We start from the raw sequence: 113,736 nt of genomic DNA, 5'->3' as shown, positions 1-113,736 counted from the left end.
ATGAGCGAACTGGCGATCGTCTCCGCTCGTCGCGCCCGGCTGGAGGGGATGGCTCGGGGCGGGAGCAAGGGCGCGCAGGCCGCGCTGACGTTGGCCGCCGATCCGGGCAAGTTCCTGTCGACGGTCCAGATCGGCATCACCCTGACCGGCATCATCGCCGGCGCCTATTCGGGCGCGAGTCTCGGCACGCCGACGGCGGCGCGGTTGCAGGCGCTGGGCATCGCGCCCGCGACCGCCGCGACCTTGGGCTTCGCGCTGGTGATCGGCCTGACCACCTATGCCTCGCTGATCCTGGGCGAATTGGTCCCGAAGCAGTTCGCGCTGCGCAAGCCCGAGCCGATCGCCGCCTTCGTCGCGCTGCCCATGCGCTGGCTGGCGGTGGGGACCGCGCCGATCGTCTGGGTGCTCGATTCGACCAGCGGCATCATCTTCAAGCTGCTGGGCCTGAACCGCGACAATGAGGATCAGGTGACTGCCGAGGAGCTGCACCTGATCGTCGCCGAGGCGTCCAAGTCCGGCGTGATCGAGGAGCATGAGCGCTCGATCATCTCGGGCGTGGTGCGCCTCGCCGACCGGCCGGTGCGCGAGGTGATGACGCCGCGCACCGAGATCGACTGGCTCGACTGCACGCTGGACGACGAGGCGATTCGCGCCAAGCTGCTCGAAAGCCCGCGCACCCGCCTGCCGGTGGGCGAAGGGTCGATCGACGCGGTGGTCGGCGTGGTCCAGGCACGCGACATCGCCATGGCGCTGTTCCGGGGCGATCCGCTCGACCTCAAGACGCTGATGCGCAAGGCGCCGGTGGTGATCGACCGGATCGACGCGATGGACGTGCTGCTGGCGCTGCGTCAGGCCGAGGTGCCGATGGCGCTGATCCATGACGAGTACGGCCATTTCGAAGGAATCGTGACCCCGTCCGATCTGCTCGCGGCGATCGCGGGCGAGTTCGCCTCAGACGCCGATCCGGGCGACGCGCCCTCGGTGGTGGAGCGCGACGACGGCTCTCTGCTGGTCGCCGGCACCATGGCGGCGGACGCGCTGGCCGACCGGCTGGGCATCGACCTGCCCGATGACCGCGATTACGCGACCGTCGCCGGCCTGGCGCTGGCGGTGTTCCGCCACCTGCCGGCCGAGGGCGAGAGCTTCGTCGAACAGGGCTGGCGCTTCGAGGTGGTCGATCTGGACGGCCGGCGGATCGACAAGCTGCTGGTCAGCGAGGTTTAGGGGCTTTCGGCTTCGGCAGTGGCGGCAGCGCCACGAAGTCGATCCGCTGAAAATCCGCCTGGTTGACGACGAAGATCACCGCAGCGGTACAGCGATAAGGGATGTCGGCCTCGCTGCCGATCGCAGCCGATACCCAGCTTCGACGGGCTTCCCGTAACGTCGCCACCGCAGCGACATCGTCTTTGGGCAAAGTGAAGAGCTGACCCGCAACCGTCATCATACAGATGTCGGGCGGCGTGTGCGCCATCGTGATCGGCAGGGATGCTTCGACGTTTTTGCTGGATGGTGGCGCAGGCAAAGCCATACCGGCCATCGCCAAGATCGAAGGCACGGTGTCGGTCGACCAGAGCATCATGACGGAAAGCTATCAGTGAGTCGAACCATCGGCAATGCGGATCGAAGCAGGGCGCTATATTGACCATTGTTGGTGCATGGAAATGCTGACAGGATGTGACCATGTCGATGATCCTGCCATTTCTGGTTGCCGCCCTATCTGTTTCTGCCGTGCCCTGTGCGGATGGTGACTGGATATTCAAGGCGGGTGATACATCTCTCTTCCGGTTCGGTGTCCACGCTTCACCCCAAGGGTTGAAGGCGACATGGGATCGGCCGCAAGATTTTGACTTTGATAAGGAAAACTTCACGAACGTCACGGGGCCGGTCATCCGCCGCACCGCGATCAAGGTACAGCCGGTGGGTGACGATCTGGAACTGACGTTCGATGATCCCCGGCCGGGCGCGACCCCGGATATCTTTCGTCTACACTGTCTGGCCGATGGGCAGGTCTCGGCCATGTATCAGGGGGTTGCGTTCGAACCCTTTCTTCTCGGCCGCGCCGTGCCCGGGAAGGATGCGCTGGGTCCCTGGACGGCGGGGGGCATCTATCGGCAGAAAATGGACTATCCCACCAACGCCGAGATGTCGGCCATCTTCAAGGCGGATCAGGACGATCGGCGACGACCGAACATCGACTGGTCGGTGGTCGGCCCGGCCGATGCAAAGCGTAAGGCGCGGACGCAGGAACTGCTCGATGCCGGCGCTCTGCACAGCGGCGATGACTTTTACCACGCCGCCTTTCTGTTCCAGCATGGCGATGGGCCGGGCGACTATCTGAAGGCGCATCTGCTGGCGATGATCGCGGCGGCGCGGGGCAAGCCGAAAGCGGTGTGGATCGCCTCGGCGACGCTCGACCGCTATCTTCAGTCGATCGGCAAGCCGCAGGTGCTGGGCACGCAATATAGCATCCCGCGCGGTGGCGCGGTGACGCAGGAGCCCTATGACAAGGCGCTGGTGTCCGACGCGCTGCGTCAGGCATTGCGCGTGCCCTCGCTGGCGGAGCAGGACAAACGCCGGCAGGCGCTGGCCGACGAGGTGGCGGCGGAGGCAAAGACACAGACCGCCGTCTCGCCCAAGCCATGACGCGGGTGGTAAAAATGGTCGAGTGGTGAAACGGGCTTGCCATCATGATGGCATAAGCCCGATCGGTTCGATTCAGGGGGAGGCGCACGATGTTCGATCTGCTTGCACTGGCCGCCGCAGCGCTGACGTCCTGTCCGGTCGAGCGCGCGCATTATATCCTGCGCGATCATCCTGATGTGACCGCCGATTTCCGATCGGTCGCCAGGGACCCGGACTGGCCGAGCGGTCTGGCGCTGGGGGTGCATCACACGGCGTCGGGCAGGACCTTCTGGTGGCTCCCCTGGAATGGCGGCAGCGATGGCCTGCAAAATGTCGCGTCGACCGGGGATGTGACCGCCAAGGGATGGCATCCGCCCGACCCGGACGGCGGCCCCCGGCCCTTTGGCGACCGGCACTATATCGGGACGGATGCCGCCTATCACATTCTGAACGGCGTACCGAACCGGGGCGAGCCGGCACCGGCGCACATGCTGTTTCCCGATTCGGCAGGGTCGCAGGATCACGTCTTCGTCGCCCGACAGTTCTTCGATTTGGCAGGCTGCCGCCCGAAAGGCGGTTAGGCCTCCAGCTGAATATCCCCCGATGCCACGACGCGCGCGATGTGCGGGAGGATGTTCTGAACCGCAAAAGCATGGAGTTCGCTCGACCGCGATGAGCACGCATCCTCGGCGATGACCACGTCATAGGACAGCTCCCACGCCGAACGCGCGGTCGATTCGACGCCCATATTGGTCGAGATGCCCGCGATCACCACGGTGCGCACGCCACGCCGCCGCAGTTGCAGGTCGAGATCGGTGCCGGTGAAGGCGCCCCAGTGATGCTTGCGCACCACGATGTCGCCGGGCTGGCGCAGGTCGGGGACGAACTCGCTGAATTCGGGCGGGGTGCCGCCCGCCGGCAGGCTGGGCCGGTCGACATTCTGACTGGGCATCGTCTCGGGCGTGAAGCCGACATGGACGAGGATGACGGGCGCATCGGCGTCGCGGAAACGCTGCGCCAGCACCTTGGCCGTCTTCACCACCATGTCGCCGGAGCGCGGGCCGCCGGCATGCGGGACGATGCCCTGTTGCAGGTCGATGAGGATCAGGGCAGTGGTGCGGGGATCGAGCATGGTCATGCCCGCTCAACGGCGTCCCCGCCGCGCCGTTCCGTGATCAGAGGCGTCCGAACACCGCCTCGAAGCCCTTGCGATCGCCGGCCGCCAGCAGCCTTGCCTGCTCCAGCCAGCGGTCGCGCGCCATGCGGCCCGAAAACGGGCCGAGCTGCGCGTCGAGCGCCTGCGCCTGCGCCTCGCTCAGTCCCGCCATGTCGCCGACCGTGGTGATGCCGTGTTCGGCCAGCTTCTGGGTCAGCTTGGGACCGAGACCCTTTAGCAGGGTGATGGGCTGATCCTGGGGCCGCACATCCTCGGCGGCGGGCTGCGGTGCGGCCTCGGCGGCGGGGCTGGCGTCCATCGGCGCGGCGGCGGCGACGGGTTCGTCGTGCAGCGGATCGCTGGTGACCGCCGGTTCTTCGGGGACGGCGGGGGCCGGCATGACCGGCGGCGCGGCCGGCACCGGTGCGGGTGTCGGCGCGACGGTCGGTTCGGGGGCGGGAGCGGGGGCAGGGGCAGGGGCCGGCGCAGGCGTCGGGCTCGGCTGGGCAGCCTTAGGCTGCGTCAGTTCGGCCTCGTCCAGCGGCGCGCGGTCGGGCTGGCGCAGGTTCACGCCCGCTTCCTTCGCATTCCGGTCGACCTGGCGCGCGGCATGGGTCCGGCGGCGCTTCAGGCGCATACCGATCAGGATGACCGCGATCGCCGCGATCGCGACCAGCCCGATGAAAACGAAATGGATGGTCGTGATGGCGGCCACGCCATCGGGGATCAGGCTTTCAGCCGGTGCTGCTGTCGTATCGTTCATCGCTTTACCCTATTGTGCCATCGCCCCGATCGCGAGCCCGATCGACGGGCCCAATCGACAGGCCTAGTGCGCGGTTCCCGTAGCGTCCGCTTCGCGCGCGGCCTCGCGCCAGCCGATGTCGCGGCGGCAGAAGCCATCGGGGAAGCGGATCGCATCGACCGCGCGGTACGCGGCGGCCTGCGCCTCGCCCACGGTGGCGGCGCTGGCGGTGACGGCCAGCACGCGGCCGCCGCTGGCGACCAGCTGTTCGCCCTGCATCTTGGTGCCCGCCTGGAACACCACCGCACCGGTCGCCTCGGCGGCGTCGATCGCGTCGATGGACCCACCCGCCTTGGGCGTGCCGGGATAGCCCGCCGCCGCCATCACGACGGTCAGCGCGGGATCGTCCGAGAAAGCCGGTGCGGGTAGCTCGGCCAGCCGCCCTTCGGCCACCGCCAGCATCACCGCCAGCAGATCGCCCTGGAAACGCAGCATCAGCACCTGGCATTCGGGATCGCCGAAGCGGGCATTGTATTCGATCAGCTTCGGCCCCTGCTCGGTCAGCATCAGCCCGGCATAGAGCACGCCCGAGAACGGCGTCCCCTCGGCGCGCAAGCGTTCGACGGTCGGCCGCACGATCCGCTCGATCGCCTGGGCTTCCAGCTCGGGCGTCAGGACACGCGCGGGGCTATAGGCGCCCATGCCGCCGGTATTGGGGCCGGTATCGCCGTCGCCGACGCGCTTGTGGTCCTGCGCCGAGCCGAAGGGCAGGAGCGCCTCGCCATCGGTCAGGACGAAGAGGCTCGCTTCCTCGCCCTCCAGGAATTCCTCGATCACGACTTCGGCGCCGGGGACCGAGAATAGGTCGGTGATCGCGGCTTCGGCCTCGGCCTTGGTGAAGGCGACGGTCACGCCCTTGCCCGCCGCCAGGCCATCGGCCTTGATGACGACCGGCAGGCCGAAGGTGCTGGCGAGCGCTCCTCGCGCCTCCGCCAGCGTGTTCACCCTGACATAACCGGCGGTCGGGATGTCGGCGCGGCGGCACAGGTCCTTGGTGAAGCCCTTCGATCCCTCCAGCTGCGCTGCGGCCTTGCTCGGCCCGAACACCGGTACGCCCTCGGCACGCAGCGAATCGGCCAGGCCATCGACCAGCGGTGCCTCGGGGCCGACCACGACCAGGCCGATGGCGTGGTCCTTCACGAACGCCACCACGGCGGCGTGATCGGTCGCGTTCAGCGCAACACAGGTCGCATGGGCGGCGATACCGGGGTTGCCGGGCGCGGCGTAGAGCGTATCTAACCCGTTCGACTGTGCCAGCTTCCACGCCAATGCGTGTTCGCGGCCGCCCGATCCCAGCAGCAGGACGTTCATGCCCGATCCTTATCCCTATGACGAAAGTGCAAGGCTGGTAGCCGAGGAGATCGCCGGCGACAACGCGCTCGCGCTATCGGTCGGCGAACTCAGCCTGAAGCTGAAGCGGATGGTCGAGGGCGAATTCGGCCATGTCCGCCTGCGCGGCGAGATTTCCGGGTATAAGCGCGCCACCTCGGGCCATGTCTATATGAGCCTGAAGGACGAGAATGCCGTCATCGACGCGGTGATGTGGAAGGGGGCGGCGAACACGTTGCCCTTCCAGCCGCAGGACGGGGTGGAGGTGATCGCCACCGGCCGCCTGACCACCTTCCCCGGCCGCTCCAAATACCAGATCGTCGTCGAGCGGATGGAGCTGGCGGGTGCGGGCGCGCTGATGGCGCTGTTCGAGAAGCTGAAGGCGAAACTGGCGGACGAGGGACTGTTCGCCCGTGAGCGCAAGAAGCTGCTGCCCTTCATGCCGCCGGTGATTGGCGTCGTCACCTCGCCCACGGGCGCGGTGATCCGCGACATCCTCCACCGGCTGGAGGATCGCTGCCCGACCCATGTCATCGTCTGGCCGGTCAAGGTGCAGGGCGCCGGCTCGGCGGACGAGGTCGCCGCGGCGATCCGGGGTTTCGACGCGATTGCGCCCGGCGGCCCGGTGCCGCGCCCCGACCTGGTCATCGTCGCACGCGGTGGCGGTTCGATCGAGGATCTCTGGTCGTTCAATGAAGAGGTGGTGGTGCGCGCGGTGGCGGACTGCGCGATCCCGATCATCTCGGCGGTCGGGCATGAGACCGACACTACGCTGTGCGACTATGCCGCCGATCTGCGTGCACCGACCCCCACGGCGGCGGCGGAGATCGCGGTGCCGGTGCTCGCCGACCTGCGCCTGACCGTCGCCAGCCATCGCCAGCGCACTGAACGCTGCGCGCGCCGCTATGTAGAGCGGGGACGCGAACGACTCGATGCGATGGCGCGGCTCCTCCCCAAGCGCGACCAACTGCTCGGGCCCCAGCGCCAGCGTGCCGACGAAGCGGGTGCGCGGCTTGATCGCGGTCTGGAGCGGCGGGTGACGCTGGCGCGCGGTGGCCTCGACCGGGCGGGCGCGGCGCTGCGGCCCGCCATCCTGGAGCGGCAGGTCGAGCGCGGCCGCGACCGGCTCGCCGCGACCTGGCGGCTGGTCCAGTCGCTCAACCCCGACCGCATCCTGGAGCGCGGCTATGCCCGGATCACCGCGCGACCGGGCGGCGAGACCTTGTCCTCGGCTGAGGCGGCGCGGGCGGCCGACACGCTCACCTTGCGGTTCCGCGACGGCACGGTCGATGTCGCGGTAGATCAGGCCGGACTTGAGCGCCCCGCACCCAAAACCTATGACAAGCCCAAGCGGGAGCCGAAGGCCGATCCGTCCCAGCCCAGCCAGCCCACGCTCCTCTGATCCAAGGCAGACCCATGTTGATGTCGAACACCGATCGCCCCGCGCGGCTCCACTATCTGGCCAATGGCTTTCGCGTCCTGTCGCCGGGCGATCATGTCGTCTGCGCGGTGACCGGGCGGCGCATCGCGCTCGAGGACCTGAAATATTGGAGCGCCGAGCGGCAGGAAGCCTATGCTGACGCGCACGCCACCGCGCAGGTGCTCGGCCCCCGATGAAGATCGGGCGCGGGTTCGCGCTGGCGCTGCTGGCGGCGGGGCTGGCTCCGGCATCGGTACTGGTCGCGCAGAGCGCTGCTCCCCAGTCCGCGTTCCGCTGGACCGGAGAGCTTAGCCAGGGCGGGTTGATCCGCGGGCAGGCGTCGGCCGGTACCGTCTCGCTGACCCTCGACGGACAGGATGTGCCGCTGACGCCGGAGGCCGCGTTCCTGATCGGCTTCGATCGGGATGCCGGCCCCCAGGCTGAGCTGGTCGCAACGCTCTCGGATGGCCGCCAGATGCGTCAGAGCCTGAGCGTCGCCCCGCGCGCCTGGCGGATCGAGCGGCTCGACCGCCTGCCCAAATATCCCGTCCCCGATCCCGAATTCCAGCGGCTGCGCCCGCCCGAGCTCGAGCAGATCCGCGCCGCCCGCGCCGAGACGACCGATGCGCAAGGCTGGCGCCAGCCGCTGCAATGGCCGGTCAGGGGCCGCATTTCGGGCCTGTTCGGCGCGCAACGCATCTATCGCGGCGAGCCGGGCAGCTATCATTCGGGCACCGACATCGCCGCCGCCACCGGCACCATCGTCCGCGCGCCGGCCGATGGCGTGGTGATCCTGGCCGCCGACCAGCCCTTCACGCTGGAGGGGCATCTGCTGATGCTCGACCATGGCCAGGGCCTCAACAGCGCCTTTCTGCACCTGTCGCGCATCGATGTCCGCCCCGGCGAGCATGTCCGCCAGGGCCAGCCGATCGGCGCCGTCGGCGCCACCGGCCGCGCCACCGGTCCCCACCTCCACTGGAGCCTGCAATGGCGCGGCCGCAAGCTCGACCCGCTGCTGGTGACGGGGCCGATGGGGTGAGGATACGCCGTTAGCGAATGCGTTTGGCGCCGACCGAGCGGCCACCTTCGACGGACAGGCGATAGCTGCCGAACGCCCCTTCCTTGATCGTGACGGCAGCGCCGGCCTTGGGCGGAAAATTCAACGCCTCTATCGTCTGCCAGACCGATCCATTGGCCAGCTGTATGTCGAACCGGCCATAGGCCTTAGCGGGCATGGCGGTGATGACCTTGCTGTCCAGTTGGCGGACTTCGGTCGATGCATCAGCGTCGCCGCCGCCGAACATCTCGCTGGTCGGCGTGATCAGGCCAAAACGCTGCTGTTTGCGCGCGACCACGGTCTTTCGGTCGAGGATCATCAGATCGCCCGATGCCCGTGCGTTTGAGGCGCTTTCCGCCGCGCGATCAAAACAGGCCAGCCGCGTCGCCGCTTCGCGGATCGTGCGGCAGCCGATCAGGTCGTCGATCGCCCCGGAGCGATCCTTCCCGTTTTGCGCGCAAACGGCCGCGGGTATCAGTAGCGCGGCCAAGGGTAACGATTTTAATGGGTTCGGCATATTTCGATCCTTTCCTTCTGCCGTAGCGCAACATTGCCGACCTTTATGTGACCCTTTTGTCACATCATGCATAAAGATGATCATGTCGGTCAAAGGGGGCTCGCTTTACGTTTGCGCCCGGAGCGGCCCCGTTTGTAATGAAATGGCAACGCTCGGATATTTTCGAGTGGCAAACGTCAGGTCACAAGGCCGGCTAAAAGGGGTTAACTCTATGAAAACAAACGCTCGCGTGCGTCTGCTCGCCTCGACGCTGCTGATGGGGGCAGGTTTCGTCGCCACGTCCGCCCAGGCTCAGGTCATCGCGCAGGATCAGGCCGTCGAACAGACCAATGCCGATGGCTCGCCCGTCACCACCGAAACCAGCCAGGGTGATATCGTCGTCACCGGCACGCTGATCCGCAATCCGAACCTCGTTTCGTCGAGCCCGGTCGCGGTCGTGGGTCGCGAGGAACTGACGCTGCGTCAGACCAACACCGCTGAAGAAGTGCTGCGTCAGCTGCCCGGCGCGGTGCCCAGCATCGGTACCGCCGTCAACAACGGCAATGGCGGCGCGTCGTTCGTCAACCTGCGCAACCTGGGTTCGAACCGCAACCTCGTCCTGCTTGATGGCAAGCGCATCGCGACTGCCGGCCTCGCTGGCCAGACCGACCTCAACAACATTCCGCTCGCGCTTCTCGAGCGCATGGACGTCCTGACAGGTGGTGCGTCGACCACGTACGGCGCGGACGCGGTGTCGGGCGTCGTCAACTTCGTCACCCGTTCCGACTTTGCGGGCGTCGACGCGTCGGCCAGCCAGCAGATTTCGCAGCGTGGTGACGGCAACTATTTCCGTGCGGACCTGACCATCGGTGCGAACTTCGACGATGGCCGTGGGAATGCGGTGTTCAGCGTCGGCTATCAGGAAGCCGATCCGATCTATCAGGGCGATCGCCCCTATGCGTCGAGCACGATCAGCTCGACCACCGGTCGCGCCGCTGGCGGTTCGCCGACCTCGGTCCCGGCGTCGTTCGGCTTGGCGGGCCAGTCGGCCCTGCTCCAGATCGATCCGAACAATACCAGCCTGGTCCCGGCGTATCAGGACTTCAACTTCAGCCCGTACAACATCTTCTTCACGCCGTTTAAGCGTTACAACATGTATGGTGCGGGCCATTACGACGTGTCGGATACTGTCACGCTCTATACCCGTGGCCTGTTTTCGAAGAACCGCGTGTCGACGATCATCGCGCCGTCGGGCATCTTCGCCGAATCGCTGACTGTCCCGGGCAATAATCCATATCTGCCCGCCGGTATTCGTGATCAGTTCTGCAGCGCCGCCGGTATTGCCCTCGGTACGGCCTGTAACACCAATGCCGCCATCCCGATGCCGGAAGTCTATCGTCGCACGGTCGAAGTCGGCCCGCGTATCAGCGAGTATCAGACGACCCTGTTCGACTACACCGCCGGTATCCGTCTGAACATGACCAAGTCGCTGGTCCTCGACGTCTATGGTTCGTATGGCGAGAGCGAGAACGTTCAGACCCAGTCGGGTTATGTGCTGAAGTCGCGCGTGCAGCAGGCGCTGAACGCCACCAACACCACGAGCTGCCTCAACACGGCCAATGGCTGCGTCCCGCTCAACCTGTTCGGTCAGGCTGGTAGCATCAGTGCCGCACAGGCCGGGTTCCTGAACGGCCAGAGCACCGTCACCAACAAGACTCAGCTGTCCCAGGCGCATGCGTTGCTGAGCGGTGACTTCGGTTTCACGTCGCCTGCAGCGTCAACCCCGATCAGCTTTGCGGCGGGTGCGGAGTATCGTGACTATCGTGCACAGCGTATCCCTGACGCCTATGCACTGGTTCCCGGTGAGCTGGGCGGCGCGGGCGGTGCGGTCCTGCCGGTCAATGGCGGCTTCAACGTAACCGAATTTTTCGGCGAAATAATCGCGCCGCTGGTCGAGGACAAGCCGTTCTTCCAAAGCTTGACCGTCGAAGGCGGTATCCGCCAGTCGCGATACAAGATCGACGCGGCGGGTAACCCTAGCTTCAACGCTACGACTTGGAAGGCGGGCGGCAGCTGGGAGCCGATCACGGACCTGAAGCTGCGTGGCAACTACCAACGCGCGGTGCGCGCGCCCAACGTCAGCGAACTGTTCGATCCGGTGTCGACCTATCTGGTCAACCTCACTGTCGACCCATGTGCGGGTGCGGGACCGACCACCAATGCCAATCTGCGCGCCATCTGTGTGGCACAGGGAGCTCCGGCGGCGGTGATCGGCTCGATCCTGAGCCCGGCTTCGGGGCAGCCGAACGCCACCGGTGGCGGCAACCCGAACATCCGTCCGGAAGTCGCCGACACCTTCACTGTCGGTGCGATCCTGACTCCGCGTACGCTGGTCGAAGGGCTGACCATCAGCGTCGACTATTTTAATATCAAGGTGAATCAGGCGATCACCGCTGCCACCCCGGCAGACATTCTGGCCGCTTGCTTCGGTAACATCACTGCGGCTTCGGCGACGTCGACGGCCTGCACCAGCATCCGCCGCTCGACCGCCACTGGTCGTTTGAGCGGTTCGACGGCAACGGTGGCGGGTCTGCCGCAGCCGCTGACCAACCTCGGCCGGATTGCAACCGACGGTATCGATCTTGGTGTCGACTATCGCCGCGATCTGGGCTTTGCGAAGCTGAACCTGAACTTCCAGGGCACTTGGACGAACAGCAACACCTTCCAGGCCTCGCCGAGCTCGGTCGTTCGCGAATGCGTCGGCTATTATAGCGCCAACTGCCTGACCATCCAGCCGAAGTTCGCCTGGAACCAGCGCACCACGCTGACCTTCGGTGATGTCGACCTGTCGCTGCTGTGGCGCCATATCGACACCGTCCGCTATGAGCCGGGCCTGACCCCGCTCTTCTCAGGTGCGATCACGGGCAACACCCCGATCGCGGGCCAGAACTGGAACTTCAACCGGATCAAGGCCTATAACTACCTCGACCTGGGCACGCGCATCCGCGCTGCCGAGAATTTCGAGTTCACGATCCTGGTCACCAACCTGCTCGACAAGCAGCCGCCGATTGTCGGCTCGAACGCCGGTTCGACCTCGTACAACAGCGGCAACACCTATCCGTCGACCTATGACGCGGTGGGCCGTGGCTTCCGCGTGGGTGCGCGCGTCCACTTCTGATCGGACGTTCGCGACTGACGTCGCTAAGGGAAAGGGCGGTCCGGCTTGGACCGCCCTTTTTCATGGGAGGAGGATCATGGCGCATTTCGTGCACGCCGGGGGAGCCATGGCCATCCATGATGGGGCGACAGATGGGCGCCGCATGCCGGCGTTCCTGCTTTTGATCATGCTGACCATCCCGGCGCTCGGGGTCTGGTTCTTTTTGGCTCGGGGTTTCCGGTCCGACTTGCGGCGAACGGCCTTATTCTATGCCTTGGCAATCCACGGCGTCGGCCTGCTCGGTGCGATCGCCACCTGACGACCTGCCTCATCGGCTTGGGGTGTCGCGGCGGAACGAGAGGCCGATCGGTGGTGGAGCGTGCGACACCCTTGAAACCATCCCATTTCACCACGCATAACCAGTGTCATGACCCAGTCGCTTTCCGCGCCCGCCATGTCGTTGCTTCAACAGGCCCAGGCTGCGGGCAATGGGCCTGCGTCACGGCGTTTGCTCGAACAGGCCCTGGGGTACGATCCGGATCATCCGATCCTGTGCAACGCCATGGGAATGAACCTGCTCGCGAATGATCCGGCAGAGGCCGCGATCTGGTTCGCACGCGCCATTCGCGGCGATGCCGACGCCCCCCCGCTATGGATGAACCTAGCGACCGCACACCGCGACGCGGGCGATACGGCCGGAGAGCAGGAAGCATTGCGGCAGGTGCTCCACCGGGATCAGCGGCACGTCATGGCGAATGTCCGTATGGCGGAATGGCATGAGCGGGCGGGGGAGGACTCGCAGGCTCAGTTCCGCTGGCACGGCGTGGCGACGGTTTTGCAATCGCTACCGGAACGCTCGGCGGGGCTGGACCAGTTGCTCACCCATGCTCAGGCGCGCGTGGCCGCGCGCGCGCAGGTGGTGAGCGACCGACTAGACGCTGCACTGATGCCACAATGGGGCGATGTGCCACCCAACCGACGTCGTCGCTTCGATCGCTGCGTCGATGCACTGCTTGGGCGGCGCAGCATCTATCACAACATCTGTCACGGCGTTCATTTTCCCTTCCTGCCCGCCGACGAGTTTTTCGACCGGGCGCTCTTTCCCTGGTTTGCCGAATTGGAGGCCGCCACGCCTCTCATTCGTGCAGAGTTGGAAGCGCTGCTCGCGCGGCCCGACAGCGGCTTTGCGCCTTATGTTGCGATGGAGGCCGGGACCCCTGAAAATAAATGGACCGCGCTCGATCATTCCGAGGCATGGAGCGCTCGTTATCTGTGGCGCTACGGCGTGCGCGACGAGGAGATGGCAGCGGCTTGTCCCGGGACGATGGCGGTGCTGGGTCAGATGCCACTTGCTGAGATACCCGGTAAGGGGCCGACGGCCTTCTTCTCCGTTCTGAAGCCGGGCACGCGACTGCCTGCACATACCGGGGTCAGCAACATCCGGGCGATCGTCCATTTGCCGTTGATCGTCCCGCAGGGATGCGGCTTCCGGGTCGGTGGCGAAACTCGCGTCTGGACCGAAGGCGAAGCCTTCGCGTTCGACGACACGATCGAACATGAAGCCTGGAATGACAGCGCGCAGCTACGGGCCGTGCTGATACTGGACGTCTGGAACCCCCATTTGACGCAGGAGGAACAGGCGATGTTACGCGATCTGTTCGTCGCTCTTGGTCGGATCGAAGGCGGTGGCGCACTGGCGGCCATCGCCGAATAGCGCCGTCCGCTCAACGGCATGACGTAAGGTCCATATTGCTCGCCACGGGCCGGCCTCGTGGGCGTGTCATCTGATCGACATTGCGAGCGAAGCTTTTCGAGCGCGCCCCTCCGCGTGATCAACAGTCACGCGCCTTTACCGTGATTCCATCCCATTGGTTCGGCGCTAGATGTGCGCCTCCTGCGCGCTGCCATAAGGCATAAATATTGTCGCAATTTGTATCAGCTGTTACCTGACAGCAATGTTTTGCAATCGATGGCAAAGGAGTGAGAAAGGGAAGGTGCCCCATCATGTACGACGCAACAGGTCGCCCCTCCGAGACATTTTCCCATCTTTACAACGCGTCGACATCCCCGCAAGCAAGCAACATTCGGTTACCGAACGGAAAAGTCGTTCGATGGGGCCGAGATGTCGGCGCACCGAAAACGGGCGTCGAGTGACGAAAAGGGGTAATGATGATGACCAATTTGTGGATCGGTCAGCGCAAGCGGGGCTTGCTGGCGACCGTCGCGCCATTGTCGGTGCTGCTGGCGGTGCCCGCCGTCGCGCAGAGCGTGCCGGCGGCGAACCAGAATGCCGAGGACAATGCCCAGGTCGCGCAGGGCGCCGAGCAGGCGGACGCTGGCACCGGCGGCGATATCGTCGTCACCGGCTCGATCATTCGCGGCGCGGATGCCGGCGTGTCGCCGGTCTCGACGATCACCGCCGAAAATCTCGACGCGCGCGGCATCAACACGGTGCAGGCGGGTATCCAGGCGCTGGCGTCGAACAACGGCCCGGCGCTGACCAACTCGTTCACCGCCAATGGCGCGTTCGCGTCGGGTGCGTCGTCGGTGTCGCTGCGCGGCCTGTCGACCAACTCGACGCTGGTGCTGTTCGACGGTCTGCGCGCCGCCTACTATCCGCTGTCGGATGACGGCACGCGCAACTTCGTCGACCTGAACACCATCCCCGACGACATCGTCGACCGTGTCGAAGTGCTGCGCGACGGCGCCTCGTCGAGCTATGGCGCGGACGCGATCGCGGGCGTGGTCAACATCATCACCAAGCGCTCGGTGAAGGGCGTCATGGGCCGCGCCGAGGCCGGCATTTCCGAGCGCGGCTACAACGCCAACCAGCGCCTGTCGCTGACCGCCGGTACCGGCGATCTCGATGAGCAGGGCTATAACGCCTATATCAGCGGCTTCTATTATCGCTCGGAGGGCGTGCGGGCGCGCCAGCTGCCCGGGCCGTTCAACTCGAGCGATGAGCGCGGCATCTGCTCCAACCGCACCGGCGACACGATCTGCGGACCCAACAACATCGCCAACGGCCTGGACCTGAACGGCCAGTATACCAATGGCTTCGCGATCAATACGCCGAACTTCTATGTCCGCCCGGCCGATGCGACCAACACGACCGCGCTGGGTCGCTATCAGCTGCTGAACCCGGCGGCGGGCTGCCTTACCGGCAATCCGTACAACCCGACCGCGGCCGAGCTGGCGCTGCCCGCCAACGCGACCGCCCCCGGCACCGTCTGCCAGGTCGACGCCCAGCGTCTGTACGGCAACATCACGCCCGACATCGAGCGCGTCGGCGGTTCGGCGCGCTTTACCGCCAAGATCGGTGACACGTCGGAAGCCTATCTGCAGGTCAATTTCCAGCAGGCGACGACCAGCTATACCGGCTCGCCGACGACGATCCGCGCCAATGCGCCCGCCGGTATCCTGTTCCCGCAATATTCGACGTCGCAGAACCCGACCTCGGCGATCGATCCCAATTCGGCGATCCTGGCGCTGCCGGTCTATATCTGCCCGCGCACGACCGTCGGCGCGTGCAATGAGACCAACGGCACGCTGAACCCGAACAATCCGTTCGCCGCCGCCGGTCAGGTCGCGCGTCTGGTCGGCCAGCTGCCGGGCAGCTTCGAATCGACCAAGACCCGCAGCCGCGTCTATCGCGCCGCCTTCGGGATCAACGGCACGATCTTCGACGATGTCGACTACCGCTTCGACGCGACCGCGATGCACACCGACCTGCGTCTGCAGCAGGACGGCTATGTCTACATCCAGCACCTGCTCGACGTCATTAAGGACGGCAGCTACAACTTCCTCAATCCGGGCCTCAACAGCCAGGCGACGCTCAACTATCTGACGCCGACCAACATCACCAACGACAGCTCGGACCTGCTCCAGGCGCAGTTCACGCTGGGCAAGGCGATCATGGCGCTGCCGGGTGGCGATCTGCGCGTCGCGGTCGGCGGATCGATCTTCTACGAGGCGATCGACGCTCCCAGCGCCAACTCGGACGAAAATGGCCCGACCCAGCGCTATTTCCGCCTGAACGCGTTCGGCACCCAGGGCAACCGCACCGTCTCGTCGGGCTTTTACGAGGTCAACGCGCCGGTCCTCGACCAGCTGACGCTGAACGCCTCGGGTCGCTATGACCATTATTCGAGCGGCCAGAGCGCCTTCTCGCCCAAGTTCGGCGCGATCTTCAAGCCAATCCGCCAGCTGACGCTGCGCGGCACCTACTCACGGGGCTTCCGCATCCCGTCGTTCGGCGAGGCCAACGCCCTGCCGACCACGGGGTATGTGACCCAGTCGCTGAGCAGCATTCCGGACTCGTTCCTGCGCCAGTACAGCATCAACCCGGGCGCCGGGCAGATCTGTACGCAGAAGACGCCAACCAACTGCGCGGGCTATATCGCCAATTATTCGATCGGTCAGACGACGCTGGCGTCGCAGAATCTGGACCCCGAAAAGTCGCGCAGCTTCACCGCCGGCATCAAGGTCGATCCGGTGCGCGGCCTGTCGTTTACGGTCGACTATTACAACATCCGCAAGACCGGAGCGATCACCACGCCCGACCTGTCGCCCGCGATCGCCGCTTATTATGCCGGCACCGCGATCCCCGACGGCTTCACGGTCATCCCGGATGCGGTCGACGTCAACAACCCGACCGCCACGCCGAAAATTGCCTTCGTTCGTTCGCAGCTGATCAATGCCCAGACGATCAAGTCCGAGGGTATCGATTTCGGCATCAACGGCTTTTACGACTTCGGCACGTTCCGCTGGACCACCAATCTGAACGCCAGCCTGATCCTGGAGCTGAGCACCACGGTCGACGGCGTGCGCCAGACCTATGTCGACACGCTGGGCAACTTCAACCTGACCGCCGGTTCGGGCACGTTCGAGTGGAAGGGTAACTGGGTCAACACCTTCGACTTCGGCGACTTCGCGCTGACGGGGACGGTCAACTACACCTCGGGCTATGACCTGTCGGCCATGGACCAGGGCGATGCGTACAAGGATTGCGGCCAGGCCCCGGCCTATTTCGGGTGCCGCGTGAAGAGCTACATCACCGCCGATGCGAACGCGTCGTTCAAGGTCAACGACAAGTTCACCTTCTATGTGAACGTGCTCAACGTCTTCAACCGCCTGCCTCCGATCGACCCGGTCACCTACGGCGCGTATCTCTACAACGCGGTGCAGGGCGGCGACGGCATCTTCGGCCGCCAGGTCCGCGCGGGCGCCAAGTTCAACTTCTAACCCCGGTTCGCCTCGGCGAACCCCACTGGGGGCGGTTCCTGCGGGAGCCGCCCTTTTTGTTGATTCGCTCGAGCGGTGCACCTCCCCATCAGAGCACATGCACCACCGTGTGTTATTGATGTATATTACTATTGCGCCAGTGGCTAAAATTGCGGCAATTTTGCAATTATCATGCTCGCTTGTGCGACATGATCAATCAAGATTGACTATTTATGTTGCAGCAATGCATCAAGCCTTTTGAAAATTGGATACTATATCGTTTTTTGCTTGGCGGAGTGTCGTCACCTCTCTGACATAGATTTGTCATCGACCGACGCGGTGGTGAACGGACTGTGAACAACGGTCGTTAGAGGGGGATTATTGACGTGGTGAATCGCGGATTTTTCATGCGGGCCGTATTGCGTGCAGGCACGGCCCTGCCGGCATTGGCGGCTTTGGGCGTAGGCGGTGGCGCGATCATGCTGGGCGCTCCGGCAGCGGCGCAGGACTTTACCCAGGTCAACGCGACAGGCAAAGTCCAGGGTACCGACGGCAAGGCGATCGTCGGAGCATCGGTCACGGTAACGTCGAACGCGCAGGGCTTTTCACGTACGGTCACAACCGATGGCGACGGCAGCTACCGTGTCTCGGCGCTGCCGCAGGGCAGCTATACCTTCACGATCAGCGCTGACGGCTATGAAAGTTTCACGGACAAGGCCGTCGTTCTGAGACAGGGCAATGCCGCGAACGAGTTCGCACTTTCGCCTGCTGGCGAGGCGACGGGCGACGTCGTCGTGACGGCTGGACGTATCCGCGTGTCCGACTTCGACCGCAATACGGTCGGCGCCGTGATTCCGATCGGCGAGCTGGCGACCCGCGTTCCGGTTCAGCGGGATCTCACGTCCGTCGTCCTGCTCGCCCCCGGTACGGCTGCCGGTGACACGGCGTTCGGTAATCTGCCGGCGGTTGCAGGGTCCTCGGTTTCGGAGAATGTCTTCTTCATTAACGGGCTGAACATCACCGAACTCCGCAAGGGGCTGGGATCGGTCACCGTTCCATTCGAATTCTACGACACCATCGAAACCAAGGTCGGCGCGATCTCGGCGGAATTCGGTCGCTTTTCGGGTGCGTTCGTGAACGCTACGACCAAGTCGGGCGGCAATGATTTCCATGGCGGATTACTGTTCAACTACGAGCCGAATGCCCTGCGTGAAACCCGTCCGAACACCCTCTACGATTTTAACCGTACGGATTATCGCGACTCCAAGCAGACCAATATCTATCTGTCGGGACCGATCATCAAGGATCACCTGTTCTTCTACGGCCTCTATCAGTCTAATGATACGCGGACCGGGGATACCTATCTCAATAGCAACCCCAACACCGTCATTCCGGTCTTCAACCAGAGCGGCGTCCAGACCGGCACCCAGACGATCGTGCCGTTCAGCACGGGCAACGTCCGGACGACGACGCGGACGAGTTCGCCATTCTTTGGCGGCAAGATCGATGCAGTGATCGTTGATGGTCAGCGTCTGGAATTCACCTACTTCAACACCAAGCAGACGCGCTACGACGACAATTTCGCGGTCGTCGATGCCAATGGTGGCACTTATGACAGCCGTACCGATCCGGCCGGTGCCTTTACGGGGCCGTATCGCGCGACATCGGTCATTCTGTCCGGCGGGGAGAATTATGTCGCTCGGTACACCGGGCAGTTCACCAAGTGGTTCACCCTCTCGGCCGCCTATGGCCGCAACAAGAATCGCGACATCGTGACGCCGTCCAACACCGTTCTGCCTTCGGTATCGGACTCGAGCGGCCAGTTCACCCCGGCGCTGATCGGCAATCCCGCGAATGTCATCAACGAAAACTCGGATACCCGCACCTTCTATCGCGCGGATGGCGACATTTTCGTCAATGTCTTGGGCAGCCATCATTTCCGTGGCGGCTATGACCGTGAGGAACTGACCAGCGTCGCTGTCACGCGTTACACCGGGAATGTGGCCTGGAATTATCAGTTTTCCGGTGCCAGCGGTACGGATTACGCCCCGCCCAATACCTTATACGTGTCGGGTCGGACCTTCGTGAACGGTGGTACGTTCAACACGCTGAACGAAGCCTTTTATCTTCAGGACAGCTGGAGCCTCTTCCAGGATCGGCTGAACTTCAATCTGGGCGTCCGCAACGACCGTTTCAGCAACAAGAATGTCGCCAACGAGACCTATTACAAGTCCGGCAATCAATGGGCTCCGCGCCTGAACTTCTCCTTCGATCCGGTCGGTGATCGCCGTACGAAGATATTCGGCTTCTATGGTCGTTATTATCTTCCGGTACCGACCAATACGAACATCCGCCTGGCCGGTGCGGAACTCGACTATACGCGGTATTTCCGTGTGGCGGGCGTTGGCGCTAACAACGTGCCGGTGCTTGGCGCTCCGCTCAACTTCGCCACGGCGCAGCCTTGTCCCGACACGCAAGTCCGCAATTGCGAGTTGATCTCGGACGGCAATCCCACGCCGACGGCGGCGACGGTCTCGCAGAATTTGAAGCCCCAATCGCGTGACGAATTCATCCTGGGATATGAGCAACGCCTTGGTGATCGGTGGAAGGTCAGCGCGTTCGGCACGTATCGCAAGCTGAACGAGTCGCTCGAGGACGTAGCGATCGATGCCGCCGTCCTGAATTATTGCCAGCAGCAGAATATCGCGGGATGCGGATCGATCTGGACTGGCTTCCATCAATATGTGCTGGTCAATCCCGGCTCGGCGGGACGGATCACGCTGTCCGATCCGGTCAACGGCGAAACCAGCTTGCGCACCGTCGACTTCACGGCAGCACAGCTGGGGTATCCGAAGGCCCGGAGCGAATATAAGGCGGTAACACTGGCGGTTGAGCGCGAGTTCGACGGGGTGTGGAGCCTCAACGCCAACTATACCTATGCCAAGAACATCGGTAATATCGAAGGCGGCATTCGTTCGGATAACGGCCAGAGCGACTCCGGCCTGACGACCGCCTTCGACCAGCCTGGTTTGACTCTGGGGACCTATGGCTATCTGCCGACGGATATTCGCCACAATCTGAAGGTCTTTGGCTCCTACAAGATCGCCGACTGGTTCACGCTGGGCGCCAATGTCATTGCCCAGTCGCCCCGCCATTATGGTTGTATCGGTCGCGTGCCGAGCCGTATCGATCGGTTCGCCGGCGCTTATGGTGCGGCGGGCTTCTTCTGCAACGTGGTGAACGGCCAGATCGTGACCGATCCGGCGGCTGGTTCGGGGACGCCGTCGCAGAGCAATCTGCGGCTGACCCCGCGCGGTTCGGTGTTTGCTGGCGATTGGCTGACCCAGACCAACCTGACCATGGCGTTCACCCTGCCTGCGGAGCTGTACAAAGCGACGGTCCGCGTCGACGTCTTCAACCTCTTTGCAGAAAAGTCACGTATCCGTTTTCAGGAAAGCGGCACGCAGGGCAATGGCAATCCGCGCGGCGATTACCGTTATCCTTCCAACTATCAAGCACCACGCTCGATCCGGTTGCAGCTGGGCTTCGACTTCTAACCCCAGGGGTCCTCACGGACTCCAACTTCGGGGGCGGTCCTTTCGGGCCGCCCCCTTTTTGGTCGGGTTTACGCCACCGACAGCGCCAGCTTGCCGTCGCCCTCATCAACGGTGACGGTCGACCCGTCCTTGACGTGACCGCGCAGAATTTCCTCGGCCAGCGGGTCCTGGAGGTGTCGCTGGACCGCGCGGCGCAGGGGCCTTGCGCCGTAGACCGGGTCATAGCCCACCCGGCCCAGCCATTCGCGCGCGGCGTCGGTCAGGTGCAGGCTGATCTTGCGATCGCTGAGCAGCTTGGCGACGCGGCCTACCTGGATGTCGACGATCGGGCCCATATGGCTCTGGCCCAGTCGGTGGAACAGGATGATCTCGTCCAGCCGGTTGAGGAATTCGGGGCGGAAATGGCCGCGCACGATTTCCATCACCTGCGGCTCGACGCTCTCGACGCTCTGCCCGTCCTCGACCGCCGCCAGATATTGGCTGCCGAGATTCGAGGTCAGGATGATCAGCGTGTTCGAGAAGTCGACCGTCCGGCCCTGGCCATCGGTCAGGCGGCCATCGTCCAGCACCTGGAGCAGCACGTTGAACACGTCGCCATGCGCCTTCTCCACCTCGTCGAACAGCACGACCTGATAGGGCCTGCGCCGCACCGCCTCGGTCAGGACGCCGCCTTCCTCATAGCCGACATAGCCCGGAGGGGCGCCGATCAGCCGGGCGACGCTGTGCTTCTCCATGAACTCGCTCATGTCGATGCGCACCATGGCGGAAGGGTCGTCGAACAGGAATTCGGCGAGTGCCTTGGTCAGCTCGGTCTTGCCCACACCCGTCGGCCCCAGGAACAGGAACGAGCCCAGCGGCCGGTTCGGGTCCTGTAGCCCGGCCCGCGCGCGGCGCACGGCGGTGGAGACGGCGCGGACCGCATCCTCCTGCCCGATCACGCGCTTGCCGATCACCTCTTCCATCCGCAGCAGCTTTTCGCGCTCGCCTTGCAGCATCCGGTCGACCGGCACGCCGGTCCAGCGGCTGACCACGCCCGCGATATCGTCGGCGGTCACTTCCTCGCGCAGCATCGCGCCCTCGGTCGCGGACTGCGCCTCGGCCAACTGCTTCTCCAGCTGCGGGATGCGGCCATAGGACAGCTCACCTGCCCGCGCGAGATCACCCGCACGCTGCGCCTGGTCGAGTTCGATGCGCGCCTGGTCGAGCTGTTCCTTTAAGCGGGCCTCACCCGCGATCTTGTCCTTCTCGGCCTGCCAGCGCTGGGTCAGCGCGTGCGACTGCTCCTCGAGGTTGGCGAGTTCCTCCTCGAGATGGCCGAGCCGGTCGATGCTGGCGGCGTCGCTCTCGCGGCGCAGCCCCTCGCGCTCGATCTTCAGGCGCAGGATGCGGCGGTCGAGCGTCTCGATCTCCTCGGGCTTGGACTCCACCTCCATGCGGATGCGGCTGGCGGCTTCGTCCATCAGGTCGATCGCCTTGTCGGGCAGGAAGCGGTCGGTGATGTAGCGGTTGGACAGGGTCGCCGCCGCCACCAGCGCGCCGTCGGTGATGCGCACGCCGTGATGGAGTTCGTACTTTTCCTTCAGTCCGCGCAGGATCGAGATGGTGTCCTCGACCGTAGGCTCGCCGACGAAGACCGGCTGGAACCGCCGCTGGAGCGCGGGGTCCTTCTCGACATATTTGCGATACTCGTCGAGCGTGGTCGCGCCTACGCAGTGGAGTTCACCGCGTGCGAGAGCGGGCTTCAAGAGGTTGGAGGCGTCCATCGCCCCGTCGCCCTTGCCCGCCCCGATCAGCGTGTGCATCTCATCGATGAACAGGATGATGTCGCCCTCGGCGGCCTTCACCTCGTCGAGCACGCCCTTCAATCGCTCCTCGAACTCGCCGCGATATTTGGCACCGGCGATGAGGGCACCCATGTCGAGCGCCATCAGCTTGCGGTCCTTCAGCGTATCCGGCACGTCGCCATTGGCGATGCGCAGCGCGAGCCCTTCCGCGATCGCGGTCTTGCCGACGCCGGGTTCGCCGATCAGCGCAGGGTTGTTCTTGGTGCGGCGGGCGAGGATCTGGATGGTTCGGCGAATTTCCTCGTCGCGGCCGATGACGGGATCGAGCTTGCCGTCGCGCGCCACCTGGGTGAGGTCGCGGGCGAATTTCTTGAGCGCGTCGTAGCGGTCCTCGGCGCCCGCCGTGTCGGCGGTGCGGCCTTGGCGCAGCTGTTCGATCGCGCCGTTCAGTCCTTGCGGATTGACCCCACCCGCCGCCAGCGCCTTGCCCGCTGCCGTGGTGGACGACAGTGCGAGCGCCAGTAGCAGCCGCTCGACGGTGACGAAGCTGTCGCCAGCCTTTTGCGCGACCTGTTCGGCCTGGTCGAGCACGCGGACCAGATCATTGTCGAGGCCCGGCGAGCTCTGCGCGCCCGAGCCGGAGACGGCTGGAATACGGCTGAGCGCCGCATCCGTCTCGCGCTCGACCCGCTTGGCGTCGCCGCCCGCCGCCTGGATCAGGCCGGACGCCATGCCCTGATCATCCTCGATCAGCGCCTTGAGGAGATGTTCGGGGGCGATGCGCTGATGGCTGTTGCGGATCGCCACAGTCTGCGCGGCCTGTAGAAAGCCTTTCGCGCGGTCGGTAAATTTTTCGAGGTTCATCTGGTCTTCCTGTCGCTTTCCAGGTCAGATGGTGTTGTATTTTGGCAACACAAGGGGTGGGCGGAATTTCCTGTCCGAGAACATGGGAAGGCCGTTTCGATTGCGAAAGGGTAACCGCAAAAGACGATGACATTCGCGCTTCTTAACCGGGATTGCGGTCCGCCGCCCGCCCGCTATGCTCGACCCATACACCGAGTGGGGAGACTCAAGGAAATGCGTATCAAGTCCGTGGCGCTGGCCGGCGTCGCCGCGCTGGCGTTCGCCATGCCCGGTCAGGCCGTCCTGGCCCAATCCGCGCCCGCCACCCAGGCCGCGCCCGTCGCCACGCTGGTGAAGGCGGTCGACATCCCCTATCAGCAATTCACCCTGAAGAACGGTCTGCGCGTCGTCGTCCATACCGATCGCAAGGCCCCCGTCGTCGCGGTGAGCGTATGGTATGACGTCGGATCGAAGCATGAGCCCAAGGGCAAGACGGGCTTCGCGCACCTCTTCGAACATCTGATGTTCAACGGATCGGAAAACGCGCCGGGCGACTTCTTCGCGCCGCTCAAGTCGGTGGGCGCCACGGACTATAACGGCACCACCTATTTCGACCGGACCAATTATTTCGAGACGGTGCCGACCGCCGCGCTCGACCGTGCGCTGTTCCTGGAATCGGATCGCATGGGGCACCTGCTCGGCGCGGTGACGCAGGGCGTGCTCGACGAGCAGCGCGGCGTCGTCCAGAACGAGAAGCGCCAGGGCGACAACCAGCCTTACGGCCTGACCCAGTACAAGGTCCTGAGCGGCCTGTTCCCCGAGGGTCATCCTTACGCCCACTCCACCATCGGTTCGATGGCCGATCTGGACGCCGCCTCGCTCGACACGGTGAAGGACTGGTTCCGTAGCCATTACGGCCCGAACAATGCCGTGCTGGTGCTGGCGGGTGATGTCGATGTCGCGACCGCCAAGCCTTTGGTCGAGAAATATTTCGGCGACATCCGCAGCGGCCCCGAAAGCGTCCTGCCGACGGTGACGATCCCGACGCTGCCCGCGGCCGTCAACGAGACGATGACCGACCGGGTCGCCGCCGTGATGATCAGCCGCAACTGGGCGGTGCCCGGCCTCAACGATCCCGAAAGCGCGCCGCTGGTCGTCGCCGGGTCGGTCTTGGGCGGCCTCGCCTCGTCGCGGCTCGACAATATCCTGGTCAAGCAGGAGAAGCTGGCGGTGCAGGTTTCGGCCGGCGACCGGGTGTTCTCGCAGGTCGGCATGTTCAACATGACCGCGATCGTCCGCCCCGGCGTCGACCCGGCGCTGGTCAGCAAGCGGATGGACGAGATCCTCGCCGATTTCCTGAAGAACGGCCCCACCGCCGACGAGGTGAAGCGCGTCGCCACCTCCATGGTGTCGGGCCGCGTGCGCGGGCTGGAATCGGTCGGCGGCTTCGGCGGCAAGGCGGTCGCGCTGGCCGAGGGCGCGCTCTATTCGAACGATCCGGGCTTCTACAAGAAGCAGCTGCAGGCGATCGCCGCGCAGACGCCCGCGACCGTGAAGGCGGCGGCCGACAAATGGCTGTCGCGCCCGGCCTATACGCTGACCGTCGTCCCCGGAAAGCGCGACGCCTATGAAGAGGCCAAGGTGCCGCCGCGCGCCGATGTGCCGCCCGCGCCGGAACAGCCGGTCAAGGGCACGCGCGGGCCGCTGCCCGAGGTGGGCGAGGTCAAGCCGCTGAGCTTCCCGGCCATCCAGCGCACCCGCCTGTCGAACGGCGTCGAGCTGGTCTATGCCCAGCGGACCGCCGTGCCGGTGACGCAGATCGCCACCTCGTTCGATGCGGGCCTGGCCGCCGACGTGCCCGGCAAGCTGGGCACCGAGCGGATGATGCTTGGCCTGCTGGAGGAGGGGACGACCCGCCGCAACTCGATCGCCATCGCCGAGGAGCAGGAGCGGCTGGGCGCCTCGATCGGCACCGGCGCATCGAACGACCGCACCACCGTCGATATGAGCGTGCCGAGCGCCAATCTGGTCCCGGCGCTCGACCTTTATGCCGACGTCATCCGCAATCCCGCCTTTGCCGAGGCCGAACTGGCGCGCGTGAAGGCGCAGGCGCTGGCGGGGATCAAGCAGGAGCTGACCAGCCCGCAGGGGCTGGCCGGCCGCGTGCTGCCGCCGCTGCTCTATGGGCCGACCAGCCCCTATGCCAAGGCGCAGGGGCTGGGTGATCCGCGCGCGGTCGCGGCGCTGACCCGCGCCGATCTGGTCGCCTTCCATCAGGCGTGGCTGCGCCCCGACAAGGCGAAGATCTTCGTCACCTCGGATCGTCCGCTGGCCGAGGTGAAGGCGGCGCTCGACCGGGCGTTCGGCGACTGGCGCGGTGCCGGTGCGGCGGGGACCAAGAGCTTCGCTGCCGGCACGCCTTCGGCTCCGCGGATCGTCCTGGTCAACCGGCCGGACAGCCCGCAGTCGATGATCATGGCCGGTGCACCGACCCCGTTGAAGGGCACCGACGACCTGCTGCTGGTCAACACCGCCAATGACGCGCTGGGCGGCAGCTTCCTCAGCCGGATCAACACCGACATCCGCGAGACCAAGCACTGGTCCTACGGCGTGCGCGGGGGCTTCCAGACCTCCGAATATGCCGCGCCCTATGTGATGTCGGCGCCGGTCCAGGCGGACAAGACCGGCCCGTCGATCGACGCGCTGCGGGCGGACGTCGCCGAGTTCCTGACGACCAAGCCGATGGACGCGGTTGAGTTCGACCGGGCCATCACCGGTGCGATCCGCTCGCTGTCGGGCAATTTCGAAACCTCGGGCGCGGTCCTGTCGGCGATGCAGACCAACGACCTGCTGCGCCGGCCCGACAATTACTATGCGACGATCACCCCGCGCTACCGCGCGATGAATGTGGGTGAACTGAACAAGTCGATCCAGGCGGCGTTGGACCCCAAGGATTTCGTCTGGGTCGTCGTCGGCGACGCCAAGTCGGTCAAGCCGCAGCTTGACGGGCTGGGCCTGCCGGTCGAAGTCATCGAGGCCGCCGACGTGGCGGGGGCGGCACCCGCCGCACCGGCCGGTGCCAGCCGGTAACGCCGGGTCACCCCGTCACGCCGGATTATAAGGAGAGCGAACATGGCCGATATCGACGGCACCTGGAACTGCACCGTGAAGTCGCCGCTGGGCGATCAGGACATGACGCTGACGGTCACGACCGAGGGTGATCGCTTCACCGGATCGGGCGGTGGCCAGATGGGAGCGATGGACATTGAGGGCGATGTGTCGGGCAACACTATCACCTGGAAGATGTCGATCACCACGCCGATGCCGATGACGCTGGACTGCGAAGCGACCGCCGATGGCGACACGCTGACCGGTTCGGTGGGCGCGGGCGCGTTCGGCAGCTTCCCGCTGTCGGGGACCCGCGCGGGGTGATCATCGCGCCGTGATGTGGGGAAGGGCGGTGCGTCGGAGGACGGGCCGCCCTTTTTCGTTGGGGGTGGGGCGTGGGCTTCGACTTCGCTCAGCCTGAACGGCTGTAAGGGGGAAGCCCCACACCCCAGCCTCCGTTCAGGCTGAGCGAAGTCGAAGCCCAAGGGATGAACCCCACCACATAACCGGTTCAATTCCCGCCAAATCCCGTTACGCTGCCGCCCGAAAACCAGAACAGGGGGACAAGCATGATCGACCGGCGGCATTTCCTGGGCAGTACGGCGGCCCTCGCCATGGCGGCCGGCAGCGACGGGGTGATCGCGCAGACCACCCCAGCCACCCGGCTGACCGCGCTGTTCGATACGCTCGTTCAGGAGCAGCTCCGCCGCAGCCCCGAGAGTGCGACCAGCCTCGGCCTCGACACCGGTGCCAATGCCGATCTGCGCAGCAAGCTCTCTGACCAGTCCCCGGCGGGACTCGCGGCGGCGAAGGCGGCGACCAAGGCCGACCTGACCCTCCTCCAGGCGATCGACCCCGCCACGCTGTCGCCCGAGGAGCGGATCGATCTGGAGTCGATCCTCTACACCCGCCGCTCGGCTGAAGCCGTGCAGGCGTTCGATTTCGGCGGCTATTCCTACGGTCCCAGCCCCTATGTCGTGTCGCAATTGTCGGGCGCGTACCAGTCGGTCCCCGACTTCCTCGACACCAAGCACAAAATCGCCAGCGCGGGCGACGCCGATGCCTATCTGATGCGACTGCGCGCCTTTGCACGACAGCTGGACGCGCAGACTGAGCGAATGCGGCATGACGCCGGGCAGGGCGTGGTGCCGCCCGACTTCATCCTCGACCTGACCATCGAACAGATGGGCAAGACCCGCCAGCCCGCCGCCGAAGCGCTCGTCGTCCAGTCGCTCGCCCGTCGCGCCGCTGAAAAGGGGCTGGGCGATCGCTATACCCGGCAGGCGGCGACCATTTATGAGGCGGAGGTCCTGCCCGCGCTCGACCGGCAGCTGGCCTATGCGAAGCAACTGCGAAACAAGGCGACGCATGACGCCGGCGTCTGGAAGCTGCGCGAGGGCGCGGCTTATTATCCGGTCGCGCTCAAGGCCAATACGACGACCAGCTTCTCGCCCGACGAGGTGCATCGTTTCGGCCGCGATCAGGCGGCGATGCTGTCCGCGCGGCTCGACGCGCTGCTGAAGAAACAGGGCTATACCAAGGGCACGGTGGGTCAGCGCATGGCCGCGCTCTACAAGAATCCCGACCAGCTCTACCCCAATACCGACGAGGGCAAGCGCGCCGCCATTGCCTATTGCAACGCCCGGCTCGACGCGATCCGCACCCGCCTGCCGCAGGTGTTCGAGCGTATCCCGCCTTACGGCTTCGAAGTGCGCCGCGTGCCGCCGCAGACCGAGGCGGGCGCGGCGGCCGCCTTTGCGCAGGCTCCTGCGATCGACGGCTCGCGCCCCGGCCTGGTCTATTTCAACCTGAAGGACAGCGCCGACTGGCCCAAATTCTGCTTGGCGACGACCGTCTATCACGAGGGACTGCCGGGGCATCAGATGGAGAGCGGCCTCGCCTTGTCGAACACGCGCCTGCCGCTGATCCGGAAGATCAACGGCTTTTCCGGCTATGGCGAGGGCTGGGCGCTCTATGCCGAGCAGCTGGCGGACGAGATCGGCATGTATGACGACGATCCGCTGGGGCAGTTGGGCTATCTGAAGTTCCTGCTGTTCCGCGCCAATCGCTGCGTCGTGGATACCGGGCTGCACCATCTGCGCTGGACCCGCGAACAGGCGATCCGCCACTTCATCGAGGCCGAGGGCGAGGCGGAGGGCTTCGCCACCCGCGAGGTCGAGCGCTACTGCGTCAATCCGGGCCAGGCGGCGAGCTACAAGCTGGGCCACTCGGTGTTCGTCGACATTCGCGACCTGGCGAAAAAGCAGAAGGGCGACCGGTTCGACCTGAAGGCGTTCCACACCGCCGTCCTGCGCCACGGCCGCGTGCCGCTCGACGTGTTGCGCCGGATCGGCGAGGAATGGGCGCGGGCTTGACCTGAATCAGCATTGCGGTGATCTTCGGATCGGGAGAATATCGCGATGCAGGACAGGCTTTGGGTCCGGCGGGATCGGGGGCGGCGACGCATGGCCGTTACGGCCACGGCGGCGGTGCATGTCGCGATCCTGGCGCTGCTGCTCTGGGGGGCGCCGCATGTCCCGATCGAGGCGCCGGAGCGATCCGCGCTGGCGCTATTCGACGTGCCCCGCCCGCCCGATCCGCCGCCCGTTCCCGTGCCGCCGCCGCGGATCACCCCACAACCGGTGACGCGCGAGGGCACCGTCATCCGCCCGACCGCCGGGGGCGGATCGCCCCGCCCGATGCGCGCGCCGACCGCCGCGCAGGCGGCTCCGTCGGCCGCCAGTCCGGCGCGGTTCGATCGCGTCGACCTGCCCGCGCCCGCCGCCGACATCAGCGCCGACCTGCCCTTGCGGGTCGGCACCGCGATGTCCGACGGGCGCGGCGCCGGTATCGCCAGCGGGCAGGGGACCGGCGGCGAAGGACGCGGCACCGGCAATGGACGCGGCGATGGCGATGGGCCGGGTGAGGGGCGGCTACGCTTTGCATTGGCCGAATGGATCGAAAAGCCGTCCCAGTCCCTGATCGACGAGGCCTTTCCGAAGATGGCGCGGTTTGGCGGGGTAAGCGGGGTGGCGGTGCTGCTATGCGTCGTGCCCAAACCGGGCCGCCCGAAAAGCTGTTCGATCGCGGCGGAGCGGCCCAAGGGGCGGGGCTTCGGGCCGGCGGCATTGGGGCTGTACCCCAATTTCCGCATTCGCCCGGTGATGAAGGGGGATCAGGTGATCCAGGCCGAGGTGTTCGTGCCCGTGACCTTCACCGTGCACAAATAGCTTATCGCGCCACCCGCGTGATATGCCCCATCTTGCGACCGGGCCGCGCCTCGCCCTTGCCATAGAGGTGCAGGTGCGTGCCCTTTTCGGTCAGCGCACTCTCCCAGGCATCGTCGCCGATCAGGTTCTCCATCTCCACCCGCACGCCGGTCAGTGCCGTATCGCCCAGCGGCAGGCCACAGATCGCACGAATATGGTTCTCGAACTGCGAGGTTTCGGCGCCCTCGATCGTCCAGTGGCCCGAATTATGGACGCGCGGCGCCATCTCGTTGAAGACGGGGCCGTTCTCGGTGGCGAAAAACTCGCAGGCCAGCACGCCGACATAGCCCAGCTCTTCGGCGATGCGGATGGCGAGCGCGGTCGCCTCTTCGGCCTGGGCGGCGATCTCGGGCGGCGCGGGCAGCGTCGAGGTGCGCAGGATCGCGTCGCGGTGGACATTGTGCGGCGGGTCGTACCGCACCGTCTTGCCATCTTCCCCACGCGCGATCAGGATCGAGAATTCGTGGCTGAAGTGAATGAACCCCTCCAGCACGGCCGGGCACCCGATCGCCTCGAAGGCGGCGGGCGCGTCGGCGATGTCACGGATCAGCGCCTGGCCCTTGCCGTCATAGCCGAAGCGCGTGGTCTTCAAGATGGCGGGGCAGCCGATCCGCTCCAGCGCGGACGTGAGGTCGGCGGCGCAGTTCACCTCGGCCCAGGGGGCGGGGCGACCGCCGACCTTCTCGACGAAGCTCTTCTCGGCGATCCGGTCCTGCGCGACGCGCAGCGCGGCCGGCGCGGGGTGGACCGGCAGCCGCTCGGCCAGCCACTCGACTGGCGTGACGTCGACATTCTCGAACTCATAGGTCACGACGTCGCAGGCGGCGACGAAATCGGCGAGCACGACCGTGTTGTGATAATCGGCACGGGTCAGCGAGGACGCGGTCTGCGCCGCGACGCTCTCTTCATCGGGGGCCAGCACATGGGTGCGATAGCCGAGCTGTGCGGCGGCGACCGCCAGCATCCGGCCCAGCTGGCCGCCCCCCAGGATTCCGATCGTCGAACCCGGCTTCAACATGTGGCTTACCCTTGCGGATCGTTGGCGACGCTGTCGGTCTGGCGCTGACGCCAGTCCTTCAGTCGTTCGGCGAGCGCTTCGTCGGACAGCGACAGGATCGAGGCGGCGAGCAGGCCCGCATTGATAGCCCCCGCCTTGCCGATGGCCAGCGTACCGACCGGGATGCCGCCGGGCATCTGGACGATCGAGAGCAGGCTATCCATGCCCTTGAGCGCCTTGGATTCGACCGGCACGCCCAGCACCGGCAGATGCGTCATCGACGCGGCCATGCCCGGCAGATGCGCCGCACCGCCCGCGCCCGCGATGATGACCTTGATCCCGCGATCGGCGGCTTGCGTCGCGTAATCATACAGCCGCTGCGGCGTGCGATGCGCGGAGACGACGCGGGTTTCGTGCGCCACGCCCAGCGCCTCGAGCGTCTCGGCGGCGTGCCGCATCGTGTCCCAGTCCGAGGTGGACCCCATGATGATCCCGACCGACATCATATCCGCTGTTCCGCCTTAGCCCCTATGGCCCCGGTGCCGGGGGAAGCGCGCTGACTAGCGGGGTGTGTCGAGGGGAGCAACCTCCTCTATACGTCAACCACCGCCCGATCGCAGCGCGCGACGCAGTGCGGGGATGGACCGCCCCGCGGGTATACTGTCGAACTTCCCCGAATAGGTCGGATCGACCGCCCAGCCTTTGCCCTCCTGGCGCAGCACCACGGCGGTCCGAAAATGAGCGTTGGGGGAGGATACGTCGTAGATCAGGCCGATCCGCTGCTGACGGCCGTCGGGCGGTATGACACCGGCGGCGACCAGCGCGTCACAGCTATAGACCTCCGTATCATCGACCCCCATCGTCATCAGCCGCTGACGGTCGATGATCACGCCGCACTGGCCGGCAGACAGGCCGTGATTTTCCGCGATCCTGAACCCCGAGAGCGTCACCCGGCGCTTGTCGGTCAGCGTGATCGTCACAGGCTTGCCGTCGGGCGTGCCCGGCGGTGCCGTGGCAGGAGAAGGCGGGGGCACCGCCGGAACCGAGGCGCCAGGGGCCGCCCCATTGTCGGGCTCAGCCGGAACCGACCGTGCGGGCGCTCCGCAGGCGAGGAGCAGCAAGGCGGCTGGCAAGCCGATGGTCGGGTGGGGGCGCATCGTCGTCATGGCACGCTGCCTGTCGTAATAACGGGAACAGACGTGGAGACTGCACGATCCGTGGCGTGGATCAAACCTCGTGCGACGGACACGACCGACCCATCGGCCAGGCGATGGGTCGGTCTTGTGTCGGAATCGATCAGCGCTCCGACAGATAATAACGGTCGGTCGGCGTCAGGTCGTCGGCCAGTTCATAGACGATCGGCTGGCCGGTCGGGATTTCCAGGCCCGTGATCTCGTCGTCCGGAATGTTCGACAGATGCTTGACCAGCGCGCGCAACGAGTTGCCATGCGCCGAGATCAGCACGCGGTTGCCGTCGCGCAGGGCGGGGGCGATACGCTCGTCCCAATAGGGCAGGACGCGCTCGATCGTGTCCTTCAGGCTTTCGGTGGCGGGCACCGGAATGCCGGCATAACGACGGTCGTTCGACAGGTCGAACTCGCCACCCGCCTCGGCCGGGGGTGGGGGCACGTCGAAGCTGCGACGCCAGATCTTGACCTGCTCGTCGCCATGCTTGGCCGCCGTTTCCGCCTTGTCGAGGCCGGTCAGCCCGCCATAATGGCGCTCGTTCAGTCGCCAATGCTTCTCGGTCGGCAGCCACAGGCGACCCATCACCTCGAGCGCGAGATTCAGCGTCTTGATCGCGCGGGTCTGAAGGCTGGTGAAGGTCAGGTCGAAGTCGAGGCCCTTCTCGGCCATCAGCGCACCCGCCGCCCGCGCCTCGGCCGCGCCTTGCGCGGTGACGTCGACATCCCACCAGCCGGTGAAGCGGTTCTCCAGATTCCAGGCGGACTGGCCGTGGCGGATCAGGACGAGCTGGGGCATGGAAACTCCTTCAATGTGATGACGGCCGCATAGAGAAGCGGGCCGGCGGGGTCGAGGTCAGCCGCGAAAGCGGGTCTGGGTGGATGCGGGATTGGCCTTCAGCACACGGCCCATGCGCGTCGGCCGGTCGAGCAGCTCGCCGCCGCAATCGGGGCAGGTCTCGTCCAGGTCATCGGCGCATTCGGCGCAGAAGGTGGTCTCCAGCGAACAGATGAACGCGCCGCCCTGCGACGGGGGCAGGTCCGCGCCGCAGCGCTCGCAATCGGGGCGCATCTCCAGCATCAGGCGGCCACCTCGCGCACCACGTCGCAGATGCGGTCGACCAATGTCTCGACCTGACGCTGGTCCTCGCCCTCGGCCATTACGCGGATGACGGGTTCGGTGCCCGATGGGCGGATGACCAGGCGGCCGCGCCCGGCCAGCTCGGCCTCGGCGGCGGCGATGACGCCCTGTACCTTCTCATGTTCCAGCGGCTTGCCGCCGGCGAAGCGGACATTCTTGAGCAGCTGGGGCAGCGGATCGAAACGGTGCAGCACCTCGCTGGCGGGCGCGCCGGCGCGCTTGAGTTCGGCCAGCACCTGGAGGGCGGCGACCAAGCCGTCGCCGGTGCGGGCATAGTCGGACAGGATGATATGCCCCGACTGCTCGCCGCCGACATTATAGCCGCGGGTGCGCATCGCCTCCAGCACATGGCGGTCGCCGACCTTGGTGCGGACGAGGCCCAACCCTTGCGCGGCCAGATGCCGCTCCAGTCCCAGATTGGACATGACGGTGGCGACCAGGCCACCGCCGGCCAGCCGGCCCTCGCGGGCATAGCTGGTGGCGATCGTCGCCATCAACTGGTCGCCATCGACGACCATGCCCTTTTCGTCGACGATGATCAGCCGGTCGGCGTCACCGTCCAGCGCGATGCCGATGTCAGCACCACTCGCCACGACGGTCTCGGCCAGCGTCTGCGGCGCGGTCGAGCCGACGCCGTCATTGATGTTGGTGCCATTGGGGGTCACGCCGATCGCGACCACGTCGGCGCCCAGTTCCCAGAGCGCGGCGGGGGCGACCTTGTAGGCGGCGCCGTTCGCGCAGTCGATCACGACCCGCAGGCCGTCGAGGCGCAGCGACTGCGGAAAGGTCGACTTGGCGAAGTGGATATAGCGGCCGGCGGCGTCCTCGACCCGGCGCGCACGGCCGATCTTGCCCGAGGGGACCAGCGGCACCTTTTCCTCGATCAGCGTCTCGATCGATTCCTCGGCCTCGTCGGACAGCTTGTAGCCATCGGGACCGAACAGCTTGATGCCGTTATCGGCGAAGGGATTGTGGCTGGCCGAGATCATCACGCCGATATCGGCGCGCATCGAATGGGTCAGCATCGCGACCGCCGGCGTGGGCAGCGGACCGACCATCACCACGTCCATGCCGACGCTGGTGAAGCCCGCGACCAGCGCGGATTCGAGCATATAGCCCGACAGGCGCGTGTCCTTGCCGATCACCACGCGGTGGCGGTGCTCGCCGCGCTGAAAGTAAGCCCCGGCGGCCATGCCGACTTTCATCGCCATCTCGGCGGTCATCACCGCGCCGTTGGTCGCACCGCGAATGCCATCGGTGCCGAAATATTTTCTTGCCATACAGCCGGGTCCCTGCCGGATTAGGAGCGGGGCGCCATACACGCCCCTGGATGGTTACGTCCTTAGCGCGGGGTGGCGCAAAGCTCAAAGAACCGAACCGTCCCAAAACAATATGCCCGAACCCAAGGTTGAATTGTCATGTCGCGTGCCACGCTGATCCTCCTGAGCCTTGCCGCAGGGCTGATCGCCGGGGTTGCGGTCGCGAGTTTTGCGCCCGGCGGGGCCGAGACCGTCGTCGCGGTGGCGCGGCCGATCGGTACGTTGTGGCTCAACGGGTTGCAGATGACGGTCATCCCGCTGGTCGTCACGCTGCTGATCACCGGGGTCGCGGCGACCGCGCAGGCGGCGCAGGCCGGGCGGATAGCGGGGCGGGCGATCATGACCTTCCTGTCGCTCGACGCGCTGACCGCCAGCATGGCCGCGCTCGTCACGCCGATCCTGCTGAGCCTCGCCCCCATGCCGCGCGCGGCGGGCCAGGCGCTGCGCGCCGCGCTGGGCCATGCCGAGCCCGTCGCGCCGTCGCCGCCGATCGCCGAGTTCGTCACCAATATCGTGCCGACCAACATCTTCGCGGCGGCGACCAACAATGCGCTGTTGTCGCTGATCCTGTTCACCCTGGCCTTCGCCTTCGCCATCACCCGGATCGAGGGAGAGGCGCGCGACCTGCTGCTGCGTGTGTTCACCGCGATCCGCGACGCGATGCTGGTCCTGATCGGCTGGGTCTTGTGGCTGGCGCCGCTGGGGGTGTTCGCGCTGGCGCTGGTCGTGGGGGCGAGTGCCGGCGGCGCGGCGTTCGGGGCGCTGGCGCATTATATCGCGATCATCGCCAGCGTCGGCGTCGTCGTGATGCTGATGGCGTACGGCGTCGCGGCGATGCTGGGGCGGACCTCACCCGCCCGCTTCGCCCGTGCGCTGGCCCCGGCCCAGGCGGTCGCCGTCTCGACGCAAAGCTCGCTCGCCAGCCTGCCGGCGATGATCGAGGGGACCCGGGCCTTGCGCATCGCGCCGGAGACCGCCGGGCTGGTCCTGCCCATGGCGGTCGCGATGTTCCGCGCGACCCAGCCGGCGATGAACGTCGCGGTCTCGCTCTACATCGCACACTGGTTCGGGATCGCGCCCGACCTGACTTCGGTCGCGGCCGCCGTGGTGGTGGCGATCCTGGTATCGCTGGGCTCGGCGAGCCTGCCGTCGCAGATCACCTTCTTCGCCTCGATCACGCCGGTCTGCGTCGCGCTGGGGGTGCCCGCCGCGCCTTTGGGGCTGCTGATCGCGGTGGAGACGATTCCGGACATTTTCCGGACCCTGGGCAATGTCAGCATGGACCTTGCCGCCACCGCGACCGTTTCGCGGTGGAGCGGCACAACCGGCAAGGACGTTCCATGAAATATCGCACGCTAGGCCCCGAGTTCGAGGTTTCCGCATTGGGCCTCGGCTGCATGCCGATGGCCGGTATCGGCCGGAACATGTATGGCGAGGCGAGCGAGGCGGAGAGCATCGCGACCATCCACCGCGCGATCGAGCTGGGCGTGACCCTGTTCGACACCGCCGAAATCTATGGTCCGCTGGTCAATGAGAAACTGGTCGGGCGCGCCATTCGCGGCAAGCGCGATGCGGTCGTCATCGCGACCAAATTCGGCTTTCGCTATGACGAGAACGGGATGACGGGTGTCGACTCCACCCCCGCCAATGTCCAGCGTTCGTGTGAAGGCTCGCTCAAGCGGCTGGGCGTCGAGACGATCGACCTGTTCTACCAGCACCGCGTCGACCCTAATGTCCCCATCGAGGACACGGTCGGCGCGATGGGGCGGCTGGTCGAGCAGGGGAAGGTCCGCCGGCTCGGCCTGTCCGAAGCGAGCGCCGAGACGATCCGCCGCGCCGCCGCCGTCCATCCGATCGCGGCGGTCCAGTCCGAATATTCGCTGTGGGAACGCGATGTCGAAGCCGACATCCTGCCGGTGGTGCGCGAACTGGGCATCGGCTTCGTGCCGTACAGCCCGCTGGGACGCGGGTTCCTCACGGGGCAGATCACGAAGCGCGAGGATTTGCCCGAGGGCGATTACCGCCGGAACGACCCGCGCTACTCGGAAGAGAATTTCGACCGCAACATGAAGGTGGTCGAGGTGGTGAGGCAGATCGCCGCCGCGCATGACGCGAGTGCCGCGCAGGTGGCGCTGGCATGGCTGTTGGCGCAAGGCGACGACATCGTGCCGATCCCGGGCTCCAAGCGGCGCGTGACGCTGGAGGATTCGGTGAAGGCGGCGGATCTGACGCTGTCGGCGGAGGAACTGACCTGGCTCGACGAAGCATCGCCGCGTGGCGGTACGGCGGGGCCGCGTTATGGCGAGCGGGCGATGGCGATGACGCGGCTCTGAGCCAGGCGTCCCCAACTCCGTTCAGGCTGAGCGAGGTCGAAGCCCACGCACCGGACTTTCCGCGAGTGGCATCTCATGCACTTCGACTTCGCTCAGTGCGAACGGAGGTAGGGTGTTTCGCGCGGAGACGCGGAGACGCGGAGGGGGGCGTATCCAGCCGCCAGGCTGGCTTAACATAACAGCGGTGCGGCAAAGCGGAACGCTGAATTGCGCGAGTGCGCCGAAGCGCCTCCGAACCTCTCTGCGCCTCCGCGCCTCCGCGCGAACAAAAATCTTCGCGTCTTCGCGAGATCGAATCCAATCCGCGCAAAGTCAGGCGGATAAGCTTCGACTTCGCTCAGCCTGAACGGTGGTCGGGGTAGGAGAAAGGGGTGGTCGGGCACGCGCCCCGACCGCCCGGACCCCATCAATGCGGCTTCTGCTCCAGCCGCGTATCGACCCCGGCCGCCGCCGGCTCGGCCAGTTCCTTGTCGCCCGCCAACGCGGCTTCGGCCTTCAGCAGGTCGAGGTGCATCAGCTTGGCGATCAGCGGCGAGACGACCAGCACCACCGCGCCGATGCCGATCGAGTACCAGCCGATCCGGCTATAAACAGCCAGCACCGTGTCCGGCCCCGCGCCCTCGCCACCGGTCGCCTGCGCGATCAGGCCGGCGATGAAGTTGCCGCCCGCCGTCGCCAGGAACCAGGTGCCCATCATCAGCCCGGTCATGCTGGGCAGCGACAGCCGCGTCATGGCCGCCAGCCCCACGGGCGAGAAGCACAGTTCGGCCATGGTGTGGATCAGATAGACCAGGATCACGAAGATCACCGGCGTCGGTGCGCCGGCATAGGCCGCCGCACCCGCCACCAGCACCAGAAAGCCCGCGCCCACGCCGACCAGGCCGATGCCGAACTTGAACGGTGCGCTCGGCTCCAGCCCGCGCTTGCCCAGGATCGTCCACAGCGCGGCGAAGGCGGGCGCCAGCAGGATGATGAAGATCGAATTGACCGACTGGAAGGCCGAGGCCGGGATGGTCCAGCCCATCAGCGTCCGGTCGACCGAGCGATCGGTATAGACGTTGAGCGAGGAACCCGCCTGTTCGAACAGCGCCCAAAAAAGCGGGCACAGCGCGATCAGGAACAGCGCGGCGAAGATGCGGTCGCGGTCGACCTTGGGCAGGGTGAACACCGCGCGCCACAGGATGAAGGCGACGGTCGCGGCGGCAAAGACGACCAGCAGCGTGCCGACCGCATCCTGATGCTGGATCAGCTGCCAGGTGATCAGGGTGGCGACGATCGCACCCAGATAGATCAGCCATTCGCGCGACAGGCCGGCGACGACCGGCGCGCGCAGCACGGGCAGCGACGGCGCCTCGCCCGCGCCGTGCAGCTCCCGCTTCAACGCGATGAAGGCGGCCAAGCCCAGCAGCATGCCGACGCCCGCCGCGCCGAAGCCGTAAGCCCAGCCTACCGTCTCGCCCAGCACGCCGCACACGATCGGCCCCAGCGCGCCGCCCGCATTGATGCCCATATAGAAGATCGAAAAGGCAGGATCGCGGCGCATGTCGTCGCGGGCGTAGAGCTGTCCCACCAGCACCGAGATATTGGCCTTCAGGAAGCCGGTGCCGATCACGATCGAGGCGAGCGCGAGGTAGAAGCCCTCCAGATAGGCCCCCGTCGCGCCCTGCGGCCCCTCCATCACCGCGATCAGGATATGGCCGAAGGCGATGAACAATCCGCCCGCCAGCACCGCGCGTCTGGCCCCCAGATAGCGGTCGGCCAGATAGCCGCCAATGACGGGCGTGACGTACACCAGCGAGGTATAGGCGGCATAGATGCCGAAGGCCGGTTCGTCGGAGAACAGGAAATGCTTGGTCAGGTAGAAGACCAGGATGGCGCGCATTCCGTAATAGGAAAAACGCTCCCACATCTCGGTGAAGAACAACAGGAACAGGCCCCGGGGATGCCCCAAAACCGTCTTGCCGCGCGCGGCGGCCTCATACGCAGTCGCCATGCCGGCGTTCACTCCATCGGGATCGCCCCCGGCGCGCCGGGGGCACGCGGAAGGGGCGTAATGGTTCGGTAACCTAACGCCAAAGCCGCGACTGTAAATATCATGCGCGAAGACGTAAGGATCGATCGCATGAGTGACATGGCCTTCAACGACCGTTCGACCCCGCTGACGCTGCTGGAAACCCGCCGCTCGGGCAAGCCGCGCGACCTGATCGCACCCGGCCCCGATGCCGATCAGCTGGACCATATCCTGCGCATCGCGGCGCGTACCCCCGATCATGGCAAGCTGGCGCCCTGGCGCTTCGTGATCGTGGCGGATGACGCCCGCGCCAAGCTGGCCGAGGTGATCACCACCGCCTACCGGGCCGAACGGCCGCAGGCGAGCGCGACCGAGATCGCCGCGCTGGAACAGTTCGCGCATCAGGCACCCAGCCTGGTCGTCGTCCTGTCCTCCCCGCGCACCGGCAGCCATATTCCGTTGTGGGAACAGGAATTGTCGGCCGGCGCGGCCTGCATGAACCTGCTCCACGCCGCGCATGCCATGGGGTTCGCCGGCGGCTGGCTGACCGGCTGGCCCAGCTTTTCCGATGCGGTGCGCGATGCCTTCGGCCAGGCGCCCGAGCGGATCGCGGGCTTCCTGTTCCTCGGGACGCCCGGCCGGCCGCTCGACGAACGCCCGCGTCCCGATATGGACCGGATCGTCTCGCACTGGACCGGCCCCGTCGCGTGACCGCATCGGGCCGTCTGCAAACGTTATCGGTTTGCCCCTCGACTTTGCCGGTCCGCTGCTGTATTAACTTGGCATGACAGCTCTTAGCGGTGACGACAGCCCGGTTTACATCCGCCTGCGCGGAACGATCGCGGCGGGTATCCTCAACGGCACCTACCGGGCGGGCGACCAGCTTCCCTCGGTCCGTGCGCTGGCGGCGGAGCAGGGGGCCAACCCGCTGACGGTCGCCAAGGCGTATCAGAGCTTTCAGGACGATGGCTATGTCGAGGTGCGGCGCGGGGTCGGCATGTTCGTGATGCCGGGCGCGGCCGACCGGCTGCGCTCCGCCGAGCGTGAGACCTTCCTGCGCGTGCAATGGCCGCGCATCCGCGATCACATCACGCTGCTGGACCTCGACGTCGCCGATCTGCTGAACGCCGAGCGGGTCTGACCGCCGGGCGGCGGGCTCGGCCGATCAGGCCGGTCGTCGCGACCCAGATCGCCAGCACCCCGGTCAGTGCGGCGAGCGGAATCCAGATCCAGGGCATGGATTGCCCTTCGTGCAGCCGCCTGATCCAGGACAGCGCGACCGGCACGGCCAGCGCCGGGGCGGAGACCGCGCCGGCGGTATCGTCGGCGACCTTGACCGTTTCATAGACCGAATCGTCGAAATGCAGCGTCCAGTCGGGTGAGCGTTCGGTCGGCCACTCGACCGCGATCAGCCGCCCCCGCGACCAGTGACGCGCGCTGGCGACGACATGCCGGACCGACAGGGCGGGGCGGGGGACAGGCGGCGTCGACAGGGCGACGGCGTGTCCCGGCGACACGGCGAGCACGATACCGGACGCCGTCATGGCCAGCACCGGGATCGCCGACCAAAGCCCGATGCGGGCGTGCCACGAGGCTTTGAGCGTCTCTTTTCGCGGCGGACCTTTGGCGGCGGGCTTCGCACGCTGGCGGAATAGAGACGCCCATAGTCCGGTCAGGCTGGCGAGCAGCGCCCCCAAGCCCCCGATCGCGACGATCCAGCGACCGGTGCCCGACAGGAACACCCCGCCATGCAGCCAGCGCACCATACCCGTCACCCCGTCATCGGCCCAGCCGCTGGCCAGCACCTGCGCGGTCGGGGGATCGAGGAACAGCTGACGCCGCGCGCGGTCGCTCACCCGGTCCAGCGTGACGATGACCGGCGACGACCCCCCTTCCATCGACAGCGCCGCGATCCGTTCGCCGGGGCGCAGGCGGCGATACGCCGTATCGGCATAGGCACCGGCGTCGCGCCGCGTCTCGCCGCTGATCCGATAGCGGGCGGGGGCGGCGATCCGCTCGATCAGCGGCGCGCAGGCCAGCAGCGTTCCCGACAGCGCCAGCGCGATGGCGAGCAGCCCGATCGCCAGCCCCAGCCAGCGATGGACCCGCACTCCCGAGTCGCGAAGCGAAATTCCGGCCACATGACCCCCGAAACAGACGGCGCGCCCTGCCGGACCCGACGGGCGGCGTCAATCGCGGGTGGGCCTGTCCGTACTCATTCTCAACCATCGTTTGGATTGAGCGGGGGCGAAGCCGGCGTGGGTCGTTTGCCCCGATGGGGAAGGGGGGCTGTGTGGTTGAGGGCGTCCCGTGGCCTTCGACTATGCTCAGGCGGAACGGGGGATTGGATTGTGCGGAGACGTGGAGAGGGCCGGTGACCGGTGGTTTATTGGAGAAGGCGCATCTTAATTCACCAATCCCTCTCCTCCGTTCAGGCTGAGCGAAGTCGAAGCCCACGCCGATCGCTTGCCGCAGGGAAGCAAGAGGTCCTGCGTGATAAGGGCTGTCCCGTGGCCTTCGACTACGCTCAGGTGGAACGGAGGATTGGTTCGCGCGGAGACGCGGAGGCGCGGAGAGGGCTTATGATCGGTGGCGCCATCCGAGAAGGTGCCCCCTGATCCGCCCCCTCCGTTCAGGCTGAGCGAAGTCGAAGCCCAAGTCGATCGCTTGCCCCAAGGACAAGGTTCACCCCTTTGCCTTCGACTGCGCTCAGGCTGAACGGAGGGGGGTGATTTGGTTCGCGAAGAGGCGCAGAGACGGGCATGGCGGCGAGGCCAGTGAGACCCCTCTCGGCGCCCTCCGCGCCCCATCACCGCCGCAGGAACAGCCACGACCGGATCGCGCTCGCCAGGTTCGGCGGGTCGTCCGCGACGATCCGCAGCGCGTCGATCTCCGCCACCAGCGCCGACAGCGGCAGGCCATGCGCCACGGCGGCCTCCTCCAACGCGGTCCAGAAGACCGGCTCCAGGCTGATCGAGGTCTGGTGCCCGGCGATGGTGATCGAGCGCTTGACCGGGCCGACGAACCCTTCCGCCGGGGCCGCGATCCGGCTCATTCGGTGTCGAACAGGGCGGCCAGCTGCTCGATGATCGTGCCGCCCAGCTGTTCGGCGTCCATGATCGTCACCGCGCGCGCATAGTAACGCGTCACGTCATGGCCGATGCCGATCGCGATCAGCTCGACCGGGCTCTTGCTCTCGATCCAGCCGATCACCTGGCGCAGATGCCGCTCCAGATAGCTGCCCGAATTGACCGACAGGGTGGAGTCGTCGACCGGCGCGCCATCGGAGATAACCATCAGGATGCGCCGCTCCTCGGGCCGCGCGATCAACCGGCTGTGCGCCCACATCAGCGCCTCGCCGTCGATATTCTCCTTAAGCAGTCCTTCGCGCATCATCAGGCCCAGATTGTTGCGCGCGCGCCGCCACGGCTCGTCGGCCTGTTTGTAGACGATGTGGCGGATGTCGTTCAGCCGCCCCGGCTGCGGCGGGCGTCCGGCGGCGAGCCATGTCTCGCGGCTCTGTCCGCCCTTCCAGGCGCGGGTGGTGAAGCCGAGGATTTCGGTCTTCACCCCGCACCGCTCCAGCGTGCGCGCGAGGATGTCGGCGGAGATCGCAGCGATGCCGATCGGCCGCCCGCGCATCGACCCCGAATTGTCGATCAGGAGCGTGACGACCGTATCGCGGAAATCGGTATCGCGCTCGATCTTGTAGGACAGCGACTGGCCGGGATTGACCACCACCCGCGCTAGCCGCGCGGCGTCGAGAATGCCCTCTTCCTGGTCGAAATCCCAGGAGCGCGACTGCTGCGCCATCAACCGGCGTTGCAACCGGTTGGCGAGCTTGGACACCGCCGATTGCAGATGCGCCAGCTGCTGGTCGAGATAACCGCGAAGCCGTGCCAGTTCGTCGGCGTCGCACAGCTCTCCGGCGGCGATCACCTCGTCATATTGGGTGGTCCAGGGTTTATAGTCGAACTGCGACGCCAGATCGGTCAGCGGGCGGTTGGGCCGCGTCGGCTGGCTGCCTTCGTCGCCATCCTCGCCGGGTTCGCCGTCGAGATCGTCGAGCGAATCCTGGCTCTGTTCCTGCGACTCGCCGTCCTCGCTGTCGGCGTCACGCTTCTCGGCGCGCGCCTCGACCTCGCCGTCGCCTTGGCCCTTGTCGTCGTTATCCTCTTCGCTCTCGTCCTGCTGCTGCTCGTCCTCGCCCTCTTCGTCGTTACCGCCTTCATCGGCCTGATCGGGTTCGGCGGGCGGCTCGGCGAGTTCGAGGTCGGCGAGCATCTTGGCGGCGAGCATCTGGAACGCCTTCTGGTCGTCCATCGCGCCCGCCAGCGCGTCGAGATCGGTCGCCCCCTCCAGCCAGTCGCGGACCAGCGCCAGCGCGGGCGCGGTCTCGGCCGGAGAAGGCCGCCCCGTCATCCGCTCGCGCAGGAGTAGACCAAGCGCGGTCGACAGCGGCACCTCGTCCCGGTTGCGCGCCCGCGTCATCGGGTCGGAGCGGAGCCGCACATCGAGCGCATGGGCGAGATTGTCGCCGATCCCGGCATAGCCGCGCGCGCCCAGCGCCTCGATCCGCGCCGTCTCGACCGCGTCATAGACCGCACGCGCCACCGCCTCGACCGGCGCGGCCTTGGCATGCAGCGTGGTGTCGTGCAGCTTCAGCCGCAGCGCAAAGGCGTCGGCGAACCCGCGCGCTTCCGCCACCTGCTCGGGCGGCAGCGCGCGACCCGGCATCGGCACACGGATATGCTTGCCCGATGCCGTCGGCGCATCGGCGGTATAGGCGAGCTCGACCTCCGGCTCCTGCGCGAGTGCGCGCGCCGTGCCGCCGAGCACCGCCTTGAACCGGTCGAGTGGGGTTTCGTTCGCCATTACTTCGCCATTCCACGACGGCGCCGGACACGCTCGGCACCGACCACGATCAGGATCGCGACGATAAGACAGAGCGTCAGCGACGCGATCATATAAAAATTCTCGACGCTCTCGATTCCATAGATGCCCAGTCGCGCCGTGACATCGACCAACAGGTCGGTCGCCCATGGCGCAAAGGGAATCCGCCCGCACATCAGCGCCAGCACCAGCCATACCAGCAGGATGGCGAGCACGCGCAGGGTCAGACGATGCTTGCGCTCAGGCGACATCGACGGTTCCATACGCCTTGCCGCCGCCGGCTACCGCGATCATCGGGCCGGCGCGCAGCTTGCGGCTCAGGGCGAGGAAGTCGCTCGGGCTGTTGAGCGTGATGCAGCCTTCGCTCAGCCCGCGCGGCCCGACCGGATGCAATCGAAAGGCGCCGCGTCGGACACCGTTGACCATGGTGACATCGTCGATCCGACCATCGTCCCGGTACAGGGCGAACCAGCTGCCGCGATCGGTGCCATAGACATTCTCGAGCACCATATCCCGCAGCCAGCCGAGCCGTCCCCCGGATTCGCGGTCGACGATGAAATACCGGCCGGTGGGCAAGGGGCCGATGTCGGGCTTGCCCATGGCGGCCGGATTGTTCCGCCCGTCCTTCTGCCCGGAAAAAGCCGGGTACATGCCGAGGCCGGGTGCGACCAGGGTCGACATCGGCCGTCGGTTGAGCGTGAAGGAGCAGGCGATCGCCACCGTGTCAGGCTCGGCCGACGACGCTTTCGGGCAGGTCCTTGCCGAAGACGCGCTGATAATATTCCGCGACCAGCGCGCGCTCGTTCTCGTCGCACTTGTTGAGGAACGACAGGCGGAAGGCAAAGCCCGGATCGCCGAAGATCAGCGTGTTCTGCGCCCAGGTGATGACGGTGCGCGGACTCATCACGGTCGAGATGTCGCCGTTGACGAAGCCCTTGCGGGTCATGTCGGCGACGCGGACCATGTTCTCGACCAGCTGCTTGCCGTCGGGCTTGTCATATTCGCCCGACTTGGCGAGCACGATCTGCGCCTCGGTGGCGGCGGGCAGATAGTTGAGCGTGACCACGATGTTCCAGCGGTCCATCTGGCCCTGGTTGATCTGCTGCGTGCCATGATAGAGCCCGCTGGTGTCGCCCAGACCCACCGTGTTGGCGGTCGCGAACAGGCGGAACCACTTGTTCGGGCGGATCACCCGGTTCTGGTCGAGGAGCGTCAGCTTGCCCTCGGTCTCCAACACGCGCTGGATCACGAACATCACGTCGGGGCGGCCGGCGTCATATTCGTCGAAGACGAGCGCGGTCGGCGTCTGGAGCGCCCAGGGGAGCAGGCCCTCGCGGAACTCCGTCACCTGCTGCCCGTCCTTCAGGACGATGGCGTCACGGCCGATCAGGTCGATGCGGCTGATATGCGCGTCCAGGTTGATGCGGATGCATGGCCAGTTCAGCCGTGCGGCGACCTGCTCGATATGGCTCGACTTGCCGGTGCCGTGATAGCCCTGCACCATCACGCGGCGATTGTGCGCGAAACCGGCCAGGATCGCGAGCGTCGTGTCGGGATCGAACACATAGGCGGGATCGAGATCGGGGACGCGCTCATCGGCCTCGGAGAAGGCAGGCACCTCCATGTCGGTGTCGATGCCGAACAGGTCGCGCACCGACACCATCTTGTCGGGTGCGTCGAGAATCGTCGTATCGCGGCTGTCGGGAAGCGTATTCGGGATGTTGGTCATCAGGCCCTCGTCTCGTCGCTCAACGCCTTAAGCCAAGCGCGGCTCCCTACTCAATGCCGGTGATCGCACGAAGATGGCGGGTGGACGCCCCGGCGGAGCGATTGCGCGCGCGGCGCATCGCCGTCATTCTGCCCTCCGCGAGTCGACAGGCAGAGGCGACAACACCGCCCGCTGTCGAGGAAAGCATGAAGAGGGGTGGGGATATGGCGAATTTCATCTGGTACGAATTGCTGACCGACGATGCGGGCGCCGCGCAGGCCTTTTACGCCGCCGTGATCGGGTGGCAGGTGGGCGACAGCGGCATGACCGGCATCGACTATCGCATCTTCGCCACGCCCGAGGGCGAGGCGATCGGCGGCCTGATGCAGCGCCCCGAGGGCGCACCGGGCAAGCCGGTCTGGCTCGGCTATCTTCCGGTCGTCGATGTCGACGAATCGCTGGCGACCATCGTCGAGGATGGCGGACAGGTGCTGATGCCCGCCTGGACGATGGAAGGGGTGGGGCGGATGGCCCTGGTCACCGATCCGCTGGGTGCGCCCTTCTACATCATGGCGCCGCAGGACCCGCAGCCGTCGCGCGCCTTTATCGAGCATGGCACCGGCCCGGCCGCCGGCCATGTCGTCTGGAACGAACGGATCGCCAGCGATCCCGACCGCGCGCTGGCCTTTTTCGGGCGGCATTTCGGCTGGAGCCATCAGGGGGGCATGCCAATGGGCGAGCTGGGCGAATATCGCTTCCTGGCGGACGGGCCGGTGATGCTCGGCGCGCTGATGGGCGTGCCGCCGGGGGGTGAGCCGGGCTGGCATTTCTATTTCGCGGTGGACGACATCGACGCGGCGGCGGCGCGGGTGGCCGATGCGGGTGGTACGGTCGAATTCGGGCCGATGGAGATCCCCGGCGGGGAGTATTCCCTGTCCGCGCGCGATCCGCAGGGGGCGCGATTCGGACTGGTCGGGCCGAGGACGTAAAATTCCTCCCCGGCACGGGGAGGGGGACCATGCGAAGCATGGTGGAGGGGGCTGGCCGCAAGGGATGCCCTTTGTGGAAACCCCCCTCCGTCAGCGCTTCGCGCTGCCACCTCCCCGTGCCGGGGAGGATGAATCATGCAAACGCCGGCGCCTGGCGCAGCTGCTGGTACGCCGCGATGACCTTTTGCAACCGCCCTTCATCGCTCCGGTCGCCGCCATTGCGGTCGGGGTGATAGCGCCGCACCAGTTCGCTATACCGCCGGCGCAGTGCCCCGCGATCGGCGTCCGCCTCCAGCCCCAGCACTTTCAGGCTTTCGCGATCCTGCCCCGACAGCGGCTTGCCATCCTTGCGCTCGGGCGCGGCCTCGCGGCGATAGCGTGCCGCGATGGCGTCAAGCGGATCGGAGAAATCGGCCCAGCGCGGCCCTGGATCGGTGCCGTTCTGCGCAAAGGCGCGCGTCTCGCGCTCCCAGCCCGCATAGGGGCGTTGTGCGCGGTGGATCTCGTCCGCGCTCATCCCGTCGAAGAAATTATAGCGGCTGTTGAACGCGCGGACATGCTCCAGGCAGAACCAGCGGAACTGGCCCGGCCCGTCGCCGCTGCGCGTGCCCTCGGCCGGAGGCGCACGGAACTCGCCCGCGTCCTCGCAACCGGGATGATCGCAGGCGCGACCGGTATTTTCGACCCGGCCGTGAAACCGTGCGCCGGGTTTATCCTTGGGGGTATCGCTGCTCGACCGACGCGCCACTGCTATCCGCTTGTCCCGAAAAACCGTCTATATAGGGGCCATGACCGATATCACCACCGCCCCAATCGCCGACCAGATCACCGCCCGCCTGACCGAGGCGCTGTCGCCCACGCACCTCGACGTCATCAACGAAAGCGCGATGCATCGCGGCCATCTGGGCGATGACGGCACAGGCGAAAGCCATTTCCGCGTCATCGTCGAATCGCCCCTGTTCGCCGGGGAATCGCGCGTCGCCCGCCAGCGCAGGGTGAACCACGCGCTCGCCGATCTGTTGTCGGAGCGCATCCACGCGCTGGCGATCAGCGCGAAAGCACCCGGAGAATAAGCCCATGCCCTATGACCTGTGGTACTGGCCCGGCCTGCCGGGACGCGGCGAGTTCGTCCGGCTGACGCTGGAGGCCGCAGGTCTGGCTTACCGCGACCGGGGCGTCGAGGAGGGGGCCGAGGCGCTGCTCGCCGATATGCGCAAAGGTAGCCGCCTGCCCTTCGCACCGCCTTATTTGCGCGCCGAGGGACAGGCGATCGCGCAGATCGCCAACATCCTCCACTGGCTGACCGAGCGGCACGACTTGGCGCCGGTGGGCGAGCGTGTCTGGCTGAACCAGTTGCAACTGACGATCAGCGACATGGTGGCCGAGGTGCACAATGTGCATCACCCGGTCGCGACCGGCGCCTATTATCACGAACAGAAGTCCGAGGCCGCGCGCGCCGCCGCGCAGTTTCGCGAGGAACGCATCCCCAAATTCCTCGGCTATTTCGAGGATGCGCTGGAGGACCGCGACTGGATGGCGGGCGGGCGCTGGTCCCCAGTCGACACCTCGTTGTTCCAACTGATCGCTGGCTTGCGCTACATGTTCCCCAAGCGGATGGCGGCGGTCGAGGGCGATTATCCCGCGCTGATCGCGCTGCACGACCGGGTGACGACGCTGCCCGGTATCGCCGCCTATCTGGACAGCGACCGGCGACAGGCGTTCAATGAGGACGGAATCTTCCGCCATTATCCGGAGCTTGACGCCGAATGACCCGCTTGCCCCGTCCCGCCGCGCGCATCCTGTTGGTGGATGGGACGGGCCGGACCCTGATGTTCCGCTTCACCCCCGATGATCGCCCGCCCTTCTGGTGCACGCCCGGCGGCGCGGTCGATCCGGGCGAAAGCTATGAGGACGCCGCGCGCCGCGAGTTGCTGGAGGAAGCCGGGTTGGACCGCGATTGCGGGCCGCAGGTCGCGCGGCGGCAGGTCGAGTTCCGCACCATCGAGGGCGTCGAGGTCGAGGCCGACGAACGCTATTTCCGCGTCGACATCGACACGCATGAGGTGACGGGCGCGGGGCATACCGTCCTCGAACAACGCGTCATGCAAAGCTGGCGCTGGTTCACCCGGCAGGAGCTGGCGGCGCACGACGAACCCTATTTCCCGACCGATCTGGTCGCATTGCTCGACGCCACGGAGCCGACTCATGTTTGACGATTTCCTGCTGCGCACCCTGCAACCCTCCAGCCACGATCTGGGCGGGTTCAAGGTGCACCGGACGCTGCCCAACAAGGAGCGGACGATGGTCGGCCCCTTCATCTTCTTCGACCAGATGGGCCCGGCGCAGCTGCTGCCCGGTGCGGGGATCGACGTGCGGCCGCATCCGCATATCAACCTGTCGACCGTCACCTATCTGTTCGACGGCGCGATCGGCCACCGCGATTCACTGGGCAGCGATCTGGTGATCGAGCCGGGCGCGGTGAACCTGATGACGGCGGGCAGCGGTATCGTCCATTCCGAACGCTCGCCCAGCGACGTGCGGCCGCAGGGGCCGACGCTGTCGGGTATCCAGACCTGGCTGGCGATGCCCGAGGCGCTGGAAGAGATCGACCCGGCGTTCGAGCATGTTCCCGCCGAAGCGCTGCCGGTGATCGAGGGGCAGGGGGCGACTGCGCGGGTCATCATGGGCGACCTCTGGGGGCAAAGCGCGCCGACGACGACCTATGCCGGCACCATCTATGCCGACATCGCGCTGGAGCCGGGTGGGAGTATTCCCATCGATTCCTCGGCCGAGGAGCGCGCGGTCTGCTGCGCGCTGGGCGAAGCGAGTCTGGAGGGGATGCCGCTCGAGCCGCAGCGGCTCTACATCCTGAAGCCGGGGATCGCGGCGACCTTGCGGTCGACAAACGGCGGGCGGGTGATGCTGTGCGGCGGGGACGCGTTCGCGACGCCGCGGCATGTGTGGTGGAATTTCGTCTCGTCCCGCCGCGAGCGGATCGAGGAGGCCAAGCGGGCCTGGAAGGCGCGGGAGTTTCCGGCGGTGCCGGGGGACGATCTGGAGCGGATCGAAATTCCGGAGATTCCGAAGACGGTGAGTTATCCGTGATTGAAGCCCCTCTCCCGGCAGGGAGTTTCAGGTCGGTCATGCTCCCAGCATGACCTAAACGATGCGGGGCATCGTTTACCGGAAACTGGGTTGGGGAGGGGCAAGAGCCACAAGCCAGGCTCTCTGCGAGACACCTTGCCCTCCCCCGCCCCTCCCGCCTGCGGGAGGGGAGTTGGTTTGAGGTGAGGTTTGGGCGTGGCCTTCGACTGCGCTCAGGCTGAACGGGGTTTGGTATCCCGGGCCTGATCCGACATCCGTTCAGCCTGAGCGCAGTCGAAGGCCACGGACCAACACCAGCCACGCGAAAACAGTCCACCAAATAGCGAACCGCTAAAACACCATCGATGTCAGAAATGATCGCGCACATCAACGATAGCGCAATTTCTGCTCGTGTTGACCCGCCGACACGATAATGAACGCTGACAAATACACATCAACGAACGCCAGTGTAGGTGTGAAACACAGCAAGGGCCGCGCATCCGTTTCGGATCGAAAGCCGCCCGAGATATGTGCGGCCCGCGGGTTCGGGCTTCCAAGACTTTCGTACGCCTGCCGGCGCCCGAAACCCTTCAGGAAAGCGGCCCGTCCGCTTACAGGCAGCGTTCGCCGTAAGCAGCCGTTCGTTCAGTTCGCGGGGCAGGGTGCCTAATCGGCTGAATGGGTCGAGAGTGGCCTGTCTGCTTTCAGGCTGTGCCGCCGGTAAGCGGCCGCCTGTTCGGGCGGTGGGGCAGGGGGGCTAAACGCCCCCCTTTGGCAGAGAACGGCCTGTCTGCTTTCGGGCAGCAAATGAACGCACCAAACCTTCGTTTATGTGGCGCCCAAGAAAGGTGAGAAGCAAACCGCTAAGAACCTCTCGGTATGTACAGGCCTCCGACAGTCCATTCAATCTTACCAAAGAAATCACTAGGCGGTCTCCGATCGCATCCTGCGCTTCGAGGGTGCCAAGGCACCATCCCGGTCTATAACGATCCCCACGAGGAGTGTCGCGGCATCTGTGCCAGCTTCTGAGGCGATGCGCATTAGCATCACTACCGTCGGGTTCTGTTTGCCGAGTTCTATGCGCCCTAGGTAGAGACGGTCTATTCCGCACTTCTCGGCAAAAGCCGCCTGCGAAAGACCAGCCTTCTTACGCGCAGCTCGCACACGGCTTCCCAACTGCTGCATCGCGGACTGAGCCATCCTAGACATGTGCCCAAACGACAGTCGCAACGCTACCTTCAATTGTCTTCTGACATCGAGTTGAACAGGCCTCGGATTGCGGGCTGACGATCAGACCTGTGATTTCGATTCAAGGTCGGCCGTCCGTCCTTGTCGCTAGAGCAGCGAAGGTTGCATTCTGGCCTGGTGTCTATATACACCATATCGATGGTGTTAGGAGATAACCCGTTAGAGCCTAGCAACATGACTCGGGGTGGGGCTGCATGAGGAACGGTTCCGGTGAGGCGTTGAACGCTCAGCGACGATTTAGCCGTGCGTCGAAGCTAGATGCTGATCCGGGTCTGGTCGCCCCGGAGGCGTTCGTGCGCGGCATCAGGCACATAGGCTACAGGAGCAACGTCGAGGCCATCGCCGAGCTCGTGGACAACTCAATCCAGGCTTACGCTCAGCGGGTGGACCTGGTGTCCGGCTTCGCCGAAGCGGGGCAACCCACCCGTCCGGTTCAATTGGCAATCATCGACGATGGCCACGGCATGAAACCTAAGATGCTGCGCTTCGCGATGATGTGGGGCGGCACCCACCGCGAGAACGACCGAAGCGGGCTCGGTAGGTTCGGCTACGGCCTGCCCTGCGCGACGGTCAGCATGGGGCGCCGCTTCACTATCTATTCGAAGGTCAAAGGCGGCAAGGTTCACGCGGTATGCCTGGACTTGGACCTGCTCGACGCTGGCACATACACCGACGAGGAGGCCGGGCTGACCATCCCGTCGGCGCAACCCGCTACGCTCCCGGTGTTCGTCAGCGAGGCGATCGCGCGCCTGCATCCCGATGGATGGCGCTCGGGGACCGTCGTCGTGATCGACAAGCTAGACAGGCTGCACTGGGCGACTGCCGGCGGATTGCGGCGCAACCTCATCCGCCAGTTCGGAGTCGCCTACCACAAGCTGCTCGGCGCGACCGCCATCCACATCGACGGTGAGCCGGTCCGACCGATCGATCCATTGTTCCTGTCGCCGGGATGCGCGCTGAACTCGCTGGACGAAGATCGCGCCAATCCATTGGAGCCTATTACGCTAAGGATCGGGCTGGAGGACGGCGCCGCCGGCGAGATCGTCCTGCGCTACGCCTGGCTCCCGCCGACGTTCGGCGCGGCTGACAAATCCCGGGACGCCATCGGCCTCAACGCAAACGCCCGCTTTCCCATCCTGAAGAAGTACCACGGCATCGTATTCAGCCGGAACGGCCGGGTGGTCGACGTCCAGTCGCGGACGCCCTGGACGACCTTCATCAACAACGACCGGTACATACGTGTCGAGGTGGAGTTCTCCGCCTCGCTGGACGAGGCCTTCGGCGTGACGACCTCGAAGCAGCAGGTGTCCGTCTCGCAGGAGGTGTGGGAACAACTCCAGGCGGCCGGACTCCCCAAGGCGATTGAGCATCTAAGGGCGAAGGTCCGTGCCGCGAAGGCAGAGCGGCAGAGGTCGATGGTTACCGGCGCGGCGGCAACCACGGCCGGAGCCGATCGCGGCGGTGACCAACTGGACCGACCTGCGTCGCCGCAACCGACTGCGGGTGGCGCCAGCGAGGGTCAGCCATCGACCGCGGATGGCCGGCTTGGTGGCGTCGATCCCCGCACCGCGCTGGACGTCCTGCTTTCGCGTATCGAGCGGAGAAGGTCGTCGGGCAACGTGGCCATCGCGAACGAATACGACCGGCTGATGAGGGGCTGGGCGAAGGAATTGTCGCGCATCTCGGGACCGAAGCGCGGGAGTAGCCGAAAGTAGTCGCTATGGTCGCTGGCGCGATCGAAGTGAAATTGGCATTGCTGCATCCGGGAGCGACAAATGAAGGGAGGAATGATGGCGAAAAATGACAGCGATCCTTCCGACCTCCGGAAGTTCGCCCCCTTCCTAGCGCCCGAAGAGCGAGACCAACTCCACGGGTTGCTGAACTTCGCCGGGCCGACGCCCGCGGGGTTCGCGGAAAGCCTGCGACGGCTGGCGCGCAGCTACATCGACGACGGCGACAGCGCGAAACTGCGCGCCATATGCCTCCTCGTCGCAGACCTGCTCGAGCAGGGCTGGCGTGTGTCATTCGAGTCCGAGGGCCTGCACTTCAAGCCGCCTGGCATCGCGACCGGCAGCGGGCAGTCGGTCGAGGACGTGAAGGGCCGCATCCGAACTGCACTTCAGGCCGCGCGGCGCCGGCAACTTGCAGAACCCTCGGTAAGGGCCTTCATCGCCCGGATGGAGCGCCGGACCCTGCGCGCCCCCGGCGTCCGGAGCTCGATCCTTGACCTCATCGACGATGGCGCCGCCCTGGCCGATGACCTTGCGGCGATCGCCGCGCTGCCCGAAGCGGATCGCGACATGGCACTGGCGGGGCTTGTCGACCCCGTCGTCGAGATTTGCCATTCGGGCACGCGCTGCCCGGACACAGGCCTACCGCTGAACGACATCTGGCGCTACTTCCGCCACACTTGGGCCCATGAGTACCGCCCCATCCCGGGCCGCCAGCTTCTCGTGCTTGTGAGGAATGCGGCCCGGCCGAACCGTCCCGTCATGGGCATCGCGATGCTCGCCAGCCCCGTGATGAGGGTGTCCGTCCGGGACAACTGGATCGGCTGGCTCCGGGAGGCCGCCGAGGCGAACCTCCGCGAAGGGCGCTGGCGGCCCGATCGCCTCGCCCGCGCCATGACCGACAGGATAGAGAGCTCGATCGGCGCCGTGCGCTGGGACGACCTAGCGCGGCCGGATGAGATCGAGGCGCCCGTCGACAGCACCGTGCTGAGGCTCGAGCAAAAGGCGGCGGGCGCCGCGTTCGCTCGCGACCTCGAACTCCGCGCCCACTACCAGGCAAACGTGGAGGCCGGCGGCCGCGTGAAGCCCATGCGCGGAGCGGTCAAGGTGGCGGGAGCCGGCACGGACTGGCGGACGGCTTCCGAGGACCTGCTGTTCGTCCGCAAGCGAGCCGAACTGCTGGCGCAGTTGCTGTTCGCCAAGCAGGTGTTCCGGGCCGCTGACCTCGAGGGCGACCCAGCCGCCGCGCTCGATCAACTGCTGTCCGCGAAGACGGGTCAGCGCGCCATCGACATCGTCCTGACAGAGTTCCGCAAGGCCGGACTTTCCAGCCGCGTCGCCGACGTCAGCATCTGCGGCGCGGTCGCACCTTACAACGAACTGCTCGGCGGAAAGCTGGTCGCCCTGCTGCTGGCCTCCAGTGAGGTCCACGAGCATTACGCGCGGCGCTACGGAGGACAGGTGAGCGTCATCGCGTCGCAGATGGCGGGGCGCGCCATCTCGAAGCCGGCGGACCTGCGGGTGCTGACCACGACGAGCCTCTACGGCGTCGGCTCGAGCCAGTACAACCGGCTGACCCTGCGCGCTTCCGAGCACAAGGGACTCGAAGTGGACATCCGCTGGGACTCCATCGGGCAAAGCAAGACGGGCGGGTTCGGGACGCTGCACCTTGGGGCGGACACCGCCCACGCCCTCAGGCAGATGGCGCAGAACCTGCACACCTCCCGGCGGGTGAACAATCGGTTCGGCGAGGGGACGAGCCCCCGGCTCCGACAGATCCGCGAGGGCCTAGACGCCCTGGGCATCGCGAGCGACAGCGTCCTGCACCACGCCACGCCGCGTCTGTTCTACGCGTGCGAACTCGGGGGGGACGCTAGGGCCTCGCTCCTAGGCATGGCGGGAGAGGAGGCGCGGCCCTCGCCGGCGGCCGCCATCGCCCAGGCATGGCGGCGACGGTGGCTAGACGGCCGGAGCCAACGGCTGGAGACCTTGGACGCGATGAGGGCGCAGGGTCCCGAGAGCGTCAGCCGATCCCTGCTAGACCAGCCCAGGGGGGACCTCCTGGCCAACCTGGAGGGCTAGGTTCCCAAGCGGTCCAGATCGATCCACTCGACGCAATCAGGCCGACGTCCAGCCACATCCAGCAGGACATCCCGTAGCGGCCCGGGCGCCTTCCCCACGCTGATCACCAGCGTGTCTATCGCACGCGTCAGCGGTATCATGATCCAACGCGCCGCGTGGCGCTCGGCCGCCTCCTCCCTGCTCTCCATCAGGGGGTCATGTGCGTGGTCCTCGGACAGCCACTGGCGCGCCTTGTAGTCCCACAGCTGATCGAGATCGTAGTTGATGGTCGTCCAGCCCTCCAGGCCGCGACAGGAATCATACTGGACGAACCGCAGTTCCTCCCGATCCGTCGGGTAGTGCTCGCGCACGTCCCGAGCGGTTCCGTCCCAGACCTTCCCTCCAGCGAGGACGATGGCCTCGGAGGCGGCACTTGCCATGCCGCTCGAGGTGCGGATCACCGATTGAGGTGGCATGCAGGCGAGTAGGTCAACCGGGAAATTGCCCAGTTCGCGCGCCTCCGCTACGAGGGCCGCCACCCGTGCCGGCTCGGCCGCCAGGTCGCCCTCGAAGATGATCACGCGTCCGCCGACGGCATCCGCGTTCGGAACAAGATCCCAGTCGTCCAGCCCAAGGCGCGCCGCAACGTCCGCCACGAACGACGCGACGTTCGCCTTCATCCTGAGGCATTTTTTAAGCCTGCGCATCGTCGACTGGCCCTTCGCCAGATCGAACGTCCAGTCGGCGACCGACTCCCGCACATACTGGTCAACCCCATCGGAGACGACGAGCCGCCGGAGGCCATAGACCGCGTTGAGGATCGCGATCTCGTCACCGGGCCAATCCTGCCCCTCGTCGACGAACACCAGATCCCAGTCGAAATCGGTCGCGTCGGCCCGCATGATCGACGCGAGGTCCTCCGGCGTGACCGCGCCACTGCGCAGATAGTCCAGCAGAGAGGCCTTATGCCGGTCGTAGTCCTCGAGGAATCCTGAATAGTCGGCGATGATGCCGAGTTTCAGCATGAGCCGGCCGATGAACCCGTGCACGGTCTCGACCGCGACGCCGCCGCCCTCGACGCCGCGCGGGACGCCCAGCAGCGACATCGTGCGCCGCATGTCGGCGACCAATGCCTTGTTGAACGTCAGGACGAGCGAGCGCTGGCCGGACTGGTCGAACGCGCGAAACGCCATCTGCAGAAGTATCACCGTCTTCCCGACACCGCCCCGGCCCTTGAGCAGGATTTGGCGCTCGCCGAGGTCGTCGAGCCACGCGTCCGGCAGGGCGGTCTTCGCGATCAGGTCCATACGGCGCCTGTCCAACGGGGTCGGCTGCAGGGTCATGAATAGGGGCGAATTCGGTGCGAGCAATCGGTCGAAGGCCTCCTCGCTGCCGTAGGAGAGGGTGACGCGTCGACCTTGCTCCCTCGGGCTTGTCACCTGTCCAAGCACGTTCAGGATGCGCTCGAAGCTGGTGTCGCTCGCGATGCAGACATGGGGACGTGGCGGAAGGTCACGCTCCTTCAGGCCGGTGAACAGGACGAGGTTCTGCACGTGGACGTGGTCCAGCCCGAAGCGGTCGAGCCACTTCTTGAACTCGAACATCTGCGCCCGGTTCTTCTCGGTCACGCACTCCCAGGACGACTGGCCATTGCGGACGTAGCGGACCGACGCGACGGAGTTCTCGAAACGGACGCCGGTGGCAGTGTGCGACTTCACCTCGATCACGAGAGCGAAGTTGCGGACCTTCGCCGACTTGGGCGTGAACGGCTCCCCGTCACGGGGGTAGAACTTCCACTCCACGTCAAACTGGCGCGCCTCCGCGAACGTGCCGACGACGACGAGATCGAGGTCCTCGATCTTCTGCCCGTGCATCTTAAGCCCGACGAAGATCCGCACGATGTCCGTCTTGCTGCGCGCGAGGTCCGGCCACAGGTCAAGCAACCGCCGCTCGAGACGCTTGGCCGCCGCGTATTCGTCGCCCTCGGTCACACCGGAGATGATGATCATCGGAGCAGCCCATAGATTGCCGCGGTCAGCACATCGCTCAACGCAGCACCTCTTCCTCGACCATCCGCGTCGCGGCGGGGAGGTTGCCCCTGACCAGGAGTTCATTGACGGGGATGACTTCGCCATCGTCCCACTTCTCCCGCAGTTCCGCGATGACCGGATCCGCCGGGTGGTCTGCAGTGAGCGGGCCGGCGATCGCGATCACGCTCTTTGCGCCATCGCCTCGGGTCGCCAGGATCGGCACAACCACGTCGCCCATGCCGGGCACAGCCACCGTCGCGTCGCTCTCGTATGTCATGCCGTTTCCCGTGTTCCGTTCAAGGTCGAGCAGCAGGACGCGCGTCGACGCCGCCACGCGTTGCGGGCTGAACGGCTGCATGTTGTCGGTGAGCAGGAACTCGACGAGTTCCGCACCGACGTGCCGGTCGAGTTGCCCGTGCTCGAACTTGTTCTTGAAGCTGCGAAGGCAGCGGTAGCAGGAGGAGTCGCAGTCCTCCTCGCAGGTCTTCATGACCTTGAGCGCGCGCTGAAACAGTTCGAGCCCACGACCGGCAAGTTGCCGTGCGAAGCCAGCGCCGCCGGGCAGCGTGTCGTAGAGGAAGATCTCGGCCTCGAGACCCGCCTTGCCTGCCGGCGTTAGCGCCGGTCGATACTCGGCCATCATCTCGCCCGGCTCCACCTCCAGGATGCCGCAGGCGGCCTTCGCCATCGCCTCGCTCACCGTCCGCAATGCGACGTCCGTCGGGTAGTATCCCGGCTTCAGCTTCAGGGGCGCCTCGACGCGTAGCGAGAAGAGCGCAATGTCCGTGATGAAGTCCGTGCCGAGGACGATGTGCCTGGACGTGCGCGTCCCGGGACAGGTCGGCTCCTTGTCCGGATAGGGCTTGGGATGCGGCGCGAACATCGAGGCCGTGCCCTCCGCCGAGGATTCGATGCGACCGCACATCGTGCAGTAGTTGTATCCCTCGTGCTTGGGTCCCGTATTCGACACCAGGAGATGCTCGCGGTTCGGCATCACGCGGATGCGGTCGTTTGCGAACGTCCATTTTTCATCGTCGGCGGGCGTCGGCATCACGAGCTTTGCCCGGGTCGCGTAGCTGGTTTCCGGCATGTCGTCCGGCGAGGTCACCTCCTCCTGGTCCACGCGGTGCGCGAAGCCCGGCGGCCTCAGCCAATACCGCGTCGGCCCGAACGTCTCCTTCGAACCGCAGGCGCGGCAATCCGTGACTGAGTCACGCTCCAAGCCCTCGTCTATCTTCACCGTCTCGGCGAATCCGCACTCGCTGCACTCCCGGTAGAGCCGGCGGTTCTGCCAGGCATCGAACCGGTCCTCCGACATCGGCGAGTAGATGGCGCCCGACGTGTAGCACTTGCCTGATATCCATACCTGCTTGCCGGGGGCGTATTGCGACAGCGCAACCGGAAGCCCCTGCGACGGCGCGAAGCGCATGACCGGCTTATACTGGGTAGAGCGCTCCAGATCGAAGACGCTGAAGGTCGCGACATCCGTTGGGAAGGCGTAGCGTGGCAGGACGCCCTTGTAGAGCAGGCGGTCGAGCAGTGTGCCGGTCACCGCCTTCTGGGGCGGCGCCTCCTCTCCAACCTCCTCCTGGACCTCGTCCCCACCTTCATTGGCGCCGTCTTCCTCCTCCTTCTCAACCTTCGCGCCGCCAACGGAGTCGCTGGCGATCGCGGCCTCCACCGCGGTGATGCAGTCCTCGACCATCCCGTCGAGCAGCGCCTGCCGGACATCACCCAACACCTCGTCGGGAATCCAGCCGGACACCCGCGACTTGAGGTCGGCCTCGTTGTCGAGGAGCCATTGCTTGAAGTCGCCCGCGTTAAGCGGCTCCTCGGCCGTCTTGAAGCCCTCCACAGATCCGAGGACCGAGAACAGGTCCGGGTTAGCCGTGGGGTCGAACACCGGTAGGCGGATCTGGTGATACGACTGTAGCAGGTATGCGCGGATGTGCCGCTTCACGATGTCGGGGTTGTCGAGCGTCAGCCTCGGGTCGATGACCTTCCCCGAGATCATCTCCTTCGGCTCGCTGAAGTAATGCTCGTCGTGGCTGTCCGCACTGCCGAACGCTACCACCGTCGCGACCGCGTTGCCGCGGCGCCCGGCGCGACCCGCACGCTGTTGATAGTTCGCCCGACCAGGCGGCATGTTGCGGAGGGCGACGCCGGACAGCGCGCCAATGTCGATCCCCACCTCCATCGTCGTGGTGCTCGACAGCACGTCGATGGCCGTCGACTGCCCAGCCGTGGCCCCCCAGTCGAGGTCCACGTCCTGGAACAGCAGTTCGTTCACCTCTGCCATCGAGAACACGTCGTCGCTCTGAGGCGCGTTCAACTGGGCGGTGTGCTCGGCCGCGATCAGCGCCATCGGGATTTCGGGCGGATCTGCCATCGCACCTAGAACGGGCGAGCGGTAGTAGCCCTTGCGCGCGGAGAAGACGCTGTCCTCGACAGGGTCGAGGGCAGCGACCTGGTCGCTGCCGCAGTCTAGGCAGTGCGGGATGGTCCGCACGGGACGGTGGACCGACTTGCAATCTGTGCAACGCCTCCACTCGCCATCAAGTTCGAGGGAGAGGTTCTGGCCGGCGAGACGACGGAAGCCCCCATCCATGTCGGTCGTGAATATGTTGAGCAAAATCGGCGTCCAGGCCTTGAACGCCTTTCGGGCCCCATGGTCCTTCAGGACCGTGTCCATCGCCTTGAACGTGCCCTTGCGGGAGTTCACGGTCGTCCCCTTGCCCGCGGGGCGCTTATACCACGCCGTCGGCATCGTGTTCAGCCAGAAGCCGGCCGAGCGCCAGCAGCGGAGCCACGCCCTCGCCAGCGCGACCTTGTCCTCGTCGGTCTCCGCGATCCCCGGGATCGGCGGGAGGGCGTGCAGGTCCTTGGTCTTGTTGGCACGCTCACGGATCGATGCGAGCGCGAGGGCCTCTAGGCCCAAATACTTATCCTGGACGGTCTTCACGATGTCGTCGAGCAGCGCCGCCGGCGGCGTCTCTCCGCGCACCTCCATCCAAAGCATCGTCAGCCGCGTCTCATCGGTCCTCGCGTTCTCCGCGATGCCCTTCGCGACCATCTCCTCCGCGGCGGAGAAGTTCTCGCCGGACTTCCGCTCGGGCCGTAGGCGAACGCCGAGCGCTTGCGAGGCCAGCATCACCGCGAGGTAGAGTTCCTCGAGGCTGAGCATCTGCTGGACCATCGTCGGCTTCCCCAGCAGGTCGTATCCCCAGATGATCAGCGAGCGCAGCGCGTCGCGGACGGAATACATCTGCAGGTTTGGCGCGAGCCGCGCCGCAACCTGCCGCGAGTCGGAGAAGACGAGAACCTTGCGTCCGCGTAGCGGCGCGAACCGGCTCGCGGCCTGCTTTCCTGGTGGCTGCACGGCCAACTGGCGGGAGACGATCGCCTGGAAGGGCTGATCGCCCTTGGTCTGGTGGTTCTGGACCGTCGTGCGGCCCCGCGCGGTCTGCCCGCACACGCCGCAAGGTACGAACTGACCGCGCCGCTCCGAATTCGTGTCGACCTCGCCGTCGTCTCCGACCGCTGGCGTCTGACGATCCTTCCTGATGTAAACGGTGCGCGTCCGCTGACCGGCCGAAAGACGGCCCGTGTCGAGATCGTATTCGGCGATCTCAGCGACATCGGATCGCCTCGGCCTCTCAAGCAGCAGATCGAGGTCGAGGAGCGGGGCCGTCTCGCCGCCAGTCATGCGCAGCCTGCGCCCGGGCTCGGACCAGAGGGCGTCCGGCGAGTCGACGTCGTCGGAATACGCCCTCGCGTATCCCGAACCACAACTCCGGCAGGTGAAGAACTCCAATACGCGCGAGCCGCATCCGCAGACGTCGTGGGGCTGGCTGTACATCTTGCCGCTGATGCCGGTGCGCTCGTCCTCGCCGAGTTCCGTGCAGTCGGGGTCCATGCACACCCACAGACCTGGAAGCCCGCGGTAGAAGTTGTGGACGCGGCATGGCAGCGGTCCCGACGCATCGGGCTGCTCGCGCGCCACGCTGCCGATCGCGAGTAGGGCGGTTACGGCCGCGTCAGCGATCTCTGGTGAATCGGAGAAAAGCTCCGCGCCGAGTTCGGCGACCGGCTGGGCGGCCCCCATGGTGGTGTTGACCAGCCGACCGAGCGGCGCGAATTCCTTCAACGCCTCGAACAGGTCGCGCTCGATTCCTGCAGAAGGCGTCACGCCACGATGGCCGAGGAACGGGGCGATCGCGGCCGCGCGGTCCGCCTCATCCGGCGAATAGAACAGGGCGAGGTCGAGAGCCGCGAGGATCTCAGCGTCGGCCTTGCTGCCGACCGCCGCATTCGGTCGGAAGTCCAAGTCGCCCGTGACGGCCACGAACGTCTCAGGCGGCACGCCGGACAATTGGGCACCGAACTCGGTGGCGTATTCCTTGCTGTCGAAGCTTGCGGTCGCGCAGATAACCTGGAAGCGCTCGGCAGGAATGTCGAGGCGATCACGGAGTCGTCGGAGAAGGAGCCCGACCTCGGCGCCCGCAGCTCCGCGGTAAAGGTGGGCCTCGTCGAGGACGACCGTGAACTTCTCGACGGGGTTGGCTGCCAGCCATGTCCGCGTGCTGTCGAAGATCGTCCGCTCGATCGGCCGCATCATCATGTATTCGAGCATCGAATAGTTGGTCACCATCAGGTCCGGGCACGACGCCTGGACCTCGTGGCGGGTGATGAGTTCGGAGTCCTCCGGGAGCGTCGTCGCGCGAAGGAATTCAGTCTGCTTCGGGTCGTACCAGCGCGAGCCCTTCGCCCCGAACCACTTGTGGAGATCGGGCTTGGCAGGCCACTTCCCGCGCTCCTGCAATTGCGAGCGAAGCCGCGCCGCGCGTTCCTGATCCTCGGAAACGGGGCCGGCGGCCTGCCGTTCGATCTCGACGTAGAACTCCTCGAAGGATGCGAGCTTGCGGCCATCCTTCTTCCCCGAGCGGACACCCGCATACGGCGTTCGGCTGGTGTAGCGTGCGAACCGAGGTGGGCGCCCCGCCCAAGTGGTGAAGTGATCGACGAGGTCAGCATCGCCGAAGATGGCGCGCAGCCGGCCCAACTGGTCGTTCACGAGGGCGTTCATGGGATAGAGGAGCAGCGCGCGCATCGCCGGCTGCGCGAAGGACTTAGGCCGCTCCGCCGCCTCGCGGGCGAACTTCCCCAGGATGGGGAGCAGGAAGGATTCGGTCTTACCCGAACCCGTGCCGGTCATGATGACGAGGTTGCGTCCGTCGATCAGCGCGTGCCGGACCGCATCGCCCTGATGCCGGTAGGGAGGGTCGAACAGCAGGCGCGGCCGATCCTCGCGGACACTCGACAGCTTCTCGAAGATCGTGCGGGCGGCGTGCGGCAAACCCTCGACCTCGCTGAACCTCGCGCCGACCTGGTAGCGCGGCGTGGTCTCGAGGAACGGCTCCTGGTGGGTGACGCCCGTCCGGTCCAACAGCGTCCTACGCTGGTTGATCAGCGAGGACGCACCGATGTGGTATGTCGCCTCGATATATTCCTTCAGGGAGGAATGGAGACGGTCGATCGTCTCCTGGATCGTGGTCGACATCCTCAGGCACCCCTCATCCGGCCGTCCTAGCAAGGAACAGCATATCACTTAGAAACTTCTTTTCGGTCGCGACCTCCGCCTCTGGCACGAGGAACGAGAGGAGGCATCCTGATGGATCGATCTCGCTCCCGATCACCGCCAGCCGCTTTCTGGCCCACATCGGAATCGGGGAGAAGAAGTCCAGGATCGCGTCCCCTCCGGATTCGCGCAACCGGTATTCCTGCGGACGGCCCGCAACCGCATCGATCGCCATCTGAATCCGCCACGCGGCGTCGCAACCGCGCCACCTGTCACCATGCAACGGCAGGTCCAGTAGCTTGCGCGGCTGACCATCGACGAGTTGGGCGTAGCCCCATAGGTCGGATCCGAACGTCTGCGGCCTGCGGACGACGTAGTTGCCCGTCAACGACCCCGACGATGTCCATCGTCCCTTATAGCTGCGGGTCTTCCGCGATCCGTCGAGCACTACGATGTCCGGTATGTCGCCCGATGGCTGCAGCCCGGCCAGCTTGGCATCGTGAAGCGCGATGAGGTCGTGGGCTCCAACAACCTTCGGGCATTTCAGCCAAGCCCTCTCCGACAGGCTCCGCAGCCCCAGGTCGTGCAGCACCGTCGCCAGGTCCTCGCCCGGCAGAGAAGCTATGGACCGGATGCCGCGCCGATTCTCGACACGCAACCGCATCTCCGTCGGCAGCGGCGTCTGCTCGTCGGCGGAGAGTCCCAGTATGAAGGCTGTCCCGCTCGGTCGGACGACGTAGGCGGGCGGCGCCGCGACCAGCCAAGTGCCGCGCACCTGATCTCCCTCGAGCGCTACGTCGACCAGTTCGAGGAGGTCGCCGATAGCCACTAGTGTCTCGATTGACGCCTCGAGGAGTTCGATGAAGGCCGGGACATCCTCGACCAGTCCGTGGTGGCTCTCGACCATCCGGCGCACGAGTGTCCGTGGTGAGCACGGGCATAGGAATCCGGCGAGCCTGCGGATGGCGGCATGCAGGTAGGAGGCAGCGAGCACGCCATCGTCAGCAACCTCGACGCCCAGCGATGCGTAGGCCGTGCCGGCCACGGCACCCTGATCAACGACCTCGATCACGCCGCAACCCCGGCGTCGGATGTAGGCGCGGCGTAAGTCCGGCCAAGCAACTGCACGATGCGGGCACCGGCCGTGAAAGCAGGGTGGTCCCAGAGGTGGTCAATCATGGTCCGCAGCCCGGCGTCGTCGGGGCGCAGCCCGCGGTCGAGCACATCGGACAGGTCCAGTGCGGGTTGCGCAGCGACGCCGCGCGCGATCGAATAACGTTGCGCGAGCGATGTGAACTCCCGCTGTCTGACGTGATCAGGCAACCGAGCGAACTTCACCGCGTCGCGGACGAGGACGATCGCAAACGGCCGCTTCTGATCAAAGCAATCGATCATTGCGGCTTCTGCCTTGTCACGCGAACGACCTTCGCGTAGCGCCCGCTCCGCGTGTGCCCAATCCGCGCCGCACATTATGAAGTAAAGGCACTCCTTAAGGCGCTCGAGTACGCGCGCGCGACGCTCACTCGCGAACGCCCCGGCGACGCGGGCATCGGACCAATCGACGATCGTCTTGACGATCGTGAACGCATCCTCGCGCGTCCGCCGCGCGGTGCTCAGGTCCGGCTCGACGAGGAGCCCACCGAAGCCGCCGTCCACTTTCCTCACGCCGACGACGAGCGGCACCAACTGATCGCCATAGCGCGCAACGAAGAGGCCGCCCGGCGTCTCCAACTCGATACCCGCCTCTGCGTCGGCTGGCGTGAGACTCCGCTCCTCCAACGGCTTCGAGAACGAGCGGAACGAGGCGAGAAGTGGTGCCTCGCCGTCATGATCGTCCACCAGCCTGAGTTTCGTGGACTTGTTCGTCACGCGCCACACCCAGCGAACGGGCGAAGCGTCCCGTCGAAGGGGGATCCGGATGGTCCCAAGCTCGTCACCATCGACTAGGATCCGGCCGGACCTCGCCGCAAGGTAGCCCCACGGGTCCTTCTCCCGCCGCTCGAAGGCCGCGAAAGCAGAGCGCCAAGTGTCCAGACCCAACGGCAGCGTCAGGACTCCGATCTGCTCGAGGACAATCCGCGCTCCGGTGCCATCGAGAAGCTCGACGCAGACGGTTACCTGCCGCCCCGCCGGACCGAAGATGTCCAACTGGGTGAGCCCCTCCCAGAACTCATCGAGCGTCGGCTCGGGCGGTTCCGAACTCGCGATGAGACCTGAATGTCCGATAGTCCCGCTGACCCAGGGATTGGGCGGCCTGACCGAGAGCGAGATCCAGCCCTCGACAGGCTGCGAGGACGTGTCCGGCGCCGCGTGCCCGATCACGCGCACGGAAAGCACATGGTTCCCAGCCGGCAGGGGCTGAAGCCGGACAAACGTCGGGACGCCGGCCGCCTTCGCGGCGATCGTTACCGCCTGTCCAGCGCCAAGCCTGACCTGATACTCCGCGATGGGGTGGTCGTGCTCGATCCCGAAGCACGGGCTCTCGCCCTCGAGCCACTCCGTCGCTCCTTCGCCGTCCCAGCCGCGAGCTGCCAGCCCAACCGGCCAGATGCGAATCGTCTGCGCGACGGAAAGGCCGGCCGCCTTGAGTTCGCCAACCTGCTCCGCCGACAGTGTCTTCGGAACCTCGAAGCGGATCGCCTGGGCACCACGGCATCTCAGCGAGATCGGAGCCGCGAAAGAGAGGTGAAGGAGATCCGACTGGGAGACGAGCACGTAGCTCATGCGGGGCCGGACCATCCGACTGATTACCTCAGTGGCCTCGCCGTCGGAGCCCACCCGGAAAAGCCAGTGCGGACCCTGCGAGATGTGCCCCTCGCTGGCTAGAAGATGATCCATCCTCGGATTCGGGTCCTGGAACCGCAGCACGGGCTCGTCAGTCGGCGGCCAGGCGTCCAAAGCCCTCCTCTGGGTACCTTCGAGCAGCCAGCCGGGGGGACGGAGGCCGCTCGCTCCCGCGACCGAACATCGGGTCCGGCTCAGGAAGTCGCCGAGTTCGGGGGACAGGTCGGCGACCTGTTGGAGGCCGGGCAACTCGACGATCAGGGCCCATTCCTCGACGCCGGTTCGGCGTAGGGAAAGGGACGGGCGGATCGACGGGCGATGCCCCGCCTGCCCGCCGCCCGCGGTCAGGACGCTCGTTATGTGCCCCGGGGCGTTCCGAACGACGCCGCGAATACGCGCGCTTTCCACGGCCTTCCTGGTATCATGCAGCCATTGCCGCGCGTTCCGCGCCTTCTCGAGGTCGCTAACGATTCGCGCGAGGGCCTGAGGGAGTATCGCGCCGTCCCCGTTGGCGGTCCGGTGATCGAGCAGCCCGAGCACGATCCGGCCGACTAGTTCCTCCTGCTCCAAAAAGTTATCGAAACGCGAACTCCCGCCGCGCGCCATCCTCGCCAGATAGCGACCTACTTCGGCTGGCGACTGATCGAGCCTAGATACGATTTGGTACCGTAGGCCATACAGCGCCCGGGCAAGTTGTCCCTGGAGATCCTTCGGCAGCAGCGCGTGCGTGATCGGCCACGCGATGATCGAGAAGAAGTTGGCCCAGCGTCCGACCGGGACCAGGCCGCCATACGTCCTGTGGAACTTGCCGAACCAACGGCGCAGCGCAGGACGCGAGCCGCGGTCCCATAAAGGCATCCGGCGCTCGAAGGTATGCCAATACTCGTCGCCGTCGTAATCGTAGCCCTGCTCGGTGGCGTAGACCACCCAGACGAGCCAGTGCTTTGCCAGGTCGTAGTTCGTCCTCAGCGCTGCCTTAAGCGAGGAGGACATCTCGGATATTTCGTCGGCACCGAGACCGTGCTCGAAGGCGAATACCGGTAGCTCACGCTCAGTACGCTCCGCGGCCAGCGCAGCGAAGTGACCTTCCAGCCTTTTCTGAGTCAAGGTGAGGTCGGCGCTCATCGTTACAAGCATCCAGCCTCGGATTGGGATCGTCGTCCCCTCACTTGCGCGTCAAGCCCCACTCTCCCCCCGTGCTTGAGGAGGCTATGCTTTCAAGCGTTTACGAGCAAGCCTGAAGGTTCGGCTTGTGCCCCGCGTTCTAAAGTCACGCTGCCGGTTCGAGAATGTTGATTAGGCTCCAGACTCCGTTGCTTTGAAAGCACTATGGCAGCTAGTTGACGATGTCGCTCGCATTGGGTCGGCGTACCGCTCGCCCTTTGGGCCGGTGCAGGCAGAGCGCGGCGCTTCCTAGTCGGGCTAGACCCTCCGCGTTGGCGACAACTCACCGCTTTGAAATTTTGCATGAAGAGATTTGTTCAGCCTGGCGAGGTCCTCCCGGGTCATTCCGATCGATTCATGAATGCTGTTGTTTACCTCGAGAGAGCGCATCGCCACTATGAAGTGGCAGTCTGTCCTCCCCCGCATCCAGCACTTTTTAAGGGCGTAGTCCGACACACCGGGCTGGTTGAGCTTCACGTAGATGATGAAGCCGCCCACGCTGAACCACGCGAGGTCGTGGCTAGTCTTGTAGCCCCGTCGCCCGAGCGATGGGCTGCAATAGTAGTAGACCTGTTGCGGGTCGGGGAATGCCGCAAACGCAAACAGATCGCGCTCGATGAACACGTCCACCCATCTGCGAATGGGGGCGCCGCGCCAGCAGATATCCTCGAATATTGCGCGGCACTCGCCAATGTCGATGTGGTCGGCCGCCTTGGATGGCGTGGACGAGTACTTCCACAGAATGCCGCACGCAAAGCGGATGAACTCATCGACGACGTCAACGCGGAATCGATAGGTGCCGACGGAAACGTCGGTCCGGGTTCCTACCTTCTTACCTACCTCGACCGTCCGCAAGCGCTTGAGGAGCCTGAACGCGAAATCCTCATAAGTTCCGAGGACGTTGTCACAGTCGGCGCACAGGATGTCCTTCTCGAACCGACCCGTATTTGACGAGAATTTTAGCCCCGTGTCCGGGTGGACGATCATGTGCTTCTCGTCGTTCTTTGGACCGTGGAAAACCTCACGCACGAAGGATTCGGGAAGTAGGTGGGCCCGGATCGTTGGTTTCTCGCGGCAGACCCTGCAGAGCGGGAGGGAGGAGTCTTTGTTCGGGTTCGCCATGCATAAGAGGAGGTAGGCGTTAAATGGACGAGTGCATAGCCGATGGACTGCCTTGCCTCGCAGCCTCCCATTGCCAACGCCCTGAAGCTCGAGGAAATGAAGGCCGTTGCGCCGCCATTCATCATGTATGATGTGGCTTACGTTCTTCTGGAAAGTGAGACGCTCTGCGCGGCGAAGCCGTCGGATGACGCAGTAGCCACTTCTAGCCGCCTTGCAGCACCTGAATGAACGGCCGGTTTCGGGGCGCAGAAAAGGCAGCTCGAACGGCCGGTATTGGATCCTCAGGAAGCGCGGCTGTATTGCTTGTCACGCACGGTTGCAGCCGACAAGGCTGGCAACCCTCGTTGGGACCGAGGCAAGATCTTCCGTTTGCCCATCGATGAGTTCGGACGTGACCACCGGCGCGCCGCAGAAGTCAAAGATGCCATGATCGATTTGGGCGCGCATGGCATTGCGATAGCCGTGCTTGGCATAGGTCGCGACGCTGGCGCCTGCTAGCGCGACGAGATGGACGTTCAACCGTCCAAGTTCCTTGACGATGCCTCGATCGGTATCTTCCTCGAACGCCCACCCGGATATGAACACGCGGTCGATCCAGCCCTTGAGGACCGCTGGCATTGACCACCAGTAGACCGGGTGCACGAGAATGAGATGATCCGCTCGATCGATCCGCTGCTGTTCCCGGCGTACATCTGGCGGCGTCGGGCCAGCTGCGGTGAACGCTGCATGGTCAGCAGGTCCGAAGACCGGATCGAACTCTTCCGCCACCAGATCGGCAAGCTCGACGGTGTGCCCGAGCGCTGCTCCTGCATCGAGAATTGAAGACGCAACGGAGCGGGTCAGCGACGGGCCGGCAGGATGCGCCATGACGACGAGGATGTGCACTGCTACTACTCCCGTTTATCGGATTGTGCGGCAGGTTGAACGGATATGCTCGACCAGCATCTGCGGGTTCTCCATCGCTGCGAAGTGTCCACCACTGTCCGCCTCGGCAAAGAAGCGCAGGTTCGCGAAGCGCGCTTCAGCCCAGCGCCGCGAGAGCCGAACCTGCTCGCCGGGAAACATGCTGACCCCGGCCGGTAACGGGATCGGACGGTGTGGCATTCGCTGCGCCATCTCCTGCGCGGCCTCCCAGTAGAAGCGCGCCGAACTCGGCCCGGAGTTTGGTAGCCAGTAGAGCATCACGTCGTCGATGAGATGGTCGAGCGAGATCACGCGCTCGGGCTCACCATCGCTGTCGGATACGTCCTGAAACAGCGCGTAGATCCAGCTCGCCAGACCTACAGGGGAGTCGGCCAGCGCGAATGCGACCGATTGCGGACGGGTGCATTGCAGCTTCATATAGCCCGAGTATTCCCGGTCATAGCGCCGGGCGTCGTCAAGCATCCGCTGTTCGTCGGGCGTTGCGTCGGCGATTTCTGCGTGCGTTGGCTGAAACATCACCATGTTGAGGTGGATGCCAACCAGACCGGGCGCGCGCATATGGGCGAGCGCTGTCGTCACCGCAGCCCCCCAGTCGCCGCCCTGCGCCATCCAGCGGTCGCCGTAGCCCAGCCGTTGCATCAGCTGCCCCCATGCCGCGGCGGTGCGGCCCACGCCCCAGCCGGGCCCGGTGGGCTTGTCCGAGAAGCCGAAGCCCGGCAGCGCCGGGATCACGAGATGGAAGGCGTCCGCGGCATCGCCGCCATGCGATTGCGGATCGGTGAGCGGCCCGATCAGGTCGCGGAACTCGAGGATCGAGCCGGGCCAGCCGTGGGTCAGCAGCAATGGAGTGGCATTCGCGTGTGGCGACCGGATGTGTAGGAAGTGGATGCCCAGTCCGTCGATAACGGTCCTGCTGCTGCCCCATCCGTTGAGCATGGCCTCCGTAGACCGCCAATCGTAGCCGTCCCGCCAGTGCTCGACCAATCGCCGGATCGTCGGCAAAGCAGGCCCCTGACGCCCATCCGTGGTCGTGCCGGGGTCGGGCCAGCGCACACGATCGAGCCGGTCGGCGAGGTCGCTGAGGTCGGCTTCGGGTATGTGGATCGGGAACGCCGTCACCGCATCGGGTTGGGCCTGATTGATCGTGGGGCTCATGGTGCATCCTTTCGTGTCGGGAAAGGATAGTCGTTGCATAGCGACCCGATTAGATGGCCTATGCGCGACAGGTGTTGCATACAATGCAACAATGATGGACCTAGCTGATCTTCGTGCCTTCGTGCGCATCACCGACCTGATGAGCGTTTCGGCCGCGGCGAGGGCGCTTGGGTTGCCGAAATCAGGGGTCAGTCGCGCGTTGGCCAGGCTTGAGCAGCAGGTCGGCGCCGTCCTCCTCGATCGCTCAACCCGGCACATGCGCCTGACCGACGCTGGCACCCTGTTCCGGCCGCACGCCCTTCGCATCCTCGCCGATGTCGACGAGGCGGGGGCGGCGCTCGAAGGTCTTGCCGCCGTGCCAAGCGGCACGTTGCGGATCAGTCTGCCGTTCACGATCGCAAGCGCACTGGTCGCGCCGATGCTGCCCCGCTTCATGGCGGCTTATCCACAAGTGCGCGTCGACCTGAAGATCGAGGACCGCATCATCGACATGCCGGCCGAACTCGTGGATATGGTTGTCCGGGTCGGACCGTTGGCCGATAGCGATCTGATCGCAAAGCGCCTACTGACATCGCAGACATGGCTGTGTGCCAGTCCTGACTATCTCGCGGTGCGCGGCACGCCGCTTCGCGCCACCGATCTACATGCCCATACGCTGCTCGACTATGCGGATCGGCCAGTGGCCTATCACGACGGCGCAGCTGGACCAGCGGGCATTGCCGAATTCCACCCGCATGCCGTCATTTCCGACGCCGCAGCGATCCTGCCCGCCGTCCTTGGCGGCTGCGGCATCGCACGGCTTCCGGACTTCCTCGTCAAAGCTCCTGTCGAGGAGGGCCGACTGGTCAGGTTGTGGCCTGCCGGACGTACCCACGAGGTTGCGATCCACGCGCTTTATCCAAGCCACCGGGCCTTGTCGGCGAAGGTTCGGGTCTTCATCGACGCCTTGGCTGAAGCTGCGAAGAATCACGCAGATGGATGAGGATCTCGGTTGGCTGCAGTGCCGTGAGGGATACTCGCGGCATTGGCTACCTCCGACCTGAACGAATGTCGGATTCTGGTAAGCAGACGGGAAGCTGCGAGTGTCCGCATCTGGGTCGCCGCTGACAAAGGCTCAGCGAAAGGGCTCTGCTAGTCTACAAATCCACCAAGCGTCTGGGGTTGACGTGACCCCAGTCTTTCACCCAGCTGCGACCAGAGACCGACCGGTGTTGTTGCGCATGAGCGCAGTTGAAGCAACGGGCGGGGTTAACCCCGCCCGTTGCTGTTCGAGCTCGGCAGCGAACGCAGCCGGGGTAGCGTAGCCCAGCGACGAGTGCGGCCGCTCGGTGTTGTAGTCGTCGACCCAGCGCGCCAGGATCGAGCGGGCTTGGCCGATGGTGAAGAACAGCGTCTCGTTGAGCAACTCGTCGCGCATGCGACCATTGAAGCTCTCGGCAAACCCGTTCTGGGTCGGCTTGCCCGGCGCAATGTAATGCCACTCGATGCCCATGTTGCCGGACCAGGCAAGCACCGCGTTCGAGGTGAGTTCGGTCCCGTTGTCGCTGACGATCATCGTCGGTTTGCCGCGTTCGGCGACCAGATCGGTCAACTCGCGCACGACCCGCCGGCCCGAAATCGACGTGTCCACCACCGCCCGGAGGCACTCGCGTGTGACGTCGTCGACGATGTTGAGCACGCGGAACCGTCGGCCAGTGACGAGCTGGTCGTGCACGAAGTCCAGGCTCCAGCGCTGGTTGGGAAGCGCCAGCACCGGCGCGGGCGCCCGTGTGCCAACCGCGCGTCTTCGTCCCTTCCGGCGCCTGACCGTCAGCCCTTCCTCGCGGTAGAGTCGCTGGGTCTTCTTGCGGTTGATCGTGATGCCGTCCCGGCGCAGCAGGATGTGCAGCCGTCGATAGCCGAACCGCCGACGCTGCTGCGCCAGCTCACGCAAACGCGACCGCAGGTCGCCATCATCTGCCCGGCACGAGCGATACCGCATGCTCGTGCGATCCGCTCCGACAACTGCGCATGCCCGCCGCTCGCTCATCCCCAACGTCGCCTGGAGATGGGCGACCGCTTGTCGCTTCGCGGCGGGCGTCACCACTTTTTTGACAGCAGGTCTTTCAACCCCGCGTTGTCCAGCATCGTGTCCGCAAGAAGCCGTTTGAGCCGGGCATTCTCCTCTTCCAGCGACCGCAGGCGCTTTGCGTCGGACACCTCCAGGCCGCCGAACTTCGCCTTCCACGCATAGTACGTCGCGCTCGACATCCCGTGCTTGCGGCACAGCTCCGTCACCACCGCACCCGCCTCGGCCTCCTTCAGGATGCCGATGATCTGCTCTTCCGAAAACTGCTTCCGCTTCATTCCGTCCGTCCCTTCAAGGGCCGGTCTCTACTTCCAGATGGATGAAGAAACGGGGGTCACGTCAAGCCTCTGCTGCTTGTGGGGGGAGATGTCGGGACTGCGTTGAAGAACGCTCATCGGTAGGTTTACGGCGGCCGACGCCTCCCGAAGCGCGTGCTCAAGCGTGCTGATGGCCGAGTCCGTGAGGTTCTGGGAAGCCTTCGCGCGCGTCAGTGTTTCCGTCAGCGTGCCGTCCCTGAGGTCCCCGAGAAGTCGGACGAACACCGCCTCCGGGTCCGGGCGGTCCGCACCGGGCCTTCTGGGGCGTTCAATCACGCTGAGAAGATCCGAGGGTCGGCAGATGCCGTTCTCGACCGCTGGGATGATCTCCGCTTCGTCGGGTTGTTGGAGCGGTTTGGCCTTCCACCGCTCGTAGTCGATGAGGAAGATGTTGCCCTGAAACTCACGCATCATCCGGCCTGCACGGCCCGCGAGGTTCCAGAAGTCGACGCCGTGCATCGGCCTTGTCGAACCCTTCTCCGGCCTGAACAGGAAGATGTTCTTCGCTGGCAGGTTGACGCCCTGCAGCAGCGTGCTTGTGCACACGAGTTCCTCCACCTCCCCGCGCGAAACCGCGCCTTCCACGGCGAGCCTCAGTTGCGTCGGCATGTGCGAGTAGTGGAAGGCCACGCCCCGCCGGACGCAGGCGATGAGCGCGTAGTCCGGGTGAACGGCTTCAGCGGCCAGGCGCGCAAGCTCCTCCCTTGCATGGTCCGTAGGTTCATCGTTGCGAAGAGCTGCGAGGGCGAGTGCGACGTCCTCCGCCTCGGCCGCTCCGTTCGCATATATGATGTTAGCGGCGCCCCGTCCGAGTGCGAACGTAGCGTTGGTCAAGCGCTCTACACGCGTCACTGTGCGGCGCTCCACCGTGACGCGCGCCACCGGAGGGTCCTCGGGCGACGCATCCGCCAGTCTCACCAGCAGCTTGCCACGTTCGACATCGACCACGTCGACCATTACGAAATTCTGGGTGACGGTCGGTTCTCGGGAACGAAGCGCATCGACGTCGTCCAGATCAAGCATGCGTCCGAACACGTCCAGGTTCCTTACGGCCGGACTTGCGAACAGCGTCTGCGCGTCTGGTCTGCGCTTCAGCAGGTCCGTCATGGCTGCCTGAAGGCGGACACCCCTTGCGCCGTCCGCGACGCCGTGGGCCTCGTCGACGACGATGACCTCGGGAGCGAAGTCGGCGTGGGCGGCAAGCATGATCTGCCCCCGCTCTTGCGTCATCACGTAGACGGCACGGGGAGGCAGGCGAAGCGCCTTCTCGATCGGCACGGTGGCGACGATCGGGGATTTTGCGCCGAGTGCGGCCGCATCGACCTCCGCCCGGATCGATCTGGCGACCTGCGTTATAAGTGCCCTGGTCGGGACGAGGTAGAGGACCGAGCGTGGGCCGTCCGGGACGAAGAGCGAGGCGAGGAAGTTCTGAAGCACGAACGACTTGCCTGCCGATGTCGGGGCGGCGACCGCGACGCGCCGGCGACCGTTCAGTCGCGTCCATAGTTCATGCTGGAAGTCGGTGAGCACGACCTTGCGATCGCCCAGCGCGACCGTGCGTCGGTCGGCGGCCGCGATCTCCTCCGCCAGCATGCCGAACGGCAGCAGCGGTTGCGCATCCCGAACCGAGGCGCGCGTCGCGAACGCGGGGAAGTTGCCGAGCCGCGCCAGTACGACCCTGACGGCTTGGTCCAGTGGCAGCGACGTGGTGCCGTGCAGTTCGAGGGCCGACGTGGCGACGCGGTGCGCCATTCGTCGATGAGGGGTTCGTTCCGAGCATGCGAGGATCGCGGCGGCCTCAACGAGCCTGACCACGTCGTCTGGCGCGGGCGCGTCGGTCTGCGGGGCTCCGATCTCGAAGGCGATCCATGCGCGTTGAAGCCGTCTGGCAAGGGGATGAAGCAAAGGGTTGCTCCAGACCTTGTCTGCCAGATCCTGGATCATCAGGCGGCGTTGCCGATCCGCGATTGGAAGCTTGCCCTCAGCTGCTCCACGGAGGGGAGCGGCATCAGGAAGAGTTCGACCGTCCGATGTTCCAGGCCTGCAGTACGCATCGCCTTCGCGAACGCTGAAGCGGAGCGGTCCAACTGTTCGCGCGCCCGGGACTCGAAGACGGACTCGGCATCATCCGGGCTGAGTCCGACGTAGCCGCCGAAATCGAAGCCGATGAGACACGTGACGGCGTCTATGCGCTTCGAAGAACTGGGTTCCAGAGGATCCAGGAAGCACAGCATCTCGGCACGGGCACGCTCGCCAAGTCCGGAAAGGCTCAGATCGCGACGCACCAGGTTCAGTTCGTGCTCCAGTTTGTCAGGTTGAAGTGCTGAGGAGATCGAGGAGATCGCCGACCTTATAGCGTCGCCCAGGTCGGTGTGGAGCTTGGCCTCACCGGAATAGACGAGGAGGTGACCATTTTCGGGATCGTATCTTGCGTGGATGCCGTCGGAACCGTGCACCGGCATTGCGACGCTTGTCTTCAGGCTCATCTTCGCGACGATCTGAGGTGCTTGAAGAACCCATTCCGTAAGCAGGTATAGCAGCAGTTCTCCCGCCTCGCCGCTGCGGCCAGTCGCCGCTCCCGCGCGGATGAACAGGTCTCGCGCTCGCCGGTCCAGATCGGTGAGCGCCTCATGCAGGTCTTCAGCCGAAAGCTGGTCCTTCCGGGCGTATAGGCTCTGCAATTCGGAATGTGGCAGGCAGAACCGGGCGAGGTATCGAGTGGCGACGGCGACAAGCTCATGCACTGTAGCGGTGGCGTCCCGCAGCGTCGGGTAGTGCAGGCGGACGGACAGGCGTGGGCAGGAAGTGTCTACGGCATGGTCAAGCAGCTTCAGACGCGCCCCCAGCCTGCTCCAATCGCGACCGATCGCGCGAAGCGCCGCTTCGAGTTCATCGTCCTGTTGTGCCGTCTTCTTCAAGATGTCGTTAAGACTATCAGCGGATGGGGCGCTCTGGAAGCTACTAGCTGGCCTGCGCCGACCATCCGACATGGGTGCCGGAAGGCCTTTCGGAATGTGGCTGAGGATTTCTCATGGTGTCAGCGTCAGCGACTGCCTGTCGAGAAAACCGCGAGTGGTACGGGCTGCTGTCGTAGGCAACCTCGGATAACGGAGCTACGCTCACCCGGGAAATATAATCGGGCGAAGGCGTGAAACGGCGCGAAAACCGCTGTGTCTTTCGCTGCGACGCTTCTTGTTGTGCCTGAGACGTCTCTTAACCGAGAGATTTGCGGCTCTTGCTGTGCGCGATCAAGAAAAATGGTGCCCAAGGGCGGGATCGAACCACCGACACTGCGATTTTCAGTCGCATGCTCTACCAACTGAGCTACTTGGGCCCACACCGCGATTGCGATTGGAGGCGTGCCTTTACGGGTGGCGTTCGCCGCTGTCCAGCCCCTCTTCGTCATTTTCTTTGACCGGAATGCGATAACCCTCGCCCAGCCATTGCAGCAGGTCGCGGTCCTTGCATCCGCGCGAGCAGAAGGGCGCGTGCTCGGCGGCGGTGGGTTTGTCGCAGATGGGGCAGGTGGTCATGCGCGTTCCAGTTGCAGCGGGCGGCCCGTGCGGCGGGCGAGTTCGTCGCGCCAGTCGGGGTTGGCCATCAATCGATCATAGAGGGTGCCGGAGAGCCGGTGTACGGGCGCGGGGCCGGGCGGCTCGCGCTCCCATTGGCGCAGCAGCGCGCGGGCGCGGGCGCCGATCGGGTCTATGCCCAGTCGCTCGGGGATCGACGCACGCGGGCGCGGGCGGACGATCTGGAGGAAGCCGAAGCCGTTGACCGCCGTCCGCTCGAAGGGGAGGGGGAGCGCGGCGTCCAGCGCCTCCGCCACCGCCTGGCGCGGGCCTTTGCCCTCCAGCGTGGGGAAGTCGATGCCGATCGACCCGCCGATGCCGTGGCGCAGGATCGCCTCCGCCACCGCGCGGGCAGCGGCGATCGACAGCGGCTCGTGCGGGGGCGATCCGTCGACGTCGAACAAGGTCATTGCCGGGGTCGGCGTCATGCGCAGCACGCCCGCGCCAAAGCCGATCTCGCCCGTCACCGCCTCGTCGAGCAGTTCCGACCAGCCCGCCGCTTCCAAATCGTCGGGCTGATGGGCCAGGAGGTCGCGTACCGGCAGGCCGGTCGCGGCGATTCGTGCGCGCAGATCGGGGCCGGGGGCGGGGACGGCATCTTCGGGGGCGACCTGCGCCTTGGGCAGTTTGGAGCGGCCACGTTCGGGGATCGCCTCGCGGGTGACGCTGACGGTCAGCGCCGATCCTTGTGTCATCCCCTTGGGCACCGGCGCCAGCAGCACGTCACCGCCTTGCGCCAGTGTTACCCGCCCCTGCCGACCGGGGAGCAGCTCGACCAAACGCCCCTCGGCCACGGTGCCGACGGTGAGCGTGCCGGTCAGCTCGATCGCGGCCTGGACGATCCGCCCATCCTCGACCAGCGCGGCACGGGCCTCGCCGATCCCGGCCTCATAGAGCCATTCAGACAAGCGGCAGCCCGGCGGCTTTCAACAGGGCGCGGGTCTCGAACAACGGCAGGCCGACGACGCCCGAATGGCTGCCTTGCAGGAAGCGGACAAACGCCTCGGCGCGGCCCTGAATGGCATAGCCACCCGCCTTGCCCAGCCCTTCGCCGCATGCGATGTACGCGTCGATCTCGTCGTCGGACAGCGGCTTGAACGCGACGATCGTGTCGGCCAGCCGGGTGCGGACCGTGCCGCCCGCATCGATGACGCACACCGCCGACAGCGCATGATGCCGCCGCCCGGACATCAGGCGCAGCAGCTTGCGCTGGACGTCCTCGGTCTCGGCGGGGGGCAGGATGCGGCGGCCCAGCGCGATGGTGGTGTCGCCCGCGACGACGATCTCACCCTCGGCACGGTCGACCGCGTGCGCCTTTTCCACCGCCAGCCGCAACGCATAAGTACGGGGCAGCTCGGCGGGACGCGGCGCTTCGTCGATATCGGGCGAGGCCACGCGGTCGGGCACGACTCCCAGCCGCGCCAGCAGATCGCGGCGGCGCGGGGAGGAGGATGCAAGGACGAGCGGCATGTGAGGCCGGTCGGTCACTTGAAGCGGTAGGTGATCCGGCCCTTGGTCAGGTCGTACGGCGTCAGCTCGACGAGCACTTCGTCGCCGACCAGCACGCGGATGCGGTTCTTGCGCATCTTGCCCGCCGTGTGCCCCAGGATCTCGTGATCATTCTCGAGCTGGACGCGGAACATCGCATTGGGGAGGAGTTCCACCACGCGGCCGCGCATCTCGAGCAGTTCTTCCTTGGCCAAAAAATACCTCGGTTCGTCGTGTTATAGGGTATGTCGAAGAGGCGCCGCCATAGCCGCAATGGCCCCAAAAGGAAAGGCGCGCCGAATCAGCCCTGGATATGGGGGTGGTGGCGAGGTTCGGCAAGGCTGGGCTTCCCTATTCCTCCCCTGCAAGGGGAGGGGGACCAGCGAAGCTGGTGGAGGGGTGTAACCGGCAGTGAGGACGTCCCAAACTCACCAAGCGGGACACCCCTCCGTCAGGCCTTCGGCCTGCCACCTCCCCTTGCAGGGGAGGAATTGGCGCCCTTACGCCGGATTATACTTGGCCAGGAACGCCGCCATCGCCTTCAGGAATTCCAGCCGGTCTTCGCCGCGGGTGAAGTGGTGGTCGGCCAGTGGCTGTTCGATATAATTCACCGGCTTGCCCGCCGCCTTCAGCGCGGCGACCATCATGCGCGACTGGTTGACGGGCACGCGCTTGTCCTCCTTGCCATGGACGATCAGCAGCGGGATCGTCATGTCGGCCGCACCGAAACGGGGCGAGACGGCGCGGTAATCGGGGGCCTGTTTGTGTAGCCAGTCGGCACGCGTCTTGCTGAACAGGAAGCGCGAGTCGTAGCGCTTCATCGCCTGAAGATCGGACACGCCGGCATAGGAGATGGCGCAGCGATACAGCGCCCCGTCGCGCTGCGCCGCGCGCATCGCGGCATAGCCGCCATAGGACGCGCCGACCATGCACACCCGTTTGGGGTCGGCGATGCCTTCCTTGGCCAGATAGGTGACGGCGTCGTTCAGGTCGTCCTGCATCTTCAGGCCCCATTCGCCCTCGCCCTTCCTGGCGAAGTCGGTGCCATAGCCCGACGAGCCGCGATAATTGGGCTGGATCACCGCATAGCCCAGCTCGGCGAGATACTGGGTCCACCAGTCCCAGCTTTCCGAATCGCGCGCGAACGGCCCGCCATGCGGCAGCACGATCAGCGGCAGATTCTTGTCGCTGCGACCGCGCGGCAGGGTCAGCACCGACTCGATCTTGGTGCCGTCGCGCGCCGTATAGGTGACGCTGCGCACCGGCGACAGGCGCCGCCCGCGCAGTTGCGGATTGTTCCAGGTCAGGAACTGCATGTTCCCATAGGCGATGTCCCAGTAATAGAGCGCCCCCGCCTGGGAGGGGCCGCCGACCTCGACCAGGAAGCGGTCGCGCGCCTTGTCCCAGGAGGTGATCTCGGCACGGCGCGGGGTGACGGCCTTGTCGATCAGGTCCTGCAATTCCTTGATCCGGGGATCGGTCCAGGCATCGTGATAACGCTGGTCGGTATAGCGGATGGCGGCGATGTCGTTGCCATCGGCGTTGCGGATGACGCCGTCGATGTCATAGCCGGTCACGCTGCTCAGCTTGCGGCCCAGCTTCAGGTCGGGAAGCGTTACCTCGTAGAGCGCGTCATAGCCGTCGCTGTCGTCGATCGCGAGCGCGGTGCCGTCGGCGCGGAAGATGCTGGGGATCAGCACCGATTCGTCCTTGCGACCATTGGCGCGCGCGATGGTGCGGAAGGATTCGGTGTTGCTCTGGCGATAGAGGATGCTCTTCTGCCGCGTCTCGTCGCTGTAGCGCACACCCATGCGCAGCTGGCCCTGGCCGTCCGCATACCAGTCCCACACATCGGTCTGGCCGCTGGCGATGCGCTTGACCCGCCCGGTCGAGACATCCGCCTCATAGACCGACGGATAGACGTCGGACATGTTGTAGATGCCGGTCTGCTTGGCGAACAGGATGCGCGGGGTGCCGTCATGCGCGGTCCACAGCACCTCATCGGCGCGGAATCCCGAATTCTCCCAGTCGATCCGCACCATCTTGGTCATGTCGGCGCGGATGCCGATCAGGCGGGTGACATAATATTCCTCGCCCTGGATGACGTCCTGGCTACCCAGCCCGACGACCAGCCATTCGTCATTGACCCAGCGCCACCAGTTGACGTCGACCTTGTCGCTGAGCGCGGCGAGCGCGGGTTTGCCATGGTCCTTGACCAGCGGCGCGACCATCAGGAACTGCTTGCCGTTGAGCGCGCGCTTGGCGGCGATGCGGGTGCCGTCGGGCGACAGCGCGGGGCTTTCGAACTCGGGCAGCAGCGCGAAGGCCTCGACCGGGACGGGGCCGGCGGCCGGTGCGGGCGCGGGCGTGTCGGTCGCAGGTGGCGGCGCGGCCTTGTCCTGCGTCATCGCGGTCAGGCTCATCAGGGCGAGCGCCGTCACCGACGCGCCCAGCATCTTCATCACACCCTTGGTCACGCAATCCCCCCTTGGCCGGACGCTCTCCCCTATGTCCGGCTGATGCAGATTAGCACCGGGCGGCGGCGGCGAGAAAGCGAATTCAGCGTGGGGCTGCGTGCTCGAAGCCCAGGCGCGGTGGCAGCGGAATCGGGCCGGCGGCGTCGAACAGGCTCAGCCCCGCGCCGGCATCGAACCGGCCGACCCGCGTGGCGGCGACCGGCGGCGTAACGTCGGGCGGCAGCGCGAAGAGGAGTTCGTAATCATCCCCGGCGGTCGCGGCGGCCAGCCGTGCCGCCCGGTCCTCTCCGCCATGCGCGCGCGCGGCGGGGGAGAGGGGCACGGCATCGAGATCGATGGTGACAGCCAGACCGCTGGCCTGCGCCATGCGGGCGGCGTCGATCAGCAGACCGTCCGAGACATCCATCATCGCATGGACCACGGGGCCCAGCGCGCGACCCTCCGCCAGCCGGGGCTGGGGGCGGCGATAGGCCTCGCACAGGGTGTCGGGGCCGGTGCCACCCATGGCGATGGCCAGCCCCAGCCCGGCATCGCCGATCGTGCCCGTCACCCAAAGCGCATCGCCGGCTCGCGCCCCGCTGCGCACCGGGGCGGCGGCGTCACGGCCGAAGGCGGTGAGCGTCAGCACGCGGGGCCCGTGCAACGACACGGTGTCGCCGCCGATCAGCCGCGCGTCGAAGCGGGTGAGGGCGAGCGACAGCCCGTCCAGAAAGGCGTGGTCCCAGGCAGAATCGCCCAGCGGATAGTTGAGCAGCACCCCCTCGACCAACGCCCCCTTGGCGGCGAGGTCGGACAGGTTGGTGGCGACCAGCTTCCACGCGACATCGCCGGGCGGGTCCTGGGGCAGGAAATGCACCCCCTCGACCAGCGTGTCGGTGGTGACGACCAGCGGCCCGGCATCGATCACCGCGCTATCGTCCATCAGGCCATGCGCGCCGGGATGCAGCGGCATCCGGCGCAATGCGGCGATGAATTCCGCCTCGGTCATCGGAAAAGGATCAGGTGCGCGCGACCTTGGCGATCGCGTCGAGCAGGCCGTTGACGAAGCCCGATTCGCGCTTTTCGTAAAAGGCGTGGGCGACATCGACATATTCGCTGATCACAGCGCCGACCGGCACGTCATGCCGCGCGATCAGTTCATAGGTGCCAGCGCGCAGGATCGCCTTCATCGGTTTGTCGAGCCGGTTCAGCGTCCAGCCCTTGGCCAGCTTGCCCTCGATCATCACGTCGATCTCGCCTAGGCGCGCCTGCACGCCCTTCACGATGTCGTCGAAGAAATCGATGTCGGCATCGGCATATTCGACGTCTTCGATCGTCGCGCCGATGCGGTGATTGTGGAATTCGTGGAGCAGCGTGGCCAGCGGCGTCTGTTCCATGTCATGCTGGTAAAGCGCCTGAACGGCGGCAAGGCGCGCGGCGGCGCGCGCCTGGGTACGGGCGGTGGGACGAGTCATTGGCGGGCCTTTACCGGGCTGTCGCCAATTCGTCACGTATTTTGGGAGTGGGGGGTGTGGGACGTAGCCTTCGACTTCGCTCAGGCTGAACGGAGGTTGGTATGCTGGGCCTCAATCCTTTCGCTCCGTTCAGCCTGAGCGAAGTCGAAGGCCAAGGGATGCCAGACGTCACAATTCCCGACGAAAATACACCACCCGCTCCGTCTCCTCGAACCCCAGCGCGCGGTGCATCGCATGGGAGTCAGTGTTGTCCAACTCCGCATCGGACGCGAATTCCGAACAGCCCTGCGCCCGGCCCCAGTTCGCCACCGCCGCGACCAGTGCTCCGGCGACGCCCTGCCTGCGATGGCCCGGATCGACGAACACGCCCTCCAGAAACAGCACCGGCGATCCATCGCAGCCATTGACATAATCCCGCCGCACCGCCGCCTCGGCAAAGCCGATGACCCGGTCATCCGCCAGCGCAACGAAATTTCCGTCGCCCTCGGGCAGATCCGCCGGATCGCCCGCCTCTTCTCCCCAGAGCGCCGCCCGCAACGCCAGCCATCCTTCCCGATGCTCCGGCGCGGGGGGCGTGACGATCACCGGTTGAGCCGCAGCCGCAGCGCCACCGACTTGGCATGGGCGGGCAGCCCCTCGGCATGCGCCAGCGCCACCGTGGCGGGGCCGAGTTCGTTCAGCGCCGTCTCGGTCAGCCCCAGGAAGCTCGTCCGCTTCATGAAGTCGAGCACCGACAACCCGCTGGCGAAGCGCGCGCGGCGGCCGGTCGGCAGGACATGGTTGGGCCCCGCGACATAATCGCCGATCGCCTCGGGCGTATGGCGGCCCAGGAACACCGACCCGGCGTGCCGCAGCCGGTCGAACAGCGCTTGCGGATCGTCCACCGCCAGTTCGAGATGCTCGGGCGCCAGCCGGTCGACCAGCGGCATGGCGGCTTCCAGCGAATCGACCACGATGATCGCGCCGTTCGCGTCCCAGGCGGTGCGCGCGACGCTGGCGGTCGCGAGTTCCGGGATTTGCCGGTCGACCGCGTCCGCTACGCGCTCGGCGAAACCGGCATCGTCGGTGAACAGGATCGACTGGGTGACAGTGTCATGCTCGGCCTGGCTCAGCAGGTCGGCCGCGATCCAGTCGGGATCGTTCTTGCCATCCGCGACGACGACGATTTCCGAAGGCCCGGCGACCATGTCGATGCCGACCATGCCGTAAACCTGCCGCTTGGCCTCGGCGACCCAGGCATTGCCGGGGCCGGTGACGACATCGACCCGCTGGATGCGGCCCGCGCCATAGGCCAGCGCGCCCACGGCCTGCGCGCCGCCGACGCGCCACACCTCGTCCACGCCCGCCAGATGCGCGGCGGCGAGGACCAGATGGTTGATCTCGCCCTTGGGCGTCGGCGTGACCATCACCAGCCGCTCGACCCCCGCCACCTTGGCGGGAATCGCGTTCATCAGCAGCGAGGAGGGATAGGCCGCGCGCCCGCCAGGCACGTAGATTCCCGCCGCATCCACCGCCGTCCAGCGCGCGCCCAGCCGGACGCCCTGCGCATCGACATAGTCGGTGTCGGTCGGCTTCTGCTTCTCGTGATAGGCGCGGATGCGCGCGGCGGCGAGATCGAGCGCGGCGCGGAGTTCCGGCTCCAGCGCCTGATAAGCCGCGCGGCAATCGGCCGGTTCGATCCGCCAGCCGGTCTCGGCCAGGTCGTGCCCGTCGAACTGCCTGGTGAAGGCCGCCACCGCCGCCTCGCCATCGTCGCGAACGGCGCGCAGGATCACCTGCACGTCGCGTGCGACATCGGCATCGCTCTCGCGCCGGGCGTCGACCAGTTCGTCGAAGGCGGCGGCGAAGCCTGCGTCCTGCGTGTTCAGCCGGATCATGCTGCTTCCCTTTCGGCGACCGCGCGGCGGAACGCCTCGACCAGCGGCACGACCTGTCCGCGCGTCTTCATCGCGGCGCGGTTGACGACCAGGCGCGACGTGACCTCCTCGATCACCTCGACTTCGACCAGCCCGTTTTCCTTGAGCGTCCGGCCCGACGACACCAGGTCGACGATGCGCGGCGCCAGCCCCAGCGTGGGGGCCAGCTCCATCGCGCCGTTCAGCTTGACGCACTCGGCCTGCACGCCCCGGCGTGCGAAGTGACGGCTGGTGATATGCGGATATTTGGTCGCGACGCGGACATGGCTCCACCCGCGCGGATCGTCGCTTTCCGCCATGGCGGCGGGCTCGGCGACCGAGATGCGGCAATGGCCGATCTTCAGGTCGACCGGCGCATACAGTTCGGAATAGCCGAATTCGGACAGCACGTCCGACCCGACGATGCCCAGCTGCGCCGCGCCATGGGCGACGAAGGTGGCGACGTCGAAGGCGCGGACACGGATCAGCTCGATGCCGGGGACATCGGTCGCGAAGCGCAGCGCGCGGCTGTCCTTGTCGGTGAAGGCCGGTTCGGGCCGGATGCCGGCGGCGGCGAGCAGCGGCAGCGCCTCGGCCAGGATGCGTCCCTTGGGGACGGCGATGATCAGCGGTTGGGCCATGAGGATCGGGGGCTTAACCCCCGCCACCGGGGATCGCAATGTCGCGTTGAGGGAAGGGGCCAATTCCTCCCCTGCAAGGGGAGGTGGCAGTCCGCAGGACTGACGGAGGGGTGTCACCATCAGCGGTGACACCCCTCCACCACCGCTGCGCGGCGGTCCCCCTCCCCTTGCAGGGGAGGAATGTGAGGACTTACACCTTCGCGGCGTAGATCATCCGGCCGGGGCCGAGATTGGCGAACACGCGGTCCAGGTCGTTCTCGCCGACCGCGAAGCAGCCCTGGCTGCGGCCCAGCATGCCGTGCGTCTTGATCATGTCGCGATTGGCGTACCAGGCCGAGTGGATCACGATCGCGCGGCCCAGCGCATTGTCATTGGTCGGGTCCAGCCCGATCAGCCGCTGCGACCGGCCATGCTTGCCGACATAATAATTGTCGGTCAGGAAGGCGCCCTCGCTGCTGGCGTTCGAGTTGAACGCGTTGGAGAAGCGCTGAAGATAGCCGCTGTGCGACGGGTCCGACCCGCTGCCGTGCGAGACGAGCAGCGACTGGCTCTTGCCGCTGACCAGATCGATCAGGTGCAGGCGCGGTTCGGACGAACCGACCGCGAAGTCGACGATCGCCATCCGGTCGCGCTGGTGCACGCGGCTGCCATGCTTTTGCAGCGCGGCCATCGCCTCGCGGAACAGGGCGGGGCGGACGACGCGCGGCGACGCCATGACGGGGCGCGACGCGACCTCGACCGGGTTGGGCATGGTCGGGTGATTGGGCAGCGGCGGCTGTCGCATGGGCTGCAGATCCCGCCCCGTCAGACGCTGACGCGCATTGACCGCCCCCGGCACCGCCAGTGCGCCGGCCAGAACCAGCGCGTTCTTCAACAGCGCGCGCCGACCCGGCGCCGCGTCCAGATTTTCGAGCATTATGATCCTTCTAACCCCAGAAGTCCCGCGACTCCTCAGATAGCAGAACAGAGCCGGAATTTCTGCCCATCGGGCATCGGTTGATCGTTCCGTTCCATCAACTCGACGAAAGTTCCGTCGCACCGCAAAAAATTCCGCTCGGCACAAATTGTGACTTGACGGGTTTAAGAATTTATGAACTCGCCAAGGAAAAGGGATATGAAGGCTCTCGCTTTTGCCGCCTTGCTGGGCGCCACGACGCTGGGTTTCGCCGTACCGGCCATGGCCGCCGACGATGGCGCGGCGACCGCCACCATCGCGCAGGCCGCCGCTGCGCTCGCCCCGAATCGTTTCGTCTGGGCCGATCCGCAAGTCGACGCCGTCGACCCGGTTGCCATGCCGGTCACGGTGGTCGTCAGCCTGCCGATGCAGCGTGCCTATGTCTATCGCGGCGAGACGATGGTCGCGGCGGCCTCGGTGTCGACGGGCAAGGACGGCAAGGACACGCCAGTCGGCGTCTTCCCGATCCTGCAAAAGCGCCAGATGCATCGCAGCAACCTGTACAACAATGCGCCCATGCCGTTCATGCAGCGGCTGACCTGGGACGGCGTGGCGTTGCATGCGGGCAACAATCCGGGCTTCCCCGATTCGCATGGCTGCATCCGCCTGCCGGCCGCGTTCGCCAAGAAGTTGTTCGAGACGACCTCGGTGGGCACGACGGTGGTGGTGACCGACCAGATGGTCGGGGATCATCTTGACCCCATGCTGCTTCAGACCGAGGCGAGCCAGGCGAATCAGGCGCAGTTGGCGTCATTGGAGCGATAAATCCCGTGCGCTTCGACTTCGCTCAGCGTGAACGGCGGTTGGACCTGAACCTCGAGTTCCGTTCAGCCTGAGCGAAGTCGAAGGCCACACGACGCCTTAAGCGACCAGACCCAAGTCCCGCAGACGCGGTCGCAGTGCCGCCGCATCGGTGAAATGCAACGCCACGATGCCCAGCTTCGCCGCCGCATCGATATTGGCCTGATTGTCGTCGATGAACACCGCTTCCCGCGGCTCCAGCCCGAACCGGGCGAGCGCGAGGTGGTAGATGGCGGGATCGGGCTTCACCATCTTCTCGGTCCCCGACACCACGATGTCGCGGAATCGATCGAACAGCGCCGCTTCCTGGGCACGGAAGGGCGGCCAGAATTCATGGCTGAAGTTCGTGATCGCGAACAGCGGGACGCCGGCGGTATCCAGTTCGGCTACGAGTTCGTGCATGCCCGGAATCGGGTCGCCGATGCTCTCGCGGAAACGCGGCCCCCAGGCGGCGATCAGGTCGGCATGGTGCGGATGCAGCGCGATCAGCTCCGCCGAGGTGTCGGCGAAGTCGCGGCCAGCATCATGCTGGAAATGCCATTCGGTGGTAACCACATTGCGCACGAACGCATCGAGCGCCCGATCGTCCGCGATCAGGCGCCGATACAGGATGCGCGGGTCCCAGTCGTACAGGACGCGACCGACGTCGAAGATGACGGCGGTCGGCCGATCGGGACGCGGATCGGCCAAGCGGCCGGACGCGTCCTGGTCGATCGGCGGCAAGGCTGATTAGCCCTGGCGCGCCTTGAAACGACGGTTGGTCTTGTTGATGACGTAGGTGCGGCCGCGACGGCGGATCACGCGGTTGTCCCGGTGACGATCCTTGAGCGACTTCAGGGAATTGCGGATCTTCATGATCGATTCGCTTCTTTTTGAACTGGAGGTGATCTGGAAAGCGTCGCCGCCTAGTGGCAACCGGCACTGAAGTCAAGGTTCCGGCATGACGGATGGGTCATGATCGCCATGCCCTCTTCCGCCGCCGGATCATCCCCCATATGTCATGCGTTGCCCATCCGTAACATCCTTCAAGGTGTCTTCAACGCATGAAAGCCCGCTCGCTCCTGATCCTCGCGGCCGCCGCCGGAACGCTGGCCGCCTGTTCCACCACGGGCGGGCGCCTGCCGCCGACCGAGGTGATCCGCTATCACCTGGGCGAGCCGATCGCGCGCGGCACCATCCGGGTCGAGCCGCTATCGAGCACCGGCCCGGCCAGCATCGAGTTCAAGACCTATGCCGCGGCGGTCGAGACCGCGCTGCTGCGCAACGGCTATGCGCTGCCCCAGGGGGATGCGCAGCCCGACTATATCGCGACCGTGGCCTTCACCCGCGCCAACCGGCTGGGGCCGCCGCGCCCGTCGCCCTTCTCGATCGGGCTGGGGGGCGGCAGCTTCTCGGGCGGTCGTGGCGGCGGTGTCGGCCTGGGTGGCGGGCTGAGCTTGCCCATCGGCAAGAGCCGTCCGCAGGAGATCATCGGCACCGAGCTGTCGGTCCAGATCAAGCGCCGCATGGACCAGTCGCCGATCTGGGAAGGCAGCGCGCGCAACATCGCGCCGGTCGAGACGCTGGCCAAGATCGACGCGCCGTCACAGGCGGCCAAGCTGGCCAATGCGCTGTTCACCGGCTTCCCCGGCGAATCGGGTCGCACGATCGAGGTGAAGTGAGGTGAGCGACCTGACGATCAACGCCGCGTTCGACGGCGGCAATATCCGCGTGGTCGCGATCGATGGCGACCGGATCGACCTGGAGATCGTCGCCGATCACCAGTCCGACTTCTACCAGTGGTTCTATTTCCGCGTCGGCGGCGCGAAGGGGCGGACGCTGACCTTCCGCATCCTGAACGGCGCTGCGTCCGCCTTTCCGCAAGGCTGGCCCGGCTATAACGTCCGCGCCTCGACCGATCGGCAGGACTGGCGGATGACGCCGACGACCTATGCGGACGGCGTGCTCGCATGGCAGTGGACGGGCGAGACGGATCTCGCCTGGTTCGCCTATTTCGAGCCGTACACCATGGAGCGGCACCATGATCTGGTCGCGCGAATCGCGGGCCGCGGCGTGCATCACGAGGAACTGGGCCAGACGCTGGACGGCCAGCCGATCGATTATTTCCGAATCGGTTCGGGGTCGAAGCAGGTGTGGCTCTATGCCCGCCAGCATCCGGGCGAATCGATGGCCGAATGGTGGATGGAAGGCGCGCTCGACTGGCTGACCAGCCCGGCCGCCGAATCGCTGCTGGCGGCGGCGACCGTGCATGTCGTGCCCAACATGAATCCGGATGGCACGCGGCGCGGCCATCTGCGCACCAATGCGGCGGGCGTGAACCTCAACCGCGAATGGCACACGCCCACGCCGGAGCGCAGCCCGGAAGTGCTGTGCGTGCGCAACCGGATGGACGAGACGGGGGTCGACTTCGCGATCGACGCGCATGGCGACGAGGCGATCCCCGCCAACTTCATCGCCGGCTATGAGGGCATTCCCAGCTGGACCGAGGATCACGGCGCCAAATTCTATGAATTCGGCCGTCGCCTGGCCGCCCACACGCCCGATTTCCAGACCCAGATGGGCTATGAGAAGGCGAGTGCGGGCAATGCCAACCTGTCCATGTCGACCAACCAACTCGCCGAGCGGTTCGGCGCGGTGTCGGTGACGCTGGAAATGCCGTTCAAGGATCATGTCGCCAATCCGGACCGCGTCCACGGCTGGTCGGGCGAACGCTCGGCGAAACTGGGTGTGTCGTGCCTGGAGGTATTGAGCGAGATGATCGGGGAGATTTGATCTGGGGTGGGGGAGGTCCTCCGGGAGAGGGCTTCCCTTGGCCTTCGACTTCGGCGCGAGCGCCGAAGTTTATCTTGAGCGGCTGGCTTGCCAGCCAGTCGAAGGGCTCAGGCTGAACGGAGGGTGAGCAAGGTCTGTGTTCGCGCAGAGGCGCAGAGGACGCAGAGAGGTTTGCGGGCGACAGCCCTCCGTTTCCCTACAAGCGTTAAGATGACAGTGCCGCAGCTGCGGCGGGACCAGACACCTCTGCGTCCTCCGCGCCTCTGCGCGAACCTTATCCTGCCCTCCGTTCAGCCTGAGCGAAGTCGAAGGCCACGCCCCGACGCCTACCGCGCAACCCCCTCCGCCGCGAGATAACGGTCCAACTCCGCCAACACTCGCGCAAGCCCAGTCGCATCCCCCGCCTCGGCGCGCACGGTCAGCGCCGCCTGCGTGTTGGACGCGCGCAACAACCACCAGCCATCCGCCGTCCGCACCCGGACGCCGTCCGTCTCGTTGATGTCCGCCCCCTCGGCGCGCAACGCCGCGCAGACCCGCTCGACGATCGCGAACTTGTCTGCCTCCGCCACCATGATCCGTGTTTCGGGAATATCGACCATCGCCGGCATGGCGCCGCGCAGCTCGGTCATCGACCGGTCCGCCAAATGCGCCGCGCGGATCAGGCGGATCGCGGCGTAATGGGCGTCGTCGAACCCGTACCATTCGCCGGCGAAGAACATATGCCCCGACATCTCGCCGCCCAGCGGCGCGGCCGTTTCGACCATTTTGGTCTTCATCAGGCTATGCCCTGTCTTCCACATCACCGGCCGCCCGCCCAGGCGTTCGACCTGGTCGAACAGCGCCTGGCTGGCTTTCACGTCCGCAACGATCGGCGCGCCGGGATGCTCGGCGAGCGTCGGGCCGGCGAGGATCATCAGGATCTGGTCGCCCCAGATCACCCGGCCCCGACCATCGACCGCGCCGATTCGGTCGCCATCGCCATCGAAAGCGAATCCGAAATCGAGGCGTCTGTCGGCGACCAGCCGTTTCAGCGCCTCTAGATTCGCCTCGACCGTCGGATCGGGGTGATGATGCGGGAAATGACCGTCCACATCGGTGAACAGCGTATGGTGCTCACCCGGCAGGCGCTGGACCAGCTTTTCGATGACGGGTCCGGCCGCGCCGCTGCCGCAGTCCCAGCCGATGCGATATTCACCGCCTTCGAAACCGGCCAGCAGCCGGTCGACATAGGCGTCGAGGATGTCGACCGCCTCGACCACCCCTGCGCCCTCGGTCCAGTCGCGCGCCGCCGCCATCCGCGCCAGATCCTGCACATCCTCGCCAAAAAAGGGGCGATGCTGCAGCACCATCTTGAAGCCATTGTCGTCGCGGGGATTGTGACTGCCCGTTACCTGTACGGCGCCGTCCACCCCTAGGGTCGCTTCGGCGAAATAGACCATCGGCGTTGGGCCCAGGCCCAGGCGCACGACATCGACGCCGCTGCCGGTCAGCCCCTCGATCAGCGCCGCCTCCAGCGCGGGCGAGCTGAGCCGGCCGTCGCGGCCGACCGCGACGCGCGTGCCACCGGCGCGCCGCACCCGCGTGGCGAAGCCGCGCCCAACGGCATAGGCCGCGCGCTCGTCCAGCGTTTCCGGCACGGTGCCCCGCACATCATATTCGCGCAGCGCCGTGGGATGGATCGCGGCGGCGCGCTCAGCCATGCCGGCGGTCCAGCAGCAGGTCGCGCGCGGCATTGACCCGCCGCGTCAGATCGGCCGAACCGCCACGATCGGGATGGACCTGCGCGACCAATCGGCGATGCGCCTGGCGAATGGCCTCGGCATCCGCCTGGGGCGGCAGGTCGAGGATCGCCAGCGCCTCCGCCTCATCCTGCGGCAGGCGCGGGGGCGGTGCCGCCTTTTTGGGGCGGGGCAGATAGCGCCACACCAACCAGATGACGAGCAGCGCGAGCAGCCATTTCACGGGTGCGCCCGATCAGGCCGCATCGGGGCGCGCGCCGGCTTCCGCCCAGGCCTCGGGCAGTTGCAATGCCGCCATCATCTCGCGCAGCTCCTGCCGCGCGGCGACATGGCCGAGACCCATCGCGCCGAATTCCTTGGCGTCGATCATGGTCAGGCCGTTGGGGAACATCTCGCGATAGATGACGCGCTCGCCCAGGCCCGGGATCACGCGGAAGCCGACACGGCGCGACAGGTCGGTCAGCGCGTCCGACACGCGGCGCATGTTGCGCGCCTCGATATGCTGCAGGCGGTTGCGCAGCACGACCCAGTCGATCGTCGTGCCATCGGCGCGGGCCCGCTGCTTGCGCGCGTCCCAGATCAACTCCGAATAGAAACTGGGGCGCGTCACTTGGAACGTCTCCGGGTCGACCTGTCCGATCAGGTCGAAGTCGACGAAGCTGTCGTTCATCGGCGTGACCAGCGTGTTGGACAGCGCCGCCGCCGTCCGCGCGAAATGGTCGTCGCGGCCGGGCGTGTCGACGATCAGGAAGTCGGCATCCTGCGACAGGCCGAACCAGAGTTCCTCGAACCCCTCCTCGGTCTGGCTGCTATGGGTCGCATGCACCGGCATGGGCAGCTTGTGCCCGGTGCGCTTGATCGTCTCCGCCCGATTGTCGAGATAGCGGCCCACCGTCCGCTGGCGATGATCCAGATCGAGACACGCCACGCGTGCGCCCTTCGCGGCCAGCGCGATCGCCACATGAACCGCCGTCGTCGATTTGCCTGTGCCACCTTTTTCATTGGCAAAGACAATGACGTGCGTTGAAGATAGCCGTTCCGGCAACTCGTCGCTTCCTTATTGATCCCCGTTGCCACCCTACATAGAAGCCCTCGGCGTGGGGAACGAGGGGTAAAATCAGTGCAAGTCATTCGGGATCGCGAAGCCTTGGTTGCGGCGCTTGCGGCGCTGCGGGCCGAGGGCGTGCGTATCGCCTTCGTACCGACCATGGGCGCGCTCCATGCCGGGCATATCGCGCTGATCGAGGCGGCGAAGCGTCCGGGCACCAAGGTGGTGGCGTCCATTTTCGTCAATCCCAAGCAGTTCGGGCCGAACGAGGATCTGGGCCGCTATCCCCGTCGCGAGCAGGCCGACATCCGGATGCTGACCGAGGCGGGTTGCGACCTGGTCTGGATGCCGGGCGTCGAGGCGATGTATCAGGACGGGCATGCGACGACGATCCATGTCGCCGGCGTCAGCGAAGGCTATGACGGCGAATCGCGCCCCGGCCATTTCGACGGCGTGGCCACGGTGGTCGCCAAGCTGTTCAACCAGGTGAAGCCCGACGCCGCCTATTTCGGCGAGAAGGATTTCCAGCAGCTGGCGGTGATCCGCCGCATGGTCGCCGATCTGGACTTCGGCATCGAGATCGTCGGCGTGCCGACCCAGCGCGACGATGACGGCCTGGCCCTGTCGTCGCGCAACATCTATCTCGACGAGGAACAGCGGGCCAAGGCGGTGGCGCTGCCGCGCGCCCTCGGCGTCGCCGCGCGCGCGATCGGGCGGGGCGAGGAGGCGGCGACCGTGCTGGCCGATGCCCGCGCCACGTTGACCGCCGCGGGGTTCGAGGTCGACTATATCGCGTTGGGCGATGCCGAGACGCTGGCACCCGATCCCGCCGCCGATCGTCCCCGCCGCCTGCTCGCCGCCGCGCGCATGGGCGCGACCCGATTGATCGATAACATCGCTATCACGGACGGTTAATCGATTAACCAATTTGTGACCGTATTGGGCATATTCTCCGAGTCGAACACGAAGGATGTTCGACAACGGGGGCTCATATGGCCAATAGCAGCAAGAGCGCGCAGTTCCTGACGGAAAGCCGGCTCGTCGATCAGGCGACCGGCCAGAACGGCGCGATGATGTACGATCTGGGGGTCGCCTATTCGACCGGGTCGGGCGGGGTCCGCTACGACCTGATCGAGGCGCACAAATGGTTCAACCTGGCGGCGGTCGCCGGTTTCCTGCCGGCGCAGATCGCGCGTGCGGAAGTCGCCACCGACATGACCGCACGCGAGATCGCCGAGGCACAGCGCCAGGCGCGCGCGTTCCTCTACAGCGCCACGCCGCAGATGCGCGCGGCCTGACCGATCCGCGCCGCGCCGATCCGCCTCGTTGGGGAGGACGGGATCAGGCGTCGCTCTTCGGTTTCGCCGCCGCCTTCTTGGCGGGCGCTTTCTTGGCCGCCGGCTTCTTCTCGGCCGCCGTTTTGGCCGTCGCCGTCTTGGTCGCGGCTTTCTTCGCCGGGGCCTTTTTCGCCGGCTTCTTGCGTGCCGGAGCTGCCGCCGCCCGCGCGTCGATCAACTGCGCGGCTTCCTCCAGCGTCAGCTGATCCTTGTCGACCGTCTTGGGGATGGTCGCGTTCGTCTCGCCATCGGTGACGTAGGGGCCGTAGCGCCCTTCCATCAGCTTGATCTCCGCCTCGGTGCGCGGATGCTTGCCCAGTATTTTCAGCGGTTCGCGCGACGCGGTCCCACGCGCCGCCCGGCCACCGCCCGCCGCCGCCTCGGCCAGCTTGACCACGGCGGCGTTCATGCCCGTTTCGAACACATCCGATGTCGACGTCAGCCGCGCATATTTACCCGCATGCGCCAGATAGGGGCCATAGCGCCCGATCGACGCGGTGATCGGCTCGCCGGTTTCCGGATGGTTGCCGATGGTGCGCGGCAGGCTGAGCAGCTTCAATGCCCATTCCAGATCGAGATCGACATCCTTGGGGATCGAGGCGCGCTTGGCGTCCTTGCCCTCGCCCAGCTGGATATAGGGGCCAAACCGTCCCGACTTGCGCTCTACGGCCAAGCCGGTTTCTGGGTCCTGGCCCAGCGTTTCCGGCCCGGTGTCTTCGCCAGCCCCTTCGCCCCCTTGCGCGAATCGACGGGTATATTTGCATTCGGGATAGTTGGAGCAGGCGATGAACGCGCCGAATCGCCCGCCGCGCAGCGCCAGCTTGCCTTCGCCGCAATTGGGGCACAGGCGCGGGTCCGCCCCGTCCGCCCGCTCGGGGAAGAGGTAAGGCGCGAGGAATTGATCCAATTCGGCGGTAATTGCCGAGGGCTGCTGCTCCATGACTTCGGACGTGCGCGGCTTGAAGTCGCGCCAGAAGGCGTCGAGCACCGCCTGCCACTGGGCGCGGCCGCCGGACACGTCGTCCAGTTCCTCTTCCAGCTCGGCGGTATAGTCATAGCCGACATATTTCTCGAAGAAGCGCTCCAGGAACGCCGTCACCAGCCGCCCGCTCTCCTCGGCGAAGAAGCGGTTCTTCTCAACGCGGACATAGGCCCGGTCCTTCAGCGTCTTGATGATCGAGGCATAGGTCGACGGACGCCCGATGCCGAGCTCCTCCATCCGCTTGACCAGCGACGCCTCGGAGAAGCGCGGCGGCGGCTGGGTGAAGTGCTGTTCGGCCTTGACCTCCTTCTTCGCAGGCGCATCGCCTTCACGCAGGCGGGGGAGGCGGCGCGCCTCTTCGTCCTGGCTGTCGTCCTGGCCCTCCTCATAGAGCGCCAGATAGCCGGGGAAGAGCACGACCTGACCCGTGGCCCGCAACACATGACGCCCGGTGCCGTCGGCCATGTCGATGGTGGTCCGCTCCATCCGCGCCGACGCCATCTGGCTGGCGAGCGCGCGTTTCCAGATCAGGTCGTAGAGACGGCCATGGTCGCCCGAACCGGCACGGTCGCGGGAGAAGTCGGTGGGGCGAATCGCCTCGTGCGCTTCCTGCGCGTTCTTGGCCTTCGACTGATAGACGCGCGGCTTGTCCGGGACGTAGGACGCGTCATAACGGTCGGCCACGGCCTTGCGCGCCGCCGAGATCGCCGAGCCGTCCATCTGGACGCCGTCGGTCCGCATGTACGTGATTGCGCCGTCCTCATAGAGCTGCTGCGCGATCCGCATCGTGTGATCGGCCGAGAAGCCCAGCTTGCGCGCGGCCTCCTGCTGCAGGGTCGAGGTGGTGAAGGGCGGCGGCGGGTTGCGCGTCGCGGGCTTGGTTTCGACCGACTGGACCTGGAACCGGCCCGCCTCGACATCCGCCTTGGCGCGGGTGGCGTCGCCCTCATTGCCGATCGACAGGCGGTCGAGCTTCTTGCCCTCCCACTGGACCAGACGCGCGACGAAGGGGGTGCCGTCCTGCTCCATATCGGCCGTCACCGACCAATATTCCTGGGGCTTGAACGCCTCGATCTCACGTTCGCGCCCGACGATCAGGCGCAGTGCCACCGACTGGACACGGCCCGCCGACTTGGCACCGGGCAGCTTGCGCCACAGCACCGGCGACAGGGTGAAGCCGACCAGATAGTCGAGCGCGCGGCGGGCGCGGTAGGCGTCGATCAGGTCGGTATCCAGCTCACGCGGATTCTGCATCGCGTGCAGGATGGCGGGCTTGGTGATCGCGTTGAACGTCACCCGCTCGACCTTGTCGGGCAGCGCCTTGCGGTTCTTCAGCACCTCCTGGACGTGCCACGAAATCGCCTCCCCCTCGCGATCAGGGTCGGTGGCCAGGATCAGGCGGTCGGCTTTCTTGGCCTCATCCGCGATGGCCTTGAGCTGGCGCGCCTTGTCCGCGTAATTCTCCCACTCCATCGCGAAATTCTGGTCCGGGTCGACCGAGCCGTCCTTGGGCGGCAGGTCGCGGACGTGACCATAGCTCGCCAGGACGCGGTAGTCCGAACCCAGATATTTCTCGATGGTCTTCGCCTTGGCGGGCGATTCGACGATGACAAGCTGCATGAGTGGTAAAACTACGTCCCTTACGTGTGTACGCGAGGATGGGGAGGGGGCGGGGGGCCGTCAAGCGGGGTTGGCCGTGCCCTTGGTCAGGGCTGGGACGGGGGTGGCGTTGGGGTGTGGCCTTCGACTTCGCTCAGGCTGAACGGCTGATGGGACTGGTGTCGGGCATCCCAAACCTCCGTTCAGCCTGAGCGAAGTCGAACGCCACGCTCAACCCTCTCGCAGGAACCGCAAGGCCGGACCGCGATAATGCGGCCGGTCATGCAGGACATAGCCCAGCTTCTTCGCCAGCCTGATCGAGCCCGAATTGGCGGGGGCGATAATGCATTGGGTCGCCGCCGGCGCCTGCCCCTCCGCCATCCAGCGATGCGCGGCGTCGGCCGCTTCGAACGCATAGCCCTTGCCATGCGCGGCGCTGGTGAAGACCCAGGCCGCCTCGGGCGGGGAGGGCAAGAGTTTCGGGTCGACCTCTCGCTTAAAATCCATGAAGCCGGTTTCGCCGAGATAGGTCCCGCTGGCCTTGTCCAGCACCGCGAACAGGCCATGGCCGAACACCGACCAGTGGCCGATATAGCGCAGCAGCCGCGCCCAGGCTTCCTCACCGGTCATCGGCGCACCGGCATGGCGGACCACCACCGGATCGGCGACCATCGCGGCATAGGCGTCGAAATCGCCGGGCGCATAGGGGCGCAAGGTCAGGCGCTCGGTCTCGATCATGCCAGCGCCACCCGGCCGCCCGCATGGCGTTCCAGTCGACCGGCCAGCTCCAGCTCCAGTAGGATCGTCTGGACGATCGCGGGCGGGCGGCCGCTCTGGCGGATGAGTTCGTCGATCGTCACCGCGACCGGGCCGAGCAGGTCGCTCACCCGCCGGCGGTCGGCGTCGCTGGCCTCCTCGGGCGGCGGGGGCGTGTAGGGCATCTCCGGCGCGCGGACCATGCGCGGGTCGATGGGGCGGATCTGTTCGAGGATGTCGCCGGCCGACTGGATCAGCGTCGCGCCTTCCCGAATCAGCATGTTGCACCCTTGCGCGCGTGGGTCGGCGGGGTGGCCGGGCACCGCCATCACCTCGCGCCCCGCTTCGCCCGCCAGCCGCGCGGTGATGAGCGAGCCGGAGCGCGGGGCGGCCTCGACCACCACCGTTCCTTGCGCCAGCCCTGCGATGATCCGGTTGCGAGAGGGGAAGTGGCGGGCGAGCGGCTGGGTGCCCGGCGGTTGTTCGGCGATCAGCAGGCCACGCGTCGCCACCTCCTCCTGCAACCGGGCGTTCTCGGGCGGAAAGGCGATGTCGATGCCGCTGGCGATGACGCCGATCGTGCCGCCGTCGAGCGCGCCGATATGCGCCGCCGTGTCGATGCCGCGCGCCAGCCCGGAGGTGACGGGCACGTTCTGCGCCGCCAGGTCCTGCGCCAGCCCGCGTGCGAACCGGCACGACGCGGCCGAGGCATTGCGCGCACCGACCAGAGCGACGCCGCCGCGCCGCGCCAGACCGATGTCGCCGCGTAGGATCAGCGCGGGCGGCGCGGTGTCGAGTTCGGCGAGGAGCGGTGGATAGTCGGCCTCGCCCAGCATCACATGCCGTGCGCCCAGCCGTGCCACCGCCTCGATCTCGCGCGCGATCACGGCCGGATCGGCGGCTTTCGGTGCTTCGCCGCCGCCACGCCGGGCGAGCTGGGGCAGGGCGTCGAGCGCGGCCTCCGCCGTCCCGAATCGCGCCATCAACTGGCGCCAGGTGACGGGTCCGATGCCATGCGTCCGCAGCAGCCGGAGCTGCGCGAACCGGGCATCAGTCACGCTTTTTACCGATGCGCGGCTCGGTGCCCGCCAGCAGCCGATCGATGTTCGAGCCGTGTTTCCAGATGACGATCAGCGCCAGCGCGATCAGCAGCAGGACCAGGTCGAACCGCCCCATCACCGCCGCCGCCAGCGGCGCGCTGATCGCTGCCGTCATCCCCGCCACCGCCGAGATGCGGATGGTGGCGAGCAGGCCCAGCCAGACCACCGCATAGACCAGCCCCAGCGGCCAGTAGAGCGCGGTGACGACGCCCATCAGCGTGGCGACGCCCTTGCCACCGCGGAATCTCAGCCAGATCGGATAGCAATGGCCGACAAAGGCGGCGGCCGCCGCCAGCGCCTCTTCGCCGGGCAGCCAGTAACGCACGACCAGCACGGCGACGACGCCCTTCAACAGGTCGAGGATCAGCGTCGCGGCGGCCAGACCCTTGCGGCCGGTCCGCAGCACATTGGTCGCGCCGATATTGCCCGATCCGATACTGCGAAGATCGCCCGCGCCGGCCACCCGCGTCAGGATGACGCCGAAGGGAATCGACCCCAGCAGATAGCCGATCAGCAAGGCCCAGGTCGGCGGCCCCCAGATGATTTCGGTCGGCAATAGTCTTCCCCTGTGCTCCGGGACAGACATAGAACATCGATATCCGCCTGTCCAATGTCGGGCGGTGCTGGCCTCGCATCGGAGAGCGTCCTAAAGACCATCGGATGAGCGATGCGAGACCCATCCTGTTCTTCGATTCCGGCGTGGGCGGGCTGTCGATCGCGGGGCCGGCGCGTGCTGTCCTGCCGAGCGCGCCCTTCGTCTATGTCGCGGACAGCGCGGGCTTTCCCTATGGCGAAAAGACCGAGGCGGAGATTGCGGGGCGGGTCCCTGCGCTGCTCGGCCGACTGGCGGAGCGATACCATCCGCGGCTGATCGTGATCGCGTGCAATACCGCCTCGACCATCGCGCTGCCGGCGGTCCGTGTGGCGCTGGACCTGCCGGTCGTCGGCACGGTGCCCGCGATCAAGCCGGCGGCGGCGATGAGCGGGACGCGCACGATCGGCGTGCTCGGTACGCGCGCGACGGTGCGGCAGGCCTATGTCGATGACCTCGCGGCGAAGTTCGGCGGGGATTGCCGGGTGATCCGGCACGGCTCGGCGGAACTGGTCGAACTGGCCGAGGCGAAGCTGCGCGGCGAGACGCTGGCGCCCGAATCCTTCACGGCGGTGCTGGACGGGCTGTTCGGGCAAGAGGGGGGCGAGCAGATCGACGTCATCGTCAATGCTTGTACCCATTTCCCGCTGGTCGAGGCGGAACTGGCGGCAGCGGCGCCGCATGCGGTGCGCTTCGTCGATGGCGGGCCGGGCATCGCGCGGCGAATCGCATTCCTGACGCAGGGACAGGACTGGCCCGACTCGGCCGGGGAAGGCGTGGCGGTGTTCACCCGACTCGGCGAGCGGGAGCAGGCGCTCGCGCCCGGGCTGGCGGCGCGGGGTTTCACGCGGATCGAGGCGCTGTAAGCCTCCATCTCCGTTCGCACTGAGTCCCCCGCCGTTCGCACTGAGCGAAGTCGAAGTGCACGGGATTCGCTTGCGGCGAGGCTTTTCCCTTAGGCTTCGACTTCACTCAGCCTGAACGGAGGGCGGGAAGGGGGGCGCTGCGAACCACCCGCATCAGGAACCGATCGATGCTTGGGACAATATGTCCACCATGATCGATCACAGTGAGTGCAGTTCCCGACTCGATTCATGCGCGGCTTGCGCCTACATTCGCTTCCCATGAGCATCGAGGGCACGGACGCGCGCGTGGATTATTCCCGCGTCTTCACCCAGGCGATCGACCGCCTGCACGCCGAGGGACGTTACCGCGTCTTCATCGACATTTTGCGCAACAAGGGCATGTTCCCGAACGCCCGGTGCTTTGCCGGGCATAACGGGCCCAAGCCGATCACCGTCTGGTGCTCCAACGACTATCTGGCGATGGGGCAACATCCGAAGGTCATCGCCGCGATGGAGGAAGCGCTCCATGACGTGGGCGCAGGCTCGGGCGGCACGCGCAACATCGGCGGCAACACCCATTATCATGTCGATCTGGAAGGCGAACTCGCCGACCTGCACGGCAAGGAAGCGGCCTTGCTGTTCACCAGCGGATACGTCTCCAACGAGGCGACGCTGGCGACGCTGGCCAAGATCCTGCCGGGCTGCGTGATCTTTTCCGACGAGCTCAACCATGCCTCGATGATCGCAGGCATCCGCAATTCGGGTTGCGAGAAGCAGGTCTTCCGCCACAACGACCTGGCGCATCTGGAGGAACTGCTCGCGGCGGCGGACCCGGCGGTGCCCAAGCTGATCGCGTTCGAGAGCGTGTATTCGATGGAGGGCGACGTCGCCCCGATCGCGGCGATCTGTGATCTCGCCGACAAGTATAACGCGCTGACCTATCTCGACGAGGTGCATGCGGTCGGGATGTACGGCGCGCGCGGCGGCGGCATTTCGGAGCGGGACCATGTCGCGCACCGGCTGACCGTGATCGAGGGCACGCTGGGCAAGGCGTTCGGCGTGATGGGCGGCTATATCGCGGCCGACCGGATGATCGTCGACGTGATTCGGTCCTATGCGCCGGGGTTCATCTTCACCACCTCGCTGTCGCCGGTGCTGGTCGCGGGCGTGCTGGCGAGCGTGCGCCATCTGAAGCAGAGCTCGGTCGAGCGCGAGGGGCAGCAGGCCGCCGCTGCCAAGCTGAAGGCGATGATGCGCGACGCGAACCTGCCCGTCATGCTGGGCGAGACGCATATCGTGCCGGTAATGGTCGGCGATCCGGTCAAGGCCAAGAAGATCAGCGACATTCTGCTCGCCGAGTACGGCGTGTACGTCCAGCCGATCAATTACCCCACCGTGCCGCGCGGCACCGAGCGCCTGCGCTTCACGCCGGGCCCGGCGCATGACGAGGCGATGATGGCGGAACTGGTGTCGGCGCTGGTCGAAATCTGGGAGCGGCTGGAGCTGAAGATGGCGGCGTAAGCCGCATCGTTTTCACGCGAAGCCGCGACGACGCTTGGAAGATGGGTTCGCGCAGCGGCCCGGATGGCCCAGAGGGTCGCCCGGCATTGCGCGTATCGCTTTGTTCGCCTGCCTGTTGAAGTGTCGTGCTTGCCGCGATCAGGCGCGACACCTCAGCGTCCTCCGCGCCTCCGCGCGAACAAATATCTTTGCGACTTCGCTGCTTTGCGCGAACCACTCAATCCAGCGTGATGACCGCCTCGCTGCCCGGCACGGGGAGCGGCTCGCCAAATCGCACGGTACGGACGCTGGTGTATTCCCCGTCAACCGGCTCGGCATGGACATGCACGACGCGGCGTTGGCCATCGATCGTCCAATAGGTCGGGATGTCCGCGCTTGCGTAGAGCATTCGCTTTACTCCCAAATCGCGTCCCTGCGTCGTCTGCGCGATTTCGATCACCAGCAGAATATCCGCCGGGGTCAGGAAGCGATTCTCCGTCACTGCCCGTCGCAAAAGCGCTGCATCGCAGGAGACGACGTTCGAGTCGTTCAGGACGATACCCGTTTCGCCCCGGACCAAAGCCGGTCCCATCTTCTGCGCAAGGTAGAAGACGACGTTGGCCTGCGCTGCGGAATGGCCGTTCATCGGAGGATTCATCCGTGCCAGCTCTCCGTCGATCAGTTCGACCTTCATGCCGTCAAACGCGCCGCTTTCGACCATATGCAGGAACTCGGCGCTGGTGAAGCGCGCGCGGGTGTCCGGGGAAAGGCGGGCCAACTGGTTCACGGACGCAATCCTATCATGAGGCCAAGCGCAAACCTAGCCGCACCTCATTTCTTGCAATAGCCCTCGCCAGGTTTCACCGTCAGGCACTCGGTCTTGCCCGCGAGATACTTCAACCCCGTCGCATCGCCGTTGGTCGGGCGCAGTGTTTCACGCACGCCATTGCGTTCGAACACGATGGTGTCGCCGACCGCATCGCCCTTGAACTCGCCCTTGTTGTCGAGGTCCCACTGCATCTCCAGGCGATAGCGGCCCGGTGTCGCGGCGTGCTTGATGTTCAGGTACATGCCCTCCACCCCGACATAGCGACCGACATAGTCCGGCGCCTTCTTCTTCGGCAGGCCGGTGAAGGTCGATCCGTCGCCGGCCGGGCCGGCGGTCGCCGCGACGCTGGGTCCGCCGACCGATGCGGCGGTGTTGTTGGCCACCTCCGGCGTTTCGCGCGAGCAGGCGGTGACGGCGATCAGGGCGGACAGCAGGATGATGCGTTTCATGCCGCCGAAAACCGGCCGGGCCGGACACATGTTCCCTCTCCAAGGGGTAGCCATCGCCAGCGCGCGCGCGTAAAGGCGCACCCATTCCATCCTTATCTGCCAGGAGCGCCCGTCCCATGCGCATCGCGATCGCATCCGATCATGCCGCCGTCTCGTTGAAGACCGTGCTGGCGGACTGGCTGCGCGGTGAGGGGCATGAGGTGCTGGACCTCGGCACGGACGGTTCGGCCAGCGTCGACTATCCCGATTTCGGCCGAGCGGTCGGCGAGGCCTTGGCCGATGGGCGCGCGGAGCGCGGCGTGGCGCTGTGCGGCTCGGGCATCGGCATCTCGATCGCCGCCAATCGCAACCCCGCCTGCCGCTGCGCGCTCGTGTCCGAGCCGTTGTCGGCCGCGCTCGCCCGTCAGCATAACGACGCCAACGCCATCGCCATGGGCGCGCGCGTCATCGGCGAGGAAATGGCCAAGGCCTGCCTCGCCGCCTTCCTGTCCACCCCGTTCGAGGGCGGACGTCATCAGCGCCGTGTCGACATGCTGTCCACCGCGCCCGCCCAGAATTGAACGCCAAGGATACCGCCCTCATGAGCATGAATGACGTCCAGCCCGCCGGTTTCTTCACCCGCACCCTGGCCGATGCCGACCCCGCCGTCTTCGCCGGTGTGTCGCACGAGCTGGAGCGCGAGCAGACCCAGATCGAGCTGATCGCCTCCGAGAACATCGTCTCCAAGGCGGTGATGGAAGCGCAAGGCTCGGTCTTCACCAACAAGTATGCCGAGGGTTATCCGGGCAAGCGCTATTATCAGGGCTGCGCGCCGTCGGACGAGGTCGAGCAGCTGGCGATCGACCGCGCCAAACAGATTTTCGGCTGCGACTTCGTCAACGTCCAGCCGCATTCGGGCGCGCAGGCGAACGGCGCGGTCATGCTGGCGCTGGCCAAGCCCGGCGACACGATCATGGGCCTGTCGCTCGACGCCGGTGGTCACCTGACGCACGGCGCCCGGGCGGCGCTGTCGGGCAAGTGGTTCAACGCGGTCCAGTACGGCGTCGATCCCGAGACGCACCTGATCGACTATGACGAGGTCGCCCGGATCGCGCGCGAGAGCCAGCCCAAGATCATCATCGCGGGCGGCTCGGCCTATCCGCGCACGATCGACTTCGCCAAGTTCCGCGCCATCGCGGATGAGGTCGGCGCGTATTTCATGGTCGACATGGCCCACTTCGCCGGGATCGTCGCGGGCGGGCTGCACCCGACTCCGTTCGGCCATGCCCATGTCGTGACCACCACCACGCACAAGACCCTGCGCGGTCCGCGCGGCGGCATGATCATGACCAATGACGAAGCGATCGCGAAGAAGATCAACTCGGCGGTCTTCCCCGGCCTGCAGGGCGGTCCGCTGATGCACGTCATCGCCGCCAAGGCGGTCGCGTTCGGCGAGGCGCTCCAGCCCGAATTCAAGACCTATATCGCGGCGGTGGTCGAGAATGCCCGTGTGCTGGCGGCGACGTTGAAGGCGCGAGGCGCGAACCTGGTCGCGGGCGGCACTGACACGCATCTGGCGCTGGTCGACCTGACCCCGCTGGGCATCACCGGCCGCGACGCCGACGAGGCGCTGGAGCGGGCGGGCATCACCTGCAACAAGAACGGCATCCCCAACGACCCGCTGCCGCCGATGAAGACCAGCGGCATCCGCGTCGGCTCGCCCGCCGGCACCACGCGCGGTTTCGGCCCGGCGGAGTTCGAGCAGATCGGCCATATGGTCGCCGATGTGCTCGACGGTCTGAAGGCCAAGGGCGAGCATGGGGACCCGGAGGTCGAGGCGAACGTTCGTGCCCGTGTGCGTGAGCTTTGCGCACGCTTTCCGATCTATCAGGGATAAGGACGTTTCAAATGGCCAAGTTCGACCAGAAATTTGCCGAGGTGCAGAGCGACATCAAGTCGACCCCGGGCCTGGGCAAGAGCATGGCGAAATGGGGTGCGCTCGGCGCCGTCGTCGCGATCCCGGTGCCGTTCGTCGGCCCGATCTTCGGCGCGGCGGCGGGTGCCGGCTACGCCTATTTCAAGGCCAAAAAGAAGATCTGAATGCGCTGCCCCTTTTGTGGCCATGAAGACAGTCAGGTAAAGGACAGCCGCCCCACCGAAGATGGGGCGGCCATCCGCCGTCGCCGCCAATGCGAGGGCTGCGGCGCGCGCTTCACGACGTTCGAGCGCATCCAATTGCGCGAGCTGTTCGTGCTGAAGAGCGAGGATCGGCGCGAGCCGTTCGACCGGGAAAAGCTGCTCCGGTCCATTTCTATCGCCACGCGGAAGCGGCCGATCGATCCGGTGCGGGTGGAAAAGCTCGTGTCCGGAATCCAGCGCCAGCTGGAGACGAGCGGCGAGGGCGAGGTGTCGTCCAAGCGGATCGGCGAGATGGTGATGGAGGGGCTCAAGGGGCTGGATTCGGTGGCCTATATCCGGTTCGCCAGTGTGTACCGCGAGTTTGGTGAGGCCAAGGACTTCGAGGCATTTGCCGGGACGGTGGAAGAGGTGGCGCCGAAGGGGGAGTGAGTTTGGGCTTGATGTGAGGTTCGGGGCGTGGGCTTCGACTTCGCTCAGCCTGAACGGCTGTTTGTATAGAAGCTCTCCGCCCGGCGCTCTTCATCCTCAACCCCCGTTCAGGCTGAGCGAAGTCGAAGCCCGCGGGAATCGCTTGCTCCAAGTTGTTGCTCCGATAGCATCGGGTCATTGGCTGATGGGAACCGGGCGATGGCCTTCTACTGTTACATCCTCCGTTGCTCCGATGGCAGTTTCCACACCGGCCACACCGACAACCTCGAACACCGCATCGCCCAGCACCAATCCGGCGAAATCCCCTGCTACACCCAAACCCGCCGCCCGGTGACGCTCGCCTGGTCCCAGGACTTCCCCTCCCGCCACGAAGCCCTCACTGCCGAACGGCAGATCAAAGGCTGGTCCCGCACGAAGAAACAGGCCCTGATCGTATCGGACTGGACGAGCCTGAAAGAAGCCGCGATACCGCGCGCCGAACGTGCCCTTCGACTTCGCTCAGGGCGAACGGAAGATTGAATTGTGTCCCAGCCCCGATCCCAGCCCCCCGTCATCGTCCTGGTCCGCCCGCAGCTCGGCGAGAATATTGGCAAGGCCGCGCGCGCCATGCTGAATTTCGGGCTGGTCGAGATGCGGCTCGTCACCCCGCGCGATGGTTGGCCCAATCCGCAAGCCGGTCCTGCCGCGTCGGGGGCCGACATCGTGCTGGAACAGGCCAAGGTCTATGAGAGCGTCGCCGACGCGGTGGCCGATTGTGCGCAGGTCTATGCCACCACGGTGCGCAAGCGCGGCGTGACCAAGCCGGTCGTGACCCCGGAAGACGCCGCGCGCGAAATCCATGCTGATACCGTTGGGCGTGCCGCGTTCCTGTTCGGGCCGGAGCGGTCGGGGCTGGAAACCGACGACGTCGCCATCGCGCGCAAGATCGTCACTGTGCCGATCAACCCGGAATTCGGCAGCCTGAACCTGGCGCAGGCGGTGATCCTGATCGCCTATGAATGGTCGAAGGGTGTCGAACTGGCCCAGCCGCCCGAGGTCGAACTGCCCGAGGTCGCGCCGCAGGGCGAGTTGGACGGGATGATCGGCCAGCTGGAGGAAATGCTCGACGGCGCGGGCTATTTCTTCCCGGAGGACCGGACTCCCGCGACCAAGCGGACGCTGCGCACCCTGCTGACCAAGCCGGGCTGGTCGAGCCAGGAGGTGCGGACCCTGCGCGGGGTGCTGTCGACGCTGGCGCGGCCGCGCCAGCGGTAGACCCCACGTCCGTTCGGCCTGAGCGTAGTCGAAGGCTACGCCGTGAAGCCCGTCACCGGGGGCGCTTGGCGGAGGTTATCCCTTGGGCTTCGACTTCGCTCAGCCTGAACGGAGGTTGGGGTGTAAAGGGTAGGGGGGTGGGAAAACTTACCCCCGCGTCCGGTCGAACGCCGCCAGCTCATAGGCGATCGAGCCTTCGACCAGCGTTTCCCACATCGCCGCGACCACCGTCTCGGGCACGCCCAGCCGCTGGGCTTCGGCGCGGGCCTGGTCGATCACCTGGGTCTTGCGGTCCTCGTCGCGCACGCGGTCTCGGGTCGGTTTGATCCGCGCGGCGGCGTCCATATAGGCGAAGCGGCGCGCGAGCATCGTCACCAGTTCGCGGTCGAGCTGGTCGACGCCCGCGCGGACCTCCGCCATGGTGGTGCAATCGGGGCCGGCGAGAATCTGGGTCATGGGCAAAGGCTCTGCCGGGTGGCGTTCCTGCTGTCTAGTGCGGCTTGCCGATCATGCCCGGCGCGGGATAGCATGGCGGCGCGTTCCAATTGGGAGATAGGACGATGCTGACCACCCTCATGCTGCTGGCGCTTGCCGGCCAACAGACCGAGCCGACCCCGCCGCCCGCGAAGGAAAAGAAAATCTGCCGAGTGCAGGAAACCACGGGCTCGCGCCTGGGGGGCAAGCGAATCTGTAAGACCCAGGCGGAGTGGGACGAAATCGCCGCCAACGCGCGCAACGACGTGGAGACGGCGACCGGCCGGCTGAATACCGCCAGCGGTCGTTGACCGGCCGGCGTGCTTGACTCCGGCGCGCCTGTCGTCTAGGCGCGCCGCTTCGCAATTGCCCCCGCATCCCGGTGAAGCGGTGGGCCTGCGCTTGTCCCCATAAAGGCTTGCATGGTGCGATACCGGGACCAACGTCGTTCGTAATTGCCAAGGATTACACATGTCGAAGCGTCAGAGCGCGAAGTACAAGCTCGATCGCCGTATGGGCGAGAACATCTGGGGCCGCCCCAAGAGCCCCGTCAACAAGCGTGAATACGGCCCCGGCCAGCACGGTCAGCGTCGCAAGGGCAAGATGTCGGACTTCGGTCTGCAGCTGCGCGCCAAGCAGAAGCTGAAGGGCTATTATGGCGACGTGACCGAGAAGCAGTTCAAGGCCTGCTACCAGGAAGCCGCCCGCATGAAGGGCGATACCTCGCAGAACCTGATCGGCCTGCTCGAGCAGCGTCTGGACATGATCGTGTACCGGGCCAAGTTCGCGCCGACGATCTTCGCCGCGCGCCAGCTGGTCAGCCACGGCCACATCCGCGTCAACGGCGTGAAGTGCAACGTCGCGTCGCGCCGCTGCTTCGTCGGCGACGAGATTTCGCTGGGTTCGAAGGCGACCGAAATGGCGCTGGTCATGGAAGCGCAGCAGCTCGCCGAGCGTGAAGTGCCCGACTATGTCACCGCCGACGGCAACACCAAGGTCGCGCTGACCCGCATTCCGACCCTGGACGAGGTGCCCTATCCGGTGAAGATGGAACCGAACCTGGTCGTCGAATTCTATTCGCGCTAAGTTTCGGGTCTTACCGAATTTACGAAAAGGGCGGTCCCGATGGGGCCGCCCTTTTTGTTTGGGCGTCGCTTGTCGGGTGCCATGGCGCGGGTCATACTCACCCGAAATTTTGGAGGGATGGGGCCATGAAGCGACTGGGAATCCTGGCGATCGGTGCACTGATGCTGGCGTCGTCGGCGCAGGCGCAGACGGGCGAGCAGGGCCTCTATGCAGGCCAACTTCGTGCGATGTTCACTGCGGTCGCGGACGGCACCTGTCCCGAGACGCTGATGGGGCCGGAACTGCTGGGGGCCTGTCGCCAGCAACTGCCGCAAATGTCGGCCATGCTGAAGGTGGCGGGCGCGATCCAGTCGATGACCCTGGTCAAGGCGGAGGACGCGGACGGCCGGCATTACGAGAATTACAAGGTCACCTTCGCCAACGGCGCGCCGTCGCACTGGACGATCGGCGCGTTGAAGGACGGCCGGTTCAACGCGGTCTATTCGCTGGGCGACTGATCCTCAGCCGCCCAGCATCGCGATCAGAAGCGGACCTGGCGTTCCAGTTCGTCCGCGCGCAACGCCGTCTTGGTGACGATGCAGCCGGTGTCGATCGTGTCGCCGTTGATCTTGCAGCTATAGTCACGCTCGCGAATCCAACGGCGCTGCTGATCGCGCAGCGCGATCTTGGCCGCCGGACGCGATGCCAGCTGGCGCATAACCTGCTGATAGGACTTGTTCAGCCGATCGTCCTGCACCGCCGATTCCCGCTGCGTACACACGCCGCTCTGCACCGTGTTCCCGCCCGCGCGCTCCATGCAACGGACATAGGCGGCCGAGAGATTGGGCGATTCCTGCGCGGTGGCGGATGCCCCGATGCCGGCGACGATCATGGCGGATATGACGGCGATCACTTTCATCTGTCCCTCCTTTTATGCGGGCGGATGCTTTCATTGGCCCGCGGGAGGGTCAACCGATTTGTCGTCGTAACGGTTGCGGACGGAAATCCCATGATCCGACAAAGGGATGTACGTCACGATCCGTATCGTCGCACTAGAATGTCTCAAGTCTAACATTTGCGTCATGCAGGATCGACAAGCCTGGCCCGCTGTTCAAAAGCCGGGTCGGTCCCCTGCCGCCCCGGAACAGGAGGGTTGCAGATGGATTGGATGGCGTTCCTGATCGGATTTACGATCATGTCCTTGGCCTCGTTGGCCATTTACGCAAAAGGCAGCAAGACCTCCCCGTCGCTGCATCATACCTTGTTGCATGCGACGGTCCCGTTCATCGCGGCAACCGCCTATCTTGCCATGACGTTCGGCATCGGCACGCTGATCAACATCGATGGTTCGGTGACCTATCTGGCCCGTTACGCCGACTGGTCGATCACGACGCCGATCCTGCTGGCCAGCCTGGTGTTGCTGGCCTTTCACGAGCGGGGCAAGACCGGCGAGGTCGGCGGCTATCTGACCGCGATCATCGTCCTCGACGTGCTGATGATCGTCACCGGCCTGATCTCGTCACTGGCGCTCGTGCCGGTGCTTAAATGGGTATGGTATCTCTGGTCGTGCGCCGCCTTTCTGGGCGTGCTCTATTTGCTGTGGGTGCCGCTGCGCGCCATGGCTGTCGAACGGGGTGAGGCGCTGGGCACCGCGTACCAGAAGAATGTCGCGTTCTTGACCGTGATCTGGTTCCTCTACCCGATCGTCTTTTTGATCGGGCCGGAAGGGCTGAAGATCATCGGCGACCCGGCGTCGGTCTGGGCGATCCTGATCATGGATGTCCTCGCCAAGGTCGTCTACGCCTTCTACGCGGCGGCCAATCTGAAGACCGCGTTGCACGATCACGACGCCCGTCACGATCCGCGTACCTGATGAAGCATGCCCCGGCGATCGGCTGGGCGATGCTGACGGGGGCGGCGATTGCCGCCTCCTTCGGCTCGCTCGTGATACAGCTGGGGTTCGCGGTCCTGGCGATCGGCGTCGTCGGCATGGCCCATGGCGCAAGCGATCTGGCGATCGTCCAACCGCATCGTCAGCCCCTGTTTCTGCTATTGTACGGCGCCGTATCCCTGATCTGCCTGGCATGGTGGACCGCATATCCAGCGGTTGCCCTGCCGCTGTTCCTGATCGCCTCGGCGATTCATTTCGGAATGGAGGATGCGCCGCAGGGATCATGGCTGGAGCGGACGGCGCGCGGTGTCTCGCTGGTGACGGCACCCGCCGTGCTTCACCAAAATGGATATGTGGCCATTTTGGCCTTCGCGGCGGGACATGACATTCCGCCGATCTCCCTTTCCATCCTGGCCGCCATGGGGGCAGGCGCGGCGGCCATATTGACGGTCATGGCATGTCAGCGCGGCGATACGCGGTTGTTGATCGGCACCGGCGCCCTGTTGGCCCTGCCGCCACTGGTCGGCTTTTCGATTGGTTTCCTGATTCTGCACGCAATTCCACAGACCGACATCCGGCGTGCGGAGATCGGTTGCGACAGCCATGGCGCCTATATTCGGGCAGTCGGCCCCATTCTGTTCGCGGCCGTCCTGATCGCGGCGGCGGTCGGGATATTCTTCTTCTATCGTGAGGGGACCGGCGTCCGTGCGCTTTTCGCCAGCATCGCCGCCCTGGCCATGCCGCATCTGCTGGTGACGCCGTGGTTTGAAGGGCGCACGGGCCACCGTGTTCGCGTGCCGCGCACGACGCGCCATATGCCGGCCCCTTAAATTCCCCGCTCTTGCCCGTGAGCCGGTGGCTGGGCACAACATCCCCCATCACAAGGGGAATGTCTGTCATGCGCCGTCTGGTCCTATTGTCCCTGCTCCTGTCCGGCAGCGCGATCGCGCAGGACAGGCCCGCCATTTCGGTCGAGACGCTGAAGACCGTCACGCAGACCCTGTCCTCCGACGCCTATGAAGGCCGCGCGCCGACCACGCCCGCCGAGGACAAGACGGTCGCCTATATCATCGATCGCTTCCGGAAGGCCGGCCTGAAGCCCGGCAACAAGGGTAGCTGGACCCAGGACGTGCCGATGGTCGAGATCACCGCCACCGACGTCCGGCCCTTCACCGTTCAGGGCAAGGGCGCAGCAGGGGGATCGCCGATCATGCTCGACTATCGCACCGATATGGTCGTCGGCACCTATCGCGTGACCCCGCGCATCGACGTGAAGGACAGCGAACTCGTCTTCGTCGGATATGGCATCACCGCGCCCGAAAAGGGCTGGGACGATTATGCCGGGGTCGATGTGCGCGGCAAGACGGTGGTCATCCTGGTCAACGACCCCGACTGGCAGACCATGGGGCGCGATGGCCCGTTCGAGGGGCGGGCGATGACCTGGTATGGTCGCTGGCCCTATAAGTTCGAAAACGCGGCGAAGCACGGTGCCGCCGCCGCGCTGATCGTTCATCAGACCGAGCCGGCCGCCTATCCCTGGGCGGTCGTGCAATCCTCCTGGACCGGGCCGCAGCTCGAACTGGACGAGCCGGGCGACCATGCCGACCAGAGCCAGGTCATAGGCTGGCTGCAGCAGCCGGTCGCCGAGCGCATCCTGACGGCGGCGGGGCGCGACCTGGCGACGCTGACCAAGGCGGCGCAGACCAAGGGGTTCAAGGCCGTGCCGCTGGGCCTGACCCTGTCGGGTGGGTTCAACAACACGATCCGGCGGCAGGCGTCGAAGAACGTCATCGGCGTGCTGCCCGGCACCAGCGTGCCGGAGGATTATGTTCTCTATTCGGCGCATTGGGACCATCTGGGCCGCTGCGACGCGGTGGACGGTGACGACATCTGCAACGGCGCGCTCGACAATGCGAGCGGCGTCGCCGGGCTGGTCGCGCTGGCCGAGGCGCAAGCAAAGGCGGGGCCAGCCAAACGCTCGATCGCGTTCCTGGCGGTGACGGCGGAGGAAAGCGGGCTGCTCGGCTCGGGCTATTATGCGCAGCATCCCGTCTTCCCGCTGGCGCGCACGGTGGGGGGCGTGAACATGGACGTGCTGAACGTGACCGGCCGGTCGAAGGACTTCGTGTTGGTCGGCAAGGGCAAGTCCGAGATCGAGGATATGGTCGTCCCCTTCGTGAAGGCGCAAGGCCGCTATATCGGCGAGGAGGCCAATCCCGAGCGGGGCGGCTATTACCGCTCGGACCATTTCTCCTTCGCCAAGCTGGGGGTGCCGATGCTCGACGGCGGATCGGGCGAGGACAAGGTCGTCGGCGGCAAGGCGGCGGGCAAGGCCGCCAGCGACGATTATGTCGCGCATCGCTATCACAAGCCGGCGGACGAATATGATCCCCGCTGGGATTGGACGGGTGCCCTGGAGGATTTGACCGTCTATTATCAATTGGGCAGGACGCTGGCCGACCGGCCGGGCCTGTGGCCCAACTGGTATCCCACCGCCGAATTTCGCGGCATTCGAGACAAGAGCAGGAAGAACGCCCAGTGACGACGCCCTCCACCACGTCTTCGAAGACCACGCCTCCGCCCGCCGAATGGGCGCCCCACGCCGCCGTCTGGATCGGTTTCCCGAGCCATCCCGAGTTGTGGCAGGAGGATCTGGAGCCCGCGCGCGAGGAGGTGCTGGCCTTTGCCCGCGCCGTCCATGCGGGTGGCCGGGGCGAGCGCGTGATCCTGGTCGCCGCCGATGGCGAGGCGGCCGAGGCGGCGCGGACGATGGCCGGCGATGCGGCGGACGTGGTGGTCCAGCCGTTCGGCGACATCTGGCTGCGTGATACCGGCCCGATCGTCACCGGGGACGGCTCGGCGCGGTTGTTCGAGTTCAACGGCTGGGGCGGCAAGTACGACCTGCCCGGCGACGATACGGTGGGCGCGCGGCTGGCCGAGGATCGTGGGCTATCCGCCACGCCTTGCGGCTGGGTACTGGAGGGCGGCGCGATCGATGGCGACGGCACCGGGCTGGTGGTGACGACCCGCCAGTGCCTGCTCAACCCCAATCGCAACCCCGATCTGAACGAGGCGACGATCACCACCCGGCTGGCCGAGGATCTGGGGCTGACCCGCGTGGTCTGGCTGGGCGACGGGCTGCTCAACGACCATACCGATGGCCATGTCGACAATCTGGCGCGCTTCGTCGGCCCCAACCGGATCGCGATCCCCGAGGCCGCGGAGAACGACCCCAATTGGCAGGTCTATGCCGCCGCCCAACGCGACGCCAAGGCGGCGGGGCTGGAGGTGGTGACGATCCCCTCGCCGGGCCGCGTCCTGCGCGACGAGGAGATCGTCCCGGCCAGCTATATGAACTTCTATATCGGCAATGCGGCGGTGGTCGTGCCGATTTACGGCAGCGAGAATGACGATGCGGGCGTGGCGGCGATCCAGGCGATCTTCCCCGACCGTCAGGTCGTCGGCCTGCGCGCCGATGCGATCCTGACCGGCGGCGGCAGCTTCCACTGCATCTCGCAGCAGATTCCGGCCTGATCCTTCAACCGAGGTTCGTGCGTCGATAAGGCGTACGAACCTCGGCACCCTCCTGATGATTGAACGGCGGCATGACCGTGACGCATAGCGAGCCTGAAGCCCGAACCGTCACGATCATGCTGACTCGCGATAGCGTCTGTTTGGCGGACGATGTCGATGCCCCGCACGAACACGCCCTTGATGTCGAGGCGCGGACCGATTTTCATGCCATTGCCCGCAGCATTGCCGCGCGGAATTATCTGCCTATGCCAAGCGATGCCTGGGGGTGGGTCATCGAAGCGGGCGACGTGGCGATCGCCATTCGGCCTGGCTTGTTCGCCGGTCGAACGACGATGATTTTGCGGGGCGGCGCTGAAAGCGTGATCGCTTCGGACATGGCGAGCCTGCATGCCATCTATGTCAGACCGGCATCACCCTGGCGTTCCTTCGCGCCGCCGCCTCGGCGTATCGATCCGATTGTGTTCTACGTTCTTCTAGGTGCGATCCTGGTCATGCTGAGCGGGGTTTGGTTTTCCAGGCGATAGACGAACGGCATGACTATCGTTCAAATTACGACTTCGACCGGAAGTGGATTTTGATAATCCGGTCCTGCTTCCTTTCAGGACGCCGATTGATTCCGTACTGGGCAAGGGTGGTTTTTACCCCCCATCAACCGGTCCGGGTGTATCGCGAATGATCAATGTCGGGGATCGGAGTCCTGCGGTGAAGGCCACGATCGATCAGCTCAGGACCCAGCAGAATGACATCGCCGGCGCGATGGCGGAGCTGCATGTCCTGTTCGACAAAAGCTATGCCGAGGCCGCGCCGCACATCGGCGCGGTGCGCACGCGGGTGGCGCGGGCGATCGCCAGGCATTTGAACACCGAGGACGAGGCGCTGCTGACGCCGCTTCGCGAACGGCGGTTGATGGGCGAGCTTCCCGGCTGTGAGACGATCATCGCCGAGACCCGCGATCTGCGGCTCGCCTATTCGACGCATATCCGGGTCTGGACCGCCGGCGCTGTCGCGGAACGCTGGGACGATTATATCGACGCCACCCGCCAGCTGAACGCGCGCATGGCTGTGCTGTGCCAGCAGAAGATGCGCAGTTTCTATCCGGCGGTGCTGCGGCGGCTGTTCCGCGATTCCGGGGGCTGACGCGCCGGGTGCGAACCATTAAAGGGCGTGGCCATGACCCAGATCACCGTCGCCGCGCTGCAACTGGCCTTCACCGCCGATATCGACCGCAACATCGCCGAGGTCTCGCGCCTCGTCCGTGAGGCGGCCGCCCAGGGCGCGCAGGTGATCCTGCCGCCCGAATTGTTCGAGGGCGAATATTTCTGTCGCGTCGAGGACGAGGGGCTGTTCGCGAACGCCAAGCCCACCGGCGAGCACAAGGCGGTGCGCGCGATGCAGGACCTCGCCGCCGAGCTGAAGGTCCATATCCCGACCAGCTTCTTCGAGGCGGACGGGCCGCACCATTACAACTCGCTGGCGATGGTCAATCCCGACGGCAAGGTCGCGGGCGTCTATCGCAAGAGCCATATCCCGGACGGTCCGGGCTATGAGGAGAAATTCTATTTCCGCCCCGGCAATACCGGGTTCAAGGTGTGGAACGGCCCCGAGACCACGCTGGGCGTCGGCATCTGCTGGGACCAATGGTATCCCGAGACGGCGCGCGCGATGATGCTGATGGGTGCGGAAATCCTGTTCTATCCGACCGCGATCGGCAGCGAGCCGCATGACGACAGCCTCGACACCGCACGACTGTGGCGTCGCGCCATGGTGGGGCATGCCGTGTCCAACGTCGTGCCGATCGTCGCCGCCAACCGCGTCGGTTGCGAGCATGGCCAGACCTTTTACGGCACCAGCTTCATCTGCGACGAGCGCGGCGACATCCTGGCCGAGCTGGACCGTGAGGAAGAGGGCGTGATCGTCGCCACGCTCGACATCAACCGGGTAAAGCGCCACCGCGCCGCCTTCGGCTTCTTCCGCGATCGCCGGCCCGAGCTGTACGGACGGCTGGTGCAGGACATCTGACCCCAATTCCTCCCCTGGAAGGGGAGGTGGCAGGCCGAAGGCCTGACGGAGGGGTAGCGCGCTCGCGATAGCGTGACACCCCTCCACCAGATTCACTGATCCTCCCCCCTTGCGGGGGAGGACTGGTTTACCCTCGTAATTCCACCGCCCGCGCGAACACGGCCTCGAACATCTCGGGCGTCAGTTTTCCGGTATTCTGGTTGTAGCGCGAGCAGTGATAGCTATCGATCACGACCGGGCTGCCGGGAATGCGATGTTCGGCCAGATGCGCGAATCGCGCCTTGGGCAGCTTTCCACCCAGCGCCTTGACCACCGATTGGTGTGCGATGTCGCCTAGTGCGATCACGACCGACAGATTGGGCAAGGCGCGAAGCTCCTGCTCCAGAAACCGGCGACAGGTCGCGCGTTCCTCGGGCGTCGGCTTGTTCTCGGGCGGCAGACATTTGACCGCGTTCAGG

General features: G+C 66.0%; 106 protein-coding genes and 1 tRNA gene (2 of these 107 only partly in view). 50 read left to right on the top strand and 57 right to left on the bottom strand.

Annotation, left to right across the window (positions count from 1 at the left end; translation table 11 throughout):
* On the top strand, window positions 1-1,224 hold the 3' portion of the coding sequence (locus ACQHGV_RS14135; RefSeq protein WP_183949807.1) for a hemolysin family protein. It extends 78 nt beyond the left edge of the window; 1,224 of the gene's 1,302 nt are visible here — the last part of the coding sequence; the start codon falls outside the window, past its left edge; the stop codon is at window positions 1,222-1,224.
* On the opposite strand, the gene ACQHGV_RS14130 is transcribed toward ACQHGV_RS14135, so the two are convergent.
* On the bottom strand, window positions 1,211-1,579 hold the full coding sequence (locus ACQHGV_RS14130; protein WP_440978680.1) for a hypothetical protein: 369 nt from the start codon (window positions 1,577-1,579) through the stop codon (window positions 1,211-1,213). The genes ACQHGV_RS14135 and ACQHGV_RS14130 overlap by 14 nt on opposite strands.
* A gap of 338 nt (window positions 1,580-1,917) precedes the next feature.
* On the opposite strand from ACQHGV_RS14130, the gene ACQHGV_RS14125 reads away from it, so the two are divergent.
* Both ACQHGV_RS14125 and ACQHGV_RS14120 read left to right on the top strand, forming a co-directional pair.
* Window positions 1,918-2,643, top strand: a complete 726-nt coding sequence (locus tag ACQHGV_RS14125) for a hypothetical protein (protein WP_440978679.1) — start codon at window positions 1,918-1,920, stop codon at window positions 2,641-2,643.
* 89 nt (window positions 2,644-2,732) lie between these two features.
* Window positions 2,733-3,203 carry a hypothetical protein gene (locus ACQHGV_RS14120; RefSeq protein WP_440978678.1) on the top strand — a complete coding sequence of 157 codons (471 nt, stop codon included), beginning with the start codon at window positions 2,733-2,735 and terminating at the stop codon, window positions 3,201-3,203.
* On the opposite strand, the gene ACQHGV_RS14115 is transcribed toward ACQHGV_RS14120, so the two are convergent.
* The 3 genes from ACQHGV_RS14115 to purD all read right to left on the bottom strand — a co-directional run bounded on the left by ACQHGV_RS14115 (window position 3,200) and on the right by purD (window position 5,891).
* Entirely contained in the window at window positions 3,200-3,760 is a 561-nt protein-coding gene (locus ACQHGV_RS14115) for a hydrolase (RefSeq protein ID WP_440978677.1), read from the bottom strand. The two genes, ACQHGV_RS14120 and ACQHGV_RS14115, sit on opposite strands and share 4 nt — an antisense overlap.
* Window positions 3,761-3,797: 37 nt before the next feature.
* Window positions 3,798-4,541 carry a hypothetical protein gene (locus ACQHGV_RS14110; protein ID WP_440978676.1) on the bottom strand — a complete coding sequence of 248 codons (744 nt, stop codon included), beginning with the start codon at window positions 4,539-4,541 and terminating at the stop codon, window positions 3,798-3,800.
* 63 nt (window positions 4,542-4,604) lie between these two features.
* Complete coding sequence (purD, locus tag ACQHGV_RS14105; RefSeq protein ID WP_440978675.1) at window positions 4,605-5,891, bottom strand: phosphoribosylamine--glycine ligase; 1,287 nt, start codon at window positions 5,889-5,891, stop codon at window positions 4,605-4,607.
* On the opposite strand from purD, the gene xseA reads away from it, so the two are divergent.
* Genes xseA through ACQHGV_RS14090 form a run of 3 tightly spaced genes read left to right on the top strand, consistent with a single transcriptional unit; the run spans window position 5,890 to window position 8,368 of the window.
* Complete coding sequence (gene xseA, locus ACQHGV_RS14100; RefSeq protein ID WP_440978674.1) at window positions 5,890-7,311, top strand: exodeoxyribonuclease VII large subunit; 1,422 nt, start codon at window positions 5,890-5,892, stop codon at window positions 7,309-7,311. The two genes, purD and xseA, sit on opposite strands and share 2 nt — an antisense overlap.
* A 14-nt stretch (window positions 7,312-7,325) precedes the next feature.
* Window positions 7,326-7,526 carry a DUF2093 domain-containing protein gene (locus tag ACQHGV_RS14095; RefSeq protein ID WP_409788777.1) on the top strand — a complete coding sequence of 67 codons (201 nt, stop codon included), beginning with the start codon at window positions 7,326-7,328 and terminating at the stop codon, window positions 7,524-7,526.
* Window positions 7,523-8,368 carry a M23 family metallopeptidase gene (locus tag ACQHGV_RS14090; protein WP_440978673.1) on the top strand — a complete coding sequence of 282 codons (846 nt, stop codon included), beginning with the start codon at window positions 7,523-7,525 and terminating at the stop codon, window positions 8,366-8,368. Before ACQHGV_RS14095 ends, ACQHGV_RS14090 begins: the two co-directional genes overlap by 4 nt.
* Window positions 8,369-8,378: 10 nt before the next feature.
* On the opposite strand, the gene ACQHGV_RS14085 is transcribed toward ACQHGV_RS14090, so the two are convergent.
* Window positions 8,379-8,996, bottom strand: a complete 618-nt coding sequence (locus ACQHGV_RS14085) for a hypothetical protein (RefSeq protein WP_440978672.1) — start codon at window positions 8,994-8,996, stop codon at window positions 8,379-8,381.
* Between the two features lie 118 nt (window positions 8,997-9,114).
* On the opposite strand from ACQHGV_RS14085, the gene ACQHGV_RS14080 reads away from it, so the two are divergent.
* The 5 genes from ACQHGV_RS14080 (at window position 9,115) to ACQHGV_RS14060 (ending at window position 20,819) form a co-directional block, all read left to right on the top strand.
* Window positions 9,115-12,060, top strand: coding sequence for a TonB-dependent receptor domain-containing protein (locus tag ACQHGV_RS14080; protein ID WP_440978671.1), 2,946 nt, complete (start codon window positions 9,115-9,117; stop codon window positions 12,058-12,060).
* Window positions 12,061-12,136: 76 nt separating this feature from the next.
* Window positions 12,137-12,358, top strand: coding sequence for a hypothetical protein (locus tag ACQHGV_RS14075; protein ID WP_440978670.1), 222 nt, complete (start codon window positions 12,137-12,139; stop codon window positions 12,356-12,358).
* 108 nt (window positions 12,359-12,466) lie between these two features.
* Window positions 12,467-13,753 carry an aspartyl/asparaginyl beta-hydroxylase domain-containing protein gene (locus ACQHGV_RS14070; protein ID WP_183949829.1) on the top strand — a complete coding sequence of 429 codons (1,287 nt, stop codon included), beginning with the start codon at window positions 12,467-12,469 and terminating at the stop codon, window positions 13,751-13,753.
* A gap of 458 nt (window positions 13,754-14,211) precedes the next feature.
* Window positions 14,212-17,283, top strand: a complete 3,072-nt coding sequence (locus ACQHGV_RS14065; RefSeq protein WP_440980215.1) for a TonB-dependent receptor domain-containing protein — start codon at window positions 14,212-14,214, stop codon at window positions 17,281-17,283.
* A gap of 386 nt (window positions 17,284-17,669) precedes the next feature.
* The gene (locus ACQHGV_RS14060) at window positions 17,670-20,819 is read left to right on the top strand and encodes a TonB-dependent receptor (RefSeq protein WP_440978669.1); all 3,150 of its coding nucleotides are present in this window, start codon (window positions 17,670-17,672) and stop codon (window positions 20,817-20,819) included.
* Between the two features lie 68 nt (window positions 20,820-20,887).
* Here ACQHGV_RS14060 and clpB read toward each other — a convergent pair whose 3' ends face one another.
* Window positions 20,888-23,467, bottom strand: a complete 2,580-nt coding sequence (clpB, locus tag ACQHGV_RS14055) for an ATP-dependent chaperone ClpB (protein WP_440978668.1) — start codon at window positions 23,465-23,467, stop codon at window positions 20,888-20,890.
* 213 nt (window positions 23,468-23,680) lie between these two features.
* Between clpB and ACQHGV_RS14050 the strand changes: the two genes are divergently transcribed.
* The 4 genes from ACQHGV_RS14050 to ACQHGV_RS14035 all read left to right on the top strand — a co-directional run bounded on the left by ACQHGV_RS14050 (window position 23,681) and on the right by ACQHGV_RS14035 (window position 29,784).
* The gene (locus ACQHGV_RS14050) at window positions 23,681-26,536 is read left to right on the top strand and encodes a M16 family metallopeptidase (protein ID WP_440978667.1); all 2,856 of its coding nucleotides are present in this window, start codon (window positions 23,681-23,683) and stop codon (window positions 26,534-26,536) included.
* 42 nt (window positions 26,537-26,578) lie between these two features.
* Complete coding sequence (locus tag ACQHGV_RS14045; RefSeq protein ID WP_440978666.1) at window positions 26,579-26,878, top strand: hypothetical protein; 300 nt, start codon at window positions 26,579-26,581, stop codon at window positions 26,876-26,878.
* Window positions 26,879-27,123: 245 nt separating this feature from the next.
* Complete coding sequence (locus ACQHGV_RS14040) at window positions 27,124-28,929, top strand: DUF885 domain-containing protein (protein WP_440978665.1); 1,806 nt, start codon at window positions 27,124-27,126, stop codon at window positions 28,927-28,929.
* A gap of 90 nt (window positions 28,930-29,019) precedes the next feature.
* Window positions 29,020-29,784: a hypothetical protein gene (locus ACQHGV_RS14035; protein ID WP_440978664.1), complete on the top strand. Its 765-nt coding sequence runs from the start codon at window positions 29,020-29,022 to the stop codon at window positions 29,782-29,784.
* A 1-nt stretch (window position 29,785) separates the two neighbouring features.
* Here ACQHGV_RS14035 and ACQHGV_RS14030 read toward each other — a convergent pair whose 3' ends face one another.
* The 6 genes from ACQHGV_RS14030 to glmM all read right to left on the bottom strand — a co-directional run bounded on the left by ACQHGV_RS14030 (window position 29,786) and on the right by glmM (window position 34,425).
* A complete protein-coding gene (locus tag ACQHGV_RS14030) occupies window positions 29,786-30,841 on the bottom strand; it encodes a 5-(carboxyamino)imidazole ribonucleotide synthase (protein WP_440978663.1) in 1,056 nt (351 codons plus the stop codon).
* 5 nt (window positions 30,842-30,846) lie between these two features.
* Entirely contained in the window at window positions 30,847-31,305 is a 459-nt protein-coding gene (gene purE, locus ACQHGV_RS14025) for a 5-(carboxyamino)imidazole ribonucleotide mutase (protein ID WP_440978662.1), read from the bottom strand.
* 114 nt (window positions 31,306-31,419) lie between these two features.
* Window positions 31,420-31,986 (bottom strand): hypothetical protein, encoded by a 567-nt coding sequence (locus ACQHGV_RS14020; RefSeq protein ID WP_440978661.1) that lies wholly within the window; start codon window positions 31,984-31,986, stop codon window positions 31,420-31,422.
* A 130-nt stretch (window positions 31,987-32,116) separates the two neighbouring features.
* A complete protein-coding gene (gpmA, locus tag ACQHGV_RS14015; RefSeq protein WP_440978660.1) occupies window positions 32,117-32,803 on the bottom strand; it encodes a 2,3-diphosphoglycerate-dependent phosphoglycerate mutase in 687 nt (228 codons plus the stop codon).
* A gap of 57 nt (window positions 32,804-32,860) precedes the next feature.
* Window positions 32,861-33,085: a DUF1272 domain-containing protein gene (locus ACQHGV_RS14010; protein ID WP_440978659.1), complete on the bottom strand. Its 225-nt coding sequence runs from the start codon at window positions 33,083-33,085 to the stop codon at window positions 32,861-32,863.
* On the bottom strand, window positions 33,085-34,425 hold the full coding sequence (glmM, locus tag ACQHGV_RS14005) for a phosphoglucosamine mutase (RefSeq protein WP_440978658.1): 1,341 nt from the start codon (window positions 34,423-34,425) through the stop codon (window positions 33,085-33,087). Before glmM ends, ACQHGV_RS14010 begins: the two co-directional genes overlap by 1 nt.
* Window positions 34,426-34,563: 138 nt before the next feature.
* On the opposite strand from glmM, the gene ACQHGV_RS14000 reads away from it, so the two are divergent.
* Window positions 34,564-35,808 (top strand): dicarboxylate/amino acid:cation symporter, encoded by a 1,245-nt coding sequence (locus ACQHGV_RS14000; RefSeq protein ID WP_440978657.1) that lies wholly within the window; start codon window positions 34,564-34,566, stop codon window positions 35,806-35,808.
* Window positions 35,805-36,797, top strand: a complete 993-nt coding sequence (locus ACQHGV_RS13995; protein ID WP_440978656.1) for an aldo/keto reductase — start codon at window positions 35,805-35,807, stop codon at window positions 36,795-36,797. The genes ACQHGV_RS14000 and ACQHGV_RS13995 overlap by 4 nt, the downstream gene beginning before the upstream one ends.
* 406 nt (window positions 36,798-37,203) lie before the next feature.
* Here ACQHGV_RS13995 and ACQHGV_RS13990 read toward each other — a convergent pair whose 3' ends face one another.
* Window positions 37,204-38,790 carry a peptide MFS transporter gene (locus tag ACQHGV_RS13990; protein WP_183949860.1) on the bottom strand — a complete coding sequence of 529 codons (1,587 nt, stop codon included), beginning with the start codon at window positions 38,788-38,790 and terminating at the stop codon, window positions 37,204-37,206.
* 129 nt (window positions 38,791-38,919) lie between these two features.
* On the opposite strand from ACQHGV_RS13990, the gene ACQHGV_RS13985 reads away from it, so the two are divergent.
* Window positions 38,920-39,519 carry a nitroreductase family protein gene (locus ACQHGV_RS13985; RefSeq protein WP_440978655.1) on the top strand — a complete coding sequence of 200 codons (600 nt, stop codon included), beginning with the start codon at window positions 38,920-38,922 and terminating at the stop codon, window positions 39,517-39,519.
* Window positions 39,520-39,592: 73 nt separating this feature from the next.
* Window positions 39,593-39,949, top strand: a complete 357-nt coding sequence (locus ACQHGV_RS13980) for a GntR family transcriptional regulator (RefSeq protein ID WP_312489275.1) — start codon at window positions 39,593-39,595, stop codon at window positions 39,947-39,949.
* Here the strand turns inward: ACQHGV_RS13980 and ACQHGV_RS13975 are convergent.
* From ACQHGV_RS13975 to cobS, 6 genes are all read right to left on the bottom strand, one after another.
* Window positions 39,897-40,949, bottom strand: coding sequence for a PepSY-associated TM helix domain-containing protein (locus tag ACQHGV_RS13975; protein WP_440978654.1), 1,053 nt, complete (start codon window positions 40,947-40,949; stop codon window positions 39,897-39,899). The genes ACQHGV_RS13980 and ACQHGV_RS13975 overlap by 53 nt on opposite strands.
* A 668-nt stretch (window positions 40,950-41,617) precedes the next feature.
* A complete protein-coding gene (locus tag ACQHGV_RS13970; protein ID WP_183949867.1) occupies window positions 41,618-41,863 on the bottom strand; it encodes a ribbon-helix-helix domain-containing protein in 246 nt (81 codons plus the stop codon).
* A complete protein-coding gene (gene cobT / locus ACQHGV_RS13965; RefSeq protein ID WP_440978653.1) occupies window positions 41,860-43,683 on the bottom strand; it encodes a cobaltochelatase subunit CobT in 1,824 nt (607 codons plus the stop codon). Before cobT ends, ACQHGV_RS13970 begins: the two co-directional genes overlap by 4 nt.
* Window positions 43,683-43,952 carry a hypothetical protein gene (locus tag ACQHGV_RS13960; protein ID WP_409788739.1) on the bottom strand — a complete coding sequence of 90 codons (270 nt, stop codon included), beginning with the start codon at window positions 43,950-43,952 and terminating at the stop codon, window positions 43,683-43,685. The genes cobT and ACQHGV_RS13960 overlap by 1 nt, the downstream gene beginning before the upstream one ends.
* Complete coding sequence (locus ACQHGV_RS13955) at window positions 43,942-44,382, bottom strand: DUF2778 domain-containing protein (RefSeq protein WP_440978652.1); 441 nt, start codon at window positions 44,380-44,382, stop codon at window positions 43,942-43,944. The genes ACQHGV_RS13960 and ACQHGV_RS13955 overlap by 11 nt, the downstream gene beginning before the upstream one ends.
* A 43-nt stretch (window positions 44,383-44,425) precedes the next feature.
* Window positions 44,426-45,430, bottom strand: a complete 1,005-nt coding sequence (gene cobS, locus ACQHGV_RS13950; protein WP_058743933.1) for a cobaltochelatase subunit CobS — start codon at window positions 45,428-45,430, stop codon at window positions 44,426-44,428.
* Between the two features lie 203 nt (window positions 45,431-45,633).
* On the opposite strand from cobS, the gene ACQHGV_RS13945 reads away from it, so the two are divergent.
* Complete coding sequence (locus tag ACQHGV_RS13945; RefSeq protein WP_440978651.1) at window positions 45,634-46,398, top strand: VOC family protein; 765 nt, start codon at window positions 45,634-45,636, stop codon at window positions 46,396-46,398.
* Window positions 46,399-46,531: 133 nt separating this feature from the next.
* Here ACQHGV_RS13945 and ACQHGV_RS13940 read toward each other — a convergent pair whose 3' ends face one another.
* The gene (locus ACQHGV_RS13940) at window positions 46,532-47,146 is read right to left on the bottom strand and encodes a J domain-containing protein (protein ID WP_440978650.1); all 615 of its coding nucleotides are present in this window, start codon (window positions 47,144-47,146) and stop codon (window positions 46,532-46,534) included.
* Between the two features lie 40 nt (window positions 47,147-47,186).
* On the opposite strand from ACQHGV_RS13940, the gene ACQHGV_RS13935 reads away from it, so the two are divergent.
* From ACQHGV_RS13935 to ACQHGV_RS13920, 4 genes are read left to right on the top strand one after another with little or no spacing between them, the layout of a single operon-like run.
* Window positions 47,187-47,471, top strand: coding sequence for a BolA family protein (locus ACQHGV_RS13935; protein WP_183949876.1), 285 nt, complete (start codon window positions 47,187-47,189; stop codon window positions 47,469-47,471).
* Between the two features lie 4 nt (window positions 47,472-47,475).
* Window positions 47,476-48,168, top strand: coding sequence for a glutathione S-transferase (locus ACQHGV_RS13930; protein ID WP_440978649.1), 693 nt, complete (start codon window positions 47,476-47,478; stop codon window positions 48,166-48,168).
* Window positions 48,165-48,611: an NUDIX hydrolase gene (locus ACQHGV_RS13925; protein WP_440978648.1), complete on the top strand. Its 447-nt coding sequence runs from the start codon at window positions 48,165-48,167 to the stop codon at window positions 48,609-48,611. The genes ACQHGV_RS13930 and ACQHGV_RS13925 overlap by 4 nt, the downstream gene beginning before the upstream one ends.
* Window positions 48,604-49,503 (top strand): pirin family protein, encoded by a 900-nt coding sequence (locus tag ACQHGV_RS13920; protein WP_440978647.1) that lies wholly within the window; start codon window positions 48,604-48,606, stop codon window positions 49,501-49,503. The genes ACQHGV_RS13925 and ACQHGV_RS13920 overlap by 8 nt, the downstream gene beginning before the upstream one ends.
* A 903-nt stretch (window positions 49,504-50,406) precedes the next feature.
* Here the strand turns inward: ACQHGV_RS13920 and ACQHGV_RS13915 are convergent.
* The gene (locus ACQHGV_RS13915) at window positions 50,407-50,667 is read right to left on the bottom strand and encodes a helix-turn-helix domain-containing protein (RefSeq protein WP_440980214.1); all 261 of its coding nucleotides are present in this window, start codon (window positions 50,665-50,667) and stop codon (window positions 50,407-50,409) included.
* Between the two features lie 257 nt (window positions 50,668-50,924).
* Here ACQHGV_RS13915 and ACQHGV_RS13910 point away from each other — a divergent pair, with 257 nt between their 5' ends.
* Window positions 50,925-52,445, top strand: coding sequence for an ATP-binding protein (locus tag ACQHGV_RS13910; protein WP_440978646.1), 1,521 nt, complete (start codon window positions 50,925-50,927; stop codon window positions 52,443-52,445).
* A gap of 72 nt (window positions 52,446-52,517) precedes the next feature.
* Window positions 52,518-54,542 (top strand): Druantia anti-phage system protein DruA, encoded by a 2,025-nt coding sequence (locus tag ACQHGV_RS13905; RefSeq protein WP_440978645.1) that lies wholly within the window; start codon window positions 52,518-52,520, stop codon window positions 54,540-54,542.
* Here the strand turns inward: ACQHGV_RS13905 and ACQHGV_RS13900 are convergent.
* The 7 genes from ACQHGV_RS13900 to ACQHGV_RS13870 all read right to left on the bottom strand — a co-directional run bounded on the left by ACQHGV_RS13900 (window position 54,539) and on the right by ACQHGV_RS13870 (window position 69,278).
* Window positions 54,539-56,530, bottom strand: coding sequence for an RNA helicase (locus ACQHGV_RS13900; protein ID WP_440978644.1), 1,992 nt, complete (start codon window positions 56,528-56,530; stop codon window positions 54,539-54,541). The two genes, ACQHGV_RS13905 and ACQHGV_RS13900, sit on opposite strands and share 4 nt — an antisense overlap.
* A gap of 37 nt (window positions 56,531-56,567) precedes the next feature.
* On the bottom strand, window positions 56,568-62,111 hold the full coding sequence (locus ACQHGV_RS13895) for a DEAD/DEAH box helicase (protein ID WP_440978643.1): 5,544 nt from the start codon (window positions 62,109-62,111) through the stop codon (window positions 56,568-56,570).
* A 13-nt stretch (window positions 62,112-62,124) separates the two neighbouring features.
* Window positions 62,125-63,201, bottom strand: coding sequence for a hypothetical protein (locus ACQHGV_RS13890; RefSeq protein ID WP_440978642.1), 1,077 nt, complete (start codon window positions 63,199-63,201; stop codon window positions 62,125-62,127).
* Window positions 63,198-66,038, bottom strand: coding sequence for a hypothetical protein (locus ACQHGV_RS13885; protein WP_440978641.1), 2,841 nt, complete (start codon window positions 66,036-66,038; stop codon window positions 63,198-63,200). Before ACQHGV_RS13885 ends, ACQHGV_RS13890 begins: the two co-directional genes overlap by 4 nt.
* Window positions 66,039-66,335: 297 nt before the next feature.
* Window positions 66,336-67,199: a hypothetical protein gene (locus tag ACQHGV_RS13880; protein ID WP_440978640.1), complete on the bottom strand. Its 864-nt coding sequence runs from the start codon at window positions 67,197-67,199 to the stop codon at window positions 66,336-66,338.
* A 306-nt stretch (window positions 67,200-67,505) separates the two neighbouring features.
* Window positions 67,506-68,084 carry an NAD(P)H-dependent oxidoreductase gene (locus ACQHGV_RS13875; RefSeq protein WP_440978639.1) on the bottom strand — a complete coding sequence of 193 codons (579 nt, stop codon included), beginning with the start codon at window positions 68,082-68,084 and terminating at the stop codon, window positions 67,506-67,508.
* A gap of 15 nt (window positions 68,085-68,099) precedes the next feature.
* Window positions 68,100-69,278 (bottom strand): epoxide hydrolase family protein, encoded by a 1,179-nt coding sequence (locus ACQHGV_RS13870; RefSeq protein ID WP_440978638.1) that lies wholly within the window; start codon window positions 69,276-69,278, stop codon window positions 68,100-68,102.
* Window positions 69,279-69,369: 91 nt separating this feature from the next.
* Here ACQHGV_RS13870 and ACQHGV_RS13865 point away from each other — a divergent pair, with 91 nt between their 5' ends.
* A complete protein-coding gene (locus ACQHGV_RS13865) occupies window positions 69,370-70,260 on the top strand; it encodes a LysR family transcriptional regulator (protein WP_440978637.1) in 891 nt (296 codons plus the stop codon).
* Between the two features lie 198 nt (window positions 70,261-70,458).
* Here ACQHGV_RS13865 and ACQHGV_RS13860 read toward each other — a convergent pair.
* From ACQHGV_RS13860 to ACQHGV_RS13790, 15 genes are all read right to left on the bottom strand, one after another.
* Window positions 70,459-71,624, bottom strand: a protein-coding gene (locus tag ACQHGV_RS13860) for an IS3 family transposase (protein ID WP_440978636.1) whose coding sequence is annotated in 2 segments (ribosomal slippage) — window positions 70,459-71,372 and window positions 71,372-71,624 — 1,167 coding nt in all. Because the reading frame shifts where the segments join, the coding sequence is not laid out codon by codon here.
* Between the two features lie 27 nt (window positions 71,625-71,651).
* Window positions 71,652-73,607, bottom strand: a complete 1,956-nt coding sequence (locus ACQHGV_RS13855; protein WP_440978635.1) for a DEAD/DEAH box helicase — start codon at window positions 73,605-73,607, stop codon at window positions 71,652-71,654.
* Window positions 73,607-74,581, bottom strand: coding sequence for a HamA C-terminal domain-containing protein (locus ACQHGV_RS13850; RefSeq protein ID WP_440978634.1), 975 nt, complete (start codon window positions 74,579-74,581; stop codon window positions 73,607-73,609). Before ACQHGV_RS13850 ends, ACQHGV_RS13855 begins: the two co-directional genes overlap by 1 nt.
* Window positions 74,582-74,921: 340 nt before the next feature.
* Window positions 74,922-74,997: transfer RNA gene (locus ACQHGV_RS13845), tRNA-Phe, on the bottom strand.
* Window positions 74,998-75,028: 31 nt separating this feature from the next.
* Entirely contained in the window at window positions 75,029-75,196 is a 168-nt protein-coding gene (locus tag ACQHGV_RS13840) for a DNA gyrase inhibitor YacG (RefSeq protein WP_409788726.1), read from the bottom strand.
* Window positions 75,193-76,143, bottom strand: coding sequence for a ribonuclease (locus ACQHGV_RS13835; protein WP_440978633.1), 951 nt, complete (start codon window positions 76,141-76,143; stop codon window positions 75,193-75,195). Before ACQHGV_RS13835 ends, ACQHGV_RS13840 begins: the two co-directional genes overlap by 4 nt.
* Window positions 76,136-76,705: a Maf family protein gene (locus ACQHGV_RS13830; protein ID WP_440978632.1), complete on the bottom strand. Its 570-nt coding sequence runs from the start codon at window positions 76,703-76,705 to the stop codon at window positions 76,136-76,138. Before ACQHGV_RS13830 ends, ACQHGV_RS13835 begins: the two co-directional genes overlap by 8 nt.
* A 14-nt stretch (window positions 76,706-76,719) precedes the next feature.
* A complete protein-coding gene (gene infA, locus ACQHGV_RS13825; RefSeq protein ID WP_007403889.1) occupies window positions 76,720-76,938 on the bottom strand; it encodes a translation initiation factor IF-1 in 219 nt (72 codons plus the stop codon).
* 285 nt (window positions 76,939-77,223) lie between these two features.
* On the bottom strand, window positions 77,224-79,200 hold the full coding sequence (locus tag ACQHGV_RS13820) for an alpha/beta hydrolase family protein (protein ID WP_440978631.1): 1,977 nt from the start codon (window positions 79,198-79,200) through the stop codon (window positions 77,224-77,226).
* Window positions 79,201-79,282: 82 nt separating this feature from the next.
* Complete coding sequence (thiL, locus tag ACQHGV_RS13815; protein ID WP_440978630.1) at window positions 79,283-80,188, bottom strand: thiamine-phosphate kinase; 906 nt, start codon at window positions 80,186-80,188, stop codon at window positions 79,283-79,285.
* Between the two features lie 10 nt (window positions 80,189-80,198).
* A complete protein-coding gene (nusB, locus tag ACQHGV_RS13810) occupies window positions 80,199-80,654 on the bottom strand; it encodes a transcription antitermination factor NusB (protein ID WP_183949985.1) in 456 nt (151 codons plus the stop codon).
* A 168-nt stretch (window positions 80,655-80,822) separates the two neighbouring features.
* The gene (aac(6'), locus tag ACQHGV_RS13805; RefSeq protein ID WP_440978629.1) at window positions 80,823-81,239 is read right to left on the bottom strand and encodes an aminoglycoside 6'-N-acetyltransferase; all 417 of its coding nucleotides are present in this window, start codon (window positions 81,237-81,239) and stop codon (window positions 80,823-80,825) included.
* Window positions 81,236-82,531 (bottom strand): histidinol dehydrogenase, encoded by a 1,296-nt coding sequence (hisD, locus tag ACQHGV_RS13800; RefSeq protein WP_440978628.1) that lies wholly within the window; start codon window positions 82,529-82,531, stop codon window positions 81,236-81,238. The genes aac(6') and hisD overlap by 4 nt, the downstream gene beginning before the upstream one ends.
* Window positions 82,528-83,190 carry an ATP phosphoribosyltransferase gene (gene hisG / locus ACQHGV_RS13795; protein ID WP_440978627.1) on the bottom strand — a complete coding sequence of 221 codons (663 nt, stop codon included), beginning with the start codon at window positions 83,188-83,190 and terminating at the stop codon, window positions 82,528-82,530. Before hisG ends, hisD begins: the two co-directional genes overlap by 4 nt.
* A 190-nt stretch (window positions 83,191-83,380) precedes the next feature.
* Window positions 83,381-84,106: a murein L,D-transpeptidase catalytic domain family protein gene (locus ACQHGV_RS13790; protein WP_183949993.1), complete on the bottom strand. Its 726-nt coding sequence runs from the start codon at window positions 84,104-84,106 to the stop codon at window positions 83,381-83,383.
* 198 nt (window positions 84,107-84,304) lie between these two features.
* Between ACQHGV_RS13790 and ACQHGV_RS13785 the strand changes: the two genes are divergently transcribed.
* Window positions 84,305-84,910 carry a L,D-transpeptidase family protein gene (locus ACQHGV_RS13785; protein ID WP_440978626.1) on the top strand — a complete coding sequence of 202 codons (606 nt, stop codon included), beginning with the start codon at window positions 84,305-84,307 and terminating at the stop codon, window positions 84,908-84,910.
* A gap of 96 nt (window positions 84,911-85,006) precedes the next feature.
* Here ACQHGV_RS13785 and ACQHGV_RS13780 read toward each other — a convergent pair whose 3' ends face one another.
* Together ACQHGV_RS13780 and ykgO are read right to left on the bottom strand one after the other, a co-directional pair.
* The gene (locus tag ACQHGV_RS13780; protein ID WP_440980213.1) at window positions 85,007-85,660 is read right to left on the bottom strand and encodes an HAD family hydrolase; all 654 of its coding nucleotides are present in this window, start codon (window positions 85,658-85,660) and stop codon (window positions 85,007-85,009) included.
* A gap of 15 nt (window positions 85,661-85,675) precedes the next feature.
* Complete coding sequence (ykgO, locus tag ACQHGV_RS13775) at window positions 85,676-85,801, bottom strand: type B 50S ribosomal protein L36 (protein ID WP_003046794.1); 126 nt, start codon at window positions 85,799-85,801, stop codon at window positions 85,676-85,678.
* Between the two features lie 188 nt (window positions 85,802-85,989).
* On the opposite strand from ykgO, the gene ACQHGV_RS13770 reads away from it, so the two are divergent.
* Both ACQHGV_RS13770 and ACQHGV_RS13765 read left to right on the top strand, forming a co-directional pair.
* Window positions 85,990-86,607 (top strand): DUF4136 domain-containing protein, encoded by a 618-nt coding sequence (locus ACQHGV_RS13770; protein WP_440978625.1) that lies wholly within the window; start codon window positions 85,990-85,992, stop codon window positions 86,605-86,607.
* Between the two features lies 1 nt (window position 86,608).
* A complete protein-coding gene (locus tag ACQHGV_RS13765) occupies window positions 86,609-87,718 on the top strand; it encodes a M14 family metallopeptidase (protein ID WP_440978624.1) in 1,110 nt (369 codons plus the stop codon).
* A 326-nt stretch (window positions 87,719-88,044) separates the two neighbouring features.
* Here ACQHGV_RS13765 and pgmG read toward each other — a convergent pair whose 3' ends face one another.
* Genes pgmG through ACQHGV_RS13750 form a run of 3 tightly spaced genes read right to left on the bottom strand, consistent with a single transcriptional unit; the run spans window position 88,045 to window position 90,502 of the window.
* Window positions 88,045-89,418, bottom strand: coding sequence for a phosphoglucomutase/phosphomannomutase PgmG (pgmG, locus tag ACQHGV_RS13760; protein ID WP_440978623.1), 1,374 nt, complete (start codon window positions 89,416-89,418; stop codon window positions 88,045-88,047).
* Window positions 89,411-89,680, bottom strand: coding sequence for a DnaJ domain-containing protein (locus tag ACQHGV_RS13755; protein ID WP_183950002.1), 270 nt, complete (start codon window positions 89,678-89,680; stop codon window positions 89,411-89,413). The genes pgmG and ACQHGV_RS13755 overlap by 8 nt, the downstream gene beginning before the upstream one ends.
* A 12-nt stretch (window positions 89,681-89,692) precedes the next feature.
* Entirely contained in the window at window positions 89,693-90,502 is an 810-nt protein-coding gene (locus tag ACQHGV_RS13750) for a division plane positioning ATPase MipZ (RefSeq protein ID WP_183950004.1), read from the bottom strand.
* Window positions 90,503-90,577: 75 nt separating this feature from the next.
* Between ACQHGV_RS13750 and panC the strand changes: the two genes are divergently transcribed.
* Both panC and ACQHGV_RS13740 read left to right on the top strand, forming a co-directional pair.
* Window positions 90,578-91,420: a pantoate--beta-alanine ligase gene (panC, locus tag ACQHGV_RS13745; protein ID WP_440978622.1), complete on the top strand. Its 843-nt coding sequence runs from the start codon at window positions 90,578-90,580 to the stop codon at window positions 91,418-91,420.
* A gap of 77 nt (window positions 91,421-91,497) precedes the next feature.
* Window positions 91,498-91,803 carry a hypothetical protein gene (locus ACQHGV_RS13740; RefSeq protein WP_409792959.1) on the top strand — a complete coding sequence of 102 codons (306 nt, stop codon included), beginning with the start codon at window positions 91,498-91,500 and terminating at the stop codon, window positions 91,801-91,803.
* A 43-nt stretch (window positions 91,804-91,846) separates the two neighbouring features.
* On the opposite strand, the gene topA is transcribed toward ACQHGV_RS13740, so the two are convergent.
* From topA to plsY, 4 genes are all read right to left on the bottom strand, one after another.
* Complete coding sequence (gene topA, locus ACQHGV_RS13735; protein WP_440978621.1) at window positions 91,847-94,444, bottom strand: type I DNA topoisomerase; 2,598 nt, start codon at window positions 94,442-94,444, stop codon at window positions 91,847-91,849.
* 210 nt (window positions 94,445-94,654) lie between these two features.
* Complete coding sequence (locus tag ACQHGV_RS13730) at window positions 94,655-95,161, bottom strand: GNAT family N-acetyltransferase (RefSeq protein WP_440978620.1); 507 nt, start codon at window positions 95,159-95,161, stop codon at window positions 94,655-94,657.
* Complete coding sequence (dprA, locus tag ACQHGV_RS13725) at window positions 95,158-96,237, bottom strand: DNA-processing protein DprA (protein ID WP_440978619.1); 1,080 nt, start codon at window positions 96,235-96,237, stop codon at window positions 95,158-95,160. Before dprA ends, ACQHGV_RS13730 begins: the two co-directional genes overlap by 4 nt.
* Window positions 96,230-96,835, bottom strand: coding sequence for a glycerol-3-phosphate 1-O-acyltransferase PlsY (plsY, locus tag ACQHGV_RS13720; protein WP_440978618.1), 606 nt, complete (start codon window positions 96,833-96,835; stop codon window positions 96,230-96,232). The genes dprA and plsY overlap by 8 nt, the downstream gene beginning before the upstream one ends.
* 104 nt (window positions 96,836-96,939) lie before the next feature.
* Here plsY and murI point away from each other — a divergent pair, with 104 nt between their 5' ends.
* Complete coding sequence (gene murI / locus ACQHGV_RS13715; protein WP_440978617.1) at window positions 96,940-97,737, top strand: glutamate racemase; 798 nt, start codon at window positions 96,940-96,942, stop codon at window positions 97,735-97,737.
* A 258-nt stretch (window positions 97,738-97,995) separates the two neighbouring features.
* Complete coding sequence (hemA, locus tag ACQHGV_RS13710; RefSeq protein WP_221211334.1) at window positions 97,996-99,237, top strand: 5-aminolevulinate synthase; 1,242 nt, start codon at window positions 97,996-97,998, stop codon at window positions 99,235-99,237.
* A 217-nt stretch (window positions 99,238-99,454) separates the two neighbouring features.
* On the opposite strand, the gene ACQHGV_RS13705 is transcribed toward hemA, so the two are convergent.
* Window positions 99,455-100,003, bottom strand: a complete 549-nt coding sequence (locus ACQHGV_RS13705) for a Uma2 family endonuclease (RefSeq protein ID WP_440978616.1) — start codon at window positions 100,001-100,003, stop codon at window positions 99,455-99,457.
* 44 nt (window positions 100,004-100,047) lie between these two features.
* The gene (locus ACQHGV_RS13700; RefSeq protein ID WP_409792867.1) at window positions 100,048-100,494 is read right to left on the bottom strand and encodes a hypothetical protein; all 447 of its coding nucleotides are present in this window, start codon (window positions 100,492-100,494) and stop codon (window positions 100,048-100,050) included.
* 116 nt (window positions 100,495-100,610) lie between these two features.
* On the opposite strand from ACQHGV_RS13700, the gene rpiB reads away from it, so the two are divergent.
* The 6 genes from rpiB to ACQHGV_RS13670 all read left to right on the top strand — a co-directional run bounded on the left by rpiB (window position 100,611) and on the right by ACQHGV_RS13670 (window position 104,295).
* Window positions 100,611-101,054 (top strand): ribose 5-phosphate isomerase B, encoded by a 444-nt coding sequence (gene rpiB, locus ACQHGV_RS13695; RefSeq protein ID WP_440978615.1) that lies wholly within the window; start codon window positions 100,611-100,613, stop codon window positions 101,052-101,054.
* A gap of 20 nt (window positions 101,055-101,074) precedes the next feature.
* Window positions 101,075-102,370, top strand: a complete 1,296-nt coding sequence (glyA, locus tag ACQHGV_RS13690) for a serine hydroxymethyltransferase (RefSeq protein ID WP_409792861.1) — start codon at window positions 101,075-101,077, stop codon at window positions 102,368-102,370.
* An 11-nt stretch (window positions 102,371-102,381) separates the two neighbouring features.
* Window positions 102,382-102,573 carry a hypothetical protein gene (locus ACQHGV_RS13685; protein WP_183950027.1) on the top strand — a complete coding sequence of 64 codons (192 nt, stop codon included), beginning with the start codon at window positions 102,382-102,384 and terminating at the stop codon, window positions 102,571-102,573.
* The gene (gene nrdR / locus ACQHGV_RS13680; RefSeq protein WP_409792858.1) at window positions 102,574-103,041 is read left to right on the top strand and encodes a transcriptional regulator NrdR; all 468 of its coding nucleotides are present in this window, start codon (window positions 102,574-102,576) and stop codon (window positions 103,039-103,041) included.
* A gap of 198 nt (window positions 103,042-103,239) precedes the next feature.
* Window positions 103,240-103,560, top strand: coding sequence for a GIY-YIG nuclease family protein (locus tag ACQHGV_RS13675; protein WP_440978614.1), 321 nt, complete (start codon window positions 103,240-103,242; stop codon window positions 103,558-103,560).
* A 3-nt stretch (window positions 103,561-103,563) separates the two neighbouring features.
* A complete protein-coding gene (locus tag ACQHGV_RS13670; RefSeq protein WP_440978613.1) occupies window positions 103,564-104,295 on the top strand; it encodes an RNA methyltransferase in 732 nt (243 codons plus the stop codon).
* A 147-nt stretch (window positions 104,296-104,442) separates the two neighbouring features.
* Here ACQHGV_RS13670 and ACQHGV_RS13665 read toward each other — a convergent pair whose 3' ends face one another.
* Window positions 104,443-104,751: a chorismate mutase gene (locus ACQHGV_RS13665; RefSeq protein ID WP_440978612.1), complete on the bottom strand. Its 309-nt coding sequence runs from the start codon at window positions 104,749-104,751 to the stop codon at window positions 104,443-104,445.
* A gap of 104 nt (window positions 104,752-104,855) precedes the next feature.
* On the opposite strand from ACQHGV_RS13665, the gene ACQHGV_RS13660 reads away from it, so the two are divergent.
* The 3 genes from ACQHGV_RS13660 (at window position 104,856) to ACQHGV_RS13650 (ending at window position 106,352) form a co-directional block, all read left to right on the top strand.
* A complete protein-coding gene (locus ACQHGV_RS13660) occupies window positions 104,856-105,080 on the top strand; it encodes a hypothetical protein (RefSeq protein ID WP_440978611.1) in 225 nt (74 codons plus the stop codon).
* Between the two features lie 160 nt (window positions 105,081-105,240).
* Window positions 105,241-105,855, top strand: coding sequence for a 30S ribosomal protein S4 (gene rpsD, locus ACQHGV_RS13655; protein WP_183950038.1), 615 nt, complete (start codon window positions 105,241-105,243; stop codon window positions 105,853-105,855).
* A gap of 125 nt (window positions 105,856-105,980) precedes the next feature.
* Entirely contained in the window at window positions 105,981-106,352 is a 372-nt protein-coding gene (locus ACQHGV_RS13650; protein WP_440978610.1) for a hypothetical protein, read from the top strand.
* Between the two features lie 23 nt (window positions 106,353-106,375).
* On the opposite strand, the gene ACQHGV_RS13645 is transcribed toward ACQHGV_RS13650, so the two are convergent.
* On the bottom strand, window positions 106,376-106,753 hold the full coding sequence (locus ACQHGV_RS13645; RefSeq protein ID WP_183950042.1) for a lysozyme inhibitor LprI family protein: 378 nt from the start codon (window positions 106,751-106,753) through the stop codon (window positions 106,376-106,378).
* A gap of 240 nt (window positions 106,754-106,993) precedes the next feature.
* On the opposite strand from ACQHGV_RS13645, the gene ACQHGV_RS13640 reads away from it, so the two are divergent.
* The 7 genes from ACQHGV_RS13640 (at window position 106,994) to aguB (ending at window position 113,278) form a co-directional block, all read left to right on the top strand.
* The gene (locus tag ACQHGV_RS13640; RefSeq protein ID WP_440978609.1) at window positions 106,994-107,707 is read left to right on the top strand and encodes a bacteriorhodopsin; all 714 of its coding nucleotides are present in this window, start codon (window positions 106,994-106,996) and stop codon (window positions 107,705-107,707) included.
* Complete coding sequence (locus ACQHGV_RS13635) at window positions 107,707-108,555, top strand: Brp/Blh family beta-carotene 15,15'-dioxygenase (RefSeq protein ID WP_440978608.1); 849 nt, start codon at window positions 107,707-107,709, stop codon at window positions 108,553-108,555. Before ACQHGV_RS13640 ends, ACQHGV_RS13635 begins: the two co-directional genes overlap by 1 nt.
* A gap of 68 nt (window positions 108,556-108,623) precedes the next feature.
* Window positions 108,624-110,267, top strand: a complete 1,644-nt coding sequence (locus tag ACQHGV_RS13630) for a M28 family peptidase (RefSeq protein WP_440978607.1) — start codon at window positions 108,624-108,626, stop codon at window positions 110,265-110,267.
* A complete protein-coding gene (locus ACQHGV_RS13625) occupies window positions 110,264-111,259 on the top strand; it encodes an agmatine deiminase family protein (protein ID WP_440978606.1) in 996 nt (331 codons plus the stop codon). The genes ACQHGV_RS13630 and ACQHGV_RS13625 overlap by 4 nt, the downstream gene beginning before the upstream one ends.
* Window positions 111,260-111,330: 71 nt before the next feature.
* A complete protein-coding gene (locus ACQHGV_RS13620) occupies window positions 111,331-111,783 on the top strand; it encodes a hypothetical protein (protein ID WP_440978605.1) in 453 nt (150 codons plus the stop codon).
* Window positions 111,784-111,961: 178 nt separating this feature from the next.
* Window positions 111,962-112,396, top strand: coding sequence for a hypothetical protein (locus ACQHGV_RS13615; protein WP_440978604.1), 435 nt, complete (start codon window positions 111,962-111,964; stop codon window positions 112,394-112,396).
* A 33-nt stretch (window positions 112,397-112,429) separates the two neighbouring features.
* Entirely contained in the window at window positions 112,430-113,278 is an 849-nt protein-coding gene (gene aguB / locus ACQHGV_RS13610; protein ID WP_440978603.1) for an N-carbamoylputrescine amidase, read from the top strand.
* Window positions 113,279-113,405: 127 nt separating this feature from the next.
* Here aguB and ACQHGV_RS13605 read toward each other — a convergent pair whose 3' ends face one another.
* Window positions 113,406-113,736, bottom strand: the final stretch of a protein-coding gene (locus ACQHGV_RS13605) for a uracil-DNA glycosylase (RefSeq protein WP_440978602.1). The gene runs 341 nt beyond the window's last position; the window shows 331 of its 672 coding nt (coding positions 342-672); the start codon falls outside the window, past its right edge; the stop codon is at window positions 113,406-113,408.

It is taken from the genome of Sphingomonas pseudosanguinis (assembly GCF_052056765.1).
GTDB classification, from domain to species: domain Bacteria; phylum Pseudomonadota; class Alphaproteobacteria; order Sphingomonadales; family Sphingomonadaceae; genus Sphingomonas; species Sphingomonas pseudosanguinis.
This window is presented reverse-complemented; position numbering and strand designations above follow the sequence as displayed.

Bases quoted from the DNA above. Each gene is read 5' to 3' on its own strand.
- ACQHGV_RS14130 (WP_440978680.1), bottom strand. From the start codon at position 1,579: ATGATGCTCTGGTCGACCGACACCGTGCCTTCGATCTTGGCGATGGCC.
- ACQHGV_RS14120 (WP_440978678.1), top strand. From the start codon at position 2,733: ATGTTCGATCTGCTTGCACTGGCCGCCGCAGCGCTGACGTCCTGTCCG.
- ACQHGV_RS14115 (WP_440978677.1), bottom strand. From the start codon at position 3,760: ATGACCATGCTCGATCCCCGCACCACTGCCCTGATCCTCATCGACCTG.
- ACQHGV_RS14110 (WP_440978676.1), bottom strand. From the start codon at position 4,541: ATGAACGATACGACAGCAGCACCGGCTGAAAGCCTGATCCCCGATGGC.
- xseA (WP_440978674.1), top strand. From the start codon at position 5,890: ATGCCCGATCCTTATCCCTATGACGAAAGTGCAAGGCTGGTAGCCGAG.
- purD (WP_440978675.1), bottom strand. From the start codon at position 5,891: ATGAACGTCCTGCTGCTGGGATCGGGCGGCCGCGAACACGCATTGGCG.
- ACQHGV_RS14095 (WP_409788777.1), top strand. From the start codon at position 7,326: ATGTTGATGTCGAACACCGATCGCCCCGCGCGGCTCCACTATCTGGCC.
- ACQHGV_RS14090 (WP_440978673.1), top strand. From the start codon at position 7,523: ATGAAGATCGGGCGCGGGTTCGCGCTGGCGCTGCTGGCGGCGGGGCTG.
- ACQHGV_RS14080 (WP_440978671.1), top strand. From the start codon at position 9,115: ATGAAAACAAACGCTCGCGTGCGTCTGCTCGCCTCGACGCTGCTGATG.
- ACQHGV_RS14075 (WP_440978670.1), top strand. From the start codon at position 12,137: ATGGCGCATTTCGTGCACGCCGGGGGAGCCATGGCCATCCATGATGGG.
- ACQHGV_RS14070 (WP_183949829.1), top strand. From the start codon at position 12,467: ATGACCCAGTCGCTTTCCGCGCCCGCCATGTCGTTGCTTCAACAGGCC.
- ACQHGV_RS14065 (WP_440980215.1), top strand. From the start codon at position 14,212: ATGACCAATTTGTGGATCGGTCAGCGCAAGCGGGGCTTGCTGGCGACC.
- ACQHGV_RS14060 (WP_440978669.1), top strand. From the start codon at position 17,670: ATGCGGGCCGTATTGCGTGCAGGCACGGCCCTGCCGGCATTGGCGGCT.
- clpB (WP_440978668.1), bottom strand. From the start codon at position 23,467: ATGAACCTCGAAAAATTTACCGACCGCGCGAAAGGCTTTCTACAGGCC.
- ACQHGV_RS14050 (WP_440978667.1), top strand. From the start codon at position 23,681: ATGCGTATCAAGTCCGTGGCGCTGGCCGGCGTCGCCGCGCTGGCGTTC.
- ACQHGV_RS14045 (WP_440978666.1), top strand. From the start codon at position 26,579: ATGGCCGATATCGACGGCACCTGGAACTGCACCGTGAAGTCGCCGCTG.
- ACQHGV_RS14040 (WP_440978665.1), top strand. From the start codon at position 27,124: ATGATCGACCGGCGGCATTTCCTGGGCAGTACGGCGGCCCTCGCCATG.
- ACQHGV_RS14035 (WP_440978664.1), top strand. From the start codon at position 29,020: ATGGCCGTTACGGCCACGGCGGCGGTGCATGTCGCGATCCTGGCGCTG.
- ACQHGV_RS14030 (WP_440978663.1), bottom strand. From the start codon at position 30,841: ATGTTGAAGCCGGGTTCGACGATCGGAATCCTGGGGGGCGGCCAGCTG.
- purE (WP_440978662.1), bottom strand. From the start codon at position 31,305: ATGGGGTCCACCTCGGACTGGGACACGATGCGGCACGCCGCCGAGACG.
- ACQHGV_RS14020 (WP_440978661.1), bottom strand. From the start codon at position 31,986: ATGACGACGATGCGCCCCCACCCGACCATCGGCTTGCCAGCCGCCTTG.
- gpmA (WP_440978660.1), bottom strand. From the start codon at position 32,803: ATGCCCCAGCTCGTCCTGATCCGCCACGGCCAGTCCGCCTGGAATCTG.
- ACQHGV_RS14010 (WP_440978659.1), bottom strand. From the start codon at position 33,085: ATGCTGGAGATGCGCCCCGATTGCGAGCGCTGCGGCGCGGACCTGCCC.
- glmM (WP_440978658.1), bottom strand. From the start codon at position 34,425: ATGGCAAGAAAATATTTCGGCACCGATGGCATTCGCGGTGCGACCAAC.
- ACQHGV_RS14000 (WP_440978657.1), top strand. From the start codon at position 34,564: ATGTCGCGTGCCACGCTGATCCTCCTGAGCCTTGCCGCAGGGCTGATC.
- ACQHGV_RS13995 (WP_440978656.1), top strand. From the start codon at position 35,805: ATGAAATATCGCACGCTAGGCCCCGAGTTCGAGGTTTCCGCATTGGGC.
- ACQHGV_RS13990 (WP_183949860.1), bottom strand. From the start codon at position 38,790: ATGGCGACTGCGTATGAGGCCGCCGCGCGCGGCAAGACGGTTTTGGGG.
- ACQHGV_RS13985 (WP_440978655.1), top strand. From the start codon at position 38,920: ATGAGTGACATGGCCTTCAACGACCGTTCGACCCCGCTGACGCTGCTG.
- ACQHGV_RS13980 (WP_312489275.1), top strand. From the start codon at position 39,593: ATGACAGCTCTTAGCGGTGACGACAGCCCGGTTTACATCCGCCTGCGC.
- ACQHGV_RS13970 (WP_183949867.1), bottom strand. From the start codon at position 41,863: ATGAGCCGGATCGCGGCCCCGGCGGAAGGGTTCGTCGGCCCGGTCAAG.
- cobT (WP_440978653.1), bottom strand. From the start codon at position 43,683: ATGGCGAACGAAACCCCACTCGACCGGTTCAAGGCGGTGCTCGGCGGC.
- ACQHGV_RS13960 (WP_409788739.1), bottom strand. From the start codon at position 43,952: ATGTCGCCTGAGCGCAAGCATCGTCTGACCCTGCGCGTGCTCGCCATC.
- ACQHGV_RS13955 (WP_440978652.1), bottom strand. From the start codon at position 44,382: ATGTCGACCCTGGTCGCACCCGGCCTCGGCATGTACCCGGCTTTTTCC.
- cobS (WP_058743933.1), bottom strand. From the start codon at position 45,430: ATGACCAACATCCCGAATACGCTTCCCGACAGCCGCGATACGACGATT.
- ACQHGV_RS13945 (WP_440978651.1), top strand. From the start codon at position 45,634: ATGGCGAATTTCATCTGGTACGAATTGCTGACCGACGATGCGGGCGCC.
- ACQHGV_RS13935 (WP_183949876.1), top strand. From the start codon at position 47,187: ATGACCGATATCACCACCGCCCCAATCGCCGACCAGATCACCGCCCGC.
- ACQHGV_RS13930 (WP_440978649.1), top strand. From the start codon at position 47,476: ATGCCCTATGACCTGTGGTACTGGCCCGGCCTGCCGGGACGCGGCGAG.
- ACQHGV_RS13925 (WP_440978648.1), top strand. From the start codon at position 48,165: ATGACCCGCTTGCCCCGTCCCGCCGCGCGCATCCTGTTGGTGGATGGG.
- ACQHGV_RS13920 (WP_440978647.1), top strand. From the start codon at position 48,604: ATGTTTGACGATTTCCTGCTGCGCACCCTGCAACCCTCCAGCCACGAT.
- ACQHGV_RS13915 (WP_440980214.1), bottom strand. From the start codon at position 50,667: ATGCAGCAGTTGGGAAGCCGTGTGCGAGCTGCGCGTAAGAAGGCTGGT.
- ACQHGV_RS13910 (WP_440978646.1), top strand. From the start codon at position 50,925: ATGAGGAACGGTTCCGGTGAGGCGTTGAACGCTCAGCGACGATTTAGC.
- ACQHGV_RS13905 (WP_440978645.1), top strand. From the start codon at position 52,518: ATGATGGCGAAAAATGACAGCGATCCTTCCGACCTCCGGAAGTTCGCC.
- ACQHGV_RS13900 (WP_440978644.1), bottom strand. From the start codon at position 56,530: ATGATCATCATCTCCGGTGTGACCGAGGGCGACGAATACGCGGCGGCC.
- ACQHGV_RS13895 (WP_440978643.1), bottom strand. From the start codon at position 62,111: ATGTCGACCACGATCCAGGAGACGATCGACCGTCTCCATTCCTCCCTG.
- ACQHGV_RS13885 (WP_440978641.1), bottom strand. From the start codon at position 66,038: ATGAGCGCCGACCTCACCTTGACTCAGAAAAGGCTGGAAGGTCACTTC.
- ACQHGV_RS13880 (WP_440978640.1), bottom strand. From the start codon at position 67,199: ATGGCGAACCCGAACAAAGACTCCTCCCTCCCGCTCTGCAGGGTCTGC.
- ACQHGV_RS13870 (WP_440978638.1), bottom strand. From the start codon at position 69,278: ATGAGCCCCACGATCAATCAGGCCCAACCCGATGCGGTGACGGCGTTC.
- ACQHGV_RS13865 (WP_440978637.1), top strand. From the start codon at position 69,370: ATGATGGACCTAGCTGATCTTCGTGCCTTCGTGCGCATCACCGACCTG.
- ACQHGV_RS13855 (WP_440978635.1), bottom strand. From the start codon at position 73,607: ATGATCCAGGATCTGGCAGACAAGGTCTGGAGCAACCCTTTGCTTCAT.
- ACQHGV_RS13840 (WP_409788726.1), bottom strand. From the start codon at position 75,196: ATGACCACCTGCCCCATCTGCGACAAACCCACCGCCGCCGAGCACGCG.
- ACQHGV_RS13830 (WP_440978632.1), bottom strand. From the start codon at position 76,705: ATGCCGCTCGTCCTTGCATCCTCCTCCCCGCGCCGCCGCGATCTGCTG.
- thiL (WP_440978630.1), bottom strand. From the start codon at position 80,188: ATGACCGAGGCGGAATTCATCGCCGCATTGCGCCGGATGCCGCTGCAT.
- nusB (WP_183949985.1), bottom strand. From the start codon at position 80,654: ATGACTCGTCCCACCGCCCGTACCCAGGCGCGCGCCGCCGCGCGCCTT.
- hisD (WP_440978628.1), bottom strand. From the start codon at position 82,531: ATGATCCGGCTGAACACGCAGGACGCAGGCTTCGCCGCCGCCTTCGAC.
- hisG (WP_440978627.1), bottom strand. From the start codon at position 83,190: ATGGCCCAACCGCTGATCATCGCCGTCCCCAAGGGACGCATCCTGGCC.
- ACQHGV_RS13790 (WP_183949993.1), bottom strand. From the start codon at position 84,106: ATGCTCGAAAATCTGGACGCGGCGCCGGGTCGGCGCGCGCTGTTGAAG.
- ACQHGV_RS13785 (WP_440978626.1), top strand. From the start codon at position 84,305: ATGAAGGCTCTCGCTTTTGCCGCCTTGCTGGGCGCCACGACGCTGGGT.
- ykgO (WP_003046794.1), bottom strand. From the start codon at position 85,801: ATGAAGATCCGCAATTCCCTGAAGTCGCTCAAGGATCGTCACCGGGAC.
- ACQHGV_RS13770 (WP_440978625.1), top strand. From the start codon at position 85,990: ATGAAAGCCCGCTCGCTCCTGATCCTCGCGGCCGCCGCCGGAACGCTG.
- pgmG (WP_440978623.1), bottom strand. From the start codon at position 89,418: ATGGCTGAGCGCGCCGCCGCGATCCATCCCACGGCGCTGCGCGAATAT.
- ACQHGV_RS13740 (WP_409792959.1), top strand. From the start codon at position 91,498: ATGGCCAATAGCAGCAAGAGCGCGCAGTTCCTGACGGAAAGCCGGCTC.
- topA (WP_440978621.1), bottom strand. From the start codon at position 94,444: ATGCAGCTTGTCATCGTCGAATCGCCCGCCAAGGCGAAGACCATCGAG.
- ACQHGV_RS13730 (WP_440978620.1), bottom strand. From the start codon at position 95,161: ATGATCGAGACCGAGCGCCTGACCTTGCGCCCCTATGCGCCCGGCGAT.
- murI (WP_440978617.1), top strand. From the start codon at position 96,940: ATGAGCGATGCGAGACCCATCCTGTTCTTCGATTCCGGCGTGGGCGGG.
- hemA (WP_221211334.1), top strand. From the start codon at position 97,996: ATGAGCATCGAGGGCACGGACGCGCGCGTGGATTATTCCCGCGTCTTC.
- ACQHGV_RS13700 (WP_409792867.1), bottom strand. From the start codon at position 100,494: ATGAAACGCATCATCCTGCTGTCCGCCCTGATCGCCGTCACCGCCTGC.
- rpiB (WP_440978615.1), top strand. From the start codon at position 100,611: ATGCGCATCGCGATCGCATCCGATCATGCCGCCGTCTCGTTGAAGACC.
- glyA (WP_409792861.1), top strand. From the start codon at position 101,075: ATGAGCATGAATGACGTCCAGCCCGCCGGTTTCTTCACCCGCACCCTG.
- ACQHGV_RS13685 (WP_183950027.1), top strand. From the start codon at position 102,382: ATGGCCAAGTTCGACCAGAAATTTGCCGAGGTGCAGAGCGACATCAAG.
- nrdR (WP_409792858.1), top strand. From the start codon at position 102,574: ATGCGCTGCCCCTTTTGTGGCCATGAAGACAGTCAGGTAAAGGACAGC.
- ACQHGV_RS13675 (WP_440978614.1), top strand. From the start codon at position 103,240: ATGGCCTTCTACTGTTACATCCTCCGTTGCTCCGATGGCAGTTTCCAC.
- ACQHGV_RS13665 (WP_440978612.1), bottom strand. From the start codon at position 104,751: ATGACCCAGATTCTCGCCGGCCCCGATTGCACCACCATGGCGGAGGTC.
- ACQHGV_RS13660 (WP_440978611.1), top strand. From the start codon at position 104,856: ATGCTGACCACCCTCATGCTGCTGGCGCTTGCCGGCCAACAGACCGAG.
- rpsD (WP_183950038.1), top strand. From the start codon at position 105,241: ATGTCGAAGCGTCAGAGCGCGAAGTACAAGCTCGATCGCCGTATGGGC.
- ACQHGV_RS13650 (WP_440978610.1), top strand. From the start codon at position 105,981: ATGAAGCGACTGGGAATCCTGGCGATCGGTGCACTGATGCTGGCGTCG.
- ACQHGV_RS13645 (WP_183950042.1), bottom strand. From the start codon at position 106,753: ATGAAAGTGATCGCCGTCATATCCGCCATGATCGTCGCCGGCATCGGG.
- ACQHGV_RS13640 (WP_440978609.1), top strand. From the start codon at position 106,994: ATGGATTGGATGGCGTTCCTGATCGGATTTACGATCATGTCCTTGGCC.
- ACQHGV_RS13635 (WP_440978608.1), top strand. From the start codon at position 107,707: ATGAAGCATGCCCCGGCGATCGGCTGGGCGATGCTGACGGGGGCGGCG.
- ACQHGV_RS13630 (WP_440978607.1), top strand. From the start codon at position 108,624: ATGCGCCGTCTGGTCCTATTGTCCCTGCTCCTGTCCGGCAGCGCGATC.
- ACQHGV_RS13620 (WP_440978605.1), top strand. From the start codon at position 111,331: ATGACCGTGACGCATAGCGAGCCTGAAGCCCGAACCGTCACGATCATG.
- aguB (WP_440978603.1), top strand. From the start codon at position 112,430: ATGACCCAGATCACCGTCGCCGCGCTGCAACTGGCCTTCACCGCCGAT.